The 97,903-nt window shown below is 62.8% G+C and carries 91 protein-coding genes and 2 pseudogenes; 49 read left to right on the forward strand and 44 right to left on the reverse strand.

The window, feature by feature from the left end:
* From EOB36_RS04510 to EOB36_RS04545, 8 genes are all read right to left on the reverse strand, one after another.
* Positions 1-1,211 (reverse strand): ABC transporter substrate-binding protein (locus EOB36_RS04510; RefSeq protein ID WP_245467607.1); only part of this gene is annotated, 1,211 nt, incomplete at its 3' end.
* Between the two features lie 47 nt (positions 1,212-1,258).
* Complete coding sequence (locus tag EOB36_RS04515; protein WP_128284385.1) at positions 1,259-1,996, reverse strand: SIS domain-containing protein; 738 nt, start codon at positions 1,994-1,996, stop codon at positions 1,259-1,261.
* Positions 1,993-2,739, reverse strand: a complete 747-nt coding sequence (locus EOB36_RS04520) for a GntR family transcriptional regulator (protein WP_128284386.1) — start codon at positions 2,737-2,739, stop codon at positions 1,993-1,995. The genes EOB36_RS04515 and EOB36_RS04520 overlap by 4 nt, the downstream gene beginning before the upstream one ends.
* Before the next feature lie 66 nt (positions 2,740-2,805).
* Positions 2,806-4,299 (reverse strand): FGGY-family carbohydrate kinase, encoded by a 1,494-nt coding sequence (locus EOB36_RS04525; RefSeq protein WP_128284387.1) that lies wholly within the window; start codon positions 4,297-4,299, stop codon positions 2,806-2,808.
* Between the two features lie 146 nt (positions 4,300-4,445).
* Positions 4,446-5,228 (reverse strand): GntR family transcriptional regulator, encoded by a 783-nt coding sequence (locus EOB36_RS35685; RefSeq protein ID WP_128284388.1) that lies wholly within the window; start codon positions 5,226-5,228, stop codon positions 4,446-4,448.
* A gap of 185 nt (positions 5,229-5,413) precedes the next feature.
* Positions 5,414-6,241, reverse strand: coding sequence for an MBL fold metallo-hydrolase (locus EOB36_RS04535; RefSeq protein WP_128284389.1), 828 nt, complete (start codon positions 6,239-6,241; stop codon positions 5,414-5,416).
* A 188-nt stretch (positions 6,242-6,429) separates the two neighbouring features.
* Positions 6,430-7,365 (reverse strand): cyclase family protein, encoded by a 936-nt coding sequence (locus tag EOB36_RS04540; RefSeq protein WP_128284390.1) that lies wholly within the window; start codon positions 7,363-7,365, stop codon positions 6,430-6,432.
* A gap of 165 nt (positions 7,366-7,530) precedes the next feature.
* Positions 7,531-8,037 (reverse strand): glycosyltransferase, encoded by a 507-nt coding sequence (locus EOB36_RS04545; RefSeq protein ID WP_095483952.1) that lies wholly within the window; start codon positions 8,035-8,037, stop codon positions 7,531-7,533.
* A gap of 151 nt (positions 8,038-8,188) precedes the next feature.
* Between EOB36_RS04545 and EOB36_RS04550 the strand changes: the two genes are divergently transcribed.
* Positions 8,189-9,343 carry a PA0069 family radical SAM protein gene (locus EOB36_RS04550; protein ID WP_128284391.1) on the forward strand — a complete coding sequence of 385 codons (1,155 nt, stop codon included), beginning with the start codon at positions 8,189-8,191 and terminating at the stop codon, positions 9,341-9,343.
* A 156-nt stretch (positions 9,344-9,499) separates the two neighbouring features.
* Positions 9,500-10,195, forward strand: coding sequence for a ribonuclease HII (locus tag EOB36_RS04555; RefSeq protein ID WP_128284392.1), 696 nt, complete (start codon positions 9,500-9,502; stop codon positions 10,193-10,195).
* A 293-nt stretch (positions 10,196-10,488) separates the two neighbouring features.
* On the opposite strand, the gene EOB36_RS04560 is transcribed toward EOB36_RS04555, so the two are convergent.
* From EOB36_RS04560 to EOB36_RS04585, 6 genes are all read right to left on the reverse strand, one after another.
* On the reverse strand, positions 10,489-10,980 hold the full coding sequence (locus EOB36_RS04560; protein WP_126103297.1) for a F0F1 ATP synthase subunit B: 492 nt from the start codon (positions 10,978-10,980) through the stop codon (positions 10,489-10,491).
* Between the two features lie 10 nt (positions 10,981-10,990).
* The gene (locus tag EOB36_RS04565; protein ID WP_128284393.1) at positions 10,991-11,590 is read right to left on the reverse strand and encodes a F0F1 ATP synthase subunit B; all 600 of its coding nucleotides are present in this window, start codon (positions 11,588-11,590) and stop codon (positions 10,991-10,993) included.
* A 76-nt stretch (positions 11,591-11,666) separates the two neighbouring features.
* Complete coding sequence (locus EOB36_RS04570; protein ID WP_056103679.1) at positions 11,667-11,891, reverse strand: F0F1 ATP synthase subunit C; 225 nt, start codon at positions 11,889-11,891, stop codon at positions 11,667-11,669.
* A 78-nt stretch (positions 11,892-11,969) separates the two neighbouring features.
* Entirely contained in the window at positions 11,970-12,728 is a 759-nt protein-coding gene (locus tag EOB36_RS04575) for a F0F1 ATP synthase subunit A (protein ID WP_128284394.1), read from the reverse strand.
* Between the two features lie 71 nt (positions 12,729-12,799).
* A complete protein-coding gene (locus EOB36_RS04580; RefSeq protein WP_128284395.1) occupies positions 12,800-13,198 on the reverse strand; it encodes an AtpZ/AtpI family protein in 399 nt (132 codons plus the stop codon).
* A gap of 242 nt (positions 13,199-13,440) precedes the next feature.
* Positions 13,441-14,622, reverse strand: a complete 1,182-nt coding sequence (locus tag EOB36_RS04585) for a cell wall hydrolase (protein WP_128284396.1) — start codon at positions 14,620-14,622, stop codon at positions 13,441-13,443.
* Positions 14,623-15,049: 427 nt separating this feature from the next.
* Here EOB36_RS04585 and EOB36_RS04595 point away from each other — a divergent pair.
* Positions 15,050-15,292, forward strand: a pseudogene (locus tag EOB36_RS04595) (LysR family transcriptional regulator); the annotation flags it as partial.
* A 16-nt stretch (positions 15,293-15,308) separates the two neighbouring features.
* Here EOB36_RS04595 and der read toward each other — a convergent pair.
* Both der and EOB36_RS04605 read right to left on the reverse strand, forming a co-directional pair.
* Positions 15,309-16,742, reverse strand: a complete 1,434-nt coding sequence (gene der, locus EOB36_RS04600) for a ribosome biogenesis GTPase Der (protein ID WP_126103301.1) — start codon at positions 16,740-16,742, stop codon at positions 15,309-15,311.
* 88 nt (positions 16,743-16,830) lie between these two features.
* Complete coding sequence (locus EOB36_RS04605) at positions 16,831-17,496, reverse strand: tetratricopeptide repeat protein (RefSeq protein ID WP_128284397.1); 666 nt, start codon at positions 17,494-17,496, stop codon at positions 16,831-16,833.
* 192 nt (positions 17,497-17,688) lie between these two features.
* Between EOB36_RS04605 and EOB36_RS04610 the strand changes: the two genes are divergently transcribed.
* The gene (locus EOB36_RS04610; protein ID WP_128284398.1) at positions 17,689-18,693 is read left to right on the forward strand and encodes a polysaccharide deacetylase family protein; all 1,005 of its coding nucleotides are present in this window, start codon (positions 17,689-17,691) and stop codon (positions 18,691-18,693) included.
* 27 nt (positions 18,694-18,720) lie between these two features.
* Here the strand turns inward: EOB36_RS04610 and sbmA are convergent, their stop codons facing one another.
* The 3 genes from sbmA to EOB36_RS04625 all read right to left on the reverse strand — a co-directional run bounded on the left by sbmA (position 18,721) and on the right by EOB36_RS04625 (position 21,638).
* Positions 18,721-19,998: a peptide antibiotic transporter SbmA gene (gene sbmA / locus EOB36_RS04615; RefSeq protein ID WP_095483942.1), complete on the reverse strand. Its 1,278-nt coding sequence runs from the start codon at positions 19,996-19,998 to the stop codon at positions 18,721-18,723.
* Positions 19,999-20,120: 122 nt separating this feature from the next.
* Positions 20,121-21,281 (reverse strand): YbfB/YjiJ family MFS transporter, encoded by a 1,161-nt coding sequence (locus tag EOB36_RS04620; protein ID WP_095483941.1) that lies wholly within the window; start codon positions 21,279-21,281, stop codon positions 20,121-20,123.
* Positions 21,282-21,425: 144 nt separating this feature from the next.
* A complete protein-coding gene (locus EOB36_RS04625; protein WP_095483940.1) occupies positions 21,426-21,638 on the reverse strand; it encodes a hypothetical protein in 213 nt (70 codons plus the stop codon).
* Positions 21,639-21,735: 97 nt separating this feature from the next.
* Here EOB36_RS04625 and EOB36_RS04630 point away from each other — a divergent pair, with 97 nt between their 5' ends.
* The 3 genes from EOB36_RS04630 (at position 21,736) to EOB36_RS04640 (ending at position 24,490) form a co-directional block, all read left to right on the forward strand.
* Positions 21,736-22,644 carry a LysR substrate-binding domain-containing protein gene (locus EOB36_RS04630; RefSeq protein ID WP_128284399.1) on the forward strand — a complete coding sequence of 303 codons (909 nt, stop codon included), beginning with the start codon at positions 21,736-21,738 and terminating at the stop codon, positions 22,642-22,644.
* A 188-nt stretch (positions 22,645-22,832) separates the two neighbouring features.
* Entirely contained in the window at positions 22,833-24,089 is a 1,257-nt protein-coding gene (locus EOB36_RS04635) for an aminopeptidase (RefSeq protein ID WP_095484023.1), read from the forward strand.
* Between the two features lie 44 nt (positions 24,090-24,133).
* On the forward strand, positions 24,134-24,490 hold the full coding sequence (locus EOB36_RS04640; RefSeq protein WP_095483938.1) for a DUF488 domain-containing protein: 357 nt from the start codon (positions 24,134-24,136) through the stop codon (positions 24,488-24,490).
* Between the two features lie 24 nt (positions 24,491-24,514).
* Here the strand turns inward: EOB36_RS04640 and EOB36_RS04645 are convergent, their stop codons facing one another.
* Positions 24,515-24,868, reverse strand: a complete 354-nt coding sequence (locus EOB36_RS04645) for an ArsC family reductase (protein ID WP_095483937.1) — start codon at positions 24,866-24,868, stop codon at positions 24,515-24,517.
* 176 nt (positions 24,869-25,044) lie between these two features.
* Between EOB36_RS04645 and EOB36_RS04650 the strand changes: the two genes are divergently transcribed.
* Complete coding sequence (locus EOB36_RS04650; RefSeq protein WP_095483936.1) at positions 25,045-25,404, forward strand: metalloregulator ArsR/SmtB family transcription factor; 360 nt, start codon at positions 25,045-25,047, stop codon at positions 25,402-25,404.
* Positions 25,405-25,406: 2 nt separating this feature from the next.
* The gene (locus EOB36_RS04655; RefSeq protein WP_095483935.1) at positions 25,407-25,886 is read left to right on the forward strand and encodes an SRPBCC family protein; all 480 of its coding nucleotides are present in this window, start codon (positions 25,407-25,409) and stop codon (positions 25,884-25,886) included.
* A 12-nt stretch (positions 25,887-25,898) separates the two neighbouring features.
* Here the strand turns inward: EOB36_RS04655 and EOB36_RS04660 are convergent, their stop codons facing one another.
* The 8 genes from EOB36_RS04660 to EOB36_RS04695 all read right to left on the reverse strand — a co-directional run bounded on the left by EOB36_RS04660 (position 25,899) and on the right by EOB36_RS04695 (position 33,211).
* Positions 25,899-26,429, reverse strand: a complete 531-nt coding sequence (locus tag EOB36_RS04660) for a 2'-5' RNA ligase family protein (protein ID WP_245467608.1) — start codon at positions 26,427-26,429, stop codon at positions 25,899-25,901.
* A 164-nt stretch (positions 26,430-26,593) separates the two neighbouring features.
* The gene (locus EOB36_RS04665) at positions 26,594-27,580 is read right to left on the reverse strand and encodes a 2-dehydropantoate 2-reductase (protein WP_095484022.1); all 987 of its coding nucleotides are present in this window, start codon (positions 27,578-27,580) and stop codon (positions 26,594-26,596) included.
* 2 nt (positions 27,581-27,582) lie between these two features.
* The gene (locus EOB36_RS04670) at positions 27,583-29,115 is read right to left on the reverse strand and encodes an acyl--CoA ligase (protein ID WP_128284400.1); all 1,533 of its coding nucleotides are present in this window, start codon (positions 29,113-29,115) and stop codon (positions 27,583-27,585) included.
* A complete protein-coding gene (locus EOB36_RS04675) occupies positions 29,108-29,806 on the reverse strand; it encodes a fumarylacetoacetate hydrolase family protein (RefSeq protein WP_095483932.1) in 699 nt (232 codons plus the stop codon). Before EOB36_RS04675 ends, EOB36_RS04670 begins: the two co-directional genes overlap by 8 nt.
* A 2-nt stretch (positions 29,807-29,808) precedes the next feature.
* Complete coding sequence (locus EOB36_RS04680) at positions 29,809-30,564, reverse strand: ABC transporter permease subunit (protein WP_095483931.1); 756 nt, start codon at positions 30,562-30,564, stop codon at positions 29,809-29,811.
* A gap of 6 nt (positions 30,565-30,570) precedes the next feature.
* Positions 30,571-31,374 carry an ABC transporter ATP-binding protein gene (locus EOB36_RS04685; protein WP_095483930.1) on the reverse strand — a complete coding sequence of 268 codons (804 nt, stop codon included), beginning with the start codon at positions 31,372-31,374 and terminating at the stop codon, positions 30,571-30,573.
* Between the two features lies 1 nt (position 31,375).
* On the reverse strand, positions 31,376-32,203 hold the full coding sequence (locus EOB36_RS04690; protein ID WP_128284401.1) for an ABC transporter permease: 828 nt from the start codon (positions 32,201-32,203) through the stop codon (positions 31,376-31,378).
* A 12-nt stretch (positions 32,204-32,215) separates the two neighbouring features.
* Positions 32,216-33,211, reverse strand: a complete 996-nt coding sequence (locus EOB36_RS04695; RefSeq protein WP_095483928.1) for an ABC transporter substrate-binding protein — start codon at positions 33,209-33,211, stop codon at positions 32,216-32,218.
* 178 nt (positions 33,212-33,389) lie between these two features.
* Here EOB36_RS04695 and EOB36_RS04700 point away from each other — a divergent pair, with 178 nt between their 5' ends.
* Positions 33,390-34,082, forward strand: coding sequence for an FCD domain-containing protein (locus EOB36_RS04700; RefSeq protein ID WP_095483927.1), 693 nt, complete (start codon positions 33,390-33,392; stop codon positions 34,080-34,082).
* Between the two features lie 66 nt (positions 34,083-34,148).
* On the opposite strand, the gene EOB36_RS04705 is transcribed toward EOB36_RS04700, so the two are convergent.
* The 7 genes from EOB36_RS04705 to EOB36_RS04735 all read right to left on the reverse strand — a co-directional run bounded on the left by EOB36_RS04705 (position 34,149) and on the right by EOB36_RS04735 (position 41,680).
* On the reverse strand, positions 34,149-35,576 hold the full coding sequence (locus EOB36_RS04705) for an aldehyde dehydrogenase family protein (RefSeq protein ID WP_095483926.1): 1,428 nt from the start codon (positions 35,574-35,576) through the stop codon (positions 34,149-34,151).
* Positions 35,577-35,616: 40 nt separating this feature from the next.
* Positions 35,617-36,702 carry an ABC transporter ATP-binding protein gene (locus tag EOB36_RS04710; RefSeq protein ID WP_128284402.1) on the reverse strand — a complete coding sequence of 362 codons (1,086 nt, stop codon included), beginning with the start codon at positions 36,700-36,702 and terminating at the stop codon, positions 35,617-35,619.
* A complete protein-coding gene (locus EOB36_RS04715) occupies positions 36,692-37,300 on the reverse strand; it encodes a cupin domain-containing protein (protein ID WP_095483924.1) in 609 nt (202 codons plus the stop codon). The genes EOB36_RS04710 and EOB36_RS04715 overlap by 11 nt, the downstream gene beginning before the upstream one ends.
* Before the next feature lie 193 nt (positions 37,301-37,493).
* Positions 37,494-38,564 carry an ABC transporter substrate-binding protein gene (locus EOB36_RS04720; RefSeq protein WP_095483923.1) on the reverse strand — a complete coding sequence of 357 codons (1,071 nt, stop codon included), beginning with the start codon at positions 38,562-38,564 and terminating at the stop codon, positions 37,494-37,496.
* Positions 38,549-39,427, reverse strand: a complete 879-nt coding sequence (locus EOB36_RS04725) for an ABC transporter permease (RefSeq protein ID WP_095483922.1) — start codon at positions 39,425-39,427, stop codon at positions 38,549-38,551. Before EOB36_RS04725 ends, EOB36_RS04720 begins: the two co-directional genes overlap by 16 nt.
* Positions 39,424-40,311, reverse strand: a complete 888-nt coding sequence (locus tag EOB36_RS04730; protein ID WP_095484021.1) for an ABC transporter permease — start codon at positions 40,309-40,311, stop codon at positions 39,424-39,426. Before EOB36_RS04730 ends, EOB36_RS04725 begins: the two co-directional genes overlap by 4 nt.
* 85 nt (positions 40,312-40,396) lie before the next feature.
* On the reverse strand, positions 40,397-41,680 hold the full coding sequence (locus tag EOB36_RS04735) for an FAD-dependent oxidoreductase (RefSeq protein ID WP_128284403.1): 1,284 nt from the start codon (positions 41,678-41,680) through the stop codon (positions 40,397-40,399).
* A 49-nt stretch (positions 41,681-41,729) separates the two neighbouring features.
* Between EOB36_RS04735 and EOB36_RS35690 the strand changes: the two genes are divergently transcribed.
* The 6 genes from EOB36_RS35690 to EOB36_RS04760 all read left to right on the forward strand — a co-directional run bounded on the left by EOB36_RS35690 (position 41,730) and on the right by EOB36_RS04760 (position 47,292).
* Entirely contained in the window at positions 41,730-41,855 is a 126-nt protein-coding gene (locus EOB36_RS35690) for a hypothetical protein (RefSeq protein ID WP_280953350.1), read from the forward strand.
* Positions 41,856-41,947: 92 nt separating this feature from the next.
* Positions 41,948-43,105 (forward strand): fumarylacetoacetate hydrolase family protein, encoded by a 1,158-nt coding sequence (locus EOB36_RS04740; protein WP_095483920.1) that lies wholly within the window; start codon positions 41,948-41,950, stop codon positions 43,103-43,105.
* A 256-nt stretch (positions 43,106-43,361) separates the two neighbouring features.
* Positions 43,362-44,294, forward strand: a complete 933-nt coding sequence (locus EOB36_RS04745; protein WP_095483919.1) for a substrate-binding domain-containing protein — start codon at positions 43,362-43,364, stop codon at positions 44,292-44,294.
* A gap of 120 nt (positions 44,295-44,414) precedes the next feature.
* Positions 44,415-45,401: an ABC transporter permease gene (locus tag EOB36_RS04750; RefSeq protein WP_095483918.1), complete on the forward strand. Its 987-nt coding sequence runs from the start codon at positions 44,415-44,417 to the stop codon at positions 45,399-45,401.
* A gap of 3 nt (positions 45,402-45,404) precedes the next feature.
* A complete protein-coding gene (locus EOB36_RS04755; protein WP_095483917.1) occupies positions 45,405-46,199 on the forward strand; it encodes an ATP-binding cassette domain-containing protein in 795 nt (264 codons plus the stop codon).
* A gap of 70 nt (positions 46,200-46,269) precedes the next feature.
* Entirely contained in the window at positions 46,270-47,292 is a 1,023-nt protein-coding gene (locus EOB36_RS04760; protein ID WP_095484020.1) for a LacI family DNA-binding transcriptional regulator, read from the forward strand.
* Between the two features lie 591 nt (positions 47,293-47,883).
* Here EOB36_RS04760 and EOB36_RS04770 read toward each other — a convergent pair.
* Positions 47,884-48,465 (reverse strand): TetR/AcrR family transcriptional regulator, encoded by a 582-nt coding sequence (locus EOB36_RS04770; RefSeq protein ID WP_095483916.1) that lies wholly within the window; start codon positions 48,463-48,465, stop codon positions 47,884-47,886.
* Between the two features lie 260 nt (positions 48,466-48,725).
* Between EOB36_RS04770 and EOB36_RS04775 the strand changes: the two genes are divergently transcribed.
* Genes EOB36_RS04775 through EOB36_RS04785 form a run of 3 tightly spaced genes read left to right on the forward strand, consistent with a single transcriptional unit; the run spans position 48,726 to position 53,339 of the window.
* Entirely contained in the window at positions 48,726-48,983 is a 258-nt protein-coding gene (locus EOB36_RS04775; RefSeq protein ID WP_095484019.1) for a hypothetical protein, read from the forward strand.
* Complete coding sequence (locus EOB36_RS04780) at positions 48,977-52,153, forward strand: multidrug efflux RND transporter permease subunit (RefSeq protein ID WP_095483915.1); 3,177 nt, start codon at positions 48,977-48,979, stop codon at positions 52,151-52,153. The genes EOB36_RS04775 and EOB36_RS04780 overlap by 7 nt, the downstream gene beginning before the upstream one ends.
* 16 nt (positions 52,154-52,169) lie before the next feature.
* Positions 52,170-53,339 (forward strand): efflux RND transporter periplasmic adaptor subunit, encoded by a 1,170-nt coding sequence (locus tag EOB36_RS04785; protein WP_095483914.1) that lies wholly within the window; start codon positions 52,170-52,172, stop codon positions 53,337-53,339.
* A gap of 62 nt (positions 53,340-53,401) precedes the next feature.
* Here the strand turns inward: EOB36_RS04785 and EOB36_RS04790 are convergent, their stop codons facing one another.
* Positions 53,402-54,349, reverse strand: coding sequence for a LysR substrate-binding domain-containing protein (locus tag EOB36_RS04790; RefSeq protein WP_127205094.1), 948 nt, complete (start codon positions 54,347-54,349; stop codon positions 53,402-53,404).
* A 101-nt stretch (positions 54,350-54,450) separates the two neighbouring features.
* On the opposite strand from EOB36_RS04790, the gene EOB36_RS04795 reads away from it, so the two are divergent.
* From EOB36_RS04795 to EOB36_RS04815, 5 genes are all read left to right on the forward strand, one after another.
* A complete protein-coding gene (locus EOB36_RS04795) occupies positions 54,451-55,239 on the forward strand; it encodes a 2OG-Fe(II) oxygenase (RefSeq protein WP_095484018.1) in 789 nt (262 codons plus the stop codon).
* A 96-nt stretch (positions 55,240-55,335) separates the two neighbouring features.
* Positions 55,336-56,058, forward strand: coding sequence for a GntR family transcriptional regulator (locus tag EOB36_RS04800; protein ID WP_095483912.1), 723 nt, complete (start codon positions 55,336-55,338; stop codon positions 56,056-56,058).
* Between the two features lie 24 nt (positions 56,059-56,082).
* Positions 56,083-57,189 carry a mandelate racemase/muconate lactonizing enzyme family protein gene (locus EOB36_RS04805; RefSeq protein WP_095483911.1) on the forward strand — a complete coding sequence of 369 codons (1,107 nt, stop codon included), beginning with the start codon at positions 56,083-56,085 and terminating at the stop codon, positions 57,187-57,189.
* A 346-nt stretch (positions 57,190-57,535) separates the two neighbouring features.
* Positions 57,536-58,858, forward strand: coding sequence for a homoserine dehydrogenase (locus EOB36_RS04810; RefSeq protein ID WP_128284404.1), 1,323 nt, complete (start codon positions 57,536-57,538; stop codon positions 58,856-58,858).
* A gap of 20 nt (positions 58,859-58,878) precedes the next feature.
* Complete coding sequence (locus EOB36_RS04815; RefSeq protein WP_128284405.1) at positions 58,879-60,375, forward strand: FGGY family carbohydrate kinase; 1,497 nt, start codon at positions 58,879-58,881, stop codon at positions 60,373-60,375.
* On the opposite strand, the gene EOB36_RS04820 is transcribed toward EOB36_RS04815, so the two are convergent.
* Positions 60,372-61,334 carry a sugar-binding transcriptional regulator gene (locus EOB36_RS04820; RefSeq protein ID WP_095483908.1) on the reverse strand — a complete coding sequence of 321 codons (963 nt, stop codon included), beginning with the start codon at positions 61,332-61,334 and terminating at the stop codon, positions 60,372-60,374. The two genes, EOB36_RS04815 and EOB36_RS04820, sit on opposite strands and share 4 nt — an antisense overlap.
* A gap of 432 nt (positions 61,335-61,766) precedes the next feature.
* Between EOB36_RS04820 and EOB36_RS04825 the strand changes: the two genes are divergently transcribed.
* The 12 genes and pseudogenes from EOB36_RS04825 (at position 61,767) to EOB36_RS04875 (ending at position 74,964) form a co-directional block, all read left to right on the forward strand.
* Positions 61,767-62,777 carry an ABC transporter permease gene (locus EOB36_RS04825; protein ID WP_128284406.1) on the forward strand — a complete coding sequence of 337 codons (1,011 nt, stop codon included), beginning with the start codon at positions 61,767-61,769 and terminating at the stop codon, positions 62,775-62,777.
* 117 nt (positions 62,778-62,894) lie between these two features.
* Entirely contained in the window at positions 62,895-63,833 is a 939-nt protein-coding gene (locus EOB36_RS04830; protein ID WP_127205097.1) for a sugar ABC transporter substrate-binding protein, read from the forward strand.
* Between the two features lie 17 nt (positions 63,834-63,850).
* Positions 63,851-65,359 carry a sugar ABC transporter ATP-binding protein gene (locus EOB36_RS04835; RefSeq protein ID WP_127289697.1) on the forward strand — a complete coding sequence of 503 codons (1,509 nt, stop codon included), beginning with the start codon at positions 63,851-63,853 and terminating at the stop codon, positions 65,357-65,359.
* Positions 65,360-65,502: 143 nt separating this feature from the next.
* Positions 65,503-66,267 carry an SDR family oxidoreductase gene (locus EOB36_RS04840; protein WP_128284407.1) on the forward strand — a complete coding sequence of 255 codons (765 nt, stop codon included), beginning with the start codon at positions 65,503-65,505 and terminating at the stop codon, positions 66,265-66,267.
* An 8-nt stretch (positions 66,268-66,275) separates the two neighbouring features.
* Positions 66,276-67,061, forward strand: a complete 786-nt coding sequence (locus EOB36_RS04845) for an SDR family oxidoreductase (RefSeq protein WP_128284408.1) — start codon at positions 66,276-66,278, stop codon at positions 67,059-67,061.
* Positions 67,062-67,633: 572 nt separating this feature from the next.
* The gene (locus tag EOB36_RS04850) at positions 67,634-68,608 is read left to right on the forward strand and encodes an ABC transporter substrate-binding protein (protein ID WP_128284409.1); all 975 of its coding nucleotides are present in this window, start codon (positions 67,634-67,636) and stop codon (positions 68,606-68,608) included.
* A gap of 76 nt (positions 68,609-68,684) precedes the next feature.
* Positions 68,685-69,770 carry a glycine betaine/L-proline ABC transporter ATP-binding protein gene (locus EOB36_RS04855; protein WP_128284410.1) on the forward strand — a complete coding sequence of 362 codons (1,086 nt, stop codon included), beginning with the start codon at positions 68,685-68,687 and terminating at the stop codon, positions 69,768-69,770.
* A complete protein-coding gene (locus tag EOB36_RS04860; protein WP_128284411.1) occupies positions 69,767-71,749 on the forward strand; it encodes an ABC transporter permease subunit in 1,983 nt (660 codons plus the stop codon). The genes EOB36_RS04855 and EOB36_RS04860 overlap by 4 nt, the downstream gene beginning before the upstream one ends.
* A 51-nt stretch (positions 71,750-71,800) precedes the next feature.
* On the forward strand, positions 71,801-72,826 hold the full coding sequence (locus EOB36_RS04865; RefSeq protein ID WP_128284412.1) for a serine hydrolase: 1,026 nt from the start codon (positions 71,801-71,803) through the stop codon (positions 72,824-72,826).
* A 29-nt stretch (positions 72,827-72,855) separates the two neighbouring features.
* Positions 72,856-73,067: pseudogene (locus tag EOB36_RS34885) on the forward strand (ABC transporter permease); the annotation flags it as partial.
* Positions 73,068-73,205: 138 nt separating this feature from the next.
* Positions 73,206-73,637, forward strand: coding sequence for a hypothetical protein (locus EOB36_RS34615; protein ID WP_206637138.1), 432 nt, complete (start codon positions 73,206-73,208; stop codon positions 73,635-73,637).
* Entirely contained in the window at positions 73,579-74,964 is a 1,386-nt protein-coding gene (locus EOB36_RS04875; protein WP_206637139.1) for a hypothetical protein, read from the forward strand. The genes EOB36_RS34615 and EOB36_RS04875 overlap by 59 nt, the downstream gene beginning before the upstream one ends.
* Positions 74,965-75,018: 54 nt before the next feature.
* Here EOB36_RS04875 and EOB36_RS04880 read toward each other — a convergent pair whose 3' ends face one another.
* The gene (locus EOB36_RS04880) at positions 75,019-76,377 is read right to left on the reverse strand and encodes an NAD(P)/FAD-dependent oxidoreductase (RefSeq protein ID WP_128284413.1); all 1,359 of its coding nucleotides are present in this window, start codon (positions 76,375-76,377) and stop codon (positions 75,019-75,021) included.
* A 257-nt stretch (positions 76,378-76,634) separates the two neighbouring features.
* Between EOB36_RS04880 and EOB36_RS04885 the strand changes: the two genes are divergently transcribed.
* On the forward strand, positions 76,635-77,345 hold the full coding sequence (locus EOB36_RS04885) for an XRE family transcriptional regulator (protein ID WP_095483896.1): 711 nt from the start codon (positions 76,635-76,637) through the stop codon (positions 77,343-77,345).
* Between the two features lie 213 nt (positions 77,346-77,558).
* Here the strand turns inward: EOB36_RS04885 and EOB36_RS04890 are convergent, their stop codons facing one another.
* From EOB36_RS04890 to EOB36_RS04905, 4 genes are read right to left on the reverse strand one after another with little or no spacing between them, the layout of a single operon-like run.
* Positions 77,559-78,599 carry a DUF3445 domain-containing protein gene (locus EOB36_RS04890; RefSeq protein ID WP_128284414.1) on the reverse strand — a complete coding sequence of 347 codons (1,041 nt, stop codon included), beginning with the start codon at positions 78,597-78,599 and terminating at the stop codon, positions 77,559-77,561.
* A gap of 9 nt (positions 78,600-78,608) precedes the next feature.
* Positions 78,609-79,574, reverse strand: coding sequence for a PDR/VanB family oxidoreductase (locus EOB36_RS04895; RefSeq protein WP_128284415.1), 966 nt, complete (start codon positions 79,572-79,574; stop codon positions 78,609-78,611).
* Positions 79,571-80,167 (reverse strand): dimethylamine monooxygenase subunit DmmA family protein, encoded by a 597-nt coding sequence (locus EOB36_RS04900; protein ID WP_128284416.1) that lies wholly within the window; start codon positions 80,165-80,167, stop codon positions 79,571-79,573. The genes EOB36_RS04895 and EOB36_RS04900 overlap by 4 nt, the downstream gene beginning before the upstream one ends.
* A 14-nt stretch (positions 80,168-80,181) precedes the next feature.
* Positions 80,182-81,315 carry an aminomethyltransferase family protein gene (locus EOB36_RS04905; RefSeq protein WP_128284417.1) on the reverse strand — a complete coding sequence of 378 codons (1,134 nt, stop codon included), beginning with the start codon at positions 81,313-81,315 and terminating at the stop codon, positions 80,182-80,184.
* A 168-nt stretch (positions 81,316-81,483) separates the two neighbouring features.
* On the opposite strand from EOB36_RS04905, the gene EOB36_RS04910 reads away from it, so the two are divergent.
* The 12 genes from EOB36_RS04910 (at position 81,484) to EOB36_RS04965 (ending at position 97,545) form a co-directional block, all read left to right on the forward strand.
* Positions 81,484-82,881, forward strand: a complete 1,398-nt coding sequence (locus tag EOB36_RS04910) for an ammonium transporter (protein WP_128284418.1) — start codon at positions 81,484-81,486, stop codon at positions 82,879-82,881.
* Between the two features lie 52 nt (positions 82,882-82,933).
* Positions 82,934-83,122: a hypothetical protein gene (locus tag EOB36_RS04915; RefSeq protein ID WP_245467611.1), complete on the forward strand. Its 189-nt coding sequence runs from the start codon at positions 82,934-82,936 to the stop codon at positions 83,120-83,122.
* Between the two features lie 131 nt (positions 83,123-83,253).
* Positions 83,254-84,150 carry a glutamine amidotransferase family protein gene (locus EOB36_RS04920; protein WP_128284420.1) on the forward strand — a complete coding sequence of 299 codons (897 nt, stop codon included), beginning with the start codon at positions 83,254-83,256 and terminating at the stop codon, positions 84,148-84,150.
* A gap of 4 nt (positions 84,151-84,154) precedes the next feature.
* A complete protein-coding gene (locus EOB36_RS04925) occupies positions 84,155-84,889 on the forward strand; it encodes a GXGXG domain-containing protein (RefSeq protein WP_128284421.1) in 735 nt (244 codons plus the stop codon).
* Between the two features lie 6 nt (positions 84,890-84,895).
* Entirely contained in the window at positions 84,896-86,224 is a 1,329-nt protein-coding gene (locus EOB36_RS04930) for an FMN-binding glutamate synthase family protein (RefSeq protein ID WP_128284422.1), read from the forward strand.
* Between the two features lie 35 nt (positions 86,225-86,259).
* Positions 86,260-87,567 carry a type III glutamate--ammonia ligase gene (gene glnT, locus EOB36_RS04935; RefSeq protein WP_128284423.1) on the forward strand — a complete coding sequence of 436 codons (1,308 nt, stop codon included), beginning with the start codon at positions 86,260-86,262 and terminating at the stop codon, positions 87,565-87,567.
* Between the two features lie 83 nt (positions 87,568-87,650).
* A complete protein-coding gene (locus EOB36_RS04940) occupies positions 87,651-88,904 on the forward strand; it encodes a sarcosine oxidase subunit beta family protein (RefSeq protein WP_128284424.1) in 1,254 nt (417 codons plus the stop codon).
* A gap of 16 nt (positions 88,905-88,920) precedes the next feature.
* Positions 88,921-89,196 carry a sarcosine oxidase subunit delta gene (locus EOB36_RS04945; protein ID WP_127206127.1) on the forward strand — a complete coding sequence of 92 codons (276 nt, stop codon included), beginning with the start codon at positions 88,921-88,923 and terminating at the stop codon, positions 89,194-89,196.
* Positions 89,196-92,180 (forward strand): sarcosine oxidase subunit alpha, encoded by a 2,985-nt coding sequence (locus tag EOB36_RS04950; protein ID WP_128284425.1) that lies wholly within the window; start codon positions 89,196-89,198, stop codon positions 92,178-92,180. Before EOB36_RS04945 ends, EOB36_RS04950 begins: the two co-directional genes overlap by 1 nt.
* A complete protein-coding gene (locus EOB36_RS04955) occupies positions 92,173-92,802 on the forward strand; it encodes a sarcosine oxidase subunit gamma family protein (protein ID WP_128284426.1) in 630 nt (209 codons plus the stop codon). Before EOB36_RS04950 ends, EOB36_RS04955 begins: the two co-directional genes overlap by 8 nt.
* A 268-nt stretch (positions 92,803-93,070) precedes the next feature.
* Positions 93,071-95,440, forward strand: coding sequence for an aminomethyltransferase family protein (locus EOB36_RS04960; RefSeq protein WP_128284427.1), 2,370 nt, complete (start codon positions 93,071-93,073; stop codon positions 95,438-95,440).
* Between the two features lie 395 nt (positions 95,441-95,835).
* Positions 95,836-97,545 carry an APC family permease gene (locus tag EOB36_RS04965; protein ID WP_128284428.1) on the forward strand — a complete coding sequence of 570 codons (1,710 nt, stop codon included), beginning with the start codon at positions 95,836-95,838 and terminating at the stop codon, positions 97,543-97,545.
* A gap of 164 nt (positions 97,546-97,709) precedes the next feature.
* Here EOB36_RS04965 and EOB36_RS04970 read toward each other — a convergent pair.
* Positions 97,710-97,903 (reverse strand): aldehyde dehydrogenase family protein (locus EOB36_RS04970; protein WP_128284429.1); only part of this gene is annotated, 194 nt, incomplete at its 5' end.

A 97,903-nucleotide genomic window follows, 5' to 3' on the forward strand; every position in this document is an offset into this window, starting at 1 on the left:
CGCTGCAAGGTCTCGGCGATCACATTCTGAGCCGAGATGGCGCCGATCGACGGAAACACCTTGCCGGTGGTGAAGCCGAAGAGCTTGCCGGTTTGCGAATTGGCAATCATGGTTTCGACCTGGGACTTGTATTTAGTCACGGTCTTGTCGCTCCAGAACGATTCCGCCTTGGCGCCGTCATTAGTCACCGGCAGGAACAGGCCTGGCTCCATTGTGAGAAAGCGACCGTAATTTGCAGGTTCAAGCAACCATGTGAGAAACACCTTGGCGGCTTTCTGCTTCGCCTCATCCTTTGTCGTCAGCATGATGGCGTTCGAATAGGAGATGGTCGCCGACGCGCTCTGCTCGTCGGCATGCGGAACGGGCGCCACGCCGAGATCGGCGGCGTCACCTTCGGCCTGCGTTTCGTAGGTGTTGATGACACCGAACTGCAGGATCATGCCGCAGCTGCTGTTTGCAAAGCATGCCTCCGCCTCCCCCCATGTCCACGTGCTGTTGTCGGGTGGCGAAAACTTGGCAAGCTTGCTGTAGAAATCGTAAGCCTTGACGGTTTCCGGCTTGTCGAAAGCAATCGAGCCGTCGTCATTGTAGAGATCGCCGGCACCGCTGTTGACCATGAAGCTATAGACGGTTTGGTCCGTATAGAGCTGCTTGTTGGCCGGAAGACCGATGCCGGATTTGCCATCGGTGCTGAGCTTCTCGGCGGCAGCCTGCCACTCGCTCCAGGTCTTCGGCACCTCGACGCCTGCCGCTTTCAGCACGCTGTTGCGGTACCATAGCGAGATCGCCATGTTGTAGGCCGGCACGGCCCAAACATGGTCGTCGTATTTATAGGGCGCGAGCGTCGCCTCGACGAAGCCATGCTTGCTGTCGAGGTCCTTGACCAGATCGTCGACCGGCACGACCACATCGATGCCTTTCAGGACTGTTGTGAAATCGGGAATGGTAAAGAGAAGGTCCGGACCGTTTCCGGCAGCGAAGGCCGCCGGCGCCTTAGCGTAGACCTCGCCCCAGCTTTGCGGCTCCTGCTTGACCTGGATATCGGAATGAGCGGCGTTGAATTCGTCGAGCAGCTCCTTCATGCGCTGCACGCGGTGCGGCGGCTGCTCCATATGCCAGACCGTCAGGTCTACCGGCTCGGCATAGGCGGTGCCGGCAAGAAGTGTAGCGGCGAAGCCGGCGATCGTCAGAAATCTCGCAGGGCCCATCATCGTTTCTCCCGTTGCTCCGAGACTCCCCTTGAGTCCCGAAATCCTTCTCAAAGATGCGGATTGCGCGGCCGATAGCGATCGATCAGCGCCTCGTTGACCTCCTTGGCGCCCGGCATGTTGGCGCTGAGATAAATGGGTGCGGCGCCACCAGCCGACTGCAGACGCGCAGCTGCTTCGACGAAGACGGCGTTCATCAGCGCCGCCCCGATCGAGGTTGACACCGGGCCGGCACGCAACTTGCTCCCCGGCAAGTCGATGGTGGCGTCGCCAGGAGGCGCACCGTTGTCGAGGACGATGTCGGCGACGTCGGCGAGCCGCGTCCGCCCTTGGGCAGCAGCCTTCGAATAGGCTTCCGAGGTGATCGCGACAACGGTCGCTCCGATTGTCTTGCCGATCAGCGCAGCCTCTACGGTGGCCGTATTGACGCCGCTGTTGGACACGACGATCAGCACATCGTTTGGGCCGATCGGATAGCGGGCGAATATGGGCGCGACTATGCCCGACATTCGCTCGAATACAGTGCCCGCGACCGCACCTTCGTGCACCATGGTCGTGGCGGCGAGGATCGGCACGGTCAGCGCCAGCCCACCGGCCCGGAAATGCGCTTCTTCGGCCATGGTGTGGCTGTGCCCGGTGCCAAAAACATAGACCAGCCCGTCAGCCTTGGCCGTGCGCTCGACGGCGGCGGCGGCGAGCGCGATCGCTTCGGCATTGTCGTCGTATAGACGACCGATACGAGTGGTGAGGTCGGCCAGATAAGCGGCGGCAGTCGGCGTTTTGGTCATTTGTCTGTTCCGAACGTCAGATTAACACGCATCACGAAGCAATCGCCGCGATAGACCGCCCGGACGTATTCGATCGGACGGCCCGTCGCGTCGAGCGTGCGGCGGGTGAGAAAGAGAACCGGGCTCTGCAGCGAAATACCAAGTGACGCAGCGCTGGCCGCATCCGGATGCGCGGACCAGAGCTTCTGCTCGGCTTCGCTGGGGTAGAGGCCATAGTCCTCTCGCAGCACGCGATAGAGCGAATCCGTGCTGAAATCCGCGCGTTCCAGCAGTCTCGGCGCCAGCGCCGCCGGGATTTCGGTGCGCTCGAGACCAACGGGTTCGGCATCCGCCAGACGCACGCGAACGAGGCGATGGACCGGCGCATGCTCGGCAATGCCAAGTGCCGCCGCCGCTTCCCGATCCGCCGCGCCGATGCCTGCATCCAGCACGATACTGGAAGCCATACGGCCGCCGCGATGCATCTCCTCGGTAAAGCCGCTCAAAGTACTGAGCTGCTGTTCGATGTGCGGATGGGCAACAAAGGCGCCTCGGCCGGTACGCGTCTCTACCAAGCCGCGCCGCTCGAGAAGCTTAAGCGCCTGGCGAGCAGTCATTCGGCTCGCGCCGAGCTCCTCGGCCATCTGCCGCTCCGACGGCAGTCTTTCGCCGACCTTCAGCGCACCGGATGCAATCTGCGCCGCGAACGAGCTCGCGATGCGTTGATAAAGCGGCATATCATCTGCGGCGATGATCGAAGGCATGGACAGGTTTAACCAGAATTTCTCGTGGTATGTACCACCCGAAACAACTGTGTAGAGCTTTTCCGGCTATCTGCGCAAGCTGCTGTCGCGGCGGGCGCGATAATTAGCGAAGGCGCGGTCCCAGGCCGGCTTCATGGAACCGTCCGGCTCATGGCGGCGCTGTATCTGCCGGGTCGCCGTCGACGCTTCACGGATCGAACCGAACTGTCCAATGGCTGTCGCCGCGAGGAGAGCTGCTCCCCTGGCACCAAATTCGGTCCCGGCCGGGACGAGAACAGTGATGCCGAGCGCGTCGGCGATCATCTGTGTCCACATCAGGCTGCGCGCTCCGCCGCCGGTCAGCAGGATTTTGCCGCTGGTGCCTTCCAGATTTTGGTACAGATCGCGCATCGCCAGCGTCACCCCCTCATAGACGGCCCGGATCATATGAGGCCGCCCGTGTCGGGGTGCGAGACCGTAAAATCCGGCACGCGCCTCGTGGTCAACCACTGGCGCAATGATGCCGCTCTCGCTGAGATATGGCAGATAGGTCACGCCGTCATTGCCGATAGGTAGCGGGGCGATCATCGCCTCCATCCGTGCGTAGAGATCGGGCTCCCCGGCTATGTCAGGCAACAGCGTTTCGATAGCCCAGTCAAGGTTGAGCGTGCCGGCCACATTGACCATCGCACGGAACCAGTTCTCGCCGGGCAGGGTAAAAAGCAGGCCTAGGTTGGGTGGCGTGAATACGGGCTGATCGGAGACGATGCCGACCATGCAGGTCGTACCGAGAACGGCCATCGCCATCCCGCTTTCGAGCGCGCTGGCGCCGATGACAGTTGCCGGAACATCGCCGGCGCCGATCGCCACCGGCGTACCTTCCGTGAGCCCGGTAGCAATTGCTGCCGCGGCCGTGACGAAGCCGCCTATGGTTTCGGAATCTGCTGCTGGCGGCAGCTTGTGCGCCAGGTCGGCGACTTCGAACAATGCAAGCATTTCAGGGCTGTGGTCGCGCTGTCGCGCGCTGCCTGGCGCCACTGCAGCTTCCGTGCGATCGGTGGCTACCCGTCCGGTCAGTTTCAGGCGCAGGAAATCCTTATAGCCGAAGACATGTGCCGCCCTGTCCAGCACATCTGGCTCATATGTTCGCAGCCAAGCAAGTAGCGGCAACGTGCAGCCCTGCTGCAATACGCAGCCATCCGACTGAAAGATCCTTTGATAGAAATCCGGCACGTCGGCCGCCCGCCGTTCCAGCAAATCCTGCGCCCGGCTGTCTTCCCAAACGATGCCGGGACGCAAGGCACTGCCGGTATCATCGACCAGCCATGCCCCTACCATGGCCGCCGACAGACCCACGGCGGCAATATCGTTTCCCACGATACCGGCGTTGGCGAGAGCTGCACGGATCGCCTCGCTCACCGCGTTCCATGCAAGGACAGGATCGAGTTCCGACCAACCCGGATAGGGTCTTTGCAAACGGATGCGACGAAATCCCATGCCGAGCTGTTGGCCTTTTTCGTCGAATACCGCGACTTTGGTTACGGACGAGCCCGCGTCGATGCCAAGGAAATAACTGGTCATGAATTGGTCTTATCTCTGATGGCACGCAATGCTGGCTGCTCCACGGCCGCCGCGGTTCCGATTCAATCGTGGCCGGACATCAGTGCGCACTTGTCTCACGAAAGAGTTTGCTGATGGCGCCGGGATCGCCTGGCAGCTACCATATTTCATCTGCCCAGCCCGAGCTCAGCAACGAAATCGTAGGCGTCGCCGCGAAAAATCGACCGACTGGATTCAACGACGACGCCATCCTCCCTCCGGGTTATCCGGTAGATGTCGAGCGCTGCAGCGCCCGTCGGTGCGTTGAGAAGGCGGGCGCTCTTTTCGTCGAGGTTGATCGCCGAGAAACGCTGAACGGCCTTGACCGGAACATGACCAAGATCGCGCAATGTCCGGTAGAGGGAGTCTTCGATCTGCTTCGGGTCGGGCAGGATAGCAGCCGGAATCACTGAGGTTTCCAACGCAATGGGCTCTTTATCCGCCAGCCGCAGCCGGCACATCCGAACGACAGACCCGCCATTGGGCATTTCGAGCCGGCGCGCCTCGTCGGCATTCGCCACGCTAAGGTCGCGCTCCAGCCACAGCGTGCCTGGCGACCGTCCGCGCGAGGTCATGTCTTCGGAGAAGGAATAAAGTCGGCTCAAGCTTTGCACGACGCGCTCGCGCGTCCCCGAAACATACGTTCCGCTGCCATGTCGCTGGGTAATCAGACCTTGGCGGACAAGTTCAGCCATCGCTCTACGCACGGTGACCCGCGAAATGCCAAGTTCAAGGGCAAGCTCACGTTCGGGCGGAAGAACGGCGCCCGGTTTCAAGGTGCCCGAGGCGATCGCGTCGACTAGGGCTGCCTGCAGGCGCCTATAGACCGGCGCATCACTTCCATTGCTCTGCGCAGCAGCAAAAAATTCGAGGAATGTCACGCCTGGGACCCATAGCGATAATACCAACATGATACCAATTTTCGCGATGACCGCAACAACCAGAGTGGCACGTCCGGAAGCTGCCCTCGTTAGTCCTATCGGCCCGCAGAGTGGAGGGGCAGCTAACTCTGCCCCCTGAAGCCAAACGACAGCGAGTGTTTTGAGCGAGTGGAAAGAAGAGGTTGCGCACGGCGGAGAAGATCGAGACGAAGCGATCAGACCCCTTCGAGGATGATGATCGTCGGCCGGTCGGGCAGCGTCTTCAGCGAGACCGTCAGCGACCGGCCGGAGAGGAATTCCACCGCGAAATCGTCACCCATCCTACCTGTGAACTCACTGATCGGGGTCGAATGGCGATGCATCGGCAGGATCATCGATGAATAGAGCCGCGCGGTGATTTCGGTCATCCGGTCGAGCGACAGCGTCATGCCGCCGTCGATAGGCACCATAAGGACGTCGAGCCGGCCAATGGCGCCATAATGCGCGTCTTCCAGCCGGTGGTGCAGATGGCCGAGATGGCCGATGCAGAGCCCCGCCACTTCGAAGATGAAGATGGAGTTGCCGTCCTTGCCGAGATCGCCGCCATTGCGGATATCCGTCGGCACGTTGCGGATGTAGACGTCATCCACGACAAGAGCGTGGCGCGCCGGACCGCCGTCCGGATTCCAACCGCGCAGCACATATTCGATGGCGGGATCCGGATGGTCCGAATAATGGGTGCGGTGGGCCTTGTTCATGGTCACCACGCGCGGCAGCGGGTCAGCGCCGTAGACGCCGGAAAAGTCGGTGGCGATCCTGACGCCGGCGGGTGTCTCGATGATGTAGGTCGAATGGCCGGCATAGGTGATCGTAACCTCGCCGTCGACGAAGGCCTCGGCCAGCATAGGCGTCTGCGCCTTTGGCGCTGTGAAGCTGGCATAGGTGGCCGACGGCAGCGCTTGCGCGATCGCAACGCATCTCGACGGCGGCGGCTGTTCCTGGGCCGAAGCGATGAGCGGCCAGAAAGCCAGGGTCAGCAGAACGGCGGCAGATAGGCGGAGCATGGCTGCCTCCCGTGGCAGAACTGGCGCCACGCCACGATAGCGCTAACGATTACGATGGCTATCGCCGGGAAAGTCACGTTTTCGCGAGCGCCGGAGGGGCTGAACGTCTGAACCGATTGTCGCGACTTGCGCGACAATCGCGTGAAATGGGACGCGCCATGGCCCGGCCGCCCGGATATCGCCAGCGATCAGGGCGTCGGGCGGAAGACGCCGTTCTCGTCGCGCTTGAGCGGCGCGGTTTGCCGGGAAAGCGGCGCACCGGGCGCTTCGGTGACCGAAACACCCTCCGTCCAATCGGCGGGTGCAATAGCGATGTAACGCGCATATCCGCCTGACCCGCCGAGCGGCTTGGCAAAGCCGATTGTAACCAACGCCCCGGCCTCCGGCACCTTGTCGAGGTTTGCAACGCCTTCTGCCTGGGTGAAATCGTTGTGCAGCAGCCAATGTTCGCCTTCGAGATTGGGCGTGGTGTCGGTGTCGAGCGGCTCATGGCCATGAAACAGAATCTTCCGCTCCAGATGCAGGAACTTCAGCGCGTCCAAACTGACGCCTGGAAACGGCTTCTGGTTGAAGCGGGCGGCATCGGACCATTTCTTGTACCAATCCGAACGCACGAAGACGACCGAACCTTCCGGTATGCGGCCGTGCTCCTTTTCCCACTCTTCGATGTCGGCGATCTGAAGGTGATAGCCTTCGTCAGTCTGCACCTTGCCGCTGATGTCGATCACGACGAGCGGCCGCACGGCATAAGTGGCCGGCAGGTCGCTGATCGTTGCACCGAGTGGGTTCCAGTGGGAGGGCGGATCGAGCTGCGTGCCATATTGGTCCGTCGTCAGCTCGTAGGCGGTAGCGACGAACCCATGCTTGTCGTAAGTGAACTCTTCGCCGGCCTTGACGTAGCCCTCGATGTCCCGACCGGCGACAGTCGGTTTGAACTTGGCATTGGCGAAGCCCGGCCATACAGGCTGCACCGGCTCGAAGGCATGGGTCAGATCGATGTACTTGGCCGATTTGAGCGTGTTCTCATAAACTGACCAAAGGGACGACTCCTGCGCCGACGCGATCGCCGGCACTGACCAAGCTGCTGCCAGCAAGGCGATACGAACGAATTTAGATACATTCATCTGCAATCTCCCCGAAATGTTGCCAAGTATCGCGAGTTTCCCGCACGGCGACAAGCGTATGCATTCCTCCCAGGAGGGTAGCTGCAATACGGCTTCCACCAAGCCGCTTTCCGCCCACGGCTTGCGCGCCGCCTAACCCAGCAAGCTACGGCAGAGGAAGGCCCCTCATTTCGCCGGCGCCACCCAGATCTCGGCGTCGAGCCGCTTGGTCGCAAGGCCGCGCGCGATGGCTTCGGCGCTGCGGGCGTTTTTCGACAAGGCCGCGGCCTGACGCTTGCTGATCACCAGCCCTTCGGCCAGTGCCCGGTTTCCCGAAAAGACCCGCGACAGGAACGGCACGCGGCTGCCGCGCGCCCTCGAGAACCGCGCCGGCATGGTTTGCCTGGCCGTGTGGGCGGCCACCTCGTCGATCCAGCCTTCCGCCAGCCGCGCGCCCGGCTCCAGCAGCAGCAGCCAGTCGCCCTTTGCCTGCCTGATACCGGCAGCAACGCCGCCGCTCGCCACAAAAAGGCAGCCGGCATGTTCAGCAACGCGGTGCGTCTGGTCGGTCGAGCCGCCGTCGCAGACGACGACATCGCGCACCACGCCCTCGACCGCGCCGCCGATCAGCGAGGCGAGCGTGCGGGCAAGTCTCTCTTCGTCGTTCAGGGTCTGGATGAGAACGCTGAGCATCGTTAGCCGAATAGCGGAAAGCCGAACGCGACGCCAGTTTTTGCGTCGCGTCATAAAAAAGTTCTTGATTTGTTCTCACCGGCAAAATAGGATTATTTTCATGAACGGAGCGAATCGACAGCCAGCCGACAGTCCCTGGGAGAGGGCGAAGATGGAACAGATCGTACGTGCCGACATTGCCGCCTTCGGCGCCGGAAGAGCCGAGATGGCCAATGCAATGATCGAGCAGAGTGGCGTCCGCGTCCGCCCCGACCGCAATCGCGGCCGTTCCGCCGGCATCAACCCGTCCGGCCGGTTCGAGCCGGTCAGCCGGCATGTGTTCGACGATGGCTGGAATTCGCTGGAGGAACTGCCGCCCTTCAAGACCGAGGTGCAGGTCGAGAAGCCGCGCACCATCATCACCCGTAACGAGTCGCCCGACATTTCCTTCGACCGCTCGATCAACCCCTATCGCGGCTGCGAGCATGGCTGCGTCTATTGCTTTGCCCGGCCGACGCACAGCTTCATGGGCCTGTCGCCAGGGCTGGATTTCGAATCGAAGCTGTTCGCCAAGCCGGATGCGGCGCGGCTGCTCGACAAGGAACTGTCCAAGGACGGCTATCAGCCGCGCACCATTGCCATCGGCACCAACACCGATCCCTACCAACCGATCGAGAAGCAGTACCGGATCATGCGCGAGATCCTCGAAGTGCTGGAGGCGCGCGGCCACCCGGTCGGCATCGTCACCAAATCCGCGCTGGTGACGCGCGACATCGACATTCTGTCGCGCATGGCCGAACGCGGGCTGGCCAAGGTGGCGCTGTCGGTGACGACATTGGACCGGATGTTGGCCAGAACGATGGAGCCACGCGCGTCGACGCCGACCAAGCGGCTGGAGGCGATCAGGCAACTTTCGGATGCCGGCATTCCGACCTCGGTCATGGTCGCTCCGATCATCCCCGGCCTGACCGATCAGGAGATGGAACGCATCCTCGATTCGGCACGTGCAGCAGGAGCGCGCGAGGCCGGCTATGTCGTGCTGCGCCTGCCGCTGGAGGTCGCGCCAATTTTCAAGGATTGGCTGCTGCGCCATTATCCGGACCGCTACCGTCACGTCATGTCGCTGATCCGTTCGATGCGCGACGGCAAGGATTACGATTCGGATTGGGGCAAGCGCATGAAAGGTGCCGGCCCCTATGCATGGCAGATCGGCCGGCGCTTCGAGATATCAGCCAAACGGCTTGGCCTCAACGCCGAGCGGCGGTCGCTCAGGACCGATCAGTTCGTCGTCGCGGCCAAGGCAACCGAGCAACTGATGTTGCTGTGAAGACATCATGTGCCGTCGGCGCCGGCGGCACATAAAGAGATCCCGTCCGGCCTGTCTTGTCCCCGGGCTTGCAGACGGTGCCCTCTAGGTCCGGTGCCCCGCCCGACCCGGAGGGGGCTTGCGGAGAATCGGAGCCAATGCGAACCTCGCCGCAACATGGCTCGCGCGCGCTCTGATTCTCCGCTTCTCTTCGAAATCGTCGAGAGACCCGATTTCTCCTTCGAGACGAAGGCGATGGCCGAAGGCCTGTGGCCGGTGGCGGGAATGGACGAGGCTGGCCGCGGCCCGCTCGCCGGGCCGGTCGTCGCGGCAGCGGTGGTGCTCGATCCCGCCAACATTCCCGACGGTCTCGATGATTCCAAGCGCCTCAGCCATCTGCAGCGCGAGGCGCTGTTCCTGAAAATCCTCGGCTCCGCTCTTGGCGTGTCGATGGCTTCGGTCAGCGCGGAAGGCATCGATGGCAGCAATATTCTCAAGGCCAGCCTCGAGGCGATGCGTCGCGCATTGGTCGGGCTCTCGGTGCAGCCAAAACTGGCCCTCGCCGACGGCCGCGACGTGCCGCCCGGACTGCCATGCGAAGGCAGAGCGCTGATCAAGGGCGACCAGCGCTCGCAGTCGATCGCTGCCGCCTCGATCGTCGCCAAGGTGATGCGCGACCGCATGATGTGCGGCTGCGGCAGCCATCACGCGCGTTACGGTTTCGAGGCCCATATGGGCTATGCCACCGTCCGCCACCGCACGGCGATCGAGGTGCATGGACCGGTGGCGCGGCTGCACCGCGCATCCTTCGCGCCGTTCCGGCTTGGCGGCACCGAAGTGCTCGACGAAGAGGGCCTTGCCGGCCTGGATTGAACGACACTGTCGATCCACCTTCGCGCCTTCGTGCCAGAGCGGAGGAGATTGGCGAAAGCGGCGATGAAGCTAATCTCCCCCCTTGAGGGGGAGATGGCCGGCAGGCCAGAGAGGGTAGCCGCGCGTGAAGCGCCAATCCTATCTTTCGTCCCACATGGCGTGGCGCCAGGACGTGCCGACCCCCTCTGTCGCCTTTGGCGACATCTCCCCTCAAGGGGGAGACTATTCCCGCCCCACAAAAAAAGCCGCCAGGTTTCCCAGGCGGCTTTCGATGAACTTCTCGATGAAATCGCTTAATTCAGCTTGGACTTCACGTCCTGAAGCGAGGCCTTGAACAGGTCGGCGCCGGCCTTGGCGTCGATCTTGCCGGCGAGCAGCGTGCGTGCGGCTTCGACGGCGATATCGACGGCACTGGCGCGCACCTCACCGATCGCCTCGCGCTCGGCCTGACCGATCTTCAATTCGGCAAGTGCAGTGCGCCGGGCGACATAGTCCTCAGTCTTCTGGTGCGCCTCGGCGGCTAGCATGTCGGCCTCGCGCTTGGCGGCGGCGACGATGTCGGCGGCCTCCTGCTCGGCTTCCTTGCGCTTGCGCTGGTATTGGCCGAGCAGTTGCTGGGCCTCCTCGCGCAGCCTGCGCGCGTCCTCAAGCTCGTTACTGATCTTGTCGGCGCGGGCATCGAGCGCCTTGGCGATCAGCCCCGGCACCTTGATGTAGACGGCAATGGCCAGGAAAATGACGAGGGCAACGGTGGCCCAAAGTGTCGCGAGTGATGTGGCGTCCATGATGCGCTCCTCACCGGGCCACTGATTTGACGGCTGCAGCGATCTCGGCCTTGCTGGCCTTGCCGCCGACAAGCGCCTCGACGATGGCCGAAGCGGTGTCCTCGGCGATCGTGCCGACTTCCTTCATGGCATTGGCCTTGATGGACGAAATGCGGGCCTCGGCCTCGCCAAGTTTTTGATCGAGGGCAGCCTCGACCTTCTTGCGGGCGGCCTCGGCTTCCGCCTTGGCGGCATCGCTGGCCTGCTGGCCGATCGCATTGGCCTTGGTCTTGGCCTCCGCCAGTTCCTGCTCATAGGCAGCAACGGCGGCATCGGCCTCGCCCTTCAGCCTGGCGGCATGGTCGAGGTCCTGGGTGACGCGATCGTTGCGGACATCGATGATGCCGCCGACACGCGGCATCACCACCTTCTTGAGGAACAGGTAGAACAGCCCGAAGGTGATCGCCAGCCACAGAAGCTGCGACGGGAATGTCGCCGGATCGAATGGCGGGAACATGCCGTGCGCCTCGGCAGGCACGCCGGTGCCGGAATGCGTTTCGCCTTCCGTGCCGGCATGGCCGCTTTCGACGGCGGGCGCGGACTCTTGCGCAAAGGCAGATGTCACGAACATGGACTATCCCCTGATATCAGGCCCGCCGCTGATTGCGGCCGGCCCGTCCAATTCCCAATGTTAGCCGAACAGGGGCTCAGCCGAACAGGGCCAGAAGCGCGATGAGAAGGGAGAAGATGCCCAGCGCTTCGGTCACGGCGAAGCCGAAGATCAGACGGCCGAACTGGCCATCCGCGGCCGACGGATTGCGCAGCGCGCCCGCCAGATAGCTGCCGAAGATGTTGCCAAGGCCGATACCGGCGCCACCCATGCCAAGGCATGCGATGCCGGCGCCGATGTACTTTGCTGCTTCTGCTTCCATTTGTTCAACTCCTTTGGATCTAAAATTCCGTTGCGATTCCATCCGGCAGCAATGCCGGAAACTATTGGTCAGCCTGGGTCAGTGCCCGGGATGCAGGGCGTCGTTCAGATACATGCAGGTCAGCACGGCAAAGACATAGGCCTGCAGGAAGGCGACCAGCAGTTCCAGCGCCGTCAGCGCCACGGCCATCGCCAGCGGTAGGACCGATCCGGCAATGCCAAGCGTGCCAAGCGCGCTCAAGCTCACCACGAAGCCCGAGAACACCTTCAGCGTGATGTGGCCGGCCAGCATGTTGGCGAACAGACGAACCGAGAGACTGACCGGACGCGAGACGAAGGAAATCACCTCGATCAACACCACCAGCGGCAGCAGGTACACCGGCACGCCCTGCGGCACGAACAATTTCAGGAAACCAAGGCCGTGCTTCATGAAGCCGTAGACGACGACCGTTCCGATCACCAGCGCAGCGAGGCCGAAGGTGACGATGATGTGGCTGGTGACGGTGAAGAAATACGGGAAAAGACCGAGCAGATTGGCGACAAGCACGAACATGAACAGCGAAAACACTAGGGGGAAGAACTTCATGCCCTGCGTTCCGGCTGCGTCCCTCAGCATGTTGCCGACGAATTCGTAGGCCATTTCCGAGACTGACTGGAGACGGCCGGGAACGAGGCTGCGGCTCGAAGTGGTGAGATAGAGGAACGCCGACGCAACAGCGACGGTCGCGACCATGAAAAGAGCCGAATTGGTGAAGGACAGGTCGTAGCCGCCGATCTCGATCGGAATCAGCTTGTTGATATGGAACTGGTGGATCGGATCGACCTTGTCAGCAGCCACTTTAATTCCCCATCAAAGCCGCACGCGGCTTGAGTGTCCTGTTCATTGCGCCGGCAAGCGGCGCCTCAAGTTCATTCTTTCGGATCGCGCGTTTTGTCGCCCTGTCCGAATTCCGCCATAAGCCCTGCGGAACGCAGGACGTTGAGCACGCCGGCGCCAAAACCCAGCAGCAAAAAAACGATCAGACCCCATGGCGATGTCCCCGCCACGCGGTCGATGATCCAGCCGAGACCTGCGCCAACCACTATCCCGGCGATGAACTCGCTGGACAGCTTGAGCGCCTGGCCATACCCGACCGCACTGCCCGCTTTCGCGTCGTCTTTCCCCTCGCGCCGGTCCGGCCGCCTTGTTGCAAGCGATGCCTCAAGGTCGCGCCGGCGGCGCTCAAGATCGTCGTCGCGGATGTCGGCTTGACGCTGTTTGCCGCGGCCGGTTTCTCCGGTTCCGTCTGGCCCATTCTTGTCGGCCATCGCAACCCCCTTGCCCGGTCAGATCGTCGCCGTCCGTCCGCTCTTAAGTCGCCGGCAACATAGTTAGAGGGTCCGCGCCCGTCAAGCCACGGGCGGACCTTCTGCCTCAAGTATTTTTCATATTCGAATCAATAACTTGCCAGGGTGCGACATCGTGCCCGACACCATCGTTGGCGTGCCGCGACCGAATCCCTCCGGCGACGGGTCTTCGATCGACCGCGCCTGAGGCCTTGCCGGAGCGCTCAGCTCCAGCCGCCGCCGTAGGTGCGGTAAAAGATATGCAGGCCGATCTTGGTCATCTTTTTCATCGTCCGCGCCCAACCCGGATTGACGTAGTTGGCGTAGTAGTGGGTTGACGATCCCACTTCCGGGATGAAGATCTTGCCGGCAGTGACCGCCATGGCGACATCCTGCGCGGTCTTGTAGTGGGCGGGGCTCTGAATGCGCTTCTTCCTGCCGTCGCAGGCGAAGGAAAACTGGCAACGGTTGAACCATTTGTCGTTCTGGTAGACGACGCCGCAGATCGAGTTCGGGTAGGCCGGATTGCGAACGCGATTGAGGATGACCTGGGCGACGGCGGCCTGGCCACGCACGGATTCACCGCGCGCCTCGAAATAGATGCCGTTGGCGAGGCAAGTCTGTTCCGGCTTGGAGAAGACGCTCGCCGGCAGCGGAGTTTGCATCCACGAATGATCGCCCTTGGCCACCGGCGGAATGAAGCGGCCATCGTTGGGCTTCTCGTCCTGCAGCAAGGCCTCGAAGGGCGACGCCTGCGCATAGTCGGGCGCGGCCGAGGCGTAGGCAGTCGCCAAGACGTCGGGGTGATCGTTATTGACCAGTGCGGCAAGCATGGCCGGCACGCCGGGATCCGGCTTCTTGTCGACGCGCGCGTGGAACGCGGCGGCAATCTGGATCTCCTTGCCTTTGATCTCGGGCTTGGCGAAGGCCATCTTCAGGCTGCTGTCCATGCTCGGACGAAGCAGCGAGGAGGTACGCTCAAAAATCGAGCCGGCATCGAAGTTCTTCGGCGGCGCGACCGGCGAGACGATGACGATGCGGCCTCTTTTATTGGCACGCACGACGCGGTCCTCGTCGGGCGTCGTGCTGGCTACACTGCCCTTGCCGCGAAACGACACAGCGCCGATGCCGGGCAACCGGACGCCGGAACCCGAGATCGAGCCGGTGCTGTCGGAATCGAGGAAAGGCATTTCGGCGGCATGAACCGATCCGGCGACGGATTTCTCGACATAGGCGTTCCAGCGGGCGTTCGGTGCCTTGAGGCCGGAAATCAGGCTCGTCATGTCCTGGTAGGCAATGACCGTGGGAAAGCCGACCCAGACGCCAAGGCCGATGACCAGGGGAGACAGGAGTGAACGTCTTTTCTCACCGACGGCGGCAACCGGCGTCGAGACACGTCGGCGCATGGGGATCTTCGGAAAGCCGACCCGACTGCACAGACCAATAATGGACGGAGACAGGAGTGAACGTTTCTTCTCACCGGCGACAGCGACAAGCCGCTTCAAAACACGTCGATGCACGGAACTCTCCAGAAACGCAACTGACCCCACTGGAGAGGCACAATGATGCATTAACCTTGATGGTGCGTTAACAGGTTGGATCGTGTTTTCCCTGTCGACCTTCCCTGTCGATCCGAAGTCAGGCGCTTTTGCGGCCATGTTCGGGCCGAAGAAAGATCGGCCCGGCGATCAGTGCGCAAAAAGCCGCAGCCAGCCAGACGCCCGCCCACGACCAGAAGACGAGAAGCCCCGGAATGGCGATCGGCACCAGGAAGAAGGCGATGAAGACGAGGCTGTTGGCGAGGCCGAGCGCCGTTCCAGCGGGTCTGCGCCGGCGGTCGCCGCCGGGTTGGGACTGACGATCCGCACCGATATCGGTCTGCCGTCCACTGTCAGGGCAATGACGCCGGAGGTTTTGGGGCTGCCCGCACTGCCTGAGATGGCGCTGTTCCTGCATCGCAAGGAGGCCGAGCCGGACCCGGTGGCGGCGCGCCTTGCCGACATCCTGCTGCAGGCGGCGCTGGAATCGCTGCCCGAAAACGCGCAAGCGCGTGCCGGCCTGCGGAGCGCTGCTTAAAGGGCCGCAGAAACGCTCAGCGGCGTTTCTTCGCCCTGCTGGCGAACGGATTTTCCGAGGTGCGCAAGGCGATGCGGATCGGCACGCCTGGCATGTCGAAGGCTTCGCGCAGGCTGTTCGAGAGATAGCGGACATAGGATTGCGGCATCGCGTCCGGCCGTGAGCAGGAGACGACGAAGCCCGGCGGGCGCGTCTTGGCCTGCGTGACATATTTGATCTTCAGCCGACGCCCCGCCACGGCGGGCGGCGGATGATGCGCCAGGATGCCTTCCAGCCAACGGTTGAGCTTGCCGGTCGAGACGCGGCTGTTCCACACTCTGTGCGTCTTGATGACGGCATCCATCAACTTGTCGAGGCCGCGCCCAGTCTCGGCCGAGACCGGCACTGCCTGCATGCCCCGCGCCTGCGGCAACAGCCGCTCGGTCTTCTCGCGCAGTTCCGCCAGGAGTTCCTGGGGGTGGTCGATCATGTCCCATTTGTTGAAGGCGATCACCGGCGCGCGGCCCTCGCGGATGATCAGGTCGGCAATCTGCAGATCCTGCTTCTCGAAGGGAATGGTGGCGTCGAGCACGATGATGACGATCTCGGCAAAGCGGATGGCACGCAAGCCGTCCTGCACCGACATGACTTCCAGCTTTTCGTGGATCCTGGCCTTGCGGCGCATGCCGGCGGTGTCGAACAGTTTCAGGCGACGGCCATGCCAGTCCCAGTCGACGGAGATGGAATCACGGGTGATGCCAGCTTCCGGCCCGGTCAAGAGCCGCTCCTCGCCGATCAGCGCGTTGATCAGCGTCGACTTGCCGGCGTTCGGGCGGCCGACGACGGCGATGCGCATCGGCTTGGTATCGTCATAGCTCGGCTCGGCATCCGGATCGGTGATGTCCTCGCCGATCAGCACCTCGCTGGCGGCGGTCTCCTCGTCCGCATCCCCTTCTTCTTCGCCGAAGGCGCGCGCCTCGCCAAGCGCTGCGATCACCGCATCGCGCAAATCGGGCAGGCCCTGGCCGTGTTCGGCCGAGACCGGGATGGGCTCGCCAAGGCCGAGTTCCCAGGCCTCCAGCATGCCGCCCTGCGCGCCGCGCGCCTCGGCCTTGTTGGCGACGACGACAACCGGCTTGCCGGATTTGCGCACGATCTCGGCGAAGGTCTTGTCGTCAGGCATCAGCCCGGACTTGGCATCGATCGTGAAAAAGATCAGGTCGGCTTCGCGTATGGCGATCTCGGTCTGGGCGCGCATGCGGCCTGGCAGCGTCGAAGCAGCAGCGTCCTCGAAGCCGGCGGTGTCGATGACGTCGAAATGCAGATCGTAGAGCTTGGCGGCGTGGACGCGACGGTCGCGGGTGACGCCCGGCGTGTCGTCGACAAGCGCCAGCTTCCTTCCCACCAGACGGTTGAAAAGGGTCGATTTGCCGACGTTAGGCCGGCCGATGATGGCGACTTTGAATGTCATCGGACTCTACCTATTGTGCATGTCGTGACCCCAAAACCGCTGCGCACCCTTGGGTCAAGCCCGAGGGCATGCTTTTGGGCAACATGCACTACGACGCGCTGCCCGACCCGCGGATCAGCTCGGACATCAACGTCGCCCGCTCGCGCGCGTTGCGCGGGGCGCCGTCATCCGAGGCGATCTGGTCGAACAGTTTCAGTGCGTCCGTCGCCTTGCCTTCCTTCCAGGCGGCAAGGCCGAGCGCCTCGCGCGCCGTATGGCGCAGCGTGTTGGTATCGGCGGTGAGAGCCTCGACGCGGCTGGAGACATCGGCGAAGGAACCGTGGTCGACGAGCAGCAGCGCTGCCCTGAGGCGCGCCATGTCGCGAAGACCGGCGGGAATGGCCGTGTCGGCGGCGACGTCGTCGAAGTCCTTGACTGCGGCGGCGACGTCGCCCTTGTCCGCCTTGACGGTTGCTGCGCGCATGCGGGCGAGCAGCGGATAGGCGCCGTAGCCATCCTTTTCCAGCGCATCGAGGGCCGTCAGCGCTTCGTCGCTCTTGCCCTCATTGGCAAGCTTCAGCGCCTGCGAGAAGGCATCGCCCGAGCGATTGGCGCGGGTCTCGTCCCAATAGCGATAGCCGACGAAGGCAGCGGTGCCGACCACCACCAGCACCGCGAGCGCAAGCAAGGCAGGACCAAAACGGTCCCATAGCGCATGCGCCTGATCGCGACGCATCTCTTCGTTGACTTCGCGGATAAAACTGTCGTCCGACATGGATCAAAACCATTCCTGCCCCGGCCGGGGCGTACATGAGCCCGCGTTTTAGCGAAATTCTGTCCGCATGGAAGGGGTTCGACAGGAAAATCGGCTAATCGCCGGACAGGCGACGTAAATGGCGACCGCACCCGCGCCACATTTCGCCGATAGCCGGTGCTCGAACCCTCTTCAAATCCAGATCAGATGTCGATGCCTCGTTTGTACCGCGTTGTTGCGTTTTCCATCGCGTCGCTTGCTGCGGCGGGCACTGCCGTCGCCGATCCGCCCGCGGCGCCTGCGCCGACAAAGCCGAAGCAGGTCGTCATCATTTCGTTCGATAGCGCTCGCGATATTCCGCAGTGGAAGCGCAGCCGGGCGCTGGCAGCCCGCACCGGCGCCCATTTCACCTATTTCGTGTCCTGCGTCTTCCTGCTCTCGCCGAAAACGCGCAAGGAATATACGGCGCCCGGCAAGACCGCAGGCAAATCCAATATCGGCTTTGCCGCCTCGAAACAGGAAGTCGCTGACCGGCTCGAGCAGATAAACCTTGCCGCCTCGGAAGGTCATGACATCGGCAGCCACGGTTGCGGCCATTTCGACGGCAAGGACTGGAGCAAGGCCGACTGGCTGAGCGAGTTCGGCTCTTTCTCACACATTCTCGAAAGCGCCTATTCGATCAACGGCATTGCCCCCGAACCCGCGGGCTGGCGCGAAATCGCGCGCAAGGCGTTCGGCTTTCGCGCGCCCTATCTGTCGGCAAACAAGGCGCTCTACGAGGCGCTGCCAAAGGCGGGCTATTTGTTCGACGCGAGCGGCGTCTCGCGCGGCCCAGTGTGGCCGATGACCGCAAATGGCATCACGCGCTTTTCGCTGCCGCAGATTCCGGAAGGGCCCCGTTCAAGGCCGGTTATCGCGATGGACTACAATCTTTATGTCAGACATTCCGGCGGCTTCGAGCGGCCGAGCAAGGCGGACGAATTCGCCGACCGGACCTATGATGCCTTTCGCGCCGCCTTCGACGCCCAATACCAGGGAAAACGCATTCCGCTGGAGCTCGGCTTTCATTTCACGCTGATGAATGACGGCGCCTACTGGAATGCGCTGGAGCGCTTTGCCGGCGAGGTCTGCACCAGGCCCGATGTCGAGTGCATCAGCTATCGCGACTATGTTTCGCGCCAACGCGGCCACGAAAAGCAGGCGTCGGTGGGCGGCTGAGCCGGAAGCGCTCGCCGCCCGCCTCTCCTAGCTTGCCGGCTGATCCTCAGGGCGCAAGCCGGCTCGCTCACGCTCCAGATAATGCTGATCGATTTCGGGTAGCGGGGCCCCTTCAAGCGTCGCCTCGAAGGCGCGCAGGCGCTTGTAGATGGATATCAGTTCGACAATGGTCGGCCAGGAATTCACAAGATACTGGAACGAACTGGCGACTTGTGAAAAGGCGGTGACAATTTGCTGAAAAATTCCAAAGGTTATCTTACCAAGAGCCAAGGTTGGCACAAGAATAAGCGTGGCAAAAACGTTGTCAACCTGGAGATATAGATAGCGCACCATGTCGAAGTAGACATAATGAGCGTAGAGCGTGAAGTAGTTCTTTCGAACATTTCTGAAAAGCTCGACCAGCGTTGGTGGCTGCGCTCGTTCCGTATCGTCCTCACCGAGGACAAGTTCCTTGCGCAGAGCGGCTTCAACACGCTGATTACGAAATTCCAGCCCGGGCAGCTTGACGCCGACGACTGCCAACAAGCCGGTTCCAAACAACGACCACGCGATCGCTGCAATAACCAACGGATAGGGGATTGCTCCGAGTATGGGGAGAGTTGGAACATGGAGAGAAAGGGATGCCAGCAAAGGTAGAAATGCAATCAGAGTCATGATGGAGTCGATGAAGTTCACTCCGAGCCCCTGCATTGTGCCCGAGAAGCGCATCGTGTCGTCCTGAACGCGCTGCGACGCCCCTTCGATATGGCGCAGCCTTGGCCAATAAGCCGTAAAATAGTCGTTCATCGCGGTGCGCCAGCGAAACACATAGTGCCTGACGAAAAAGACGTTCAGGACGGCAATGGTCATATAGACCAGGGCCAACGACAGGAACTGCCATACTCCGTAGTAAAGCTCGGCAGGCGTAACGGAGCCGGGCGTGGTCAGGGCCTTCTGCACCATGTCGTAAAACATGCCACGCCAGTCATTGAGCGCCACACTTATCTGCACGATGAAATTAGTGACGAAAATAATCAACGCAGAGCCAAGGATCGACCAGTTCTGCCAACGGTGTGGGGCATACAGCGCCCAAAAAAGGTAGAATACGCCCATACCCGCGAAGAAATATCCGTAGAACCAGAGGAATGCCGGTGTCAGGAATCTTATTGGGCTGATGACGGGTGCGGCCTGCGGATCGACCGGCGGCATCCCAAGCATCGTGCCAAGGTGCTCGCCGCCAAAAAACCACAGGATAACCAGCAGAAGGCTCCAGACGGCCGCCGAGATGAAAAAAAGCTTCGGCTGCGGGAAGAAGGATACGAACACTGTGGGGAAATCCTCGGTCGATGCGCAAATCAGCGGCGTTGCTGTTCAGCGGGCATAAGGTCACACATCGATCGGAATGAAAATGGCCGGTGCGTGATGCCCGGCACCGAGCAAGACCACAATCATGGCGATTTTGGAGCAGCCGACCAGGTGATCGCGCCAGAAATCAGCAGGACGGCGGCGGCCACGATCGATGCGAGGAAGAAGTCGCCCGAGGCTTGCGCAAGCAGCCCGGCGACGATCGGACCGACGATCTGACCGAGGCCGAAAGAGGCCGTCATCAACGCCAAGATCCGGCGTGGCGCTTGCGGGACAAGCTGTCTTCCGGTCTGCAGGCCGAGCGCGGTGATGGCGATGAAGGTCCCGCCAAGCAGAAACCCGCCGAGCAGCGGCCCAACGTGTCCGCCCATGGCGACGCTCGCGGTGACGCCGACCACCTCGACTAGGCACCCTAAGGCATAAGCCGCATACAGGCCGATCCTTGCGGCGATCTTCTGCCAGAGCCAGATCGAAGGAATCCCGGCTAGGCCGGTGACCATCCAGACCACGGCTTCGAACACACGTCCGCCGCCACCTTGCCGGACAATGGCGATCAGAAACGTCGCCGTCACGATGTAACCGAAGCCGAACAGGCCATAGGCGACGATGATCTTCATCAGCGAGCGGTCCTTCGGCAGCGCCGGTTCGCGACCATCGGCCCCGTTGGCGGTCGAAGTGCTGCCGACCAGCAGCGCCACGACGGCAAAGGCGCAGGCTGAGATCGCGGCGGACCAGAACCAGCCTGCAGCCCAGCCGGCATGTTCGGTGACGAGGATAGCCATCAGCGCCGAGGACGCCGCTATGCCGAGGCCGACGCCGCCGAAATGCAGCGCCTGCAGGTCGTTTCGGCCGGCGGCGGCCAGATGGCCGAAAACGATGCTGGACATGAAGACCAAGACGAAGGCGCTGGCCAGACCGGCAAGAAACCGGATGACGAGAAAGGCCGCCATCGTGTCGGCCAGGCCCATCAGCCCGGTGAGGACTGCGGTGGCGGCAAGACCGGCCAGCATCAGCAGGCGCTCGCGACCATGCGCCCAGCCGCCGACGGCTGCAAGCGCACCAATGAGGTAGCCGAGATAGTTAGCGGATGCGATCCAGCCGGCATCGGCCGGCGACAGGCCAAGTTCCTCCATCATGCCGGGCAGGATCGGTGTGTAGACGAAGCGGCCGATGCCCATGGCAGCGGCCAAGCCAATCATGCCGGCAAAGGCGAGACGCAAAGGAGACGGCGAAACGGATTTCATTGCAGTGCACAATAGGTGCACGAGCCTGTGAGACAATCCGCTTGTGTTGGGCCAGAACGGGTTGCCGCAGCCGCCAGCATCCAGCCTCCGCCCGCACGTGCCGGCAGCTGAGGGCGACCGCCCGCTGCTACCGTTTCAGAAGCTTCAACCGCAACCTGCTTGCACGGTAGCCGTCTCGTAGGCAGTGCGCCGGGCCGTCAGCCGGAACGGCACGTCGCCGAGCTCGCGCTCCGACATGGTGTCGAGCACAGGATGCGACAGCGGATCAATCACCCATCGGGTGGTCTCGCTTTCAGGCGACCGGCTTTGCCGCGCGCCGGCAGCGGAAAAGACCCTGAGCAATGATAAAATCTTCATCGGATTTTCCTCCACTGGTCTGCTTGTTTCGCTAAAATCTGCCAATCAGCCCTGCGTTTCAATTGAGATTTCAATCGCGGCGGTTTAGAAAAACTGTATGGTCATGCTGAACCGCGTCCACCTCAACGGCTTGCGCGCCGTGGAAACCGTCGCCCGTCTGGGATCGCTTTCGGCTGCGGCGAGCGAACTCAACGTGTCCGCGAGCGCCGTCAGCCAGCAGGTCAAACGAACAGAAGAGCAACTCGGCCAGGCGCTGTTCGAACGAACGGCGAGCGGTCTGGTGCTGACCGAATTCGGCACCGTCTTCACCGCGCGCCTCGGGGCAGGTTTTCGCGAACTCGCCCAAGCCGTGGCGCTCGCCGACGAGGCCTCCGAATGCACGCTGGTGGTTTCGGTCGCACCGGCTTTCGCGTCGAAGTGGCTTCTGCCGAGACTATCGCGGCATTTCGCCCGCCATCCGAACGTGCTGCTGCGCATCGACGCTTCGGGCCGGATCGCCGATCTCGGCCATTCCGACATCGACATCGGCATCCGGATGGGCGACGGCAAATGGCCGGGCGTCCGCGCGGAACTGCTACTGGCGCAGGAGGTGTTTCCGGTCTGCGCGCCGTCGATCGCGGCCAGACTGAAGTCGATCCAAGACCTGGCGCAGACCTGCGCCATCACCGACGAGCGGTCGATGATCAGTTGGGACAGTTGGTTCGAGGCGGCCGGGGTGAAGCCTGTCACCTTTCTCAAGGGTGCGCGTTTCACCGACCCGATGCTTTGCCTGGAATCGGCGATTGCCGGCCATGGCGTGATGCTCGCCTGGCAATTACTAACGGCTGACGCTCTCACCGACGGGCGACTGGTCGCGCCGTTCGGCGTGCGCGCTGAGAGCGGGTTAGGCTACTGGCTGGTGACCGCCAAGGCCGAAAGCCGCAAGGTCAGGGATTTCAAGATCTGGATCCGCGAAGAGATAGCGGCGACCATGGCGCAATTCGGGTCGCTCGCCAGCGTGGGTTGAACCTGGGCGCATGACCCCAAAAATCGGAATCGATTTTTGGAAAAGGATCATGCGCAAGATCAAAGTGCCACAGCGTCCTTTGCGCGTCCGACAGGACGGGCGGCGCTGTGGTAGTCGCAATCGCTGTGGAAAGCGCAGCGACGGCGATCTATGTAGGAACCAGACACCACATCACGACAGGCAGGATCATGACCACACATTCGCGCGGCGTTTCCGCAACGATCGACCCGGTGAAACTCGACAGGCTGGCCGAAGTCGCCATCAAGGTCGGGCTGCAATTGCAGCCGGGGCAGGATCTGGTGCTGACGTCGTCGATCGCAGCGCTGCCTTTGACGCGGCGGATCGTCGAGCACGCCTACAAGGCCGGTGCTGGCCTGGTGACGCCGATCTTCAACGACGATGAGATCACGCTGGCGCGCTTCCGCTATGGAGCCGATGCCGGCTTCGACCACGCCGCCGGCTGGCTCTATGAGGGCATGGCGAAGGCCTTCGCCAACAATGCGGCGCGGCTCGCCGTGCGCGGCGAGGATCCGTCGCTGCTGTCGGCGCAGGATCCGGCGAAAGTGGCGCGCGCCAACAAGGCGAACTCGATGGCCTATCGGCCGGCGCTGGAAAAAATCACCGGCTTCGACATCAACTGGAACATCGTCGCCTATCCTGATCAGGCCTGGGCTAAGCAGGTTTTCCCGGGCGATACCGACGACGTCGCCGTGGCCAAGCTCGCCGACGCCATCTTTGCCGCCTCACGGGTCGATGTCGACGACCCGATCGGCAATTGGACAGCGCATAATGCCGCGCTGCGCGGCCGCACCGCATGGCTGAACGGCCATAGTTTCCACGCGCTGCATTTCACCGGACCCGGCACCGATCTGACCGTCGGTCTCGCCGACGGCCATGAATGGATGGGCGGCGCCTCGACCGCCAAGAACGGCATCACCTGCAACCCGAACATCCCGACCGAGGAGGTCTTCACCACACCGCATGCCAGGCGCGTCGAGGGCCATGTTTCGAGCACCAAGCCGCTGTCCTACCAAGGCACGTTGATCGATGAGATCTCGGTGCGTTTCGAGGAAGGCAGGATCGTCGAGGCAAAGGCTTCGAAGGGAGAGGACGTGCTGAAGAAGGTGCTAGACACCGATGAAGGCTCGCGCCGGCTCGGTGAAGTCGCGCTGGTGCCGCATTCCTCGCCGATCTCGGCGAGCGGGCTGCTGTTCTTCAACACGCTGTTCGACGAGAACGCCGCCTGCCACATCGCATTGGGACAGTGCTATTCGAAGTGCTTTGTCGACGGCGCCTCGCTCAGCCAGGACGAGATCGCGGCGCGCGGCGGCAACAAGAGCTTCATCCATATCGACTGGATGATCGGTTCGGACAAGATCGACATCGACGGCATCGGCAAGGACGGCAGCCGCGTGCCGGTCATGCGCAAGGGCGAGTGGGCGTAAGGAGCCGCCAACAGCCGTCATGGCGGTCAACCCCGGAGTTGACGATGAAACTCGACATCAAGGTCAAGCGCATCTATGAGCCGCCCTCGCCTAACGATGGGCAGCGGGTGCTCGTAGACCGCGTATGGCCGCGCGGCGTCCGCAAAGAAGACGCCGAGCTGACGCTATGGCTGAAAACCATTGCGCCAAGCGATGAATTGCGCAAATGGTTCGGCCACGAGCCGACACGTTGGATGGAATTCCAGCAGCGATATCGCGGCGAGCTCGACAGGAACGGCGACGCGGTTGGCCAGTTGCGCGCCCTGCTCGACAACGGCCGGGTGACGCTGCTCTACGGCGCCCAAGACGAGCTGCACAATAATGCGGTGGCTTTGGCTGACTATCTCAGCCTAAAGAGTTGAGGCGGCGCGCACGCTGCACCGCGTCTATTTCCCAACCACCGCCTGCTGGTAAACATCAGGCTTGAAGCCGACGAGGATGCGATCGCCGAGCTCCAGCACCGGCCGCTTGATCATCGTCGGCTTGGCCAGCATCAGCGCCTTGGCTTTGTTCTCGTCGAGGCTCAGCTTGTCCTTGTCCGACAGTTCGCGAAACGTCGTGCTCGCCTTGTTGAGCAGGATTTCCCAGCCGACCTTGCCGGACCAGCCGTCCAGCCGCTTCGCGTCGAGCCCTTCGACCCGGTAGTCGTGAAAGCGGTAGGCGACGTCATGGCGTTCCAGCCAGGTGCGGGCCTTCTTGATCGTGTCGCAATTGGTGATGCCGTACATGGTGATCGTCAAGATTGTGATCCTCGGACTGGTCTGTGTTCGAATCCGGCGGCACCCTAAAACCGCGTTTGCGACTTTGCCAGCGGCCAGGCCGGCATCTTCAAATTTTTGGGCTTGCCAATACTAAGGAATTTTCCTAAGTATTTTCCCGAACCATCTTTGGCCATGCTCAGAGGCGCAAGAAAAACATGATCGTCGCAACAAGCTCGCGGACCGTAAGCACCCCGCCAATCGACGGCATTTTCCGGGCGCTTGCCGATCCGACGCGTCGACGTGTTGTCGAGCGGCTGAACAGAAGCCCCGCCTCGGTCGGCGAGCTTGCCCAGCCCTTCGACATGGCACTGCCCTCCTTCATCGAACATCTCAAGGTGCTGGAAGGTTGCGGGCTGGTGCGCTCGCAAAAGACCGGCCGCGTCAGGACCTACCGGCTTGCGCCAGAGCCGCTGAAGCTCGCCGAAAACTGGCTGGCCGAGCAGCGTGCAATGTGGGAGCGCCGCCTCGACCAATTCGATGCCTACGTCATGACACTCAAGGAGAAAGACAAATGAGCATGGTTCCGCCGTTCAAACCGGACCCCAGACTGGACCTCGTCCTCGAACGCGTCGTCAACGCACCGCGAGAATTGCTCTGGACCGCCTACACCAAGCCCGAGCATGTCCGGCAATGGTTCACACCGAAGCCGTGGATCGTCACCGACTGCGAGATAGACCTCAGGCCCGGCGGCCTGTTCAGAACCCGCATGCAATCGCCCGACGGCAAGGATATCAACGACCGGCATTGCTGCTACCTCGACATCGTGCCGCACGAGCGGCTGGTGTGGACCGATGCACTGCTGCCCGGCTATCGGCCGTCGGGAGACCCATTCATCACAGCAATCATATCCTTCCAGCCGGAAGGCAAGGCGACGCGCTACACCGCGACCGCCATCCACCGCGACGAAGCCACGCGGAATAACCACAAGGAGATGGGCTTTTTCGATGGCTGGGGCACCGTGGTCGACCAGCTTGCGCAATACGTCAAGACGATCTGACACGGCGTCTTCTCACATGGCGGCCACGGCGTCGTCCTGGCCGCTCAATTGCCAGCGCCCATAGAGTTGATACCGGCCCTGCCCCAGGAAACTGTGGATGAGGACGAAGTCCCGCACCGTCCAGCCGATCGGTTCGATGACCCGTTCGCCCAGCTTCGCGACACGCGTCCTGTCGCGCAGCAAGGTGACATGAGGTTCGAAGGAATTCGCCACTAAGGGCTTCAGCGGGCTATCGGAGAGCGTAGCGCCGAGGCTGCGCCAAAAGGTTTGCAAGGCTGGATTGCCGCCGCTACCGCGCAGCACCAGTGCGCCACCGCCGAGGGCCGACAGGCGATCGAGGGTAACATCGAACGATGCTGCCTGAACGAGCCCGCCGGCGCGGCAGGCGGTGTCCACAAGGGACATCGGCAATCCGTCATGGTCGCCGAGCCCAACCAGCGAGACATGCAACTGCTCCGCCGCAATGAGCTTGCCGCGCAGGCCCAACTCACGCTGCCAACCAGCCGCCTTCAGCGCCAGCGGCGTGGCAATCGTGCTGTCCAAAAGAATGGCGAAAAACAGCCGATCGTTTCCGCCGCTGGTCTGGCTCGTTCCAGCGGAAGAAAGTCTGGCCGTTTTTGCCGATTCCGGATGAAGGCAGCTCGTTCATGGCTGATCCCGTCCGGTATTTTATCCGCGGGAACAGACTAGAACAAAACAGGAACCAGCTACAAGGGAGAATAGCAGCCACGCTCGATGGCGAGGCGGCGCACCAGCGCCAGCACGCTGTCGATGGTGGGCGTCGGCTGGCCGGTCAGCCGGCCAAGTTCCTGGACCGCCGTTACCAGCGCGTCGATCTCCATCGGCCGGCCGCGCTCCAGATCCTGCAGCATCGAGGTCTTGTGCTCGCCGACGTCGCCGGCCCCCTTGATGCGGCGGTCGACCGATATCGGGAAACGGACGCCGAGGCTTTCGCCGATCGCCTGCGCCTCCAGCATCATGGCGCGGGCAAGCGTGCGGGTTGCCTCGTCGGCAGCGATTGCCGCAAGCGTGCTGCCGGTCAGCGCGGAAATCGGGTTGAAGGAGAGATTGCCCCAGAGCTTCACCCAGATTTCGCTGCGGATGTCGTCGCGGACGGGCACCTGCAGCCCCGCCGCTACCATTTCCTCGGCAAGCCGCGTGACACGCTCGCTCCTCTCGCCCGAGGGCTCGCCAAGCGAGAAGCGTTTTCCCTCGATATGGCGGACCAGGCCGGGCGCATCCACCTCGGCAGCGGGATAGACGACCGAGCCGATGACGCGTTCCGGCCCGAGCCGGTCCCAGATCACCCCACCGGCATCCACCGCCTGCAACCGCGTGCCCTCGAGCGACCCGCCGATCTTGTGGAAATACCACCACGGCACGCCATTCTGCATGGTGACGACGGCCGTCCCCTCGCCCAGCAGCGGCGCGATCTGGTCGAGCGCTGGTGCGACCGAATGGGCCTTGAGCGCCAGCACGACATAGTCCTGGACGCCCAGTTCCTGCGCCTGCGCGGCGGCCCTGACAGAGGCGCTGGATTCATGACCGTCTTCGATCAGGCGAAGCCCGTTCGCCCTGATCGCGTCGAGATGCGCGCCGCGCGCGACGATCGACAGATCGACCCGGCCGGCCATGGCAAGTTTGGCCGCGAGGTAGCCGCCGATCGCGCCGGCGCCAAAAATGGTGATCCGCATCATTATCCCAGACCGGGTTTGGCAAGACCGAGTTTGGTCGCGAGACCGATGCGCTGCAGCTTGCCCGTCGCGCCCTTCGGGATTTCGTCCAGGATCAGGACAATGCGCGGCACCTTGAAATCGGCAAGCCGCATCGCGGCAAAGCTGCGGATGTCGCCTTCGGTGGCGGCCATGCCTTCGCGCAGCACGATCGCCGCCGCGACTTCCTCGCCGAGCTTGTCGTGTGGCGTGGCGAAGGTGACGACCTGCGCCACCGCCGGATGGTCCATCAGCACGTCGTCGACCTCAAGCGGCGAGATCTTCTCACCGCCTCGGTTGATGATCTCCTTGAGCCGGCCGGTGACGCGCAGATAGCCATCGTCGTCGAGTACGCCCTGGTCGCCGGTGTGAAACCAGCCATGCGCGAAGGCGGTGGCGTTAGCGTCCGGATTCTTCTCGTAGCCCGCGGTGACATTGGGCCCGCGAATGACGATCTCGCCGGTTTCACCGGGCTTCAGCAATTGCCCGTCCGGCGCCATCACCGCCACTTCCGGCCCGGCGGCGGCGCCGACGCTGCCCGGCTTGCGCAGGCCCGGCGGCAGCTGGTTCGAGGCCATCTGGTGCGCGGCTTCGGTCATGCCGTAGGATTCGATCACCGGGCAGCCAAAAGTCGCTTCGAGCTCGGCCATCACCTGCGCCGGCAACGATGCCGAGGACGAGCGAATGAAGCGCAGCGGCGCCGCCGCCAATTGATCGGCATTGCGCGCGGCGCGCGGCAGGATCGCCTGATGCATGGTTGGCACCGCCGTGTACCAGCTCGGCCGCGCCTCGCCCAGCCAATGGAAGAAGCGCAGCGCGTTGAAGCCCGGCGTGCAGAAGACGCTGCCACCTGATGCAAGCGAGGACAGCACCGCCGCGATCAGCCCATGGATATGGAACAGCGGCATGATGTTGAGGCAGCGATCACCTGATGTCAGGCCGAGCGTGGCGCCGATATGGGCGGCCGAGGCGGCAAGATTGGCATGGCTGAGCGGCACCAGCTTGGGGCGCGACGTGGTGCCTGAGGTGTGCAGCAACAGCGCGATGTCGCCATACTCAGCCAGTCCGGAAAAAACAGACGGACCGACCGGTTTGCCCTCAATCTCAAAGCTGCCGGCTGGCGCGTCACCCCGCGCGATGAGCCTGAGCACAGCTATGCCCAGACGCTCGGCGACGGCGGTCGCCGGGCCGCTTTCGTCCTCGGCGACCAGGATTGCGTTGGCGCCGATGTCGGAAAGATAAAAATCGAGCTCGTCGGCCCGGTAGGCCGGATTGAGCGGCGCCGTCGAGGCGGCGGCCGCCACGGCGACAAAGGCCGTCGCCATCTCCGGGCCGTTTGGCAACACGATCGCCACCCGGTCGCCACGGCCTAGGCCGAGCGCATTGAGCCGCGCAGCCGTTTCGGAGATCAGCCGGCGCAGTCCGCCATGGGTGAGCGTGGTTCTGTCCGGCGCCGAGATCGCCGGCGCACCGTCCGCTCCGGCGGCAAGCCGTTCAATGATCGACGCTTCAGACAACGCGAACCTCTAGGTCGCCGACGCCATCGATATGACCGCGAAGAACATCACCGCGAATGACCGCGCCGACGCCCGCTGGCGTGCCGGAAAGAATGATGTCCCCCGGCATCAACGTGAAAAGACCTGAGAGATAGCTGATCATTTCGGGAACTTTCCAAATCATCTGGTTGAGGTCGCCGGTCTGTTTGCGCTCGCCATTGACGTCCAGCCAAATCGCGCCCTGGGTTGGATGACCGATCGAGCTTGCCGGAACCAACGGCGTGCATGGCGCCGATGCCTCGAAGGCCTTGCCGACCTCCCATGGACGGCCCATGTCCTTCGCCTTACCTTGCAGGTCGCGCCGCGTCATGTCGAGACCTACGCCATAACCGAATACGCAGTCCAGAGCCCTTTCGACCGGGATATCCGTCCCGCCGCTTTTCAGCGCCACGACCATTTCGATCTCGTGATGCACATCGTTGGAGGCCGGGGGATATGGAAATTCTCCGCTGACATTGAGGTTGTCGGGGTTCTTCTGGAAGAAGAACGGCGGCTCCTTGTTGGGGTCGTGTCCCATCTCGACGGCATGCGCGGCATAGTTCCGCCCGACGCAATAGACCCGGTGCACCGGAAACATCTTGTCGGTTCCCGCCACCGGAATGCTCGGGATTGCGGTCGGTTCGATGACGTAGCTTGAGGTCGTGCCGTGCATGTTCACTGTCTTGCTCCTGCATAGTATTCGACTTTGGCTTCGGCCCTCTCGATCAGCTCGGCGATCAGCAGGGCGAAGGCAAAAAGGATGATGGTCAAGGCCCAGAATTCGGCCATCCGGAAATTTCGCGAGAAGGTCTCGAACAGCGCGCCGTAACCGACGATGGCAACGAGCAACTGGCCGATGACGACGCCCTTGACGCCGCGGATGAGGCCGAGGCGGATGCCGGCAAGGATCTCCGGAAGCGCCGCCCACAGGATGATCTTGGTGTAGAGCGCCGGCCGCGAGGCGCCATAGGAACGCGCCATTTCGATCAGCGACGGCGAGATATGGCGGACCCCGGCGCGTGTGTCGAGAACGATGATCCAGATCGCAAACAGGAACACCGCAGCAACGATCGTCTTCTCGCCGAAGCCGAACAGGATCATCAGCACCGGGACGATGGCCGAGAGCGGTGCGCTTGAAAAGATGTTGACCCACATGCCGAGCAAATCATCGGCAATCTTGACGCGTCCCATCAGGACGCCCAGTGGCACGCCGATGACGATCGACAGGGCCATGCCCGTGGCGAAGGCGCGAAGGGTCGTGACCGTCGCGCTCTGCCAGGACGAGGTCTGCACGAGATTGAACGCTGCAGCCAGCACGTCGCTAAACGGCGGCAGCAGAAAGATAAGGTCCAGCCGGCCGACGATTTCCCATACGACGCACCAGACCAGCAGGGACGCCATCATTGGTACACGGTAGCCAAACAAGGTCATGGCCGGTCATTCCACATATTGCTTCAGCCCCTGCCAGATCTCATCGACGGTATCGAGATAGTGCCTGTCGCGATGGATGCGCTCCGGGTCGCCGGAGCGATCGATTTCCGGTTCGATGATCTGCGAGACCCGGCCGGGTCTCGGCGACAGCAACACGATGCGGTCGGAGATGTAGACCGCCTCCTCGATCGAATGCGTCACGAAGATGAAGGTCTTGTTCTGGTTGGTGCGCAGCCTGATCAGGTCTTCCTGGAACTTGCGCCGGTTCTGCTCGTCGACCGCCGAAAACGGTTCATCGAGCAGCAGGACGTCGGCATCGACCGACAAGGCCCGCGCCAGGCCGACGCGCTGGCGCATGCCGCCCGATAGTTCGTGCGGATATTTGTCCTCAAAGCCGGCAAGACCCACCTCGGCGATGTAGCGGCGGGCGGTCTCCTCGCGCTCGGCCTTGTTGGTGCCGCGCAATTCCAGCCCGAAGGCCACGTTGCGTGTCACGGTCGCCCAGGGCATCAGCGCAAAGTCCTGGAACACGAAAGCGCGTTCGGGGCCTGGTGCGCTGACGCGCTTGCCGTTGATCGCGACGGTGCCGCCATCGGCCCGTATCAGCCCCGCTATGATCTTCAACAGCGTCGTCTTTCCGCAACCGCTGGGTCCGAGAAGGCTGGTCAGCTTGCCCCTGGGAAAGTCGAGATCGATGCCGCGCAACGCCTCGACATTGCCGTAGGTCTTGGAAATTCCCCTCACCTCCACGATTGAATCGATCGGTGCGGGAACCGGCGACGGTCCATTTCGCAATGCGGTCGCGCCCATGTTAAGCACCTCTACTCTCGGGCCTGAAAACACGGACTTCCACCCACTGCAGAAAGACGAGCGTCAGGGTGGAAAGCGCAATGATCGAGGCAATTGTTGCGTACATCTCGGCGTAGTCTGCGCGCGAGCGGTGGAAGGTGATTAGATCGCCGATGCCGGTCGGGGTGATCAGCAGTTCGGCGAGCACCACGCCGACAAACCCGGCAGCAACGCCGAGGCGCAGACCGGCAAAAATCACCGGGCTGGCGTCCGGAAGAATAATCTTGGAGACGGTCTGCCAGCGTGTGCCCATGAACGATCGGCACATGACGAGCAGCGACTCGTTGACGTTGCGGACGGCCTTGTAGGTGTTGAGCACGATGACAGGCAGCGCCAGGATCATGACGGCGAGCGTCTTGGCGGTCATGCCTATTCCGTAGACGAAGGTGACCATCGGAATGAAGGCGGCGACAGGTGCCGCCTGGAGCACGATGAACACGGGGATCACCAGCCATTCGCCGGTGCGCCACAAGCCGCAGATGGTGCCGAGACCGACACCCAGGAACGCCGACAGGACAACGCCGAGCACCAGCGGCTGCAGTGTCGAAAGGTAGGCAGTTGCCAAGCTGCCGTCGGCGAGCAGTCCGAAAAATGCGATGATCGTGTCGGAAAAAGTTGGGAAGGCGAAGCTGACGGGAATGCGCCCGGCCACCTCCCAAACCCCCGCGAACAGGGCGATCGACACGAGCCTGAGCAGGATCGGCTGGTCCCACGATGCGCCCGTTGCGCTGCGATTGGAAAGAGGGGCGAGGCTGGCAGCCTCGCCGTCGGTTCTGATGCTTACAGCCATCCGGCAGGCCGCCTATTTCTTGCCGAGCTTGGCGACAGCGCGGTCGAGTGCCGAGACATCCCAGAAGTCCTCGACCTTGAGGCTCGCGGGATCGCCTTCGATCTGGCCGGCAAGGCTGAAGAAGGCGAAGTCGTCGGCGGCCGCATCCGCTCCGCCGCCATTCAGCGCGAGGCTGCCGGCTTCCGCGGTTTCCTTATAATATTCGGTGATTTCGCCGTCAGCCTCCGCGCCGAGATCCGGCAGCAATTTGTACTTGTTGCGGAGCTCGACCGCCACCGCCGGGTTCGCGGTGATTTCGCGCGCGGTCTTCATCAATTCCTCGACCAGGATATCGACATCGGCGGCGTTGTTCTTCAGATAGTCTGCGGTCGCGAAAAGCGCTTCGTCCGAGGCGCCGAGATCCTCGACCGGCAAGACGATGAACTTGCCGGGAGCTTCGGCCTCAAGCGCGCGCCTGTTGGCGGCATCGACGATCGAGGCCTTCAGCGTCCCCTGGAGCAGCGCATTGCGGCGGACCTCGGAACCCGGGACATAGCTGATGTTGCCGAGCTTGATGCCGTGGTTTTTCGCCATCAGCAGCATGACCGCCTCGGTGCCGGAGCCGCGCGCCTGCACTGCGACTTCCTGCCCGTCGAGATCCTTCCATTCCTTGTAGAATTCGCTGTTGACGACAGGAAAGAAGCGCAGCGTCGATATCTGCGCAAAGATGCGGATCGGCACACCCACCTTCTGGATAAGAGTATAGGGCGCGCCGATGCCAACATCGGCCTGGCCGCCGACAATGGCCTGGGCTGCCAGATCCTCGTCATTGAGAACAATGAGTTCGACATTCACGCCGCGTTCCTTGGCGCGCTCTATCGCGGCCAGTGTCTGGATGGATTCTATACCCGGAAGGTCGCCGAATGCGATGCGCATGTCACCTGCGTTCGCGGCCGACAGGGGCATTGCACACGCCAGGGCCGCAGCAAAAGCGGTGGCAAGGATGGTACGTCTGGTGATGCTGGCCATTGTCATTCCTCCCGTTTCTTGTAACCATTACCTTAATTGGTTAAGGCCACAGACCGGATTGGTCAAGGAGAAACTGCGGCGTGTCGGACACGTTCGCCCAGAAAACTCGGCAGTTGACGGTTTGCGCTAATCGTTTTAACACCAACAAAGGGAAATCTTATGCGAATTGGTTAAATTGATGGACGATCCCGGTAATGGCGGCCACGCCGCCCTGGTTCAGCTTCAGGCCTATCTTGCCCAGATGGACCATGCCGGCGAGACTCGGCTGCCTGCCGAGCGGGAACTGTCCGAGAGCCTCGGCGTATCGCGCGGCGATCTGCGCAAGGCGCTGGCGGTGCTCGAGAAAGACGGCCGCATCTGGCGTCACGTCGGCAGGGGCACCTTCGTCGGCAGTGGACCGGTCGAGGAGACGATTGGGATTTCGGAAATCGCCGGGCGCACGAATCCGGCCGACGTGATGCGCGCGCGTCTCATCATTGAGCCCGAGATTGCGCGCGAAGCGGCGCTGCACGCCACGCTTTCGGATATCGCAGCGATGCGGCAATCGCTGGTGCAGACGCGGGAAGCCGTCACATGGCGGCAATATGAGAACATCGACAATCTGCTCCACCGGCAGATTGCGCAGGCAAGCCGCAACAATGTGCTGCTCGGCCTGTTCGACGTCCTGAACGCGGTGCGCCGAACCGTGGTCTGGGGACGTCTTCGTTCAGATGGCGCCCGTCCTCCGGCGGACCATCACAGCTTTGCCGACCATGAACGGATCGTCGAGGCGATCGCCGAACGCGACCTTGGCGGCGCGGCCGCGGCGATGCGCCTGCATCTCCAACAGGTCGAGCGGCGCCTGATCCCTGTCCGCGAAGCCGCCGAATAGTTTGGATTGGCCACGCTACAGCGCCGCGCGTCCTTCTTAAACGCGCGGCGCTGTTCGGGTCATGCGCTAGGCGCCGTAGCCGATGATGCCCTTGATCTCGAGGAAATCATGGATCGCCCAGTCGGCATATTCGCGGCCGTTGCCGGATTGCTTGTAGCCGCCGAAGGGCGCGAACGTGTCCCACTCCGGATAGTTGATCGAGACCTGTCCGGCGCGCAGGCGGCCGGCGACTTTTCGCGCGTGGTCGATATCCCCGGACTGCACATAGGCGGCGAGGCCATAGACGGTGTCGTTGGCGATCTTCACCGCGTCGTCGTCGTCATCATAGGAGATGACCGAAAGCACCGGCCCAAAAATCTCCTCCTTCTCGATGGTCATGCCTGGTGTGACGTGGCCGAAAACGGTCGGCCTGACATAGTAGCCGCGGTTGAGGTGCTCCGGCCGGCCGGGGCCGCCGGTGACCAGCGTAGCACCCTCGGCGATGCCGGCCTCGATCAGCCGCTGGATCTTGTCGAACTGGATGTTGCTGACCACCGGCCCGAGCTTGGTCTCTTCTGAGCGCGGATCGCCGACCTTGTGCGCTTCGGCCGCCTTCTTGGCGATCGTCAGCGCCTCGTCGTGGCGGGCTGCCGGCACCAGCATGCGCGTCGGCGCGTCGCAGGACTGGCCGCTGTTGCCGAAACAGGCGTTGACGCCCTTGCGCACGGCCGCCTCGAAGTCGGCGTCGGGAAGCACGATGTTGGCCGACTTGCCGCCGAGCTCCTGGGCGACGCGCTTGACCGTCTCGGCCGCCGTCTTGGCGACGATAATGCCGGCCCGGGTCGAACCGGTGAAGGAAACCATGTCGACATCGGGATGGCCGGCCATGACCTGCCCGACGTCGGGACCGGTGCCGTTGACCATGTTGTAGACCCCCTTCGGCGTGCCTGCCGCTTCCATCACTTCCGAAAAGATGATGCCGCTGATCGGCGCGATCTCGGAAGGCTTCAGCACGACCGTGCAGCCGGCGGCGATCGCCGGCGCCACCTTGCAGACGATCTGGTTGAGCGGCCAGTTCCACGGCGTGATCAGCGCACAGACGCCGATCGGTTCCTTGACCACCATGGTGCCGCCGCGTTTTTCGCTGAATTCGTAATCCTCCAGCGCTTTGATGGTGGATTCCATATGCGCCCTGCCTGCCCAGGCCTGCGCCTCGCGCGCCCAGGTGATCGGCGCGCCCATCTCCTGGGAGACAGCTTGCGCGATATCCTCGTAGCGCTCGTTGTAGACCTCGAGGATGCGCTTCAGCAGCTTCAGACGCTCGGCCTTGCTGGTTTGGGAAAAGGCCGGAAAGGCCGCCTTGGCCGCAGCCACGGCGCGATCCACATCGGCCTTCGAGCCGACGGAGATTTTCGTGTAGGCCTCTTCAGTGGACGGGTCGATCACATCCAGCGTTGCCGGCACCACGGGCGCGACCCATTTTCCGTCGATAAAGAAGTTCAGATGATTGCTCATCAGGCAATGCTCCGGTTTTCTGGAAAAGATAGGGAACAGATTAGCTGGGTAGCATAGGGCAGTTAGCGCCACGGCGCAGGCTGATATGCGCCACGTCGCCGACGCTGAATTGAAAACCTTCCGCCCGGCGTGGCGCGTCGATCACCACCGGTATCCCCTGCCCCAATTCGGCGTGCAGGCGCAAGGTGCGGCCGTAAAAGACGATGCTGCTCACCCGCGCCGGCGCGGTGCCGGTCGCCGCTTCGGTTGCTGCCAAAAGATCCTCCGGACGCACGCCGATGGTTCGCACCGCGCCTTCACCCGGTGCTTCGCCGGTTTCCGACGTGGCTTCCAGCGGCAAGGCGCCGGCGTTGAAATGCAACCGATCGCCGTCACGGCCGACAAAACGCGACTGCAGCAGGTTCATCGTGCCGATGAAACTGGCGACGAATTTGGTGGCAGGCCGGTCGTAGAGCGCTGCCGGCGGTGCGATCTGCTCGATACGGCCCTTGTTCATGACGACGATGCGGTCGGAGATCGACAGCGCCTCGGTCTGGTCGTGGGTGACCATGACGAAAGTGGTGCCAAGCCGCGACTGCAGCCGCTTCAGCTCGACCTGCATCTGTTCGCGCAGATGCGCGTCGAGCGCCGATAGCGGCTCGTCGAGCAACAGCACACGCGGTTCGCAGACGATGGCACGGGCAAGCGCGACGCGCTGGCGCTGGCCGCCCGACAATTCGGACACGCGGGCGCCGAGCTTTTCGGCAAGGCCAACCATGTCGAGCGCTTCGCCGACGCGCTTTGCCTGTTCTGCCCCGGAAAGCTTGCGCAGCGACAGGCCGAAGCCGACATTTTCGGCGACGTCCATGTGCGGAAACAGCGCATAGTCCTGGAACACGGTGTTGACCGGCCGGTCAAACGGCCTGAGTGCCGTGATGTCACGGCCTTCGAGCAGCACCCGCCCGCTTGACGGGCTTTCGAAACCAGCGATCACCCGCAGGCTGGTGGTCTTGCCGCAGCCGGAGGGTCCGAGCAACGTCAGGAACTCGCCGCGGGCAATGTCGAGATCGATGGTGTCGAGACCGACGATGCCGCCGGGGAACATCTTCGACACCGCATCCAGCCGGACGAGAGGATCAGGCGCCATCGCGAACCTCGGACGGCTTGGTCGTGTTGACCCAGAGAATCTGGCAGCGCTCGACGCCCGGATTGCGGAAGGCATGCAGCAAGGTGCTCTTGAAGGCGAAGCTGTCGCCGGCCTTCAGCCCATAGGTGGTGGAATCGACCACAAGCTCGACCTCGCCCGACATGACGAACCCGAATTCGTGGCCGGCGTGCGCATAGGCCTCGGCGGTGCCGCCGCCGGCTTCCACCGTCACCAGCATGCCGGTGAGCGTGGCGGCCGGCGGCGACAGCAGCGCCTTGGCAATGCCTTCCGATTTCACCGGGATTTGCCGACGGCTGTTTGCGCGCACGCAATAGAGGTCGTTGCCGGCATCGTTGCCGTCGGCGATCAGCGCCGACGGCTCGATGTCGAGCGCGGCGGCAAGCGGCCAGATCACCTTGACGCGAAGCGAGGACAGGCCGCGCTCGATCTGGCTGAGCGCACCGATCGAAACGCCGGCCTTGGCGGCAAGCTCGGCCAGCGAAAGATTGCGTCCCAGCCTGAGCGCCCGCACGCGCCGGCCGACCCGCACATCGGCGTCGTCCTTCGGCTTTTCAGCGGTTTCGTTTCGTATGTCCATCTGTTTCCCGACCTCGTTTTCGGCACGGCGGCTTTCCCTTCTCCCCCTGTGGGAGAAGGTGGCCGAGCGAAGCTCGGTCGGATGAGGGGTGTTCCAGCTTGGCACCGACGGCACTCCGTCCAACACCCCTCAACCGTTTTGGCGCTGCGCGCCAATCCACCTTCTCCCACAAGGGGAGAAGGGAAGGCCAGACTCAGCCGCCTGCCTTGACCTTCTCAAACATCTTGGCGAGTTCGTCATTCTGTTTCATCGGCCCGGTGAAGACGGTGGTCTTCAGCATCACTTCCGGATCGGACGGCAGCTGCAGTTTCTCCAGTTCTTCCTTCGGCACCGCGGCGAAGGCCGAGCTGGTCGAACTGCCGTAGCCATAAGCCTGGATCAGGTATTTTCCCGAATCTGTCTCCAGCCGACTGTTGATGAAGTCATAGGCGAGATCGACGTTCTTGGCATCCTTGAGCATGACGAAGCCGCACGACCAGGTCAGCATTCCTTCCTTCGGCTTCATGAACTCGACCGGAACGCCCTGCTTCTTGAGCGAGGTGGCTGACGCATTCCAGGTCATGGCGGCGACCAGCTGGCCGCTGGCCAGTGCCTGTTCGACGGAGGTCATGTCGGTGGTGTAGTTCGAGAGCAGCGGGCGCTGTTCGCGCAGCTTTTCAGCCACCTTGTGCATCTGTTCCGGCGTCATGTCGAATGGATTGACGCCGGCGAGAAGGGCCGCCACCACGGGCGTGTCGTGGACGGCGTCGATCGTCGCCATGCGCCCGGCATATTGCTTGTCCCACAGCAAGTTCCAGCTCGGTTCCGGGTTCTTCACGAGATCGGTGCGGTAGAGGATCGAGGTGTTGCCCCAGTCCCACGGCACCATCCAGACCTTGCCGTCGCCGGCCTGCAGGTCGGGCAGGTTCCTGAAGACCGGGAAAATCGAATCCCAGTTCTTGATGCGCTTGGTGTCGATCGGCTGCAGCAGGCCTTCCTTGTTCCAGCGCGCCACCTTGTCGTAGCAGGGATGCGCGACATCAGGGCGGAAACCGGCCTTGACCTTGGTGAAGGCATCATCGTCGTCGCCGAACATCGAGGCTTCTACGCCATCGGGGTGTGCGACGAGGAAGCTCTTGTTGAAGTCGGGCAGTTCGTAGCCCGACCAGGTGAAATATTGCAGCTTGTCGGCCGCAAACGCGACGGTCGACGAAAGCGCCAGCGCGAAGGCGGCCAATCCGGCTTGGACTGTCTTGCGATTTATCGATTTCAGGTCGAATGCCATTGCAGTTCTCCTCTTTCGGTTTCTTCTGGTTTGGACAGGTCGGCGGGCACCGGCCGCTGAGCGGCGGCAAGCCCGCGATGGCGCAGGATTTCGGCAATTGCCGCGATGACGAAGGACACGGCCAGGATGGCAGTGCCCAGCGCCATGACGGTCGGCAGCGACTTCGGGAATCGGAGCTGGCTCCAGATATAAAGCGGCAGCGTCGGCTCGGTGCCGGCCAGGAAGAAGGCGACGATGAACTCGTCGAAGGAGGTCAGGAAGGCCAGCATGAACGCCGACACAATGGCGGGCAGGCTGAGCGGCAGCATGACCCGCCTGAATGTCGTCCAGTCGGAAGCGCCGAGATCGAGCGCGGCCTCGCGGATCGTATTCGGGATAGCGGCGAAGCGGCTTTTCATGATCACCACCGTCGTCGGCAGCGCCACCAATATGTGGCCGAGGACGATGGCGATGCGCGACGGACCGAAGCCGATGAGATTGACCAGGATCAGCAGCGAGATACCGACGATGACGCCGGGGATCAGGATCGGCAGCCGCGCGATGGCGCTGATCGTGAGGGCAAGCGGCGAGCGGCCGTAGAGGTCCATATAGGACACGGTGATGCCGCAAAGCGTCGCGCCGGTGGCGGCAATCGCGCCGATGACGAGGCTGTTGGCAAGAGCGCCGGACAGCGCCGAATTGCCGAACAGCGTCGCGTACCATTCAAACGTGAAGCCTTGCAGCGGAAACGCCGCCTGGATCGAAGCATTGAAGGAGAAAAGCGGGATCAGCGATACCGGCAAATAGAGGAATACCAGATAGACAAGCACGTAGGCGCCGAGCCAACTCCCACCTTTCTTTGCGTCTATGCGCGCCGCGCTCATGTCCGGCTGCCAAACCTGCGGTCGGCGAAACGCACGACCAGCACCACGGCGAGGATGACCAGCATGACGGCGACAGCGAGTGCTGCGCCAAACGGCCAGTCATTGGCCTTGCCGAACTGGGCCTGGATCAGCGTGCCGATCATGGTGCTGGCAGGGCCGCCGACCAGCGCCGGGGTGACATAGTCGCCAACCGTCGGCACGAAGACGACGAGGGCCGCCGCCAGCACCCCTGGCATCGAGTTCGGCAGCACGACGCGGCGGAAGCTGGTGAACGGCCTGGCGCCGAGATCGGAGGCGGCTTCGAGCAGCGATTTGGGGATGGTATCCAGTGCCACGTAGATGGGCAGGATGGCGAATGGCGCGTAGGCGTGAGCCAGCGTGACGACGACGGCGGCCGGTGTGTTGAGAAACGCCAATGTCGGCTCGGACCAGATACCGCTTTCGATGAGCGCCGAGTTCAGCACGCCATTGTAGGCGAGCACGATCTTCCAGGCGAAGACGCGCAGGAGATAGCTGGTCCAGAACGGCAGTGTCACCAGAAACAACAGCAGGCCGCGCCGCCGGCCGGCGTGGAAGGCAAGATAGCAGGCGACGGGATAGGCGGTGACGACCGTTGCCAGCGTCACCAGACCGGCGATAGCCAGCGAGCGCAGCGTCACCGTCCAGTACAGCGGGTCGGACGCCACCGTGGTGAAATTCGCAAAAGTGAAACCGGCGCCCAGCAGCGAACCGTCATTGCCGCGAAAGGCGAGGAAAAGCACGAGGCCGAGGGCAAACAGGATCAGGAAGAAGGTGACCAGTCCGCCCGGCAGCAGCATGGCCAACCGGAAACCCGGCGAAAACCGGGATTCCGGCAGCGGCTGCGTTGCAACGATGGTCGACATCGGATTGCCCATCGAAATTTTGAAATCGCCTAAGATTTTTTCATAATCGTGAAACTGTCAAGCTGTTTCCTGCGCCGGCATGAAATCAGCGCTCGAATGCATCCAGCATACGATACCAAGCGATCGTCGCGGCAACGCCGATCTGCCGAAAGGCGTGGAACGGGATCGGCCGGATCGGAGAGACCGGGAATGGCAATTGCCTGGCATCACCGCTCGCCAGATAACCAGCGATGCGCTCGCCAAGCGCGGTCATCAGGCCGACGCCACGGCCCTGGCAGCCGACCACGGCCAGCAGGCCCTGCTCGGGCTCGTGGATATGCGGGAGGTGATCCGGCGTCATCGCCACCCGGCCAAACCAGCGCTTTTCGATGGCGACGCCGGACAGCGCCGGATAGAGCCGGAGCAGCGCGCGCTCGAGATGCGCCCAGTCACCTTCGCTGGTCGGCAGCGCCATCCGGCCGCGCCCGCCAAGCACCAGCCGCCCGTCGGCGCTCTTGCGGTAATAAACGAGGATGCGGCGCGAGTCCGAAACCGCTTGCCCCTCCGGCAGAATCCCGGCTGCCACATCGGGCGGCAGCGGCGCTGTCGCGATCTGGAAGGAGTGCAGCGGAACGATTGTCTCGGCGAGACCGGGGAGCAAATCGCTGGTATATGCGTTCGTCGCCAGAATGACCGCTTTCGCCTGCAATTCGGCGCCGCCTTCCGTCGAGATGCGCCACAGGCCGGCGTTCTTGTCGAGGCGTATCACCTTCTGGCGCTCGGCAATCTTCACGCCTGCGGCCGAGGCGATCCGTGCCAGCTCCGACGTGTAGGCAAGCGGATCGATAACGCCGGCGCGGCGGTCGAGCCAGCCGCCGAGATAGCCCTGCGCGCCAGTCAACGCGGCGATCTCGGTCCGGCTCAGAAGCCGGACATCGGCGCCGCGGGCCTGCCACTGGCGGTCCCTGTTCGCCGCCGCCTTCAGCGCCGTCTCGGTGTGCGCTGCCTGGATCCAGCCGTTGCGAACGAACGGCACCGCCAGTTTCTCGTCGCGGATCAATTCGAAGACGGCGTCCGCCGTCGAGGCGGCAAAATTGACGAGGATCTCGCCGCGGTCGGGGCCAAAATGCTCCAGCAGCCATTCCGGATCATATTTAAGGCCGGGGATCACCTGGCCGCCATTCAGGCCCGATGCGCCCTGGCCGATCTCGCCGGCTTCCAGCACCTGCACGGCAAGCCCAAGCCGGGCTGCATGCAAGGCAGTCGACAGACCGAGGATCCCGCCACCGACGATAACGACATCGACACGTTGCCCGCCGGGAAAAAGCGACTGGAACGCAGGGGCCGCCGGCGGCTTCTGCCAGATCGGATCGGAAAACGGCACGGGCAAAGGTCACCTGAAATGGGTTTCGTCAAATGAAAATCCTAGTGACGATTTCATGATTTTGAAAGAGCGTTTTGATCTCGGCATCAGCGGATTGAAATGGATGACGTCCGGCGATGCGAAATACAGCGGATGGCTCGACCGCGAGGAACGGGATAGACCTTTGGCGGGAATTTGTTGAAAGTGCCGCCGCCGCGGGCCAGGCTTTTGATGAACCATTGGTCCGACAGTGACGACCGTCACAGCAGAACAAGACAGCAGAGGACCGTAGCCATGACGAACACCACTCTCCTGCCCGACGAGGGCCTCTTCATCGGCCGCGCCCGGACAAGCGATAGGTCCCATCCGCTGGTGGTCACGGTTCGCGACGGCACTGTCTTCGACATCACGTCGAGCATGGCACCAACCGTGCGCGACGTCTGCGAGATGCCGGATCCGGCTGGCTACGTCCACGCTGCCGGGGGCGAACCGATCGGGTCGCTCGACGCAATCGCCGCCAACAGTTTCCAGGCCGCGCGCGATCCGGAAAAACCATCCCTTCTTTCCCCGGTCGACCTGCAGGCGGTCAAGGCGTCGGGTGTCACCTTCGTCGTCAGCCTGCTCGAACGGGTCATCGAGGAGCAGGCGCGCGGCTCGGCGGAAAAAGCCGACGCCATTCGCGCCGACATTGCCGGGCTGATCGGTCACGATCTGTCGAAGCTCAAGCCAGGCTCGCCGGAGGCGATGGAGATCAAGGCCAAGCTCATCCAGCGCGGCGCCTGGTCGCAATATCTGGAAGTGGGTATCGGCCCCGATGCCGAGATCTTCACCAAATGCCAGCCGATGGCCTCGGTCGGCTTCGGTGCCGATGTCGGCCTGCATCCGGTTTCCACCTGGAACAATCCGGAGCCGGAGATCGCCATGATCGCCGCCAGCAGCGGCCGGATCGTCGGCGCGACGCTCGGCAACGATGTCAATCTGCGCGACGTCGAAGGGCGCTCGGCCCTGTTGCTCGGTAAGGCCAAGGACAACAACGCCTCGGCAGCACTTGGTCCGTTCATCCGGCTGTTCGACGATAGCTTTTCCATCGATGATGTGAAGCAGGCCACCGTGCGCCTGAAGGTCGAGGGCGAGGACGGTTTCTCGCTGGAAGGTGCAAGCTCGATGGCCGAGATCAGCCGCTCGCCTGAAGAGCTGGTCGCTGCCGCCATGGGTCCGCATCACCAATACCCGGACGGGTTGGCGCTCTATCTCGGCACCATGTTCGTGCCATCGAAGGATCGCGGCGAAAAGGGCAAGGGCTTTACGCACAAGGTCGGCGACATCGTCACCATCTCGTCGGAGAAATTCGGCGCCCTGGTCAACCGGGTGCGGCTGTCGCCCGACTGTCCCCACTGGACCTATGGCGCCAGCCATCTGATGCGCGATCTCGCCAAGGCCGATCTTATCTAGGTTCCGCCCCCGACTGCGACGGAGAGAAGTCTCGGCCTGATCCGCCTGCCTGGAAAATATCAGCCAAACTGATGCAATCTGATGGGACGGGTGATGGCGCATTGTCGCGCGCCAACTACCACTGGCAAATGGAGGCTTGCCATCGACCGAAAAAGCGGATGCTCTGATGCATCCAGATCGGCGCTGGCAAGAATACGATCAGGTTTGCCGTGATCGTCGTCGGAGGGAGGCAGTTTTCAAAATGGGAGGAAATCAAATGCTGACAAGGCTACGACTATTTGTATTCGGCTTGATCGTGGCGCTGGCCATTCCGGCGGCGGCGCAGGCCAAGACCTTCTACTGGATTTCGCATGGCGGCCCGGCCGACCCGGTCTGGACCTATTTCCTAGCCGGCGCCAAGCAGTGGGCGACGGACACCGGCAACACCGTCAATACCTCGTTCCACAATGGCGACGTGGCATCCCAGCAGGAGGCGGTTCGCGCGGCCATCGCCGCCAAGGCCGACGGCATCACCACCACCAGCCCCGACCCGGGCAGCCTTATCGAGCTCGCCAAGGAAGCACGGGCGGCAAACATCCCGATCATCAACTTCAACACGCCCGATCCGAAGGCGGACTTCAACGCCTATGTCGGCGGCGACAACGTCACCTTCGGCAAGAACTGGGCGCAGTATCTGGTCGACAAGGGCCTGGTGAAGAAGGGCGATTTCGTCTGGATGCCGGTCGAAATCCCGGGCGCCACCTATGGCGTCCAGGAAGAAGAAGGCATCAAGAGCGTCTTCGAGCCGCTCGGCATCACCTATGAGATCACCGAAGCCACGCTCGATCAGGCCGAAGCGATCAACCGCATGGTCGACTACCTCACCGCCAACAGGGCCAAGGTCAAGGCGATCATCGGCCTCGGCGATCTGGTGACCGGCTCGATCAAGCGGGTGTTCGACCAGGCCGGCATCAAGCCGGGCGAAATCCCGGTCGTCGGCTGGGGCAACTCGCTCGATACCACCCAGGAGGTACTGACCGGCTACGTGAATGCCGGGCAGTGGCAGGATCCGCAGGCGACCAGCTATGTGGCACTTTCGCTCGCCAACATGGCCGCCAGCGGCATCCCGCCCGGGTTCGACGTGATCACCGGCGCGCTCTACGAAAAGGACACTGCGCAGGTCTACGACGACATCCTGTCCGGGAAATAACACCGCGATCGGGATGGTCGCGGCGGTGCCTGCCGCGGTCATCCCCATCATTCCGCCGAACCTCGAACCGCTTTATGCGGCGCCAGGCTTGGCCAGTTCCAACCATGTCGCGGGTCCAACGTGGAAAATAGTTCCATCATCCAACGCTCGATCGCCAGGCCGGAATTTGGGCCCTTCGTGCTGCTTGTCGTCGAGCTCGCCGTGTTCTGGGGGTTCAACCACGACTTCCTGTCGCCGCAGAATATCAGCAACATACTGGCCTTCACGGTCGAGCTCGGCCTGATCGCGCTGGCGATGACGCTGTTGATGACATCGGGCGAATTCGACCTCTCGGTCGGATCGCTGTTCGGTTTCTCGCCCGTCTTGATGTGGACCCTGTTCAACAGCGGCCTCACCTCGCTGGAAGCCGGCTTCGTCGTGGCCTTGCTGGTTGCCGCCTTCATTGGGCTGGTCAATGGCTGGTTCGTGACGCAGCTCAAGATCCCGTCCTTCCTGGTGACGCTCGGCATGCTGCTGGTGGTGCGCGGCACCGCCCTGTTCGTCACCAACGGATTTCCGCAACGCACCTGGAGCGCCGAAGGCAGCTGGCTCGCCGAGGCGCTGGTCGGCGATTTCTTCATTGGACCGTTCCGCATCTACATGTCGCTGTTCTGGTTCATCGCGGCCGCAATCGCACTCGGCTACGTGCTGACGCAGAGCCGGACCGGCAACTGGATCCAGGCGGCCGGCGGAAATCCCAACGCGGCGAAGGCTCGTGGTGTCAACGTCAGCGGCGTCAAGATCGGCCTGTTCATCCTGTCATCGATCATGGCTTCGCTTGCCGGCGTCATCAGCTCATTGCGCACCTCCGCCGCCAATCCCAACAGCGGCACCGGCTACGAGCTCGAAGTCATCGCCATGGTGGTGATCGGCGGCACGGCGCTGACCGGCGGACGCGGCACCATCATCGGCACCGTGCTCGGCATCCTGATCCTGCGCGTCATGCGCAACGGCATCGTGCTGATCGGCGTGCCGGGCCTTGCCTACAACATCTTCATCGGCGCGATCATCCTCGGCATGATGGCGCTCCATTCATGGCTGGAACGCCGGCATCAGGCAGGGACTTGAACCATGGCTGAACCGCTTGTCCGCATGGAAAACATCCGCAAGTCCTACGGGCGCGTGCAGGCGCTCGTCGACGCCAATTTCCATGTCAATGAAAGGGAGATCGTCGGTCTGCTCGGCGACAATGGTGCCGGCAAATCGACGCTGATCAAGGTGCTGTCGGGTGCGGTTCCGCTGACCAGCGGCGACATCTTCATCCGCGGCAAGAAGGTGGACTTCCGCAGCACCAGCGATGCCATCGCCCACGGCATCGAGACGATCTACCAGGACTCGGCGCTGGTCACGCAATTGTCGATCGCGCGCAATCTGTTTCTCGGGCGCGAGCCGATCAAGCCGCCGCGTTTCCTCAACCGCATGGACCAGGAGGCGATGAACGTGGTCGCCCGCGATCTGCTCAAGCAGGTCGGCATCTCGAAGAACATCCCGCCGACGACGCCGATCGGCTCGCTCTCCGGCGGTGAGCGGCAGGCCGTGGCGATCGCGCGCGCCATGCATTTCGACAGCGACCTCATCATCCTCGACGAGCCGACCAACAATCTGGGCGTCGCCGAGACGCAAGGCGTGCTGAGCTTCGTGCGCAGCGCCCGCGATTCAGGCCATTCCTGCATCTTCATCGCCCATAACATCCACCACGTCTTCCAGGTGGTCGACCGCATCGTCGTCATGCGGCGCGGCAAGGTGGTCGCCGACGATATCGATCCGAAGAACACCAACGTCGCGGAAGTCGAACGGATCATCACCGGCATGTCCGACGAGCAGATCCACGACGCCATCGTCCAGGGGAAGCAATCGCAGGGCTGAGCGGGCCAGTTGGAAGCCGGGTTCGCCGTATCTCTGGCACGGGATCACATCAGCTCCTATGACTGCGACCATGAAAGCCACCGTTGCGGACATCGCCAGAAGCTGCGGGTTGTCGACCGCCACGGTCGACCGGGTGCTGAACAACCGGCCGGGTGCCAGCGCGGCCAACCGGCAGCGGGTGATGGAGGCGGCCAAGCAGCTCGGCTATTTGCCGGTCGTGGATCAGGTCACACTGCCCTCGCGGCCGGCGCATCTGGAATTCTTCCTGCCGATCGGCTCCAACGCCTTCATGATGGATCTGGCAAATCATATCGAGGATTATGCGGCGCGCCTGCCGCTCGTCGCCTCCTGCCGGATCCACAAGCTCGCCGGCATCTCGCCGAGCGCGTTGCAGGCAGCCGTCGAAAACCTCTCGCTTAGGGCAAACGGCGTTGGCGTCATCGCGATCGATCATCCGAGAACGCGCAACATCCTGCGCGAGATCGTCGAGGCCGGCATCCGCCTGGTCACGCTGGTGTCGGACGTGCCGGGCGCACCGCGATCGGCCTATGTCGGCATCGACAACCGTGTGGCCGGCCGCACCGCGGCGCTGTTGATGGGACGTTTCCTGGGCGGGCGCCGGGGCCATCTGGCAATGGTCGTCGGCTCACGCTCCTACCGCGGGCACGAGGAACGCGAAATGGGCTTTCGGTCCGTGCTCAGCGAGGAGTTCCCCAATCTGACCGTCACCAGTGCCGTCGAGATCAACGATGAGCCTGATATCAGCTACAGGGCGACGATGAAGGCGCTGCACAACGAGCCGGAGCTGCTCGGCATCTATTGCGTCGGCGCTGGACGCTCTGGCGTGGCGAAAGCGCTGCTGGAAGCCAAGCCGCAAAGGAAGCCGGTGTTCATCTGTCACGACCTGACAAGGGCGACACGCGGCTATCTCGTCGATGATCTGCTTGATGTCGTCATCGACCAAAACGCGCGGCTGATCGCCGAGCAGTCGGTCATTCGCCTGCTCGGCTCGATCGCTTCCTCGGCACCCTATTTGACGCGGAAGTTCATCGAACCGCGCCTGATCTTCAAGGAAAACGTCCCGGTGCAGTGACGCCGCGCAAAGGGCGACGTTCAATCTGCCCCATAGTTAAGATTTGGTTGATACAGCAAATCTGCACATCTGCTATGCATCTTTCGTTATTGCCGAATCATTGGGCAATCGGTAGTTTCGCAGGTGTCGGCCATCTACTCCTCCCAGATGCGATGCCGACGCTGAGTGCGGCACACCCTCCTCCCGTGCCGTATTCGAAATCAAGCCCGCTGCCACCTCCTCCCGGCAGCGGGCTTTTTTGTTCCGGCTCCGGGTGTTGGGCAAAGGCTGGGGTCATGACCATCACCGGACAAGATTATCGGTCCGCGCGTCGAATGGCCATTTAGCGGCGATCGCCAGCGGCTTGTTCGGCGAGCGATAGGGCATGTTGCAGCCGCGATCAGCGGATCCGCCGGAATCCCGTCACACTTGTCACTCTCACCAATTCGCCATCGGTCCTATCCTGCCTCACCAAGCAACAGGTCGCGCCGGTGGTGCGGCGACAGACCGGCAAAGGAGACGCGCGATGACGGTACATCCGAACGGACAAGAGAGCATTCGGCGGCGCGGCTCGCAATGAACACGCCACCGGTCGTTCCGCCGCCTGCGAGACTATCTGGCCCTGAAAGAGGTGATCAGGCCTTCCGCCATGCGGACGAATTGCGCGCTAGGGCCCTCGGCTCCGACGCTTTGCAGGCTGACGCGGGCGCCTTCAAGCAGCAGCGACAATGTATCGGCGAGAAGTTCCGCCTGTCCGATGCCGGCATCCCGGCACAGGCCGACCAGACGATCGCGCTGAGCCTGCTTAAGCTCCTTGATCACCCGACGGGCCGGATGGTCGGTCTCGCTCAACTCGATGGCGGCGTTCGCCATGTCGCAACCGCGACCGTCCATCAACAGGCAATCGGCAGCCATCCGGACCCAGGCGTGCAGCTGCGCAAGCTTGTCGCCCGGATGCTCGGCCTCGAATTTCTGCCACATCGCGTTGGCGCTGCAGGCGGTCGCCCGCAGGCATTCGATGACCAGGTCGTCCTTGGACTCGAAATGACGGTAGAGCGTCATCTTATTGGTACCGGCGGCCTCAGTGATCGCGTCGACGCCGACGCCCTTGATGCCATGCTTGTGGAACATATCCCGTGCCGTCTCCAGGATGCGATCCCGGGGGCGGACGCGTTCCGCAGTGCCGTCTTCCATCAAAACCTCCTTGGTTTCCGGGGTTTCCGAAAAATCCCTCGGCCCACCTCTTGACTAGGGTGTTACCGGTCTGTAACTTCTAGATGTTACTTACTGGTAACACCCCAATTGCCTCGTGTCAAATCTCGCAGGCGCCTGTGAATAGCCTCCGCCGAATCGGCCCAGGCATGAAACTGCGCCCTAGGCGATTTTTGGCCGCGAACAAGAAGACCACCCGGTCTGCGGCAAACGCCGCGGATCGCAAGCCAGGAGCCGCTACGATGTCGCAGCGCAAAGATTTGACGATCGACGAAGTTGTTAAGGATCCGATGATCCGGATGCTGATGAAGGCCGACCGCGTCGACCCGCGCTCTTTCGAGACGATGCTGCGTACGCTTGCGGATGCGCAAGGGCACGGCCGCAAGGCGCCGCATCGTTTTCTCGAAGATTCGGGTCAAAGGCGCATCCAGCGGCTGTCCAGAGTGGCCAAGGCCTTTGGCCAGGCGAGAGCATCGGGCGAGGCGTACGTGTCATGGTAAACTTCTTCATCCACCGACCGATCTTCGCATCGTCGATCGCCATCATCATGGTGCTCGCCGGGGCGATCTGTTATTTCCTGCTGCCTGTCTCGCAGTTTCCAGACATCACGCCGCCTCAGGTCGTGGTCAGCGCCAATTACCCGGGCGCCAGTGCGCAGGTCGTGGCCGACACCGTCACGACGCCGCTCGAACAGCAGATCAACGGCGTTCAGGGGATGACCTATATGTCGTCGGCGAGCTCCAATGACGGCTCGTCGACGATCACCATCACCTTCGAGGTCGGCTACTCCCTGAGCACCGCCGCCGTCGACGTCCAGAACCGCGTCTCGCAGGCGGCGTCCTCGCTGCCGGCCATCGTCAACCAGGGCGGCGTGACGATCAAGAAGCAGAACCCGAATTTCGTCCTGATCGTCAACCTCACCTCGCCCGACGGCTCCGTCGATCCGGTCGCGCTCAGCAACCTCGCCTACCTGCAAGTGGTCGACCCGCTGAAGCGCCTGCCAGGCGTCGGCGACGTGCAGATCTTCGGCGAGCGGCGGTATTCGATGCGCGTATGGCTCGATCCAGACAAGCTCGCCAATCTCGGCATCACCGCCGTCGATGTCCAGAACGCCATCGCCGAGCAGAATGTCCAGGTCGCGGCCGGCAAGATCGGGCAGTCGCCGGCGCCGGCCGGCACTGCTTTCGAAATGCAGGTCAACGCGGTCGGCCGACTGAGCGACCCCAAGGAATTCGGCGATATCGTCGTGCGCGCCGATGCCGCGAACGGTTCGCTGGTGCGGTTGCGCGACGTTGCGCGCATCGAACTCGGCGCCCTGCAATATTCGTCGTCGGCGTTCTTCGGCGAAGACCCGACCGTGGTGCTCGCGGTCTACCAGATGCCGGGCTCGAACGCGCTCGATCTGCAGCAGCGCGTCAAGGACAAGATGCAGGAACTGTCGGGCCGTTTCCCGAAGGGCGTCAGCTACGCCATGCACTACGACACGACGCGCTTCGTCTCGGCGTCGATGCACGACGTGCTGGTGACGCTCGGCGAGGCGCTTGTCCTGGTTGTCGCGGTGGTGTTCATCTTCCTGCAGAGCTGGCGCACCACGATCATCCCGACGATTGCGATTCCGGTGTCGCTGGTCGCCACACTCGTCGTCATGTACATGTTCGGCTTCTCGCTGAACATGCTCAGCCTGCTCGGCATGGTGCTGGCGATCGGCCTCGTCGTCGACGACGCGATCGTCGTCGTCGAGAACGTCGAGCGCCAGCTGGAGGCCGGCCTCAAACCGCTGGCTGCCACGCGCGCGGCGATGGCCGAGGTCACCGGCCCGATCATCGCCACGACCGCCGTGCTGATGGCCGTGTTCGTGCCGGTCGCCTTCATACCCGGCGTTTCCGGCCGGCTCTACAATCAGTTTGCACTGACGGTGGCGATCTCCTTCGGCATCTCCGCCTTCGTCTCGCTGACGCTCACCCCGGCGCTCAGCGCCGCCTTCCTGCGCCACCGCCCGGCAACGCAGTTCGTGCTGTTCCGCTGGTTCAACACGGGCTTCGAACGGCTGTCAAATGCCTACGCCCATGGTGTGCGCTTCCTCATCCGCCTGCGCTGGATCATGCTCGGGCTGTTCGCGGCCGGGCTTGTCGCCACCTATTTCGTCTGGCAGCGACTGCCCTCGACCTTCCTCCCGGTCGAGGACCAGGGTTATTTCTTCGTCGTCATCCAGTTGCCGGATGGGGCATCGCTGGAGCGCACCGACGCCGTAGCCCGCAAGGCACGCGCCATCCTGCAGAACACCCCCGGCGTCGATATCGTCGGCTCGATCAGCGGCTTGAACTTCCTCACCAACGCGGCCCAGTCGAACTCGGCGGTGGAATTCGCGATCCTGAAGCCATGGGACGAACGCGGCCCTGACCAGAGCGCCTCGAAGCTCGTCGCCGACGTGCGCTCGAAACTCATGGAACTTCCGGAAGCCTTCGCGCTGAGCTTCGATCCGCCTTCGATCCCGGGTATCGGCACGACCGGCGGCTTCGAATTCCAGGTGGAGGATCTGACCGGTCGCGGCAGCGCTGCGCTCAACGATGCGACGCAAGCCGTGCTCGCCGAGGCGCGCAAGCAACCCGAGCTCAACCCGCAGCAATTGTTCTCGTCGTTCTCGACGTCGACGCCGCAGTTCAACTACGACCTCGACCGCAACAAGGCGAAGCTGCTCGGCTTGAGCCTGCCTGACGTGTTCAACACGCTGCAGATCTATCTCGGCTCGCTCTATGTGAACGACTTCAACCTGTTCGGCCGCACCTTCCGGGTGACGATCCAGGCCGACAAGGATGCGCGTGCGGGTGCTGCCGACATTTCGCGGCTCTATGTGCGCAACGCCTCCGGCGGCATGGTGCCGTTGAGCACGCTCGGCAAGCTGGTGCCTATCGTCGGCCCGGAAACCGTCCCGCATTACAACAACAATGCATCGGCTCTGATCAACGGCGGTGCTGCACCCGGCTACTCCTCAGGCCAGGCGGTCGCGGCGATGGAACGTGCCGCTGCCACGGCACTGCCGAAGGATTTTGGCTACGAATGGACGGGCATCACCTATCAGGAGCTCAAGGCTGGATCGATCGCCTCGATCGTCTTCGGTCTCGCCATGGTTTTCGTCTTCCTGATCCTCGCCGCCCAATATGAGAGCTGGGCCATGCCCTTCATGGTTCTGCTCGCGGTGCCGCTTGCCCTGTTTGGTGCCTTCGTCGCCTTGTTGATGCGCGGCATGCAGATCGACGTCTATTCGCAGATCGGCTTCGTCATGCTGATCGGGCTGGCGGCAAAGAACGCCATTCTGATCGTGGAGTTTGCCCGGCGCCGGCGCGAGGAAGGTCTCAGCATCGTCGACGCGGCAATGGAAGCGGCGCGTTTGCGGCTGCGGCCCATCCTGATGACCGCCTTCGCGTTCATCCTCGGTGTGCTGCCGCTGATGTTCTCCACAGGTGCCGGTGCAGCGAGCCGCCAGTCGATCGGCACCACCGTCTTTGGCGGCATGGTCGCGGCGACAATCCTGTCGCTGGTGTTCGTGCCGGTCTTCTATGCGGTGATCGAGCAACTGCGCGAGCGCGGCAGCAAGAGCGAACCCGTTGCCGAGCCGACTGAACCCACTGCGGAACCCGCTTTCGAGCGATTGGCCGAAGCGGCCGAATAGGATTGGAGAATTGATCATGCGTAAATGGAAAATTGCGTTGGGAGCGGCCGTCGCCCTGGGGGCGATCTCGATGGCGAGCGTTCACTTGCTCGACATGGGCAATTTCGGCCTCAACGCCGGCACGGCAGGTGCAGCAACGCCCGAACCCGCGGCGCCCGAGCCCGCAGCATTTGTCATGCCGGTGCCGGTGGTGAGCGTCGTCAAGAAAACGATCCCGATCTATCTCGACTATGCGGCCCGCACCGAGCCGATCCGCAGCATCACGCTGCAAGCGCGCGTACCGGGTTATCTGCAGGAGCAGGTTGCGCCCGACGGCAGCGATGTCAAGAAGGGCGACCTTCTCTACAAGATCGCTCCAGAGGATTTCCACGCTGCCCTCGACCAGGCGAAGGCGCAGGTCCAGCGCGACGAAGCAACGCTTGACTATGCCCGTTCCAACCTTGGCCGCGGCACCGAGCTCGCCAAGAGCGGATACATCGCCAAGGATGCGTTCGACCAGCGCACCAGCAGCTTGCGCGAGGCCCAGGCCTCGCTCGCCGTGAACCAAGCGGCTGTGCGGACCGCCGAGCTCAATCTGAGTTATTCGGAAATCAAGGCGCCGTTCGCCGGGCGCGTCGGCCGTAACCAGGCCTCTATCGGAACTCTGGTTAGTGTTGCCGGCACGGTGCTCAACACACTGGTGCAGCTCGACCCGATCTATGTCACTTTCAATCCGAGTGAAACGGATCTGGCGCAGATCGAGGAAGCGCGCGCGGCGGGACCCATCGATGTCGACGTCCTGCTTCCCGGCGATACGGAACCGCGCCAGAGAGGTCAGCTCACCTTCATCGACAACACGATCGATCGTTCGACCGGCACCATCACCGCACGGGCGACGATCGGCAACGCCAAGTTCACGCTGCTGCCGGGCCAATATGTTCGCGTCAGGCTGCACATCAAGCAGCAGCCCGACGCACTGATGGTGCCGCAGACTGCTCTGGGATCGAGCCAGCTCGGCAAATACCTCTACGTCGTCGGCAAGGACAACACTGTCGACCAGCGCATCGTTTCGCTCGGGCCGACCAATGGCGATCTGGTGGCCATCTCGAGCGGCGTGTCGGAAGGCGACCAGGTAATAACAGGCAATCTGCAGAAGATCGGGCCGGGAATGCCGGTCTCGCCGCTGCCACAGAAACCGGCCACCTGATACCCCCCCGTCAGGTCCGGTCCAGCGGCGCCCTCGGCTCCCACGCCAAGGGCGCCGTTTTGCTATGTTTGTTTTTCCGCAATTCCGGACGGAAAACCGCTATGCACTTTTCCTGGAATTGCTCCAAGCAGCGCGACGAGCCCGGCAACATCGGCGCGCTCAGCCTTTGACGCAGGCATGAAGGCGCAATAGGGATGACCGAGGCGCAGAGATACCGACGAGGGCGCGATTAGGCGCCCGGCTTCCAAGTCCCCATGGGCCATGGCCCGCTGGCCAAGCGCAATTCCGAGACCCAGCCTTGCCGAGACGATCGCCAAGCTGGACAGACCGACACGGCGTCCATGCGAGGGATCAGGCGCGCGGCTGCCGCCTGACGCCGAAAACCAATCCGCCCATGTCGGATGCGAGGCATAGTTCGGACCCCAGTTGGTGTGGATGAACAAGCTCTCGTGCACATCCGCAAGGCTGGATGCATCGTTGCCGTATCTTTGCCAGAAGTCCGGCGCGCAGACCGGCAGGACGTCGTCATGGATGAGGCGGACCATCCGCAAACCGGGATAGTGATAGTCGCCATAGCTGATGCGAAGATCGATGTTCTGGCGCATCAGGTCGACGGGATCGTCTTCGACGCGGACGTCGATCGCCATTTGCGGGAAGGCATCGAGAAGAACGGCCAGCCTGGGCGCCAGCCACAATTCGGCCAGCGAAAACGGCACGCTGACGACGAGACGCGTCCTCAGCCCGCCCTCCAGCATGCGCCGACCGATCGCCGCGATGTCGCCCAAGGCGCGTGCGGTCTGCGGATAGATTGCGTGGCCGGCGTCGGTCAGCGCGACGCGGTTGCCGCTGCGCACGAACAGCTGCTTGCCGAACCAGGTCTCGAGATTGCGGATCTGCTGGCTGACCGCCGCCGAGGAAACGCCGAGTTCGGTGGCGGCCAAAGTAAAATTACCAGTCCGCGCGGCGACCTCGAAGGCTTTGATCGCGTTCAGCGGGGGGAGCCGTTCCATGAACCTTCCGTAAGTTTTTCCTGCGGAAGACTAATAATTTTCGCCGTTGAGAGAAAGATTTTTTTGCCGTCTTCTACGCTCGAACCTTGGAGCATGAGACGATGAAAGACATTCTCGATCTGGAGCGGTACCCGCTCGACCGTGAGGGCAGCGCTGAGTGGAAGCGCCTCGTGGAGACCTCGGCTGCGGCGCTGGAAGCCGACGGCATGTTCAATCTCGAGGGTTTTTTGCGGCCTGGCGTGGCCGAACGGGCGGTGCAGGAAATCCAGCCCGTCATGGCGACGCGGTCGCACGTGCACAGGCGCATGCACAACATCTACTTCAAGCCCGATCTCCCGGAACTCGCTCCCGACCATCCCGCACTGCGTAAGGTCGAGACCATCAGCCATACGGTCTGCGCCGACCAGATTCCCGATAGCCTCGTGCTCGCCATCTACGAATACGAGCCGCTGCTGCGCTTCCTGGCGGCGGCGATGAGAAAGCCGCGGCTGCATGTCATGCAGGACCCGCTGGCGCGCACCAATGTGATGGCCTACCGCGCCGGCGAGGCGCTGAACTGGCATTTCGACCGCTCGGAATTCACCACGACCCTGTTGTTGCAGGCAGCGCAGCGCGGCGGCGATCTCGAATACCGCACCGATCTCCGATCGGACGACAATCCCAATTACGACGGCGTCGCCAGGCTGCTCGAAGGGCGCGACCCCGAGGCAAAGATACTGCGCATGAAGCCGGGCACGCTGAACGTCTTCCGTGGCAAGAACACCGCGCATCGCGTCACCACAGTCGAAGGCGAACGCGAGCGCATGATCGCGGTGTTCTCCTACTATGAGAAATCAGGCGTGATGTTCAGCGACGAGGAACGAGTCGGCTTTTACGGCCGGGCTGCGTGAGAACGAAGTCGCCGACATTCCGCCCGGAATCCAGAAATAACTACTTGTTAGATTGTCGACAATCTGCTTGATTTCGGTTCCTTATGGAGTGGCCGAATGGGGAAGCTGGATTTTGCTCCGATCGCGGATACGACAAGGCGCGCCGAGATCGTGGCGCTGCTTCGGCGCGCGATCCTGACCGGCCAGCTGGAACCGGGGCAAAAACTCAACGAGCTCAGGATTGCCGAACAGATGCGGGTGAGCCGCGCGCCACTACGCGAAGCGATGCGCGAACTGGTGCAGGAAGGCATCCTGACCAGCATTCCCTACGCCGGAACCTTCGTCATCGACGTGACCGCCAAGGACATCGACGATGCCTATTCGCTTAACAAGGTGCTGGATGAGTTCGCTATCGAACTGACCTGGCGGCTTCGCGACCAGCGCTTCTTCGACGAGCTTGACAGGCGCCACGAGGCGGTGAAGCAGGCGACGCGCAACCTCGACACCACCCGCCAGATCGAAACGGCGCTGCAATTGCACGGCCTGATCCATGAATGGGCCGACAATTCGGTGTTGCTGGAGACTTGGCAGCGCCTGGCCAGCCGGCTGCAGATGTATTTTGCCCTCCACCAGCGGGCGCGCAAAGAGCCGGTGCCTGCCGAAGACATCCACGAGACCTATGTGCGGCTGCTGAAGGGCTCCGACATGCGCGCCGCCCAGCGCCATGCCCGCGAGCATATCGACCTCGATTTCGAGGAACTGCTTGCCTATGCGCGCAGCCTCGAACAGCGAGCTTCAAAAGGCGCCAAGGCGACCGTTGCCAACCGGCAGCAAATCTGAACATCGCGAACAACGGATAAGCACGTGCAGATCAAAACCATCAAAGCCTACCATGTCGTGCAACCCTTCGTGGACGGGCCCTATCGCATGTCCAAGGGGCGTGTCGCCGATGCGTTCGACGCGGTGATCGTCGCCATCACCTCCGATAGCGGGCTGACCGGCTGGGGCGAGATGGCGCCGCTCGGCAATTTCTACTCGCCGGCCTTCGCAGCCGGCACGCGCGCCGGCATCATAGAAATCGCGCCGCATCTGGTCGGCCACGATCCCCGGGCCTTGGCCAGAATCGGCCGGCTGATGGACACGGTGTTCAAGGGCCATCCCTACATCAAGTCGGCGCTCGACATGGCGTGCTCAGATCTCGCGGCGCGCGCCGCCGACGTGCCGCTGGTCACGCTGCTCGGTGGACGCGAGAGCGAGACGGCGGAACTCTACAAGGTCATCACCCATGGCACGGTCGACGCCATGGCCGCACTTGCCGAGCGCATCGTCAAGGACGGGTTTCACCGGCTGCAGGTCAAGGTCGGCGGCAACGTCCATGACGACATCGAGCGCGTCACCGCGGTCGCCGCTTCGGTGCCGAAAGGCACGGTGATCTTCTGCGACGCCAATGCCGGCTGGACGCCCTATCAGGCGCGCCAGTTCGCTGACGCGACGCGGGCCATCGACTACACGTTCGAGCAGCCCTGCACCACGATCGACGAATGCATGTCTGTGCGCCGCTCGCTCGACAAGCCGATGGTGCTGGACGAATCCGTCGCCTCGTTGGACGACATGCTCGACATCCACCGCAAGGGCGCGGCCGACGGGCTGACGCTGAAAATCTCGCGGCTGGGCGGCGTCACCAAGACGCGCCAGATCCGTGATCTTGCGGTCGACCTGGGCTTCATGATCACCGTCGAGGACACCGGCGGCGCCGAGATCGACACATCAGCGATGGCGCATCTGTCGCTGTCGACGCCGGAGGAGCGCCGGCTGCACGCCATCGCCTTCCACGAATGGGTGACGGTGCGCACCGCATCGAACATGCCGCCGGTCACGGGCAGCCGCATGGGCATTCCGGAGGGGCCGGGTCTCGGCATCGATGTCGTTCCCGACCTGCTCGGCGCGCCCTTCTTCGAGGTCGGCAGCTGAGATACCGGCATGCGCCGAGCATGGCGCCTCGGCCATCGCCGTCCGCATCCTAAAGATCACCGCCCTTCTCCGTCCCCTAAAGCGCGTCGCGTTGAAACGATGCAATCGACGGGCTTTAAGCCTTTGTTTTTATGCATGTCGTTATCCCAGAACCGCTGCGCACCTTTGGGCGACGTGCATTAGCCGGCTGGGCAGTCAAGCCGCATGCCAGGGCACAAAATCGAAATCACACAACTTTGGGAAGGAAGCTGCCGAATTGCATGTTGAAATATTTTTCATTTGGAAATAGGAATGTTCAGAACGATGATCTCGACGCTGCGGCGCGTCAGGAACTGGAGGAAGCGATATGGCCCATCCGCAATTTGCAGCGGAACTTTTGCAACGCGCTGAACAGCAGGGGCCGATCACCATCGGGCTTGCCGGCGCCGGGCAGATGGGCACCGACATCGTCGTCCAGGTCGCGTTGATGCCGGGCATGCGGATCGGCGCCATTTCCGAGGTCAGGCCGCAGGCGGCGATCGACGCAGCACTTCTCGCCGGCCACGACCGCTCCGACATCGTCCAGGCCGGCAATGCGGCGGCGATCGACCGTGCCATCGAGGCCGGCAAGATCGCGGTGACCGAAGACCTGCATGCGCTGGCATCCGCCGGCCGCATCGACGTCATCATCGACGCGACAGGCAATCCCAACATCGGCACGCTGTTCGCGCTCGAAGTGATGAAGAACGGCAAGCACATTGTCATGCTCAACGTCGAGGCCGACATCACCATCGGCCGTTTCCTGAAAGAGGAAGCGCGCAAGGCCGGCGTCGTCTATACGGGCGCGGCCGGCGACGAGCCGGCCTGCACGCTGGAGATCATCGGCTTTGCCAAAAGCCTCGGCTTCAACATCATCGCCGCCGGCAAGGGCAAAAACAATCCGCTGAAGATCGACGCCATGCCGGCCGACTACGAGAAGGAGGCGGCCGAGCGCAACATGAATGCGCGCATGCTGGTCGAGTTCGTCGACGGCTCGAAGACGGCGATCGAGATGGTGGCGATCGCCAATGCCACCGGCCTGGTGCCCGACGTGCCGGGGATGCATGGCCCGACCGCAACGCTTGAGGAACTCGCCAGCGTGCTTTGCCCGCGCGAGGATGGCGGCGTGTTGCATCGCAAGGGCGTGGTCGACTATTCGATCGGCAAGGGCGTGGCGCCCGGCGTGTTCTGCATCATCGAGACCCGGCATCCGCGGGTGCTGGAGCGCATGATCGACCTCAAGGTCGGCAAAGGCCCCTATTTCACGATCTTCCGGCCCTACCATCTGACCAGCCTGGAAGTGCCGCTGTCGGCGGCGCGTGCCGTGGTCTACAAGCGCGCCGACATGGAGCCGCTCGACCATCCGGTGGCCGAGGCGGTGGCGGTTGCCAAGAGCGACCTTAGCCTCGGCCAGTCGCTCGGCATGATCGGCGAGAACGACTATCGCGGCTTCGCCATGACGTGGGAGGACGCGCGCGCCCGCGGCGCCCTGCCGCTCGGCCTCGCCGAACGCGCCAAGGTGGTCAAGCCGGTCAAGACCGGCGACTTCCTCACCTATGAAAATTGTGTACCCGACGATTCGATGGTGATAACCCAGATCCGCCGTCGTCTCGACCAATCGGACGGGCGGTTCGTTACAAACGCAGCCTGACTCCACCGGATCACCGCCTGATGGACGATGTCGTAATCGGGATCGACGCCTCGACGACGGCCGTGAAGGCGATCGCCTTCACGCGCGACGGCGAGGAGCTGTTCCAGGCGCGCGAAGCCTATCCGCTCGCCAATCCCAAGCCCGGCCATTTCGAGCAGGACGCCGAACACTGGTGGACCGCACTGCTCGGTGCATTGAAGCAGGTCACTGAGGCGGTTGGCGCTTCGCGCGTGGCGGCGATCTCCATCGCTCACCAGCGCGAGACCTTCACGCTGATCGATCATGCCGGCAAGCCGCTCATTCCGGCGATCCTGTGGCTGGATGAGCGCGCCCGCCCGCAAGTCATAAAGCTGTCGTCCGAACTCGGCCGCGAGGCGATCCGCGACTGGAGCGGCAAGCCACCGGACCCGACGCCCGCGCTCTATGCTGTTCGCTGGCTTGCCGAACACCAGCCGCAAGCGCTCGACGACGCAGCCGCACTCGTCGATGTGCATGGCTTCTTCGTCCACCGGCTGACCGGGCGACTGGTCACCAGCACGGCAAGTGCGGATCCGCTCGGGCTTCTCGACGTCAAGGACGGCACCTGGCATCCTGAGCTCGTTGCGGCCGCCGGACTGCGGCCGGACCAGTTGCCGGAACTGGTCGCGCCCGGCGCGATCTGCGGCGGACTCAATGAAAGCGTGGCCAGACTGACCGGGCTGAAGGCTGGCACGCCTGTTGTCGCCGGCGCCGGCGACGGTCAGGCGATGGGCCTCGGCATGGGGGTCTATGGCGAAGGCAAAAGCTATCTTTCGCTCGGCTCGGGCGTCGTCAGCGGCTGCTATTCCCATGGGATCACGACGTCGGACGCGTTTCGGACGCTGGTCTCGCCGACCGGCTCAGGATTCATGCTGGAGACCGTGCTGCGCTCGGGCATGCAGCTGGTCGACTGGGTCGTTCGCACGACCGGTTCGCCGTCTGCCGCCGCACTTGAAAAAGCGGCGTTGGACGTTGCCGCCGGCAGCGAAGGCCTGCTTGTCATGCCGTACTGGGCCGGTGTCATGAGCCCCTATTGGGACGGCGCGGCGCGCGGCGCCATTGTCGGCCTGTCCTTGGATCATGAGCCGAAGCACCTTTTTCGGGCGGTTTTGGAAGGCATCGCCTTCGAGCAGGCCATCGCCAGCGAGGCAATGGAAACTCAAGCCGGCGGCAAACCGGCTGCGATGATCGCGGCCGGCGGCGGCACCAATTCGGCTCTGCTGATGCGGATCATGGCAAGCGTGCTCGAGCGGCCGCTCTCCGTCTCACCGGTCAACGAAGCCGCAGCACTCGGCGCCGCCGTGCTGGCGGCTTCGGCCGTCGGATGGTTTGCCTCGCCCCAGACGGCGGCCGAGGCGATGACCGCACCGCCGACCAGGCATGTCGATCCGGTCGAGGGGCTGGTCTCCGGTTACCGCGCGCGCAAGGCGATCTACCGCGACCTCTATCAGGCGACGCGCGACATCCATGTGCGGCTTGAGGCGCTCGGAAAGGGCTAGCGGTTGAGCAGGCCCTTGGCCGCATCCTCGTCGGTGATCAGAACCGACACTTTGGTGTTGGCGAGCGCCGCCCGCATGATGGCAATCTTTTCCTGCCCTCCCGAGACCAGGATGATGGCCGGGATGTCCGCCAGATCCTGCAGCGGATAGGCGCAGACCCGGCGATTGACCTCATGGTCGACGAGTCGGCCCTCGGCGTCGATGAAATGACATAAAATATCGCCAACGGCGCCAGCCGCCTGCAGCTCCTCGAGTTCGCTGGGCTTGATGAAGCCGTAATTGGCGATCGGGCTGTCGTTGGAAAACGATCCGACGCTGAGCACGGCGATGTTTGCCCGGCGCGCACGGAAGACGACGTCCTGAACGCTGCGCTGGCTCATGAAGGCGTCACGCTGCTCCGGCCTGTCGGCATAGACCGGGACCGGCAGCAAAAAGCACTCGGCGCCGATCTTTTCGGCGAATTCCCAAGCGCTTTCGGTCGGGTTGAGCGGCTGGGCGTGAGTGAGGCCGCCCAGCATGGAGACCACCGTCGTCCTGGCGATCGGCCGCCGCGGCAATTCATTGATGGCGAATTTCAGCGTCCGCCCCCAGCCGAGCGCGATGACATCGCCGGCATTCACGTTGTCGGCCAGATAGGCGCCCGCGGCATGGCCGATCATCAGCGGCGCGTTGCTCCGGTCGGCGGCCGACGGCACCACAACGGCCTGGCTGAGCCCGAAACGCTGCTTCAGAGCCTCTTCCAGCACCATGCATTCGACGACGCTGTCCCGGATGCGGAACTGGACGACGCCCTCCTCACGCGCGGCGGAGAGGATACGATGCACCTTGATGCGGCCGATGCCGAGGATCTCCGAAATCCTCTCCTGCGTCAGACCCTCGACATAATAGTGCCACGCGGCACGGGCCTTCAGCTCGACATCCGGGAAGCGCGAGGCCTTGTCATTCTCTATCATCGCCATCTTTTTGCCCTCCCGCGGTCGTCCGGATCTTTAGATGCCATTCAGATGGCATATCCGACCAAGCGACACGAAATCGTTCTGCGTGCCCAGGATTCAAGATTTAAGATATCGACAGGATAACGTCCACAACGCGAGATGAAAGCCAAATGGTCAACATTTACTTTGTCTTGGCCGTCCTGCCCTGCTCAAGCAGCTGGAATGAATTCGCAGGGATGAGACCGGACCTGAAACGCCGCATTTCGTGCTCTTCCGTAAGGCAACCCGCCTGTTGGCGCAAACCAGGGCGGAATGATGCCGCGGGCTTGACAATTTTCCGATGAACAGTTTAGCTGAACAAAATTGCATACCAAAGATAAATTGTTCACAGGGAGGTGCCTGGTGAACAGCGGCGAGCCGGCGACCCATCGCCGAACTGCTGGTGGAGGAGACAAAATGGCTGTGAGCAACGGTGCAAGCGAGTTGAAAGCCGGCCCAAATGCGCAGGCCGCGGCGGGCGCGAAGCTTTCTGCCCTGTTCGCCGGGACCATGGGGCCGCTGATCGGGCTGGTGCTGCTGTGCCTCGCCCTGTCGCTGACCACCGACACGTTCCTGACGGTCCGCAACATCCTCAACGTGCTCGACCAGGTCACGGTGCTCGGCATCATGGCGATCGGCATGACGCTGGTCATCCTGATCGGCGGCATCGACCTGTCCGTCGGCTCCGTCCTGGCGCTCGCCGCCATGGTGATGGGTTTTGTCGCCCACCCCGACTATCTCAATCTCGGCATGCCCGCTGGGATCGTCGCGGCACTTGTCGTTGCTGGACTTTGCGGTCTGGTTTCAGGCCTGCTCGTGACCGTCACCAAGCTGCCGCCCTTCATCGCCACGCTGGCCATGATGTCGGTGGCGCGCGGTCTTGCCAACATGATCACCGACGGCTCGCAGATCATCGGCTTTCCCGACTGGTTCACCAGCCTGTCGATCATTCGCCATTTCGGCTTCCTGTCGGTCACCGTCGGGCTGATGATCGTGCTGGCCATCATCTTCGCGATCTTCCTGAATTACCGCGCGACCGGCCGCAGCCTCTATGCCATCGGCGGCAGCGCCGAGGTCGCCAGGCTGTCCGGCATACCGGTCAAGTCGCTGACCAACTGGGTCTATGCGATCTGCGGCGTGCTGGCCGGGCTCGCCGGCATCGTGCTTGCAGCACGGCTCGATTCCGTCCAGCCGAGCTCCGGCTTCGGCTACGAGCTGGACACGATCGCGGCGGTGGTGATCGGCGGCGCCAGCCTGTCGGGCGGCGTCGGCTCGATCGGCGGCACCGCCATCGGAGTGCTCATCATCGGCGTGCTGCGCAATGGGCTGAACCTGCTCGGCGTGTCGCCCTTCATCCAGCAGGTGGTGATCGGTATCGTGATCGCGCTGGCGGTTGCCACGGACACATGGCGGCGCAGAACGCAATGAAGAATTCGCCCGGGTGTCCGGGCGAAAACGGATCGGTTGATCCGAACTGGGAGTTGTTCGGCCAAGGGCGCCGTGATGCGCCGGCAGAACAGATTTGAACATCAACGGAGGAAACACATGCTGACCAAACGTTCATTGCTGCTTGCTGCCGCGGCCGTCATTCCGCTGCTCGGATTGTCCGACATGGCCTCGGCCAAGGAGGCCAAGAAGCTTGGCCTTGCCGTCGCCAATCTACAGGCCGACTTCTTCAACCAGATCAAGCAGTCCGTCGAAGCCTACGGCAAGGAAAAGGGCATCGAAATCGTCACCGTCGACGCCAAGGGCGATTCGGCGACCCAGGTCAGCCAGGTGCAGGACCTGATCACGCAAAACATCGATGCGCTGATCTACATCCCGGCCGGCGCAACTGCCGCCACCGTGCCGACTAAGACGGCCAAGGCTGCAGGCATCCCGGTCATCAATGTCGACCGCAACGCCGACGGCGCGCCCGGCGACACCTTCATCGCCACCAACAGCGTGGCATCGGCCAAGGCGGTTTGCGACTACATCGCCAAGCAGGCCGGCGGCAAGGGCGAGCTGATCATCATCCATGGCCAGAAAGGCACGACGCCCGAGGTCGACCGTTCGAAGGGCTGCGGCGAAGCGCTGAGCGCCTATCCCGACATCAAGGTGGTCGGCGAGCTGTGGAGCGAAGGCTGGCACCAGGACGAAGGCTTCAAGCTGACGCAGGACCTGCTGCAGTCGCATCCCGACGTCTCGATCGTCATCGGCCAGGCCGACGCGCTGGCGCTCGGTGCTGCACAAGCGGTCAAGGTCGCCAATCCCGGCCACAAGGTCTGGGTTGCCGGCTTCGACGGCGACGTGGCGGCGCTCAAGGCACTAAAAGGCGGCGTCTTCGACGTGACCGCGACGCAGCAGACACAAGGCATGGGGCGGCTTGCCGTCGATGCGGCGATCAAGCTGGTGGCCGGCGAAACCGTTGCCGCAGAACAGCTGCAGGACGCGACGCTGACCACCAAGGACAATGTCGATCAATTCATCGCCAAGCATCCCTGACAATCGGTAGCGGAACGATGTCCTTGGATCCCAGCCATACGCAGGCCCCGCATCTGGGGCTCTTCGTCAGCGGCCTCTGCAAGAGCTACGGACCGGTCCAGGTCCTGGCCGATGCGAGCTTCGAGGTACGACCGGGAGAGGTCGTGGCGCTGCTTGGAGAAAATGGCGCGGGCAAGTCCACCGTCTCGAACATCATCGCCGGGTCGACCAAACCCGATGCCGGCAGCATCACATGGCGGGGGAAACCCTATTCCCCCGCCTCTCCCGCCGAGGCCATCGACGCCGGCGTCGGCATGATCCACCAGGAATTGAAGCTGCTGCCGGACCTGTCGGTCGCCGAGAACGTCTATGTCGGGCGCCTGTTGATGCGCGGCGGCCGCATCGACCGCGCGGCAATGAATGCGCAGGCATCGGCGCAGCTGAGGCGCCTCGGCCTCGATGTCTCGCCGGAGCGCAAGGTGCGCACGCTGCGCATCGCCGCCCAGCAGCAAGTCGAGATCGCAAAAGCGCTGACGCTCAATGCCGAGCTTCTGATCTTCGACGAACCGACGGCAGCGCTTGGCAGCGAGGAAACGGAGCTGTTGTTCAAGCAGATCCGCAAGCTCAAGGCGGAAGGCATGTCCTTCATCTATATCAGCCACCGGCTGGACGAGATCGCTGAGATCGCCGACCGTGTGGTGGTGATGCGCGACGGGCGCATCGTCGCCCGGCACGAGCGCGCCGACATCCCGGTGCGCACTGTGGTTGAGCAGATGGTCGGCCGCAGCGTCGAGCGGATGTTCCCGCCGCTCTCGGAGCCGGGCAGCGAGGCGCTGCTCGAAGTCGAGAACCTGTCCTCGCCGGAACGCAGTTTTCAGAATGTCAGCTTTTCGGTGCGGGCCGGCGAAATCCTCGGCATCGCCGGGCTGATCGGCGCCGGCCGCACGGAGCTGGTGCGGGCGATCGCCGGCGCCGATCCGATTTCTTCCGGCTCGGTGCGCGTCGCCGGCAAACCTGTGCATCTCAATGGCCCAGCGGCCGCGATCAAGGCCGGCGTCGTGCTGGTGCCGGAAGACCGCAAAGCGCAAGGCGTGGTGCTCGACCAGACCATCGGCGAAAATCTGGCGATCGGCAATTTCGACCATGTCGCGCCGAACGGCTGGGTGTTCCCGAAAGCAGTGCAGAAATTCGCCGAGGCCGGCATCTCCAGGCTCGGCGTCAAGGGCCGGCCGAACCAGGCGATCAGCAAGCTTTCCGGCGGCAATCAGCAGAAGGTGATCATCGCCAAATGGATTTCACGGCCGCCCAAGGTGTTCATCCTGGACGAGCCGACACGCGGCATCGATGTCGGCGCGCGCGCGGCGATCTACGATGTCATCGCCGACCTCGCCCGCTCCGGCATGGCGGTGGTGGTGGTGAGCTCCGATCTCGAGGAAGTGCTCGGCTTGTCGCATCGCGTGCTGGTGCTTAGCCGTGGCCGCCAGCGCGGAATTCTCGACCGCAGCGAAGCGAGTAACGTCGCCGTCATGGAACTTGCCACAAGCTAGGACGTAACCAGCGATCGGGGAATCGGAACAAAGCGCAGCAGGTGATATTCTCCCAAGCACCGGACCGCGCGGGGCGCCAGCCAAGACTGGCGCCCCTTCCTTCCTTCCTAGGCAGCACCGGCGGCTCAACAGGGAACATTTCGATGAAACTATTCGATCTTCATGGGGACGTTGCTCTCGTCACCGGCGCCGGGAGCGGCATCGGGCAAGCGATCGCCATCGGCCTAGCCGAAGCCGGCGCCGATATCGCCTGTTTCGGCCATGCCTCGAAGGGCGGGCTGGACGAGACCGCGCACAGGATCTCGGCGCTTGGCCGCAAGGCGTTGGTGCTGACCGGCACGGTGACTTCAGAGACCGATCTCGCGGCGGCGGTCGAATGCACGGAGAAGGAACTCGGCGCGCTGAGCATCGCCGTCAACAATGCCGGCGTCGCTGCCGCCGAGCCGGCAGAGACGCTGTCGCTGGAGAAATGGCAGAAGCTCTACGACGTCAATGTCAGCGGCGTGTTCCTGTCCTGCCAGGCCGAAGCGCGCGCGATGCTGACGCGGCGCAAGGGCTCGATCATCAACATCGCGTCGATGTCGGGCTCGATCGTCAACCGCGGCCTGACCCAGGCGCATTACAATTCATCCAAGGCCGCCGTCATCCACATGTCGAAGAGCCTTGCCATGGAATGGGCCGATCGTGGCCTGCGCGTCAATGTCGTCAGCCCCGGCTATACGCTGACGCCGATGAACAAGCGGCCGGAGGTCGCCGACCAGGTCAGGATCTTCGAGCGCGATACACCAATGGGGCGCATGGCGGCGCCGGAGGAGATGGTCGGCCCGACCGTGTTCCTGGCCAGCCGCGCCTCGAGTTTCGTCACCGGCATCGACCTGATCGTCGATGGCGGCTTCGTCTGCTGGTAGGAGAGAAAATGCAGAAGCGATTTGAAGGTAAGACGGCAGTCATCACCGGCGCCAGCGGCGGCATCGGTGCGGCAATGGCCAGGCGCTTCGCGGCCGAAGGTGCTGCGGTCGTTGTCAGCGCCATCGACCCGCGCGTCGATGAGGTCGCTGCCGGACTGAAGGCGGAAGGCGCCAAGGTCGCATCACTGCGCATGGACGTGACCAAGAAGGACGAGGTCGCTGCCCTCTACGATCTGGCCGAGCAGCAATTCGGCCGCGTCGATATCTCCGTGCAGAATGCCGGCGTCATCACCATCGCCAGGATCGAGGCGATGACCGAGGCCGAATGGGACAAGGTGATGGCGGTCAACACCAAGGGCGTGTTCCTGTGCTGCCAGGAGGCGATCGCGCGCATCCGCAAGCATGGCGACGGCGGCCGGCTGATCAACACCGCATCCGGACAGGCGCGGCAGGGCTTCATCTACACGCCGCATTATGCGGCGTCTAAATTCGGCGTCGTCGGCATCACCCAGAGTCTTGCCAAGGAAGTGGCCAAGGAGAAGATCACCGTCAACGCGATCTGTCCCGGCATCATCGACACCGACATGTGGGCCTATAACGACGCGGCATGGGGCAGGCTGATGGGCGACTACAAGCCGGGCGAGCTGATGGCCGAATGGGTGAAGAACATCCCGATGGGCCGCGCCGGCAGCGGCGAGGATGTTTCCGGCCTGGTCAGCTTTCTGGCCAGCAACGATGCGGCCTACATCACCGGCCAGACGATCAATGTCGATGGCGGCCTGATCATGTCGTGAGGCGCCACCGCTTCTTTCCTTCTCCCCTTGTGGGAGAAGGTGGATTGGCGCGCAGCGCCAAGACGGTTGAGGGGTGCTGGCCGGAGCGCTGTTAGTGCCAAGCTGGAGCACCCCTCATCCGACCGAGCTTCGCTCGGCCACCTTCTCCCACAAGGGGAGAAGGAAGAGGCGCGAGGCGCAACGCCGTCGATCCTCCTTCGGACGCCGCCTTACCCGCCTGCGAATAGCATTATGCGTTGCGCGACATGAACGTTGGTATATATAATTTCATCCCATGAAAATGGCTTCGGCGACTGCCGACAGCGACATCATAGGACCTTGATGGCTCGCAAGCTTGAGGGCGCCGCAAGACCGGCGATCGATCCGCGGATCACTGCTTCGGCAGCACGGCAGCCATGACGCGACCCGTCCCGCACGACATCTTCATCGAATTGGGCATCATTCCGTCTGCGCCGGCAGCAATGTGGTGCCTATGGCCTTGCGCAACGACCAGCTTTTCCAACACAATCAAAAAAAGACGAGAAGAAGGGAACGAACGATAACTTCCACCAGAGCTTGACAGGAGAACAAGCATGTCACTGCGGAGTATGATTTCGAGACTATCAATGGGAGCACTAACACTTGCCGCGGCAAGTGCACTGACGCCTTCGGCCCAGGCTGCGGCGCCGGAATCCAACGACCCGATCAAGATCGCGCTGTTCGACTGGACCAGTGTCAATCTGAACGCAAAGATCCTCGGCGGCATTCTTGAAAAGCTTGGATACACGGTCGAGTACCCGACCGCCGACTATCTCTCCAGCCTGACCACCGGCCTCACCAATGGCGACCTCTCTGTCGCCATGGAATTCTGGGACACGACGGCCGGCGAAGCTATGAAGGCCTCGGATGCGACCGGGCAGACCGAACGCCTCGGCAAGCTCGGGCCCAAGGCCAAGGAAGAATGGTGGTATCCCGAATACATGAAGGAGAAATGCCCCGGCCTGCCGAATTGGGAGGCGCTGAAGGACCCCAAATGCGCCGAAGCCTTCTCGACCGCCGAAACGGCGCCGAACGGCCGCTATCTCGGTGGCCCCGTGACATGGGAGGGTTTCGACGACGAGCGTGCCGCGGCGCTGAAGCTGCCCTTCACCGTCATCCATGCCGGTACCGATGCGGCGATGTTCGCCGAATTGGAATCGGCCTACCAGCGCAAGGCGCCGATCATGCTGTGGGTCTATTCGCCACATTGGGCGCCAGCCAAATACAAGGGCGAATGGATCGAATTCCCCGACCATACGGCGGAGTGCTACAACGATCCGAAATGGGGCGTGAACCCCGAGGCAAAATATGACTGCGGCAAGCCGCATGGCGAGATCTGGAAGTATTCCTGGGCCGGCATGAAGGACAAATGGCCGGTCGCCTACAAGGTTGCGAAAAACTACACGGTCGACACCGACGAGCTCAACAAGATGAGCGGCCAGATCGATCTCGAAGGCAAGACGCCGGAAGACGTCGCCGCTGCCTGGATCGCCGCCCACGAAGCCGACTGGAAAGCCTGGGCGCAGTGATCGTTCCAACTGGAAAACTGCGAGACCCGGTCATTCATGACCGGGTCTCTATCTCATATTCCAGAAGGACGACTGCATGGCCGATACGACCGAACAGGTGCCGCAAGCGGCAGGCACGCCAAACGATGCCCGCCCGATAAAACTTGCCTGCCGCAACGTCTGGAAGCTGTTCGGGGCGAACGCGGCAAATTTCATCCGCCAACGCAACGGCAAGGCCAGCATGGCGGACGTCGCTGCGGCCGGGCTGGTCGGCGCCGTGCGCGCCGTCGACCTCGAAATCCGCCAAGGCGAGATCTTTATCATCATGGGGCTTTCGGGGTCGGGCAAGTCGACGCTGGTGCGCTGCATGTCGCGACTGGTCGAGCCGACGCATGGCAAGGTCGAGTTCGAGGGCAAGGATCTGCTGAAGATCTCCGATGCCGCGCTGATCGAATTGCGGCGCCACCGCATGGGGATGGTGTTCCAGAATTTTGCCCTGCTGCCGCATCTGAACGTGCTGGAGAACATCGCCTTTCCCCTGGGCATCCAGGGGCAGGACCGGCCGACGCGCGAGAAGCGCGCGCGGGAAGTGATCGAGCTCGTCGGCCTGCGCGGCCGCGAGCATTTCTATCCGCGTGAGCTTTCCGGCGGCCAGCAGCAGCGGGTCGGCATCGCCCGCAGCCTCGCCACCAAGCCGGAAATCTGGTTTCTCGACGAGCCGTTCTCGGCGCTCGATCCGCTGATCCGCCGCGAAATGCAGGACGAGCTGATGCGGCTGCAGACCATGCTGCACAAGACCATCGTTTTCATCACCCATGATTTCGACGAGGCCATCCGGCTGGCCGACCGCATCGCTATCATGAAGGACGGCGAGGTCATCCAGATCGGCACGCCGGAGGAGCTGGTGGTCAATCCGGCGACCGACTATGTCGCCGAATTCACCCGCGACGTCGACCGCGCCAAGGTGATCTCGGCACGAAGCCTGATGCGCGCCTGCGACGGCACCGAGCATGGCGGCGCGGTTGCGCCGGATGCCAAGATATCAAGTTTTTCGGCAAGCATCGTCTCCGCCGGCAAGCCGTTCGCGGTAATCAACGGCACCGGCAAGCCAATCGGCGAGGTCACGCCGCAAGCGGTGATCGATCTTCTGGCCGGCATCGAGCGTTCCCGGGCCGGCGCATGACGGTAACGGCAAGCACCAGCGAGGCGAGATCGCGGCCGGTTCAGATCTGGCTGGTGGTCTGGGCCTGCGCCCTCGCCGCCGTGCTTGCCGTATTCCTGCTGCAGGACAGGCTGCCATGGGCCGTCAACTATCCGGCCAGCGCAATCGTTCCCGTCGCCGACTGGGTCAGCGCGCTGATGAACCTGATAAAGTCGAACTTTTCCTGGCTGACGCGGTCGATCACCGCGGCGCTCAGCGTGCCACTCGATTTCGCGCTCAATCTGCTCGCCAAGAATTTCAAGATCGGCCATGGCGCAGATATGGTCGTCCTGCCGCGCCTGTCCTGGGTCGGCGTGTGCATCGCTGCATTCCTGGCCGGACGCGCCGCCGGTGGCTGGAGTCTCGGCGCGCTGGTCGGCGGCTGTTTCCTCTACATCGCGCTGTTCGGCCAATGGACCAGCGCAATGCTGACGCTCGGCCTGATCTCCATCGCCGTGCCGTTCTGCATCGTCACCGGATTGTTCGTCGGCATCTGGGCGTGGCGCAAGCCATGGGCGGAGAGGCTGTTGATCTCCCCTGCCCTTGATCTGATGCAGACCATCCCGACCTTCGCCTATCTGATCCCGATGCTGCTTTTGTTCGGCAACAGCCCGGTTTCGGCGATGATCGCGACGGCCATTTTCGCGACGCCGCCAATGGTGCGCGCGACAATGCTGGGACTGTCGCGGGTGCCGTCCGAAATCGACGATTTCAGCGAGATGGCCGGCTGCACCGCGCGCCAGAAATTGTGGCGCGTGCTTTTGCCCTCGGCGCGTCCAACGCTGATGGTCGGCGTCAATCAGGTCATCATGCTGGCGCTCAATATGGTGATTATCGCTTCGATGATCGGCGCCGGTGGCCTCGGCTACGACGTGCTGCTGGCGCTCAGGGCGCTGAAGGTCGGCGAGGCGATGGAAGCCGGCCTCGCCATCGTGGCGCTGGCGATCGCGCTCGACCGGCTAAGCCAGGCGATCGCGCGCAATCACGCGCAAGGCCATCTCTATCAGGAGGTGAGCCCGAGCTTGTGGCGCCGCTACCCCAACCTGACGCTGGCCATAGCCATCCTTGCAGCCACGACGCTGCTTGGCCTGTTCGTGCCGGCCTTCGCCGCGGTGCCGAAGGCGATCACCTTCACCACCGCACCCCTGTGGAAGACGGCGGTGAGCTGGATCACGATCAACTTCTTCGACACGATCGAGGCGTTCCGCGTGGCCCTCATCCTCAATGTGCTGAACCCGGTGCGCGCCTTCTGCGAGGGCTTCCCGTGGGCGGGTGCGGTGTTCCTGCTCGGCCTTGCCGGCTACCAGCTCGGCGGCCTTCGCCTCGGCGCCCTGGTCGCGGCGCTGACCGTCTTCTGCGCGGTGACCGGCCTTTGGGAAAAGACCATGGCGACGGTCTATCTCTGCGGCATCTCGGCTTTCATCGGTTGCCTGATCGGCATCCCGATTGGGCTGATGGCATCACGCAGCGACCGTGTCGAGAAGATCGTCACCCCAATCATCGACACTTTGCAGGTGCTGCCATCGTTCTGCTTCATCATTCCTGTGGTGATGCTGTTCCGCGTCGGCGACGTCACCGCGATGATCGCCACGGTCGCCTTCGCCGTGGTGCCGGCCATCCGCTACACCAATCACGGCCTCAGGCAGGTGCCACCGGCATTGATCGAGGCGGCAAAGGTGTCGGGCTGCACCAAGCGCCAGACGTTCCTGCGCGTGCAGCTGCCGCTGGCGTTGCCTGAGATCATGCTCGGCGTCAACCAGACGATCCTGATGGCGCTGGCGATGATCATCATCTGCGCCATGGTCGGCACGCGCGACCTCGGCCAGGAGGTGTTCATCGCGCTCTCCAAGGCCGATTCCGGCCGCGGCATCGTCGCGGGCCTCGCCATCGCCTTCATCGGCATCGTCGCCGACCGGCTGTTCAACGCCTGGACGGCGAAGGCACGGGCAAGGCTGGGGTAGGATCGCGCGCCCCACCTTCGTCTTGCCCAAAATGCATCCCAAGCTGGCTTCATGCTGAAGCGCCCCACCGTGATTCTAGCTTTCCTCCTCATCCTTTCCGTCGCTGCGCACGGTGCGGACGGCCTGGAGGAGCGGCTTGAGAAGCTCTTCGATGAGGCCGAGCGCCTGACGCCGCTGCGCACGGTCGCCATCGCGCATGAGGGCGCGGTGGTGGCGGAGCGTGGCTATCGCGGCCACTCTCCGGCACGTCCGGCCAACATAAAATCCGCCTCCAAGTCGATCATCTCCGCACTCGTCGGCATCGCCATCGACAAGGGTGTGCTCCAAGGCACTGACCAGAAGATCGCTCCGCTTCTTCAGGCCGACCTGCCCGCCGACGTGGATCCGCGGCTCCAGCAGGTTACGATCGGTCACCTGCTTTCCATGCAGGCAGGGCTGGGTCGGACCTCCGGCCCAAACTACGGGCGCTGGGTGGCAAGCTACAACTGGGTGCGGGCAGCGCTCGCCATGCCCTTCGACGACGAACCGGGCGGTACCATGCTCTATTCCACCGGCTCGACCCATCTCCTTTCGGCGATCCTGACGCGCCGGACCGGCCGCTCAACGCTGGAACTGGCACGCGAATGGCTGGGGCCGCAGGAGGGCTTTTCCGTCGCCGCCTGGGACCGCGACCCACAGGGCATCTATCTCGGCGGCAACCAGATGGCCATGAGCCCGCGCTCGCTGCTCGCCTTTGGCGAGCTCTACCGCAGCGGCGGGATGAGCCGCGGCGGACGGCAGCTCGTGCCGGCCGATTGGATCAAGCTCTCCTGGCAGCCACGCACCGCCTCCGGTTTCACCGGTGACGGTTATGGCTATGGTTGGTTCATGCGTCAGATCGCGGGCGAAGCGGTCTTCTACGGGTGGGGGTATGGCGGGCAGATGGTCTATGTTGTGCCCGGGCGCGCGCTGACCGTGGTCATGACATCCGATGAAGACGGCCCCGCCGGCCGCAGCGGCCACCGCGACGATTTCCATGCCTTGCTCGAGCGGATCATTGAGGCGACGAAAGACGTGCGCGAGGCCCGCAGCAAGTAATATCTCTGCACACAGGATTTGAAGGGCGTGGCGTCAACCAGACGATCCTGATGGCGCTGGCGATGATCATCATCTGCGCCATGGTCGGCACACGCGATCTCGGCCAGGAGGTGTTCATCGCTCGGTCAAGGCCGATTCCGGCCGCGGCATCGTCGCGGTACTGGCCATCGCCTTCATCGGCATCGTCGCCGACCGGCTGTTCAACGCCTGGACGGCGAAGGCACGGGCAAGGCTGGGATAGCTCGAGGCGAGACGGCTACTCGGCCGCCACTCCCTTAACCTCGAGGTCGTTTGGCTCCATTGTCGTCGTGGACTTTTCTTCGCTACCAGTTCATGGACGGGCCGCGTCCTTCTGTATCAGTGAACAAGGAATAGAGCCTTGATCGTCGACTACTTAGCAGAATTTCCAATCGCAGCTGTTCAATTACCACCGCTTTTGCGCAGCCTGCTTGAGCTAGTAGGTGACGACCCACGGCTTCGTGTCGAAGTGACGGCGCGTTACGAGGCCGACCAACATGGTCCCAATCGTGAATACGTTCACATGATCATGGCTTTAGTACCCCTACCCGAACTTAATGCTCTCCGTGTCGCACGCGAGGCTGGAGAAGGCGTGATCTCTTTCTCCACGCCAGATGTGCGTCAACAAGGCGGCCTGGCCACGTTCAACCCTTCGGTGTCTGGACTTGACTATGTCGTAGCGTCATGGGGCAACGGCTCTTTCTACAGTTATAATCTGAGCGGAAAAAGTCTGGATGGCCTTAGGCCTCTCGCCTCGCTGCCTCGGTGGGGAACAACAGCAGGTTATATTTGATGATCTTTCGCTTCCGGAGTTTGGGGTCGCTGAAGGGGAAATCTCGACCGAGTATTACTACTCTCCCAAACGAGATATTCGTTGGACGATGTCCAACGAATATCTCCGACGCTACCTCTGGATGAGAGGTACTTATGGTGTTCGAGTCTTCTTTTACGAAGCCTTGTTGCCAGACCGACCAGACCTTCGGGCATTGATGGCTGGTGGGGCACACACCCAGTTGAAGCCCGATGATGGCTGGTACGAACTCGATATCCGCGAGCATAAAGGAGGCCTTCTCATCCAACTGTGGGCCACCGTTGCCGCAGTCGCTCCGGAACTCTGCCCTGAGGTGCGTGCTGACGGTCTGATCTGGCCGGGAATCACGGGACCTATGACCCGCGCTCGGGCCGACGCCCTTGTTGAGGTGATACCTGTTTATCTCGATGACAAATTCCTAGAGCGGTATGAGCAGAACGGCCTCTTCGACACCACCCCGGCTAAGATTTACGGGCGATGGTACTGCAGCCCATCCTATCGTGGGCAGTGGAGCTTTACCGACTGTGTTCGAGTCGGCCGCAATCTGATCAAGGTACCAATGCGAGAACTCTACGAACCTAAACCAGACCGTGAGATCCTTCACGCCTATGCTCACGTGCAAGACCCTGCTCAGGTCGCTGAGTTCAGTCAAGACGAAGAGCACATCGTCTCTAAGACAGAGCGCTTCGTGAACCAACTGCTGGATCTGGGTGATCATTTGGCCTTCCTGAGTACCACGCTAGAGATGCCCCAGGCTGCGGCCGAAATCGTCGGGTTCTCCCGTGCGGAACTGCAGGCTAGTGGATGGTTACACTATCCAGAGCTTTCCCGCCTAGGTCAGGTGGCTCCGCTTGCCATGACGGAGCAAGCGTTTCTCTCGCGGTGCAAAAGCATCCATGAACTCTGGCAACGTATCCCTAACGGATTCTTACGCAAGCTAATCGAGCGCGCCGGCCACGCCCGGTCAGATGTCAAGGATCTAGGCAGCGTCAAGTTGTTGCAAGCGTTGTCCAACATCGTAGAGCGGCTGAACAAAGAGGGCGAGCATATCGATGCATTTGCCGCTGACACCGAGCCCCGGGATTTGGTGACTCGCAACGGCGCTTTCGCGCCGTTGTTCATCAATAACGATCTTCGCATAGCGGATGCCCACGACGCCGGCGGCGTGCTCAGAAATCTTGAAGCCCTCGGCTTCGACGCAGCGGCATTGAGCCAAGGTTACGGACGAGCCCTCGATCACGTCTTCGACGGAGTAATTTCAACTTTCTTTCACTTGAATACAGAACTGACAAAACTACTGAACCGCTGATGAAGCGCCTTTCGGTTCACTCTGCAGTGCGAGGCCTGCGGAGCGCTTGGTGGTCTACTCCGCAGCCACTCCCTTTACCTCGAGATAGCTTTCCATCGAGTCGTCCATCGCCTGCAGCCAGGTCGTATGGTGCAGCGGTGCCATCGTGCCGGTCATCAGCGAGCGGTAGGCGTGGTCGCGGAAGCTCATAATGTCTTCCACCTTGTGGTGCTCCCACTCCATGAAGGTTTGGTTGACAGCCTCGACGTCGAAGCCGGGATAGTCGGTCTGCTCCATCAGCTCCTTGGTGTAGTCGCCCTGGAACCAGATCATCTGCTCGGCGTCTTCCAGCGTTTCCTCGCGCGCCCGCCACTTCCTGCCGTGTTCCGCCATCGCCTCGGCCGAAGGCAGCTTGATGCGGCCCATGATGACATCGCGCGCGAACCAGGCCTGCGCGTCGAACATGTTGAAGGTGTAGAACTGGTCCTGCATGCCAATATAGGACAGCCGCGGGTTCTTCTCCCAGACGACGCCCTCGTAGAGCCCGTCCGGCCACATGCGGTTGGCGGTCTTGAGCTTCAGATCCTCGGTGAGGAACGGGAAGGCGTGCAGGTAGCCGGTGCACAGGATGATGGCGTCGACATCCCTGGTGCTGCCGTCCTTGAAATGCGCGGTCTTGCCGATGACCTTCTGCAGCAGCGGCACTTCCTTCCAATTGTCAGGCCATTTGAAGCCCATCGGCTTCGAGCGGTAGCTGGAGGTGATCGATTTCGCGCCGTATTTGTAGCATTGCGAGCCAATATCCTCGGCCGAATAGGAGCGGCCGATGATCAATATGTCCTTGCCCTTGAATTCCATGGCGTCGCGGAAATCGTGGCTGTGCAGGATGCGGCCGTTGAAGGTCGAAAAGCCCTCGAAATAGGGGACGTTGGGCACGGAAAAATGCCCGGAGGCAACGACGACGTTGTCGAACTCCTCCGAATAGGTGACGTCGTTGGCGCGGTCATGCGCGGTGACGGTGAACTTTTTCGTCGCGTCGGAGAAGGTCACCATGCGCACCGGGCTGTTGAAGCGCACCCATTTGCGCACGCCGGATTTTTCGACGCGGCCCTTGATGTAGTCCCACAGCACGGCGCGCGGCGGATAGGAGCCGATCGGCCGGCCGAAATGCTCCTCGAACGTATAGTCGGCGAATTCGAGGCATTCCTTCGGTCCGTTCGACCAGAGGTAACGGTACATCGAGCCATGCACCGGGTCGCCATGCTCGTCGAGGCCGGTGCGCCAGGTGTAATTCCACAGGCCGCCCCAGTCGGACTGCTTTTCGAAGCAGACGATTTCCGGGATGTCCGCGCCCTTGTCGGCAGCCGACTTGAAGGCTCGAAGCTGGGCCATGCCGGAAGGTCCGGCCCCAATGACGGCAACACGACTTTTCATTGCGGGCCTCCCGATCTCATTTCTCTAACGAAACAAATTTCACTGACAGGACAGTAATTGCCCCTTCGATGCTGTCAACAGGCCTTGTTGCGAAACCTCGTTTTCGCCGGGCCGGATTTCAGCGAAACCTGATCGTCACGGGTATGGAAAACAAACAAATCGATCGTGGATCGTTGTGTGGCGGTTGCGCTCCTGTATCGGCACCGAATATGTTCACCGTGAGTGAAATAAATCCGCAAAACCCCCGGGGTGGCGACATGGCGAAGAAAGCTTCCAATTTCAGGAATGGGGCAGCCCCCGCCAAGACCAAGCCATCGCCGAAGGGCGTGGCAACGATCCGGACGCCACTGACCCAGGACCCGCACGCCGTTCGCGATATCCGCGAAAAAGTCCTGGAGGTGGCGATCGGCCGCGAGGTGCGGGCGTTTCGCAAAAAACTCGGCATCACCGTCGCCGATCTTGCGGCTGCCACCGACATTTCGCTTGGCATGCTGTCGAAGATCGAAAACGGCATCACCTCGCCGTCGCTGACGACATTGCAGGCGCTGTCACGAGCGCTCGGCGTTCCGGTCACCGCTTTCTTTCGCCGCTTCGAGGAAGAGCGCAGCGCCGTCTTCGTCAAGGCTGGCGAAGGGCTCGATGTCGAGCGGCGCGGCACGCGTGCCGGCCACCAGTACAATCTTCTCGGCCATATCGGCTCGAACACCAGCGGTGTTGTCGTCGAGCCCTATCTGATCACGCTGACCGAGGATTCCGATGTGTTTCCGACCTTCCAGCATGAAGGCATGGAGTTTCTCTACATGCTCGAGGGCGAGGTCGTTTACCGGCACGGCAGCAATCTCTACCCAATGAAGCCCGGCGACAGCCTGTTCTTCGACGCGGATGCGCCGCACGGGCCGGAAGTGCTGACGCAACTGCCGATGCGCTATCTCTCGATCATCTGCTATCCGCAGAGTAGTGCGGGGTGAGAGTTCGATCTCCCCCCTCGTGGGGGAGATGTCCGGCAGGACAGAGGGGGGCGCCATAGAGCGCCAACCTCGCGCCTGTCCTACGACCAGCAGAGAACCAGGTTGAGGGCGCAATTACGATCGATTGAGAGGTTGGCGGGACAGCGCCCCCTCTGCCCTGCCGGGCATCTCCCCCACGAGGGGGGAGATTGGCAGCTTCGGCGACGGCAGCAGTCAATCCGGTCCAAACCCTGCTGACGTCGGGCTGCCATCATCCAGCTTCGACAGCCACTCGAGCAGCGTCGGCCGATAGCGCGTCAGGCCTTTGTAATTGACGAGTTCCTCGGGCAGGTCGCGGATGACGCGATGCAGGCGCCTTGCCCATTTCGGCTGCGTCACTAGCTCGTCCATCTTGATCAGATAACAGCGGATCGGGAAGACGATGCCGTTCGAGCGCGGCAGCCGCCAGAAGCTCTGCAATTCGACGCGCAGATGGACCTTGTCGCCGACGTTTTCGGGCGTCACCGTCGTCCGGTCCGGTCCCCATTTGTGATAATTTTCCGGACTGGTGTCGAGGCGCGGATTGATGGTCATCGTCCAGTTCAGGCGGCGCGCCGGCTTGCCTTGCTGGATGTTGGTAAGGAACTTCAGCGCCCGGACGAATATGCCCTTCTCATGCGCCAACGGCACCGGCGCGTGCCATTCGAAGAAGTTCATGCCGATATCGAAATCCAGCGACCAGTCGGCCTGGGTGGTGACCATGCCGGCGTCCATCCACAGATTGCCGTCGCGCTGGTCGAGGATGCAGAAATCGCCCTGGCTCTGGCGCGTGATGTATTCCATCGGCCCATAGGGCAGTGTCGACACGTCGCCGAAGGTGAAGGTGTCGTCGATGCCGAGCGGCCGGTTGATCCAGCGCCAGCGGTCACCGTCGCGCATCAGCGTGAAATGCTCGGGATAGCCCAGCGCCTGCTGTTCCATCAGAAGTTCGAGCAGGTCCCAGCCGGCCAGCGTCATGTGCGGCAGCGACTGGCAGCGCAGCGGGTCCTCGGCCAGCACCAGCGCGCGGTCCTGCATCTCGGCGACATAGTGCTCGTCGACGTCGATCAGGTTTTCGAGCACGCTGCCCTTCGGCCCCAGAACATGAGGCTCGATGTTGACCGCATACATGTAGCTGTCTTCGTGGAACGGGAACGGAAACCGCCTGATGTGCTCCGGGCTGTTCTTGAAGGTGAAGTCGTCGCGGAACGTTTCCTTGCGGAAGGTGATGCCCAAGCCCGCCTCCTATCTTTCCAGAACCAGCGACCTGCCCTCGAAGCGCGAGACGCAGGGCATGACCTTCTTGCCGCAACGATGCTCTTCCTCGCTCAGCCAGTGGTCGTTGTGAATGAATTTGCCGTCCGAAGAAATGACGTTGGTTTCGCACTGGCCGCAGACGCCGCCGCGGCAGAGATAGGGCGGATCGACGCCGGCGGCCTCGATCGCCTCAAGCAGGCTCTGCTGCTCGCCGACGCGGATCGTCTTGCCGCTGACAGCCAGCGTCACGTCGAATGGGGCGCCGGGCTGGGGGGCTGCGAAATGCTCGAAATGCACGGTTTCCGCCGGCCAGCCGAGCGCGGCGGCACGGTCGCGCACCCAGCCGATCATGCCCGACGGGCCGCAGACATAGAGATGTGTACCGAGCGGCTGCGACGACAGCAGCCGGTCGAGCTCGATGCGCTCGTCGCGGTCGTCGTGGTAGAGCCTGACCCGGCGGTCGTAACGCTCTCTGAGCACATCGGCATAGGTGCCGAGCGAGGCGGTGCGGCAGGTGTAGTGCAATTCGAAATTGCCGCCTTCCGCCGCCAGCTGCGCGGTCTGCGCCATGAACGGCGTGATGCCGATGCCGCCGGCCAGCATCAGGTGTTTTTTGGCGCGCAGATCGAGCGAGAACAGATTGACGGGATAGCTGATCACCATCTCCATGCCGGGCCTGACGCTCCGGTGCATGAACAGCGAGCCGCCGCGGCCGACATCGTCGCGGCGCACCGAGATCGTGTATTCGCGCGTGTCGAGCGGCGAGCCCATCAGCGAATAGGGGTTGAGCCTGGTCCGCTCGCCGTCTCGCATCTCGACGACGACATGGGCGCCGCCGGAGAATGTCGGCAGCAGCGCTTCGTCACGCCTGCGGAAATGGAAGCGCGTCACCAGTTCGTTGACCGGGACGACGTCGCTCACCACGACGTCAAGCTTGGTGGTGCCGGTGCTCATCGAAAGATCTCCTCCGTGGGAGGAATTTCGCTGCGGTCTTCCGCATTGATGCAGACGCCCTGGAATGCCGCGAGGCGCCTGGAATAGTGATCGCGTACCAGAAGAAGCAGGCCGCAATGCGAACAGGTTGCCGGCTGCGTCGTGACGTTCTCGGTGATGCCCTTGCAGTGAACGCACTGCATGCGGCGCGCCAGCGAGCCGCGGTGCTCGGTCTGGATCGAGGTATGGTCGATACCGGCTTCGAGCGCCGCCTGCATGGCTTGGCCGATCAGCCCCTCGGTGCCGGCGAGATAGAGGCGCAGGCCCATATGGGCGTTGGCAAGGGTCTGCTTCAGCCGCGGCAAGGCGCTGGCAAAGGAAGGTCCTTGGTAGAGTTGCGCCGGCTTCAGCGCCTCAAGGGCGGCGACATGCTTGCCCTCATCGCCGGGGATGAAGATGATGTGCGCATCGGCAAAGAAGCCGGCGGGCACCTTGGGTGACAGATCCGTTATCGCCAGCGCACCCTCTGCATCCGCCACGAAAAGATGGTGCTTGCCGGGCTGCGTGGACAGGGTCCCGTAGACCGGCCGGCTGATGATGCTTTTCGCTGCCATCCTCTCAGTATGCCTCAGCCTTTCGCCGTGCGCTTGGTCTTCTTCGGATCATCGAACGGAAGCGGCTCAGCCGTCGCGCTGATGGCGCCGCTCTTGTTGCGGATCTCGAGCCTTGTGCCCTGGACGGCGCAGTCGACGTCGAGCCGGGCGATGCCCATCGATTTCTTGACCAGCGGCGAATACATGGCGCAGGTCACCACGCCGACCCTTTTGCCGTCGCGATAGACCGGCGCGCCCTCGTCGGCCGGCTCCTTGCCTTCGAGCAGCACGCCGAAGATCTTGAAGCGCTCCTTGCCCTTGAGGCGGTAGTGCTCCTCGGCGCCGCGAAAGCCTGTCTTGCCGGGGCTGACGGTGAAATCGAGGCCGAGTTCCCACAGCGTATCGCCAGGGCCTTCGTTCTCGAACGGATACTTCTGCGAATTGTCGTAGGGGTAGAACAAGAGATAGCTCTCGACGCGCAGCATATCGAGCGTGGTGAACCGGCACGGAATGATGCCGGCGCTCTTGCCCTCGTCGAGGATGGTGTCCCAGATCGTGCCGGCATCCTGGCCGCGGCAGAATATCTCGTAGCCGCGCTCGCCGGTGTAGCCGGTGCGCGAGATCATCACCGGAAAACCGAACAGCCGGGTCTGCATGTGATGGAAATAGGCGAGGTCGCGAATGCCGGGGACATGCTTTGCCAGATAGTCGACGGCTGTCGGCCCCTGCAGCGAAAGGTCGTGCAGATTGTCGTCGAAGCGCAGCGAGACATCGCGGCCCATCGCGGCGCGTTGCAACTCCTCATGGCCGGTGCCCGAACCATGCACGACCATCCAGGCATTCGGACCGGTGCGGTAGAGGATGCAGTCGTCGGTGAATTTTCCCGCCTCGTTGAGCATGCAGGCATAGGCCGACTTGCCAGGATATATTTTCTCGACGTCGCGCGTCGTCGCCAGGTCGATCAGATGCGAGGCATGCGGCCCGGTGATGTGGACCTTCTTCAGGCCCGACACGTCCATCAGCCCGGCCTTGGTGCGGATGGCGATGTATTCCTCGTCGGCGTCCTTGTCGTAGGTCCAGGCGGTGCCCATCCCGCTCCAGTCTTCGAGCTTCGAACCGAGCGCACGATGGCGATCCGCCAAGGTCGAAAATCTCCAGGATGCCGTCATGGACTTGCTTCTCCTCAACATGATTGCCGACGTTTCGCCGCTGCAGGGCGCTGAGGGCGATGCGACGGTCCGCGCCATATTGACTCAAAACTCCAAAAGCGCGCAATACTAAGATGCAAAAAGTTTTACTGAGAGGCAAGGGACGCAACTAAACGGAGGGGACATGAAATGGAAGGGAATCTCAACGCTCTAACGACCATTTTCACGGAATTCTATTACTGGGTGACCATCGTCATGATGTTTCTCATCCATGTCGGGTTCTGCATGTACGAGGTCGGCGTGTCGCGTCGGCGCAATCACCTGAAAACGCTCATGAAGAACGCGATGGCGATCCCGCTCGTTACGATCACGTTCTATTTTTTCGGCTGGTGGATCTATTTCGGGTTCCCCAACGGGCCGGGCATCGCGGGCGGACTCGCCACCGCACCATTCGCCGAACCATGGAATCCGCTGATGGGCACCCACCTCTCCGGTGTCAATCCGGGCGAGACGGGGGTCACGCCTACCGACGCCGCGCTGTGGCATCGCCTCAATGGCGTGTTCTGGGGCGCCTTCCTGCTGTTCTCCATTACGACGGCGTCGATCATCTCGGGTTCGATCATAGAACGTGCTCGCTCGGGGGCGTTCTGGATCGTCGCGGTGCTGGTCGGTTCGGTCCTGTGGATTCTCGACGCATCCTGGGGCTGGCACCCGCAAGGCTGGATGGTGAAGCTCTGGGGCTATCATGATGCGTATGCATCGGGGGTTGTGCACGCAATCGCGGGCGGAGCGGCGCTCGCCTTTCTCATCGTGCTTGGTCCGCGCATCGGCAAGTTCAGGCCCGACGGCACTGCACGCGACATTCCGCCCCACAATGTTTGGCTGGTCACGATCGGCCTGTTCCTGATCTTCACCGGCTTCTGGGGCTTCTATGCCGCGTGCAACATTCCGTTGATCAGCCCGGCCACGATTGCCGGCCAGATCACCGGCGAAACCTGGACGGCAACCAACATCTATCTCGCGCCGACCACGCTCTCGGCGATCACCTTCAACTTCCTGATGTCGCTATCGGGCGGGATGCTGGCCGGCTACATCGTCTCGAAAGGCGATCCTTTCTGGACATTCTCCATGGGACTTTGCGGCGTTATCTCAACCTCGGCCGGCAACGACCTCTATCACCCGATCCAGGCACTGCTGATCGGCGCGATCATCCCGACCATCTGCTACAAGCTGCACTATTTCGTCGAGCGCCGCTTCAAGATCGACGATGCGGTGGGCGCTGTTGCCGTGCATGGTTATGGCGGATTCCTCGGGGTCGTGGTGGCGGGCTTCATGCTGTGGGGACAGCCATCCTCGCCCTACGAGGGCTTCGCGCATATCAACCCGCTCGGCAATTTCGCTGGTGCGGTGCTGATGTTCGTGCTCGGTTTCGTCCCAACCTTTGTAGTCTGCAAGATCCTCAACAGCATGAACCTCCTGCGCGTGCCGGCGAAGGTGGAACTCGAGGGCGTCGACTTTGCCCTCAACCATGCTTTCGAGGCGTCGGTCCGCGAAGTGGGAACCGCCGAAAAGGCCATGATCAAATAGTCAACGGACAAGGAGAACCGCAATGTCTACTAATGGAATGGAAAGCTGGGCCGTGGACCTCAAGGACGTCGGCGCGATCTACCCGTTTCAGGGTTCCGAAGTCGTGATGGTGATCATCGGCCTCGTCTTCTGGATCGGTTGGCACGTCCTCCAGACGCGCCACGAGAGCGCTGAAATCGAAGCCGATATGGCTGCGGATCGCACCGGAGAGGAAACGAGAAAGGCGATCGACCGCAATTAAGTCGTCATCGGGTCGTCTGGCGCGTCATTTGCGCCAGACGACTTGTCCAACATGAAAAAAACTTTCATGCGAGTTGAATTCGACTCATGAAGCTGGTAGCACCTAATCATACCTCACCTCGGGAGCCTGACATGTGCGGAATCGTCGGACTGTTTTTGAAGGACAAGTCGCTCGAGCCTCAGCTCGGCTCGATGTTGTCGCAGATGCTGATCTCGCTCAGCGATCGCGGTCCCGACAGCGCCGGCATCGCCATCTACGGCGCGCCAACCGGCAATGAGGCTAAGATCACCATCCAGTCGGCAAAGCCGGAGCGCGACTTCCGCGGTCTCGACGCCGAACTGGCCAAGGCCATCGGAGCCCCAGTCAGCATTGCGGTGAAGTCGACCCATGCAGTCGTCAGGACCACGCCCGCCAAGATCGATGAAGCGCGCGAGGCCATCCAGACGCTTCGCCCTGGTATCCGCATCATGGGCGCCGGCGATGTTGTCGAGATCTACAAGGAAGTCGGCCTGCCCGAAGCGGTCGTCGATCGTTTCGACGTGCGCAGCATGACCGGCACGCACGGCATCGGCCATACCCGCATGGCGACGGAATCGGCTGTCACAACGATGGGCGCGCATCCGTTTTCGACCGGCGCCGACCAGTGCCTGGTGCACAATGGCTCGCTGTCCAATCACAACAATGTCCGCCGCGAGCTGATCCGCGAAGGCATGACATTCGAAACCGAGAACGACACCGAAGTTGCGGCCGCCTATCTCTCCTCGCAGATGGCGCATGGCAAGAATCTCGGCGAGGCGCTGGAAGGCACGCTGAGCGACCTCGACGGCTTCTTCACCTTCGTCGTCGGCACCAAGAACGGCTTCGGCGTGGTGCGCGATCCGATCGCCTGCAAACCTGCCGTCATGGCCGAGACCGACCAGTATGTCGCCTTCGGCTCGGAATATCGCGCGCTCACCAAACTGCCCGGCATAGACAATGCGAGGATCTGGGAACCCGAGCCCGCAACCGTCTATTTCTGGGAGCACTGAGTTCATGCCAGCAATCAACGTCTCCAAGGCCGCGCGGGATCAAAGCCATGCATCGCGTGTCTTCGACCTCAGCGAAATGCCGCTGCGCGAGCTCAATCAGGCGCTTCACGATTTGACCCCTGGTTCGAACGAGACCGCCTGGGAAGTGCTTCATCCGAAAGGCAGCCATTCGGTCGCCGTCGGGGTCGACCAGCCGATCACCATCGATGTCCGCGGCAGCGTCGGCTATTATTGCGGCGGCATGAACGACGGCAGCACCATCACCGTGCATGGCTCGGCCGGACCTGGCGTCGGCGAGAATATGATGTCAGGCTCGATAACCGTCAAAGGCGATGCCAGCCAATATGCCGGCGCCACCGGCAGGGGCGGACTGTTGGTCATCGAAGGCAACGCGTCGTCGCGCTGCGGCATTTCGATGAAGGGCATCGACATCGTCGTCCATGGCAATATCGGCCACATGTCGGCGTTCATGGCGCAATCCGGCAATCTGGTGGTGCTGGGCGATGCCGGCGACGCACTCGGCGATTCCATCTACGAGGCGCGGCTCTTCGTGCGCGGCAAGGTCGAAAGCCTCGGCGCCGACTGCATCGCCAAGGAGATGCGGCCCGAGCACCTGGAGTTGCTGCAGGGCCTGCTCGACCGCGCCGGGGTGACCGGCGTCAAAGCGGCGGAATTCAAGCGTTACGGCTCGGCGCGCACGCTTTACAATTTCAACATCGACAACGCCGACGCGTATTGAGGCAGCATGACCTATCGCAACCCGCCGACGACGCCGCGCAAATCCGCGACCTTCGACGACTATACGCTCTCCGAGATCCGCCGCGCGGCGGCGACCGGCATCTATGACATCCGTGGCGCCGGCGCCAAGCGCAAACTGCCGCATTTCGACGACCTGCTGTTCCTCGGCGCCTCGATCTCGCGTTATCCGCTCGAAGGCTATCGCGAGCGCTGCGACACCAGTGTCGTGCTGGGCTCGCGCCATGCCAAGAAGCCGATCGAGCTGAAAATCCCGATCACCATCGCCGGCATGAGTTTCGGGTCGCTGTCCGGCCCGGCAAAAGAGGCCTTGGGCCGCGGCGCGACGCTGTCCGGCACCTCGACGACCACCGGCGACGGCGGCATGACCGAGGAAGAGCGCGGCCACTCGCAGACGCTGGTCTATCAATATCTGCCTTCGCGCTACGGCATGAACCCGCGCGATTTGCGCCGGGCCGATGCGATCGAGATCGTCGTCGGCCAGGGCGCCAAGCCCGGCGGCGGCGGCATGCTGCTTGGCCAGAAGATCTCCGACCGGGTCGCCGAAATGCGCACGCTGCCGAAGGGCATCGACCAGCGCTCGGCCTCGCGTCATCCCGACTGGACCGGGCCGGACGATCTCGAGATCAAGATCCTGGAGCTGCGCGAAATCACCGACTGGGAAAAGCCGATCTACGTCAAGGTCGGCGGCGCGCGGCCCTACTACGATACAGCCCTTGCAGTGAAGTCAGGCGCAGATGTCGTCGTCATCGACGGCATGCAGGGCGGCACCGCCGCAACCCAGGAAGTGTTTATCGAGAATGTCGGCCAGCCGACGCTTGCCTGCATCAGGCCGGCGGTGCAGGCGCTGCAGGATCTCGGCATGCACCGCAAGGTGCAGCTGATCGTCTCTGGCGGCATCCGCAACGGCGCCGATGTCGCCAAAGCGCTGGCGCTCGGCGTCGACGCGGTGTCGATCGGCACGGCAGCACTTGTCGCGCTCGGCGACAACGACCCGCGCTGGGAGGCGGATTACAACGAGCTTGGCACCACAGCCGGCGCCTATGACGACTGGCATGAGGGGCGCGATCCGGCCGGCATCACCACGCAGGACCCCGACCTGATGAAGCGGGTCGATCCGATCGCCGCCGGACGGCGATTGGCGAATTACCTGAAGGTGATGACGCTGGAGGCGCAGACCATTGCCCGTGCGTGCGGCAAGAACAGCCTGCACAATCTCGAGCCCGAGGATCTCGTCGCGCTCACGATCGAAGCCGCCGCCATGGCCGGCGTGCCGCTGGCCGGCACCAACTGGATACCGGGGAAGAACGGCTTCTAAGACATCACAACAAATTCCGTAAGCGAGGAACTATAATGGGGAACGATCTCGCCGCCTTTGCCAAAGAGAAGGGCGTCAAATATTTCATGATATCCTACACGGACCTGTTCGGCGGCCAGCGCGCCAAGCTGGTACCGGCGCAGGCCATCGCCGACATGCAGAAGGACGGTGCCGGCTTTGCCGGCTTTGCCACCTGGCTCGACCTGACGCCGGCGCATCCCGACATGCTGGCGGTGCCGGATCCGGATTCGGTTATCCAGTTGCCGTGGAAGCCGGAGGTCGCCTGGGTCGCCGCCAACTGCATCATGGACGACAAATCGGTCGCCCAGGCGCCGCGCAACACGCTGAAGCGGCTGATTGCCGAGGCAGCCGGCGACGGCATGCATGTCAAGACCGGCGTCGAGGCCGAATTCTTCCTGATCTCGCCGGACGGCAAGACGATTTCCGACGAATACGACACGGCGTCGAAGCCCTGCTACGACCAGCAGGCGGTGATGCGCCGCTACGATGTCATCGCCGAGATCTGCGACTACATGCTGGCGCTCGGCTGGGGCGCCTACCAGAACGACCATGAGGACGCTAACGGCCAGTTCGAAATGAACTGGGCTTTCGACGATGCGCTGGCGACCGCCGACAAGCATTCCTTCTTCAAGTTCATGGTGAGGTCCGTTGCCGAAAAGCACGGCCTGCGCGCCACCTTCATGCCAAAACCATTCCCCGGCCTGACCGGCAATGGCTGTCACGCGCACATTTCGGTGTGGGACAAGGACGGCAAGACCAATGTCTTTGCCGACAATGCCATGGAGCTCGGCCTGTCGGCGAAGGGCAAGAATTTCCTTGGCGGCATCATGAAGCATGCCTCGGCACTTGCCGCGATCACCAACCCGACGGTCAATTCCTACAAGCGCATCAACGCGCCGCGCACCATTTCGGGCGCGACCTGGGCGCCCAACTCGGTGACCTGGACCGGCAACAACCGCACCCACATGGTGCGCGTGCCCGGCCCCGGCCGCTTCGAGCTGCGCCTGCCCGACGGCGCGGCTAACCCTTATCTGCTGCAGGCCGTCATCATCGCCGCCGGCCTCGACGGCATCCGCTCGAAGGCCGATCCCGGCAGGCGCTACGACATCGACATGTACCAGTTCGGACACACGGTGGAGGGCGCGCCGAAGCTGCCGCTCAACCTGCTCGATGCATTGCGCGAGTTCGACAATGACAAATCGCTCAAGGCGGCGCTGGGTGAGGAATTCTCGTCGGCTTACCTAAAGCTCAAGCACCAGGAATGGAATTCCTATGCTTCCCACTTCACCCAGTGGGAGCGTGACCACACGCTGGATATCTAGAGCATCGGACCGAAGCGGTTTTCGGATGAATCCGATGCGTCAAGAAAGGTCCTGCGTGGCGCGAGCGACCTCGGAATAGATTTATGAGATACTCGATCTTCTCCCTCGCCCGCGCCGCGCTTTCCGGCCACAAGACCTGGCAGCGCACCTGGCGCGACGCCAGCCCGAAGGATCACTACGACGTGGTGATCATCGGTGGCGGCGGCCACGGCCTGGCGACGGCATGGTTCCTGGCCAGCGAGTACGGCATCAGGAATGTCGCCGTGCTGGAAAAGGGCTGGATCGGCTCTGGCAATGCCGGCCGCAACACCACCATCATCCGCTCCAATTACGGGCTGCCCGGCAACACCGGCTTCTACGAGCTGTCGATAAAGCTGTGGGAGCGCATGGAGCAGGACCTCAACTACAACACCATGGTCAGCCAGCGCGGCGTCATCAACCTCTATCATTCAGACGCGCAGCGCGACGCCTATGCGCGGCGTGGCAACACCATGCGCATCAACGGCATCGATGCCGAATTGCTCGACTTGGCGGCGGTCAAGAAGATGATGCCGTTCCTGAACTTCGACAATGCGCGCTTTCCCGTGCAAGGCGGGCTGTTGCAGCGGCGTGGCGGCACGGCGCGCCACGACGCCGTGGTCTGGGGCTACGCCCATGCGGCGAGTGCGCTCGGCGTTGACATCATCCAGAATTGTGAGGTGACAGGTTTTTCGCGCGACGCCAACGGCAAGCTGACCGGGGTCGAGACGACACGCGGCAAGATCGGCGCCGGCAAGGTCGGCATGGCCGTTGCCGGCAGTTCGTCGCGCGTCGCGGCGATGGCGGGCCTGCGCCTGCCGATCGAAAGCCATGTGCTGCAGGCCTTCGTTTCCGAGGCGATCAAGCCGCTGATCCCCAACGTCATGACCTTCGGCGCCGGCCATTTCTACGTCAGCCAGTCCGACAAGGGCGGGCTGGTCTTCGGCGGGGACATCGACGGCTACAATTCCTATGCCCAGCGCGGCAACATGCCAGTCATGGAAGACGTGTGCGAGGGCGGCATGGCGCTGATGCCGATGATCGGTCGCGTGCGCCTGTTGCGGCAATGGGGTGGCATCATGGACATGTCGATGGACGGCTCGCCGATCATCGACAAGACGCCGGTGGACGGGCTCTATCTCAACGCCGGCTGGTGCTATGGCGGCTTCAAGGCGACGCCCGGCTCCGGTCTTGTCTTTGCTCATCTTCTGGCCCGCGACGAATTGCACAAGGAGGCGGCCCGTTTCCGCCTCGACCGGTTCCGGCGCGGCGCGATGATCGATGAAAAGGGCGTCGGCGCCCAACCGAACCTGCACTGAGGACTTTCCAGAAAACATGCGTATTGTCTGTCCCTTCTGCGGCGAACGCGAACTCGGCGAGTTCACCTATCTGGGCGACGCCAAGCCGGTGCGTCCGGCGGCCGGCGCCTCGGAGGACGACGTCTTCGACTACGTCTATCTGCGCGACAACATTGCCGGCGAGACGACCGAGCATTGGTATCATGGCGGCGGCTGCCGGGCCTGGCTGAAGATCACCCGCAACACGCTGACACACGAGATTTCGTCGGTCGAGCCGGCGGCGGGCGTCGGTGCCGCCAAGGTTGGCGCCTGATGGTTAGCCGCGCACAGACACACCGGCTGGAGAGCGGCGGCCTTATCGATCGTTCGGCACCGCTGAATTTTCGCTTCGACGGCAAAACCTTTGCCGGCTTCGAGGGCGACACGCTTGCCTCGGCCCTGATCGCCAATGGCGTCAAGCTGGTCGGCCGCTCGTTCAAATACCACCGGCCGCGCGGCATCCTGACCGCAGGCTCAGAAGAGCCCAATGCGCTGGTCGAGCTGCGAACGGGGGCGCGGCGCGAGCCAAACACCAAGGCGACCACAGCCGAGCTTTATGACGGTCTCGAAGCAGCCAGCCAGAACCGCTGGCCGTCGCTGCGGCACGATCTGATGGCGGTGAACCAGCTGTTCGCGCCGATCTTCGTTGCCGGCTTCTACTACAAGACCTTCATGTGGCCGGCAAAATTCTGGGAAGCGATCTACGAGCCGGCAATCCGCCGCGCCGCCGGTCTTGGCCGCGCAGCTGGCGTCGCCGATCCCGACCATTACGACAAGGCCTGGGCGTATTGCGACGTTCTGATCGCCGGTTCCGGCCCGGCCGGGCTGGCGGCAGCGCTTGCCGCCGGGCGCAGCGGCGCCCGCGTCATCCTCTGCGAGGAAGATTTTGCGCTTGGCGGCCGCCTGCTTGCCGATGGCGGCACGATCGACGGCATGACGGCGGCCGAATGGATCTCCCGCACGCTGGCCGAGCTCACGACGCTGCCCGATGTCCGCATCATGAGCCGCACGACACTGTTCGGCGTCTATGATGGCGGCACTTATGGCGCGATCGAGCGGGTCAACGATCATCTGCCCTCCCCGCCGGAGCATCAGGTGCGCCAGCGGCTGTGGCGGATCGTGGCAAAGCGCTCGATTGTTGCCGCCGGCGCCATCGAACGGCCGATCGTCTTTGCCGGCAACGACACGCCCGGCGTGATGATGGCTTCGGCAATGCGGACCTATGTCGAGCGCTATGCGGCAACCCCTGCGAAGAGGATCGCGCTGTTCACCAACAATGAGGATGGCTGGCGGACTGTCGAGACCGCGCTTGGCGCCGGATTGCAGATCGCAGCGGTCGTCGACGCGCGCCCGGATGTGTCGGCTGCGCATCGCGCGCTTGCCGCCAAGGCCGAGTTTCCCGTGTTGAACGGTTCGGTCGCTGGTGTCGAAGGCGGCAAGGACGGCGTCAGGAAAATCTCGGTATCGCTGACCGGCGGTGCGCGCGCCGAGGTCGAAGCCGACGGGCTTGCCGTTTCCGGCGGCTGGAATCCGGCGGTCGGGCTGACGTCCTATCATCGCGGCCGGCCGAAATGGCAGGATGATATATCGGCCTTCGTGCCGGACAGCGCCCCACCTGGCATGGTGGCCGCCGGTGCCGCCAACGGAGCCTTCGGCCTTGGTGCGTGCCTGCGCCAAGGCTTTGCCGCCGGTGCGGCTGCGGCACAGAGCGCCGGACACAGGGGCAATGCCGGCACGCCGCCCGTCGCCGACGACGAGGCTTTTTCGCTGACCCCGCTCTGGCATGTCGCCGGTAAAGGCAAGGCCTTTGTCGACTACCAGCATGACGTCACCGCTTCCGACATCGAACTGGCGCAGCGCGAAGGCTTTGAATCGGTCGAGCATCTGAAACGCTATACGACGCTCGGCATGGCCACCGACCAGGGCAAGACCTCGAATGTCGCCGGCCTCGCCATCATGGCGGCGGTGTCAGGCAGATCCATCCCCGAGACCGGCACGACGATTTACCGTCCGCCCTATGTGCCGGTCGCCATCGGCGCCTTTGCCGGCCATCATCGCGACGAGAACTTCCATGCGACAAGACTGACGCCGTCGCACCACTGGGCAGCCGAACAGGGCGCGGTGTTCGTCGACACCGGCCTGTGGAAGCGCGCGCAATGGTATCCGCGCGCCGGCGAGAAGGACTGGCTGGAATCGGTCACCCGCGAGGTCAAGGCGGTGCGCTCTGCCGTCGGCTTCTGCGATGTCTCGACGCTCGGCAAGATCGATGTGCACGGGCCGGATGCCGGCGCCTTCCTCGACCGCGTCTATATCAACACCTTCTCCAGTCTGGCTGTGGGAAAAGCGCGCTACGGGCTGATGCTGCGCGAGGACGGCATGGTCTATGACGACGGCACCACGTCGCGGTTGGCCGAGGATCATTATTTCCTGACCACCACCACCGCCAAGGCCGGCCCGGTGATGCAGCATCTCGAATTCTGCCGGCAGGTGCTGTTTCCTGAACTCGACGTGCAATTGACGTCGGTGTCCGACCAGTGGGCGCAATTCTCGATTGCCGGGCCGAAAACCCGGGACCTGCTTCGCGAAGTCGTCGATCCCGCCGAGGATCTGTCGAACGAGGGCTTTCCGTTCATGGGCGCGCGGGAAGTGGCGCTGCGCGGCGGCATCAAGGCGCGGCTGTTCCGCATCTCGTTCTCCGGCGAGATGGCATTCGAGATCTCGGTTCCGGCCCGCTACGGCGATGCGCTGGTGCGCAACCTGATGCTGGCCGGAAAGCCATTCGGCGTGACGCCCTATGGCACCGAGGCGCTCGGCGTCATGCGCATCGAAAAGGGCCATGTCGCCGGGCCGGAGCTGAACGGCACCACGATCGCCGCTGACCTCGGGCTCGGCAAGATGATGTCGACCAAGAAGGATTTTATCGGCCGCGTCATGGCCGGACGCGAGGCGCTGGTCGCGCAGGACCGACAGGTCGTGGTCGGCATCAAGCCGACGGACAGAGCGCGCCGCCTGCGCTCCGGCGCGCATATCATTCCGAAGGGCGAGATACCGGGTTCCGCCAACGACCAGGGCTATGTCACCTCGGTCTGCTTCTCGCCGACGCTCGACCAGTGGATCGGGCTGGCGCTTGTCGAGCGCGGCCGCGAGCGGATCGGCGAGATCGTCCATGCGCATGACCCGCTGCGCGGCGAAGACTATGACGTCGAGCTGTGCAATCCCGTCTTCTACGATCCGGATGGAGGGCGCCAGCGTGGCTGAATTTTCCTGGGTTTCCCGCAGTCCGTTGGAGCACGCGCTTGTCGTGGGCGCCTATGGCGCGCGTGACGTCGAACCGGGCATTTCGCTCACCGAGATCCGCAATTTCGACCTGATCCAGGTGATGGCGCGACGCGGCAAAGGGGCGGAACTGGCACGCACCGCCAAAGCCCGTTTCGGCATGGCGGCTCCGGATGTGCCGAAGGTGGTCTGCGCTTCGGACGTGACGCTCATCTGGTCGGGACCGGATCAGTTCTTCGTTCTGTCGAAGGGCGGCAAGCACACGACGGACATTTTGAGCCAGGCGTTTTCGCAATCGGCTTCGCTGTCCGACCAGTCGCATGCGCGCGCCCTGATCAGTGTTTCGGGAGCCAAGGCGCGCGCCATGCTGGCCAAGCTGTCGTCGATCGATCTGCACCCGGCGGCATTTTCGATCGACGCCGCTGCCGCGACATCGATCGATCATACCAGTGTCAATCTCTGGCGCGGCAATGACCGGCCAGATGGGCAGGCGGTGTTCAACCTTCTGGTTTTTGCAACCTTCGCCGAAAGCCTGTGGCACACGATGCTCGACGCGGCCGCCGAGTATGGCGTCGACATCAGGCATTCGGAGGAATTGGGGTAGCGCCTGCCTCTTCCCTTCTCCCCCTGTGGGAGAAGGTGGATTGGCGCGTAGCGCCAAGACGGATGAGGGGTGTTGGACGGAGTGCGGCAATGCCTAGCTGGAGCACCCCTCATCCGACCGAGCTTCGCTCGGCCACCTTCTCCCACAGGGGGAGAAGGAAGAGCAGGCGTGCCACCTTCACCTTGCCAAATCCGGCCTTGCCGCCTATTCTTGCTGCTAAAATAATTTCACACACAGGCAAACTTGTTTCTCAAGACACAGGGTCGAGATGAGCCAGTCGCCCTACCCCGCCGTCGCAGCCGGACCGCCCCGGCCGAGCCTGATCCTGCGGCCCGGCCAGATCGCGTTGCCGGCCGGCATGGAGCGCTATTCCGTCCAAGGCAATGGCGCGGTGCTCATCGACGTCGAGGCCGGCGACACGATCAGCGTGCGCAACGTCGAAGGCGGGCAGGCTTGCGAGCTGCTGGCATGGGACAAGAGCGGCGCGACCGACCCCACCATTCTAGGCGAGAAATCGAACAGCAATGCCGCCGGCATCAAGGCGCTGCTGGCCGACGGCGACGACAGCCTCGCTTCCTTGCGCCGGGGGCTGGAGCGACGCCAGGTGCAGCTTGATCAGGCGAAGGCGGTCCGCGTCTTCGGCGGCGCCACCCCTGCCGGCACCGAACAGGGTTTTACCGTCGCCCGCGACGGCTCGATGCTCATTGCCGCCCCGGGTGGTCCGATGCTGGTCGACGGCCATGACACGGCGACGCCGCTTAGCGTCATCGTCCGCCGCGCCACGATCCGTCCGGCGGCGAAGTCGCAATTGGGCGATCCGCTCGCCGATCCGGTGCTCGATCTGCGCGTCCATTCGGCGACCGCGGAATCCTACTTCGTCAAGGCCGGCGACTATCTGCAGATCATCGATGTCGACGGGCGCCAATGCACGGACTTCCAGTGCTTTTCGGCGCGCAAGCTGGACAAGGGACGCGACCATCCGCTCGACGTGACGACCACCCGCACGCTGATGGGCTCGAGCTATCCGATGCCCGGCCTGCACTCGAAATATTACGACCAGGACATGGAGCCGCTGGTCGAGGTGGTGCAGGACACATGCGGCCGGCACGATGCGTTTGCGCTCGCTTGCGCCGCCAAATATTACGACGACATCGGCTACCCCGGCCACCCCAACTGCTCGGAGAATTTCAACCGCGCGCTGTCGGACAAGGGCGTGAGCCCCCGGGCCGGCTGGATGGCGATCAACTTCTTCTTCAACACGGCGATCGACGCGCATGGCGTCATGGTGTCGGACGAGCCGTGGTCGCGGCCGGGCGACTATGTGCTGCTGCGCGCCTTGACCGACATCGCCTGCGTCTCGTCCGCCTGTCCCGACGACACGACGCCGGCCAATGGCTGGAACCTGACCGACATCCATGTGCGGACCTATTCCGGCCAGCACAAATTCTCGCGAGCGATCGCCAGACGCATGACGCCCGATTCGGAACCGAAAATGACCCGCGAGACATCATTTCATTCGAGCTTTGCCAAGCACACCCGCAACTTCGTCGAGTACAGGGGCTATTGGCTGGCCAACTCCTTCGCTAGGCAAGGCCCTATCGACGAGTACTGGGCCTGCCGACAAGATGCCGTGATCATGGACCTGTCGCCGCTGCGCAAATTCGAGGTCACCGGCCCGGATTCCGAAGCGCTGCTGCAATACACGCTGACCCGCGACGTCAAGAAGCTCGGCGTCGGCCAGGTCGTCTATTCCGCCATGTGCTACGAACATGGCGGCATGATCGACGATGGCACGCTGCTCAGGCTCGGCAAGGATAATTTCCGCTGGGTCGGCGGCGACGATCTTTCCGGCGAATGGCTGCGCGAGACGGCAATGAGCCTCGGCCTCAACGTGCTGGTGCGCTCGTCCACCGACCAGATGCACAATGTCGCGGTGCAAGGGCCGAAGAGCCGCGACATCCTCAAGGAGATCATCTGGACCTCGCCGCTGCAGCCATCGATAGAGGAACTCGAATGGTTCCGTTTCGCCGTCGCGCGGATCGGCGGTGACAATGGCATTCCGGTCGTCGTCTCGCGCACCGGCTACACCGGCGAACTCGGCTACGAGATCTGGTGCCATCCGCGCGATGCCGAAAAGGTGTTCGACGCCATTTGGGAGGCCGGCCGGCCGCACGGCCTGAAGCCGATGGGACTGCAGGCGCTCGACATGGTGCGCATCGAGGCCGGGCTGATCTTTGCCGGCTATGAATTTTCCGACCAGATCGATCCGTTCGAGGCCGGCATCGGCTTCACCGTGCCGCTGAAGACCAAGGCCGACGATTTCATCGGCCGCGAGGCGCTGATCCGGCGCAAGGAAAACCCGCAGAAGAAGCTGGTCGGCCTCGACATCGACGCCAATGTCGCGGTCGGCCATGGCGATTGCGTCCATGTCGGCCGCGCCCGGATCGGCGAGGTCACCTCGAGCACGCGTTCGCCGGTGCTGAACAAGAACATCGCGCTGGCCAGGCTCGATGTCACCCATGCCGCCATCGGCACCGGGGTCGAGATCGGCAAGCTCGACGGCCACAGCAAGCGGCTGCCGGCGCGGGTCGTCGCCTTCGCCCATTACGACCCACAAAAGATCAGACCGCGTTCCTGACGGCAGCACCCCTTGCCTTCTCCCCCTGTGGGAGAAGGTGGATCGGCGCGCAGCGCCGAGACGGAAGAGGGGTGTTGGCCAGAGCGCTATCGGTGCCAAGCTGGAACACCCCTCATCTTGACCGAGCTTCGCTCGGCCACCTTCTCCCACAAGGGGGAGAAGGAAAGGCCGCACCGTCGTGCAGCATGCCGAGAAGCTTGCGTGTTCCACATCTGCGATGTGCACAGTTTCACAAAACGCTTGACGTGAAAGCGTGACCGATCAATCTTCACTGCCAAGAAAAAAATACTACTGAGCGGAAAACGCCTGAGGTCGTTCAACGCGTGCGTCGGTGACGCATCGCGAGGTGTCGGCCGTCGCCGATGGGGAACATCAAAAATGGGGAATTCACGTAAATGAGCACGATAGTCTCTGCCTTGGTGCCGGCTGCCGAAGGGAAGTTGCACCGGAACATCGATTGGCGCGGTGCCTTCTGGGTGGCAAGCGGCGTTCCCGCCCTTGTGCTGTTTTCGATCGGCGGCATTGCCGGCACGACCGGGAAGCTGGCCTTCCTAATCTGGACCGTGTCCATGATCATGGGCTTCCTGCAATCGTTCACCTATGCGGAAATCGCCGGCCTGTTTCCGAACAAGTCCGGCGGCGCCTCGATCTATGGCGCCACCGCCTGGCTGCGTTATTCCAAATTCATCGCGCCGCTTTCGGTGTGGTGCAACTGGTTCGCCTGGTCGCCGGTGCTGTCGCTCGGCTGCTCGATCGCTGCCGCCTACATCCTCAACGCGCTGGCGCCGGTGCCGCTGTTTACCGACACCTCGCCGGAAGTCCTTGCCTATATCGCGGCTAATGCCGGAACGAGTGCCGCCGACGCCATCGCGGCGGTGACCGCGGCCGCCACACCGGCGATCCGCAACTGGACGCTCTACGGTCACACGCTGGGTCCGGTTTCCTTCACCTTCAACGCCACCTTCTTCATCGGCGCGGTGCTGATGCTGATCATCTTCTCCATCCAGCATCGCGGCATCCTGGGCACGGCCAACGTGCAGAAATACATCGGCCTGTTCGTCATCATCCCGATGCTGATCGTCGGCGTCGTGCCGATCGTCACCGGCCAGATCGACTGGGCGAATTTTTCGCCACTGGTGCCGCTGGCGGCCGCTTACGCGCCGGAGCCCGGGGCGTGGAACATCGCTGGCTGGACGCTCGTTCTCGGCGGCATGTTCATCGCCGCCTGGTCGACCTACGGTTTCGAGACAGCCGTCTGCTACACGTCCGAGTTCAAGAATCCCGGCACCGACACCTTCAAGGCGATCTTCTATTCCGGCCTGCTGTGCATGCTGCTGTTCATCCTGGTGCCGTTCACCTTCCAGGGCGTGCTCGGCTTGAACGGCATGCTGGCGACCCCGATCGTCGATGGCTCCGGTGTTGCCGATGCCTTGGCCGGCATGGTCGGCGGCGGACAGCTCATCCATAGCCTGCTGGTGATGCTGATGATCCTGGCGCTGGTGCTGTGCATCATGACGGCGATGGCCGGTTCCTCGCGCACGCTCTACCAGGGCTCGGTCGATGGCTGGCTGCCGCGCTATCTCAGCCACGTCAACGAGCATGGCGCCCCAACCCGGGCGATGTGGACCGACCTGATCTTCAATCTGTTCGTGCTGGCCATCGCTTCGGCCGACGCAACCAGCTTCTTCTTCATCCTCGCCGTGTCGAATTGCGGATACATCATCTTCAACTTCCTCAACCTCAATGCCGGATGGATCCACCGCATCGACAACGGCCATATCGCGCGACCGTGGAGGGCACCGAGCTGGCTGCTTGGCCTCGGCGCCGTCCTTGCCTATGTCAACATGATCTTCATGGGCGCCGGTGCAAAGATCTGGAACCCGATGGCGCTGTGGGCAGGGCTGATCACGGCTGCCCTCATCATCCCAGTGTTCTGCTTCCGGCATTACGTCCAGGACAAGGGCAAATTCCCCGACCACATGCTGGCTGATCTCGGCATGACGTCGTCCGATCTCGCCGTCAGAAAGGCGGGCATCCTACCCTACCTGACGCTGATCGCCGGCGTCGTGGTGATGCTCCTCGCCAACTGGCTGTTCGTCATCTAACCCCGCCTCAAGGGATCAAGCGCGCGATGCACGCTTGATCCCCGCATGTTTTGTTCTTGCTTTGTTCCTGCAGTCATGCTACTAATTTAGCTGTAATGCTGATTCGCACCGATGACCCGCCGCCGAGGCGGGTTTTTCGTTTCAGGGCCTATTCGGCGGACTGTTCAGTCGATCTTGATGAACACGCCCTTGGTGTTGAGATACTCGTCGAGGTGCTCGACGCCGCCCTCGCGGCCGTAGCCGCTCATCTTGTAGCCGCCGAACGGCACGGCCGGATCGATGGCGTGGTAGGTGTTCACCCAGACCGAGCCGGCGCGGATTTTTCGTGATAGCTGGTGCGCGGTGGCGACATTGCGGG

Origin of the sequence: Mesorhizobium sp. M6A.T.Cr.TU.017.01.1.1, from assembly GCF_004023115.1 — a bacterium.
Taxonomy (GTDB): Bacteria; Pseudomonadota; Alphaproteobacteria; order Rhizobiales; family Rhizobiaceae; genus Mesorhizobium; species Mesorhizobium mediterraneum.

Bases quoted from the DNA above. Each gene is read 5' to 3' on its own strand.
- EOB36_RS04655 (WP_095483935.1), top strand. From the start codon at position 25,407: ATGGTTCCGCCGTTCAAACCGGACCCCAGACTGGACCTCGTCCTCGAA.
- EOB36_RS04585 (WP_128284396.1), bottom strand. From the start codon at position 14,622: ATGCGCCGACGTGTCTCGACGCCGGTTGCCGCCGTCGGTGAGAAAAGA.
- EOB36_RS04650 (WP_095483936.1), top strand. From the start codon at position 25,045: ATGATCGTCGCAACAAGCTCGCGGACCGTAAGCACCCCGCCAATCGAC.
- der (WP_126103301.1), bottom strand. From the start codon at position 16,742: ATGACATTCAAAGTCGCCATCATCGGCCGGCCTAACGTCGGCAAATCG.
- EOB36_RS35685 (WP_128284388.1), bottom strand. From the start codon at position 5,228: ATGTTGGTATTATCGCTATGGGTCCCAGGCGTGACATTCCTCGAATTT.
- EOB36_RS04835 (WP_127289697.1), top strand. From the start codon at position 63,851: ATGTCCTTGGATCCCAGCCATACGCAGGCCCCGCATCTGGGGCTCTTC.
- EOB36_RS04925 (WP_128284421.1), top strand. From the start codon at position 84,155: ATGCCAGCAATCAACGTCTCCAAGGCCGCGCGGGATCAAAGCCATGCA.
- EOB36_RS04965 (WP_128284428.1), top strand. From the start codon at position 95,836: ATGAGCACGATAGTCTCTGCCTTGGTGCCGGCTGCCGAAGGGAAGTTG.
- EOB36_RS04810 (WP_128284404.1), top strand. From the start codon at position 57,536: ATGGCCCATCCGCAATTTGCAGCGGAACTTTTGCAACGCGCTGAACAG.
- EOB36_RS04675 (WP_095483932.1), bottom strand. From the start codon at position 29,806: ATGCACGGCACGACCTCAAGCTACGTCATCGAACCGACCGCAATCCCG.
- EOB36_RS04515 (WP_128284385.1), bottom strand. From the start codon at position 1,996: ATGACCAAAACGCCGACTGCCGCCGCTTATCTGGCCGACCTCACCACT.
- EOB36_RS04755 (WP_095483917.1), top strand. From the start codon at position 45,405: ATGGCTGAACCGCTTGTCCGCATGGAAAACATCCGCAAGTCCTACGGG.
- EOB36_RS04605 (WP_128284397.1), bottom strand. From the start codon at position 17,496: ATGTCGGACGACAGTTTTATCCGCGAAGTCAACGAAGAGATGCGTCGC.
- EOB36_RS04630 (WP_128284399.1), top strand. From the start codon at position 21,736: ATGGTCATGCTGAACCGCGTCCACCTCAACGGCTTGCGCGCCGTGGAA.
- EOB36_RS04580 (WP_128284395.1), bottom strand. From the start codon at position 13,198: ATGGCCGACAAGAATGGGCCAGACGGAACCGGAGAAACCGGCCGCGGC.
- EOB36_RS04815 (WP_128284405.1), top strand. From the start codon at position 58,879: ATGGACGATGTCGTAATCGGGATCGACGCCTCGACGACGGCCGTGAAG.
- EOB36_RS04610 (WP_128284398.1), top strand. From the start codon at position 17,689: ATGCCTCGTTTGTACCGCGTTGTTGCGTTTTCCATCGCGTCGCTTGCT.
- EOB36_RS04910 (WP_128284418.1), top strand. From the start codon at position 81,484: ATGGAAGGGAATCTCAACGCTCTAACGACCATTTTCACGGAATTCTAT.
- EOB36_RS04545 (WP_095483952.1), bottom strand. From the start codon at position 8,037: ATGCTCAGCGTTCTCATCCAGACCCTGAACGACGAAGAGAGACTTGCC.
- EOB36_RS35690 (WP_280953350.1), top strand. From the start codon at position 41,730: ATGATTTTGAAAGAGCGTTTTGATCTCGGCATCAGCGGATTGAAATGG.
- EOB36_RS04620 (WP_095483941.1), bottom strand. From the start codon at position 21,281: ATGAAATCCGTTTCGCCGTCTCCTTTGCGTCTCGCCTTTGCCGGCATG.
- EOB36_RS04795 (WP_095484018.1), top strand. From the start codon at position 54,451: ATGAAAGACATTCTCGATCTGGAGCGGTACCCGCTCGACCGTGAGGGC.
- EOB36_RS04950 (WP_128284425.1), top strand. From the start codon at position 89,196: ATGGTTAGCCGCGCACAGACACACCGGCTGGAGAGCGGCGGCCTTATC.
- EOB36_RS04570 (WP_056103679.1), bottom strand. From the start codon at position 11,891: ATGGAAGCAGAAGCAGCAAAGTACATCGGCGCCGGCATCGCATGCCTT.
- EOB36_RS04900 (WP_128284416.1), bottom strand. From the start codon at position 80,167: ATGGCAGCGAAAAGCATCATCAGCCGGCCGGTCTACGGGACCCTGTCC.
- EOB36_RS04700 (WP_095483927.1), top strand. From the start codon at position 33,390: ATGGACGATCCCGGTAATGGCGGCCACGCCGCCCTGGTTCAGCTTCAG.
- EOB36_RS04940 (WP_128284424.1), top strand. From the start codon at position 87,651: ATGAGATACTCGATCTTCTCCCTCGCCCGCGCCGCGCTTTCCGGCCAC.
- EOB36_RS04770 (WP_095483916.1), bottom strand. From the start codon at position 48,465: ATGGAAGACGGCACTGCGGAACGCGTCCGCCCCCGGGATCGCATCCTG.
- EOB36_RS04730 (WP_095484021.1), bottom strand. From the start codon at position 40,311: ATGTCGACCATCGTTGCAACGCAGCCGCTGCCGGAATCCCGGTTTTCG.
- EOB36_RS04540 (WP_128284390.1), bottom strand. From the start codon at position 7,365: ATGAATGTATCTAAATTCGTTCGTATCGCCTTGCTGGCAGCAGCTTGG.
- EOB36_RS04820 (WP_095483908.1), bottom strand. From the start codon at position 61,334: ATGGCGATGATAGAGAATGACAAGGCCTCGCGCTTCCCGGATGTCGAG.
- EOB36_RS04905 (WP_128284417.1), bottom strand. From the start codon at position 81,315: ATGACGGCATCCTGGAGATTTTCGACCTTGGCGGATCGCCATCGTGCG.
- EOB36_RS04745 (WP_095483919.1), top strand. From the start codon at position 43,362: ATGCTGACAAGGCTACGACTATTTGTATTCGGCTTGATCGTGGCGCTG.
- EOB36_RS04875 (WP_206637139.1), top strand. From the start codon at position 73,579: ATGGCCTTAGGCCTCTCGCCTCGCTGCCTCGGTGGGGAACAACAGCAG.
- EOB36_RS04690 (WP_128284401.1), bottom strand. From the start codon at position 32,203: ATGGCTGTAAGCATCAGAACCGACGGCGAGGCTGCCAGCCTCGCCCCT.
- glnT (WP_128284423.1), top strand. From the start codon at position 86,260: ATGGGGAACGATCTCGCCGCCTTTGCCAAAGAGAAGGGCGTCAAATAT.
- EOB36_RS04535 (WP_128284389.1), bottom strand. From the start codon at position 6,241: ATGCTCCGCCTATCTGCCGCCGTTCTGCTGACCCTGGCTTTCTGGCCG.
- EOB36_RS04625 (WP_095483940.1), bottom strand. From the start codon at position 21,638: ATGAAGATTTTATCATTGCTCAGGGTCTTTTCCGCTGCCGGCGCGCGG.
- EOB36_RS04555 (WP_128284392.1), top strand. From the start codon at position 9,500: ATGGCTCGCGCGCGCTCTGATTCTCCGCTTCTCTTCGAAATCGTCGAG.
- EOB36_RS04685 (WP_095483930.1), bottom strand. From the start codon at position 31,374: ATGGGCGCGACCGCATTGCGAAATGGACCGTCGCCGGTTCCCGCACCG.
- EOB36_RS04800 (WP_095483912.1), top strand. From the start codon at position 55,336: ATGGGGAAGCTGGATTTTGCTCCGATCGCGGATACGACAAGGCGCGCC.
- EOB36_RS04565 (WP_128284393.1), bottom strand. From the start codon at position 11,590: ATGTTCGTGACATCTGCCTTTGCGCAAGAGTCCGCGCCCGCCGTCGAA.
- EOB36_RS04640 (WP_095483938.1), top strand. From the start codon at position 24,134: ATGAAACTCGACATCAAGGTCAAGCGCATCTATGAGCCGCCCTCGCCT.
- EOB36_RS04880 (WP_128284413.1), bottom strand. From the start codon at position 76,377: ATGAAAAGTCGTGTTGCCGTCATTGGGGCCGGACCTTCCGGCATGGCC.
- EOB36_RS04720 (WP_095483923.1), bottom strand. From the start codon at position 38,564: ATGGCATTCGACCTGAAATCGATAAATCGCAAGACAGTCCAAGCCGGA.
- EOB36_RS04790 (WP_127205094.1), bottom strand. From the start codon at position 54,349: ATGGAACGGCTCCCCCCGCTGAACGCGATCAAAGCCTTCGAGGTCGCC.
- EOB36_RS04715 (WP_095483924.1), bottom strand. From the start codon at position 37,300: ATGGACATACGAAACGAAACCGCTGAAAAGCCGAAGGACGACGCCGAT.
- EOB36_RS04560 (WP_126103297.1), bottom strand. From the start codon at position 10,980: ATGGACGCCACATCACTCGCGACACTTTGGGCCACCGTTGCCCTCGTC.
- EOB36_RS04930 (WP_128284422.1), top strand. From the start codon at position 84,896: ATGACCTATCGCAACCCGCCGACGACGCCGCGCAAATCCGCGACCTTC.
- EOB36_RS04845 (WP_128284408.1), top strand. From the start codon at position 66,276: ATGCAGAAGCGATTTGAAGGTAAGACGGCAGTCATCACCGGCGCCAGC.
- EOB36_RS04830 (WP_127205097.1), top strand. From the start codon at position 62,895: ATGCTGACCAAACGTTCATTGCTGCTTGCTGCCGCGGCCGTCATTCCG.
- EOB36_RS04855 (WP_128284410.1), top strand. From the start codon at position 68,685: ATGGCCGATACGACCGAACAGGTGCCGCAAGCGGCAGGCACGCCAAAC.
- EOB36_RS04865 (WP_128284412.1), top strand. From the start codon at position 71,801: ATGCTGAAGCGCCCCACCGTGATTCTAGCTTTCCTCCTCATCCTTTCC.
- EOB36_RS04710 (WP_128284402.1), bottom strand. From the start codon at position 36,702: ATGGCGCCTGATCCTCTCGTCCGGCTGGATGCGGTGTCGAAGATGTTC.
- EOB36_RS04775 (WP_095484019.1), top strand. From the start codon at position 48,726: ATGTCGCAGCGCAAAGATTTGACGATCGACGAAGTTGTTAAGGATCCG.
- EOB36_RS04525 (WP_128284387.1), bottom strand. From the start codon at position 4,299: ATGACCAGTTATTTCCTTGGCATCGACGCGGGCTCGTCCGTAACCAAA.
- EOB36_RS04850 (WP_128284409.1), top strand. From the start codon at position 67,634: ATGTCACTGCGGAGTATGATTTCGAGACTATCAATGGGAGCACTAACA.
- EOB36_RS04780 (WP_095483915.1), top strand. From the start codon at position 48,977: ATGGTAAACTTCTTCATCCACCGACCGATCTTCGCATCGTCGATCGCC.
- EOB36_RS04680 (WP_095483931.1), bottom strand. From the start codon at position 30,564: ATGACCTTGTTTGGCTACCGTGTACCAATGATGGCGTCCCTGCTGGTC.
- EOB36_RS04920 (WP_128284420.1), top strand. From the start codon at position 83,254: ATGTGCGGAATCGTCGGACTGTTTTTGAAGGACAAGTCGCTCGAGCCT.
- EOB36_RS04740 (WP_095483920.1), top strand. From the start codon at position 41,948: ATGACGAACACCACTCTCCTGCCCGACGAGGGCCTCTTCATCGGCCGC.
- EOB36_RS04550 (WP_128284391.1), top strand. From the start codon at position 8,189: ATGGAACAGATCGTACGTGCCGACATTGCCGCCTTCGGCGCCGGAAGA.
- EOB36_RS04665 (WP_095484022.1), bottom strand. From the start codon at position 27,580: ATGCGGATCACCATTTTTGGCGCCGGCGCGATCGGCGGCTACCTCGCG.
- EOB36_RS04840 (WP_128284407.1), top strand. From the start codon at position 65,503: ATGAAACTATTCGATCTTCATGGGGACGTTGCTCTCGTCACCGGCGCC.
- EOB36_RS04960 (WP_128284427.1), top strand. From the start codon at position 93,071: ATGAGCCAGTCGCCCTACCCCGCCGTCGCAGCCGGACCGCCCCGGCCG.
- EOB36_RS04785 (WP_095483914.1), top strand. From the start codon at position 52,170: ATGCGTAAATGGAAAATTGCGTTGGGAGCGGCCGTCGCCCTGGGGGCG.
- EOB36_RS04860 (WP_128284411.1), top strand. From the start codon at position 69,767: ATGACGGTAACGGCAAGCACCAGCGAGGCGAGATCGCGGCCGGTTCAG.
- EOB36_RS04760 (WP_095484020.1), top strand. From the start codon at position 46,270: ATGAAAGCCACCGTTGCGGACATCGCCAGAAGCTGCGGGTTGTCGACC.
- EOB36_RS04725 (WP_095483922.1), bottom strand. From the start codon at position 39,427: ATGAGCGCGGCGCGCATAGACGCAAAGAAAGGTGGGAGTTGGCTCGGC.
- EOB36_RS04945 (WP_127206127.1), top strand. From the start codon at position 88,921: ATGCGTATTGTCTGTCCCTTCTGCGGCGAACGCGAACTCGGCGAGTTC.
- EOB36_RS04520 (WP_128284386.1), bottom strand. From the start codon at position 2,739: ATGCCTTCGATCATCGCCGCAGATGATATGCCGCTTTATCAACGCATC.
- EOB36_RS04825 (WP_128284406.1), top strand. From the start codon at position 61,767: ATGGCTGTGAGCAACGGTGCAAGCGAGTTGAAAGCCGGCCCAAATGCG.
- EOB36_RS04895 (WP_128284415.1), bottom strand. From the start codon at position 79,574: ATGAGCACCGGCACCACCAAGCTTGACGTCGTGGTGAGCGACGTCGTC.
- EOB36_RS04695 (WP_095483928.1), bottom strand. From the start codon at position 33,211: ATGGCCAGCATCACCAGACGTACCATCCTTGCCACCGCTTTTGCTGCG.
- EOB36_RS04885 (WP_095483896.1), top strand. From the start codon at position 76,635: ATGGCGAAGAAAGCTTCCAATTTCAGGAATGGGGCAGCCCCCGCCAAG.
- EOB36_RS04635 (WP_095484023.1), top strand. From the start codon at position 22,833: ATGACCACACATTCGCGCGGCGTTTCCGCAACGATCGACCCGGTGAAA.
- EOB36_RS04705 (WP_095483926.1), bottom strand. From the start codon at position 35,576: ATGAGCAATCATCTGAACTTCTTTATCGACGGAAAATGGGTCGCGCCC.